The sequence below is a fragment of the Bacteroides faecium genome (genome assembly GCF_012113595.1).
GTDB classification, from domain to species: Bacteria; Bacteroidota; Bacteroidia; order Bacteroidales; family Bacteroidaceae; genus Bacteroides; species Bacteroides faecium.
In genome coordinates this window covers 2825896-2941238 of the sequence record NZ_CP050831.1, presented here as the reverse complement: position 1 = coordinate 2941238, position 115343 = coordinate 2825896, and the positions used below count along the sequence as shown (strand labels likewise).

68 protein-coding genes and 3 pseudogenes (2 of these 71 only partly in view) are annotated in these 115343 nt (G+C 44.4%); 29 read left to right on the top strand and 42 right to left on the bottom strand.

Annotated features, from left to right (window positions below; genetic code table 11):
• From BacF7301_RS10445 to BacF7301_RS10430, 4 genes are all read right to left on the bottom strand, one after another.
• Window positions 1-1061: the 5' portion of an FAD-dependent oxidoreductase gene (locus BacF7301_RS10445; RefSeq protein ID WP_044653449.1), read on the bottom strand. It extends 397 nt beyond the left edge of the window; the window shows 1061 of its 1458 coding nt (coding positions 1-1061); the start codon lies at window positions 1059-1061; its stop codon lies off the left edge, out of view.
• A gap of 10 nt (window positions 1062-1071) precedes the next feature.
• Window positions 1072-2490: an FAD-dependent oxidoreductase gene (locus tag BacF7301_RS10440; protein ID WP_022139118.1), complete on the bottom strand. Its 1419-nt coding sequence runs from the start codon at window positions 2488-2490 to the stop codon at window positions 1072-1074.
• A gap of 23 nt (window positions 2491-2513) precedes the next feature.
• Window positions 2514-4235 (bottom strand): GxGYxYP domain-containing protein, encoded by a 1722-nt coding sequence (locus BacF7301_RS10435; RefSeq protein WP_167962549.1) that lies wholly within the window; start codon window positions 4233-4235, stop codon window positions 2514-2516.
• Window positions 4236-4392: 157 nt separating this feature from the next.
• Window positions 4393-5415, bottom strand: a complete 1023-nt coding sequence (locus tag BacF7301_RS10430; protein WP_167962547.1) for an alpha/beta hydrolase — start codon at window positions 5413-5415, stop codon at window positions 4393-4395.
• A gap of 227 nt (window positions 5416-5642) precedes the next feature.
• On the opposite strand from BacF7301_RS10430, the gene BacF7301_RS10425 reads away from it, so the two are divergent.
• The 5 genes from BacF7301_RS10425 to BacF7301_RS10405 all read left to right on the top strand — a co-directional run bounded on the left by BacF7301_RS10425 (window position 5643) and on the right by BacF7301_RS10405 (window position 14704).
• Entirely contained in the window at window positions 5643-8213 is a 2571-nt protein-coding gene (locus tag BacF7301_RS10425) for a Kelch repeat-containing protein (protein WP_167962545.1), read from the top strand.
• Window positions 8214-8359: 146 nt separating this feature from the next.
• Complete coding sequence (locus BacF7301_RS10420; protein WP_167962543.1) at window positions 8360-9148, top strand: Cof-type HAD-IIB family hydrolase; 789 nt, start codon at window positions 8360-8362, stop codon at window positions 9146-9148.
• Window positions 9149-9172: 24 nt separating this feature from the next.
• On the top strand, window positions 9173-11170 hold the full coding sequence (locus tag BacF7301_RS10415; RefSeq protein ID WP_167962541.1) for a tetratricopeptide repeat protein: 1998 nt from the start codon (window positions 9173-9175) through the stop codon (window positions 11168-11170).
• Between the two features lie 369 nt (window positions 11171-11539).
• Entirely contained in the window at window positions 11540-14065 is a 2526-nt protein-coding gene (locus BacF7301_RS10410) for an AsmA family protein (RefSeq protein WP_167962539.1), read from the top strand.
• Between the two features lie 24 nt (window positions 14066-14089).
• Entirely contained in the window at window positions 14090-14704 is a 615-nt protein-coding gene (locus BacF7301_RS10405) for an L-threonylcarbamoyladenylate synthase (RefSeq protein ID WP_167962537.1), read from the top strand.
• A 93-nt stretch (window positions 14705-14797) separates the two neighbouring features.
• Here the strand turns inward: BacF7301_RS10405 and nagB are convergent, their stop codons facing one another.
• From nagB to mnmL, 3 genes are read right to left on the bottom strand one after another with little or no spacing between them, the layout of a single operon-like run.
• A complete protein-coding gene (gene nagB / locus BacF7301_RS10400) occupies window positions 14798-15610 on the bottom strand; it encodes a glucosamine-6-phosphate deaminase (RefSeq protein ID WP_167962535.1) in 813 nt (270 codons plus the stop codon).
• A gap of 51 nt (window positions 15611-15661) precedes the next feature.
• The gene (locus BacF7301_RS10395; protein WP_167962533.1) at window positions 15662-16858 is read right to left on the bottom strand and encodes an FprA family A-type flavoprotein; all 1197 of its coding nucleotides are present in this window, start codon (window positions 16856-16858) and stop codon (window positions 15662-15664) included.
• Between the two features lie 59 nt (window positions 16859-16917).
• The gene (gene mnmL / locus BacF7301_RS10390; protein WP_209319531.1) at window positions 16918-17895 is read right to left on the bottom strand and encodes a tRNA modification radical SAM protein MnmL/YtqA; all 978 of its coding nucleotides are present in this window, start codon (window positions 17893-17895) and stop codon (window positions 16918-16920) included.
• Window positions 17896-18376: 481 nt separating this feature from the next.
• Between mnmL and BacF7301_RS10385 the strand changes: the two genes are divergently transcribed.
• Together BacF7301_RS10385 and xyl3A are read left to right on the top strand one after the other, a co-directional pair.
• Window positions 18377-22744 (top strand): hybrid sensor histidine kinase/response regulator transcription factor, encoded by a 4368-nt coding sequence (locus BacF7301_RS10385; protein ID WP_167962531.1) that lies wholly within the window; start codon window positions 18377-18379, stop codon window positions 22742-22744.
• A gap of 94 nt (window positions 22745-22838) precedes the next feature.
• On the top strand, window positions 22839-25427 hold the full coding sequence (gene xyl3A, locus BacF7301_RS10380) for a xylan 1,4-beta-xylosidase (protein WP_167962529.1): 2589 nt from the start codon (window positions 22839-22841) through the stop codon (window positions 25425-25427).
• Window positions 25428-26009: 582 nt separating this feature from the next.
• On the opposite strand, the gene BacF7301_RS10375 is transcribed toward xyl3A, so the two are convergent.
• The 22 genes from BacF7301_RS10375 to BacF7301_RS10270 form a co-directional block, all read right to left on the bottom strand.
• Entirely contained in the window at window positions 26010-26564 is a 555-nt protein-coding gene (locus BacF7301_RS10375; RefSeq protein WP_167962527.1) for an Imm42 family immunity protein, read from the bottom strand.
• 85 nt (window positions 26565-26649) lie between these two features.
• Window positions 26650-27375 carry a DUF4262 domain-containing protein gene (locus BacF7301_RS10370; protein WP_167962525.1) on the bottom strand — a complete coding sequence of 242 codons (726 nt, stop codon included), beginning with the start codon at window positions 27373-27375 and terminating at the stop codon, window positions 26650-26652.
• Window positions 27376-27487: 112 nt separating this feature from the next.
• A complete protein-coding gene (locus BacF7301_RS10365; RefSeq protein WP_167962523.1) occupies window positions 27488-27799 on the bottom strand; it encodes an SMI1/KNR4 family protein in 312 nt (103 codons plus the stop codon).
• Between the two features lie 67 nt (window positions 27800-27866).
• Window positions 27867-28181 (bottom strand): hypothetical protein, encoded by a 315-nt coding sequence (locus BacF7301_RS10360; protein ID WP_022137784.1) that lies wholly within the window; start codon window positions 28179-28181, stop codon window positions 27867-27869.
• Window positions 28182-28349: 168 nt separating this feature from the next.
• On the bottom strand, window positions 28350-28862 hold the full coding sequence (locus BacF7301_RS10355) for a DUF2262 domain-containing protein (RefSeq protein WP_167962521.1): 513 nt from the start codon (window positions 28860-28862) through the stop codon (window positions 28350-28352).
• Window positions 28863-28961: 99 nt separating this feature from the next.
• The gene (locus tag BacF7301_RS10350) at window positions 28962-29240 is read right to left on the bottom strand and encodes a DUF6966 domain-containing protein (protein WP_167962519.1); all 279 of its coding nucleotides are present in this window, start codon (window positions 29238-29240) and stop codon (window positions 28962-28964) included.
• 261 nt (window positions 29241-29501) lie between these two features.
• Window positions 29502-31079 (bottom strand): glycoside hydrolase family 28 protein, encoded by a 1578-nt coding sequence (locus tag BacF7301_RS10345; protein ID WP_167962517.1) that lies wholly within the window; start codon window positions 31077-31079, stop codon window positions 29502-29504.
• Between the two features lie 25 nt (window positions 31080-31104).
• Complete coding sequence (locus BacF7301_RS10340) at window positions 31105-33519, bottom strand: pectinesterase family protein (RefSeq protein ID WP_167962515.1); 2415 nt, start codon at window positions 33517-33519, stop codon at window positions 31105-31107.
• 42 nt (window positions 33520-33561) lie between these two features.
• On the bottom strand, window positions 33562-35415 hold the full coding sequence (locus BacF7301_RS10335; RefSeq protein WP_167962513.1) for a fimbrillin family protein: 1854 nt from the start codon (window positions 35413-35415) through the stop codon (window positions 33562-33564).
• 57 nt (window positions 35416-35472) lie between these two features.
• Window positions 35473-37125 (bottom strand): DUF5123 domain-containing protein, encoded by a 1653-nt coding sequence (locus tag BacF7301_RS10330; protein ID WP_167962511.1) that lies wholly within the window; start codon window positions 37123-37125, stop codon window positions 35473-35475.
• Window positions 37126-37147: 22 nt separating this feature from the next.
• Window positions 37148-39052: a RagB/SusD family nutrient uptake outer membrane protein gene (locus BacF7301_RS10325; protein WP_167962509.1), complete on the bottom strand. Its 1905-nt coding sequence runs from the start codon at window positions 39050-39052 to the stop codon at window positions 37148-37150.
• 24 nt (window positions 39053-39076) lie between these two features.
• Entirely contained in the window at window positions 39077-42289 is a 3213-nt protein-coding gene (locus tag BacF7301_RS10320; RefSeq protein ID WP_167967168.1) for a SusC/RagA family TonB-linked outer membrane protein, read from the bottom strand.
• A gap of 44 nt (window positions 42290-42333) precedes the next feature.
• Entirely contained in the window at window positions 42334-44727 is a 2394-nt protein-coding gene (locus BacF7301_RS10315; protein ID WP_167962507.1) for a BACON domain-containing protein, read from the bottom strand.
• A gap of 35 nt (window positions 44728-44762) precedes the next feature.
• Entirely contained in the window at window positions 44763-46568 is a 1806-nt protein-coding gene (locus tag BacF7301_RS10310) for a DUF5123 domain-containing protein (protein ID WP_167962505.1), read from the bottom strand.
• A 15-nt stretch (window positions 46569-46583) separates the two neighbouring features.
• A complete protein-coding gene (locus BacF7301_RS10305; protein WP_167962503.1) occupies window positions 46584-47474 on the bottom strand; it encodes a hypothetical protein in 891 nt (296 codons plus the stop codon).
• Between the two features lie 276 nt (window positions 47475-47750).
• Window positions 47751-48563, bottom strand: a complete 813-nt coding sequence (locus tag BacF7301_RS10300; RefSeq protein ID WP_167962501.1) for a LytTR family DNA-binding domain-containing protein — start codon at window positions 48561-48563, stop codon at window positions 47751-47753.
• A 3-nt stretch (window positions 48564-48566) separates the two neighbouring features.
• Window positions 48567-49349, bottom strand: a complete 783-nt coding sequence (locus BacF7301_RS10295) for a LiaF transmembrane domain-containing protein (protein ID WP_167967167.1) — start codon at window positions 49347-49349, stop codon at window positions 48567-48569.
• A 155-nt stretch (window positions 49350-49504) separates the two neighbouring features.
• Entirely contained in the window at window positions 49505-51133 is a 1629-nt protein-coding gene (locus tag BacF7301_RS10290; protein WP_369805647.1) for a pectate lyase, read from the bottom strand.
• A gap of 35 nt (window positions 51134-51168) precedes the next feature.
• Entirely contained in the window at window positions 51169-52749 is a 1581-nt protein-coding gene (locus tag BacF7301_RS10285; RefSeq protein ID WP_167962497.1) for a pectate lyase family protein, read from the bottom strand.
• Window positions 52750-52844: 95 nt separating this feature from the next.
• The gene (locus BacF7301_RS10280; RefSeq protein WP_167962495.1) at window positions 52845-54491 is read right to left on the bottom strand and encodes a DUF5123 domain-containing protein; all 1647 of its coding nucleotides are present in this window, start codon (window positions 54489-54491) and stop codon (window positions 52845-52847) included.
• A gap of 18 nt (window positions 54492-54509) precedes the next feature.
• A complete protein-coding gene (locus tag BacF7301_RS10275; protein WP_167962493.1) occupies window positions 54510-56486 on the bottom strand; it encodes a RagB/SusD family nutrient uptake outer membrane protein in 1977 nt (658 codons plus the stop codon).
• Between the two features lie 15 nt (window positions 56487-56501).
• Window positions 56502-59759, bottom strand: coding sequence for a SusC/RagA family TonB-linked outer membrane protein (locus BacF7301_RS10270; RefSeq protein WP_167962491.1), 3258 nt, complete (start codon window positions 59757-59759; stop codon window positions 56502-56504).
• A 326-nt stretch (window positions 59760-60085) separates the two neighbouring features.
• Here BacF7301_RS10270 and BacF7301_RS10265 point away from each other — a divergent pair, with 326 nt between their 5' ends.
• From BacF7301_RS10265 to BacF7301_RS10215, 11 genes are all read left to right on the top strand, one after another.
• On the top strand, window positions 60086-63352 hold the full coding sequence (locus BacF7301_RS10265; protein WP_167962489.1) for a SusC/RagA family TonB-linked outer membrane protein: 3267 nt from the start codon (window positions 60086-60088) through the stop codon (window positions 63350-63352).
• Window positions 63353-63377: 25 nt separating this feature from the next.
• Window positions 63378-65339, top strand: a complete 1962-nt coding sequence (locus tag BacF7301_RS10260; protein WP_167962487.1) for a RagB/SusD family nutrient uptake outer membrane protein — start codon at window positions 63378-63380, stop codon at window positions 65337-65339.
• Window positions 65340-65359: 20 nt separating this feature from the next.
• Window positions 65360-67237: a DUF5123 domain-containing protein gene (locus BacF7301_RS10255; protein ID WP_167962485.1), complete on the top strand. Its 1878-nt coding sequence runs from the start codon at window positions 65360-65362 to the stop codon at window positions 67235-67237.
• A gap of 18 nt (window positions 67238-67255) precedes the next feature.
• Window positions 67256-68941, top strand: a complete 1686-nt coding sequence (locus tag BacF7301_RS10250) for a pectinesterase family protein (RefSeq protein ID WP_245208431.1) — start codon at window positions 67256-67258, stop codon at window positions 68939-68941.
• Between the two features lie 19 nt (window positions 68942-68960).
• The gene (locus tag BacF7301_RS10245; RefSeq protein WP_369805646.1) at window positions 68961-70595 is read left to right on the top strand and encodes a pectate lyase; all 1635 of its coding nucleotides are present in this window, start codon (window positions 68961-68963) and stop codon (window positions 70593-70595) included.
• 12 nt (window positions 70596-70607) lie between these two features.
• Window positions 70608-72083, top strand: a complete 1476-nt coding sequence (locus BacF7301_RS10240; RefSeq protein WP_167962483.1) for a pectate lyase — start codon at window positions 70608-70610, stop codon at window positions 72081-72083.
• A gap of 416 nt (window positions 72084-72499) precedes the next feature.
• Window positions 72500-73051 (top strand): RNA polymerase sigma factor, encoded by a 552-nt coding sequence (locus BacF7301_RS10235; RefSeq protein WP_167962481.1) that lies wholly within the window; start codon window positions 72500-72502, stop codon window positions 73049-73051.
• 70 nt (window positions 73052-73121) lie between these two features.
• Complete coding sequence (locus BacF7301_RS10230; RefSeq protein ID WP_167962479.1) at window positions 73122-74279, top strand: FecR family protein; 1158 nt, start codon at window positions 73122-73124, stop codon at window positions 74277-74279.
• A gap of 93 nt (window positions 74280-74372) precedes the next feature.
• Window positions 74373-77939 (top strand): SusC/RagA family TonB-linked outer membrane protein, encoded by a 3567-nt coding sequence (locus tag BacF7301_RS10225; protein WP_167962477.1) that lies wholly within the window; start codon window positions 74373-74375, stop codon window positions 77937-77939.
• Window positions 77940-77969: 30 nt separating this feature from the next.
• The gene (locus tag BacF7301_RS10220; protein ID WP_167962475.1) at window positions 77970-79550 is read left to right on the top strand and encodes a RagB/SusD family nutrient uptake outer membrane protein; all 1581 of its coding nucleotides are present in this window, start codon (window positions 77970-77972) and stop codon (window positions 79548-79550) included.
• Window positions 79551-79580: 30 nt separating this feature from the next.
• The gene (locus BacF7301_RS10215) at window positions 79581-80966 is read left to right on the top strand and encodes a TlpA family protein disulfide reductase (protein ID WP_167962473.1); all 1386 of its coding nucleotides are present in this window, start codon (window positions 79581-79583) and stop codon (window positions 80964-80966) included.
• Window positions 80967-81089: 123 nt separating this feature from the next.
• Here the strand turns inward: BacF7301_RS10215 and BacF7301_RS10210 are convergent, their stop codons facing one another.
• The gene (locus tag BacF7301_RS10210) at window positions 81090-85658 is read right to left on the bottom strand and encodes a hybrid sensor histidine kinase/response regulator transcription factor (RefSeq protein ID WP_167962471.1); all 4569 of its coding nucleotides are present in this window, start codon (window positions 85656-85658) and stop codon (window positions 81090-81092) included.
• A gap of 290 nt (window positions 85659-85948) precedes the next feature.
• On the bottom strand, window positions 85949-86407 hold the full coding sequence (locus BacF7301_RS10205; protein ID WP_167962469.1) for a hypothetical protein: 459 nt from the start codon (window positions 86405-86407) through the stop codon (window positions 85949-85951).
• 672 nt (window positions 86408-87079) lie between these two features.
• On the opposite strand from BacF7301_RS10205, the gene BacF7301_RS10200 reads away from it, so the two are divergent.
• Together BacF7301_RS10200 and BacF7301_RS10195 are read left to right on the top strand one after the other, a co-directional pair.
• On the top strand, window positions 87080-87277 hold the full coding sequence (locus BacF7301_RS10200; protein WP_167962467.1) for a hypothetical protein: 198 nt from the start codon (window positions 87080-87082) through the stop codon (window positions 87275-87277).
• A complete protein-coding gene (locus BacF7301_RS10195) occupies window positions 87246-87833 on the top strand; it encodes an N-acetyltransferase (RefSeq protein WP_167962465.1) in 588 nt (195 codons plus the stop codon). Before BacF7301_RS10200 ends, BacF7301_RS10195 begins: the two co-directional genes overlap by 32 nt.
• Before the next feature lie 25 nt (window positions 87834-87858).
• Here BacF7301_RS10195 and BacF7301_RS10190 read toward each other — a convergent pair whose 3' ends face one another.
• The 3 genes from BacF7301_RS10190 to BacF7301_RS10180 form a co-directional block, all read right to left on the bottom strand.
• Window positions 87859-89598 carry a pectinesterase family protein gene (locus BacF7301_RS10190; RefSeq protein ID WP_167962463.1) on the bottom strand — a complete coding sequence of 580 codons (1740 nt, stop codon included), beginning with the start codon at window positions 89596-89598 and terminating at the stop codon, window positions 87859-87861.
• Window positions 89599-90112: 514 nt separating this feature from the next.
• The gene (locus BacF7301_RS10185; RefSeq protein ID WP_167962461.1) at window positions 90113-91084 is read right to left on the bottom strand and encodes a pectinesterase family protein; all 972 of its coding nucleotides are present in this window, start codon (window positions 91082-91084) and stop codon (window positions 90113-90115) included.
• 9 nt (window positions 91085-91093) lie between these two features.
• A complete protein-coding gene (locus BacF7301_RS10180) occupies window positions 91094-92293 on the bottom strand; it encodes a glycoside hydrolase family 88/105 protein (RefSeq protein WP_167962459.1) in 1200 nt (399 codons plus the stop codon).
• Between the two features lie 302 nt (window positions 92294-92595).
• Between BacF7301_RS10180 and BacF7301_RS10175 the strand changes: the two genes are divergently transcribed.
• The 3 genes from BacF7301_RS10175 (at window position 92596) to BacF7301_RS10165 (ending at window position 96711) form a co-directional block, all read left to right on the top strand.
• Window positions 92596-94002: a PTS galactitol transporter subunit IIC gene (locus BacF7301_RS10175; RefSeq protein ID WP_167962457.1), complete on the top strand. Its 1407-nt coding sequence runs from the start codon at window positions 92596-92598 to the stop codon at window positions 94000-94002.
• Between the two features lie 63 nt (window positions 94003-94065).
• Window positions 94066-94986, top strand: a complete 921-nt coding sequence (gene kduI, locus BacF7301_RS10170) for a 5-dehydro-4-deoxy-D-glucuronate isomerase (protein WP_167962455.1) — start codon at window positions 94066-94068, stop codon at window positions 94984-94986.
• A 276-nt stretch (window positions 94987-95262) separates the two neighbouring features.
• Window positions 95263-96711 (top strand): MFS transporter, encoded by a 1449-nt coding sequence (locus tag BacF7301_RS10165; RefSeq protein ID WP_167962453.1) that lies wholly within the window; start codon window positions 95263-95265, stop codon window positions 96709-96711.
• A 396-nt stretch (window positions 96712-97107) separates the two neighbouring features.
• Here BacF7301_RS10165 and BacF7301_RS26105 read toward each other — a convergent pair.
• The 7 genes and pseudogenes from BacF7301_RS26105 to BacF7301_RS10135 form a co-directional block, all read right to left on the bottom strand.
• Window positions 97108-97722: pseudogene (locus tag BacF7301_RS26105) on the bottom strand (DEAD/DEAH box helicase); the annotation flags it as partial.
• Between the two features lie 99 nt (window positions 97723-97821).
• Window positions 97822-100617: pseudogene (locus BacF7301_RS10160) on the bottom strand (AAA domain-containing protein); the annotation flags it as partial.
• A complete protein-coding gene (tatC, locus tag BacF7301_RS10155) occupies window positions 100592-101416 on the bottom strand; it encodes a twin-arginine translocase subunit TatC (RefSeq protein WP_167962449.1) in 825 nt (274 codons plus the stop codon). The gene tatC and the pseudogene BacF7301_RS10160, both read right to left, overlap by 26 nt.
• An 11-nt stretch (window positions 101417-101427) precedes the next feature.
• Entirely contained in the window at window positions 101428-101646 is a 219-nt protein-coding gene (locus tag BacF7301_RS10150; RefSeq protein WP_007751163.1) for a Sec-independent protein translocase subunit TatA/TatB, read from the bottom strand.
• A 191-nt stretch (window positions 101647-101837) separates the two neighbouring features.
• A complete protein-coding gene (locus BacF7301_RS10145; protein ID WP_167962447.1) occupies window positions 101838-104378 on the bottom strand; it encodes a bifunctional UDP-N-acetylmuramoyl-tripeptide:D-alanyl-D-alanine ligase/alanine racemase in 2541 nt (846 codons plus the stop codon).
• Window positions 104354-105343, bottom strand: a complete 990-nt coding sequence (locus BacF7301_RS10140) for a GSCFA domain-containing protein (protein WP_167967164.1) — start codon at window positions 105341-105343, stop codon at window positions 104354-104356. Before BacF7301_RS10140 ends, BacF7301_RS10145 begins: the two co-directional genes overlap by 25 nt.
• 41 nt (window positions 105344-105384) lie before the next feature.
• Window positions 105385-105531: pseudogene (locus tag BacF7301_RS10135) on the bottom strand (AAA family ATPase); the annotation flags it as partial.
• Window positions 105532-106300: 769 nt separating this feature from the next.
• On the opposite strand from BacF7301_RS10135, the gene BacF7301_RS10130 reads away from it, so the two are divergent.
• The 3 genes from BacF7301_RS10130 (at window position 106301) to BacF7301_RS10120 (ending at window position 109382) form a co-directional block, all read left to right on the top strand.
• Window positions 106301-106507, top strand: coding sequence for a hypothetical protein (locus tag BacF7301_RS10130; RefSeq protein ID WP_167962445.1), 207 nt, complete (start codon window positions 106301-106303; stop codon window positions 106505-106507).
• Between the two features lie 617 nt (window positions 106508-107124).
• Complete coding sequence (locus BacF7301_RS10125) at window positions 107125-108576, top strand: catalase (protein ID WP_167962443.1); 1452 nt, start codon at window positions 107125-107127, stop codon at window positions 108574-108576.
• Between the two features lie 2 nt (window positions 108577-108578).
• A complete protein-coding gene (locus BacF7301_RS10120) occupies window positions 108579-109382 on the top strand; it encodes a hypothetical protein (protein ID WP_167962441.1) in 804 nt (267 codons plus the stop codon).
• Window positions 109383-109423: 41 nt separating this feature from the next.
• Here BacF7301_RS10120 and BacF7301_RS10115 read toward each other — a convergent pair whose 3' ends face one another.
• Window positions 109424-111007 (bottom strand): BACON domain-containing protein, encoded by a 1584-nt coding sequence (locus BacF7301_RS10115; RefSeq protein ID WP_167962439.1) that lies wholly within the window; start codon window positions 111005-111007, stop codon window positions 109424-109426.
• A gap of 199 nt (window positions 111008-111206) precedes the next feature.
• Here BacF7301_RS10115 and dxs point away from each other — a divergent pair, with 199 nt between their 5' ends.
• The 3 genes in view from dxs to BacF7301_RS10100 are tightly spaced (at most 23 nt apart) and all read left to right on the top strand, a layout consistent with a single transcriptional unit that may run on beyond the window.
• Window positions 111207-113111, top strand: a complete 1905-nt coding sequence (dxs, locus tag BacF7301_RS10110) for a 1-deoxy-D-xylulose-5-phosphate synthase (protein ID WP_167962437.1) — start codon at window positions 111207-111209, stop codon at window positions 113109-113111.
• A 1-nt stretch (window position 113112) separates the two neighbouring features.
• On the top strand, window positions 113113-114453 hold the full coding sequence (gene trkA, locus BacF7301_RS10105) for a Trk system potassium transporter TrkA (protein WP_167962435.1): 1341 nt from the start codon (window positions 113113-113115) through the stop codon (window positions 114451-114453).
• A gap of 23 nt (window positions 114454-114476) precedes the next feature.
• Window positions 114477-115343: the 5' portion of a TrkH family potassium uptake protein gene (locus BacF7301_RS10100; RefSeq protein ID WP_209319520.1), read on the top strand. 585 nt of this gene lie beyond the right edge of the window; the window shows 867 of its 1452 coding nt (coding positions 1-867); it begins with the start codon at window positions 114477-114479; its stop codon lies off the right edge, out of view.

Sequence of the window (115343 nt, the reverse complement as noted above, 5' to 3'; positions counted from 1 at the left end):
TCCACCGTCAACACATATTCTCCTTTGATACGGCGGCACTCTCTGATTCCTATTTTGGGGGCTACATGGGTGACGTATCCAGCCCGGTTGAGGGCTTCGAATTGTGGTTCCAGCTTTTTCATGGCACGGCGATGCGCGTCGGCTACTAATACCGGGTCGGTAGTGTCAGTACACTCTACCGTTGCTCCCCAGTGGAGGTATATGCCGGAATCTATCTTCCGGAATTCCTCTTCCGTCTGCTGGGTTACCCACTTTTCCTGGTCGTGATCGAGTACACCGGTCTTGAATATGTGGCGGGGAAATTCCGCGTCGCTGCGGGTGCGTTGGCTGATGTACATCATGGTACATGGCTGCACTCTGCCGTCGCTCTTTTCAAGTCCGATACTTTCGTTGAAGTCCTTGCGGGCGTCACTGCCGTAGAAGTATTCACAACCGGCTTTGGCTGCCAGAAGTCCGGTACCGGTGGCGTCGATGGTAACCGGTGCGGAGACTTTCTGCAACATCCCTTGACGCATCACGCAGACGCCGGTCACTCTGTTTCTGTTGCCTTTTGTCTCGACCACTGCATCCACAACCGGCGAACCACACATCAACGTGATGTTCTTTTCCGCTTTCATAATGCCGTAAACGACTTGCGCGAATGACGACGGCAACCACCAATGCTGCTTATTATCCCATGCCCATTGTCCGAACGTGCTGCTAGGGGTAATGCTTAGTGAATGTTTCTGGTTCAGTTCGCGCACCATATCGATAAATACACCGACACGGGGTGCACCGCACATATATGTGACATACATATCCACCGGAGCTCCTCCGGGCATCATATCTTCTTCCAGTAAAATTACCTTGGCTCCCTCTCTGGCAGCGGCAACGGCTGCAGGTATACCTGCCGGTCCGGCACCCACTACGATTACATCGCAATGCAATTCGGGCAATTTAAACAGAGATTTATCTTGGGGATTCATCGCTTCATTCGCGGCAAACATGGAGACTCCGGGCAAAGCTGCACCAGCAGCGCCTATTCCCATGTTCTTCAAAAACTGTCTTCTATTCATTGTCATAGTCGTACGCTTATTTCTTTTTTAAACCATCGAAAAGCCCCATTGAGGCAAGTCGGTCTTGTAGTTGTTTGATATCTATGGAACGAAGTCCGGTTTGATTCAAGGCGGACATAGCTGCTGCCGTACCTGCTGCCATTCCGATGTTGGAACAGATAGGCTGCACTCTAAGAGAACTGTGCGCAATGCGTGTCGCACTGATGATACGTCCGGCAGTGAGCAAACCCTCGGTCTTGGTTGGCAGAATACTGCGATAGGGAATGCCATAAGGACCGATATGTTTCATCTCTTCGGGAATTTTCATTCCCCATACATCGAATGAATAGTGTGCGTGGGCTATCACGTCATCATGCATCGTTCCAGCAATGAGATCGTTGGCTGTAAGCACGTACTCGCCTTTGATACGACGCACTTCGCGCACGCCCAGCTTCGGAGCCAGATGCACTGCGTATCCGGCTTCGTGCCAGATTTCGAGGTTTTCCTGCAGACGTTCCAATGCTTCTTGCTGGGCTTGTGCCAGCAACAGAGGATCACGGGTATCCTTGCAATATACAGTCCGTCCCCAGTGCAGATAGATGCCGGCGTCTCTCCGGATCATATCCTCCTTATCGTCAGCTTTCACCCAACGATTCAGGTTATCTTCCACAGCACTGCTGCCTTTCAGTTTATCAATAGGTAGTATGGCATTGCGCTTGATTCTTTCACTAATCAGCATCCAGGTACAGGGCTGCACCTTACCATCGGCCACTTCGATGCCTACGGGCTCGTTGTAATCGCTCTTGGCTTCGCTGCCAAACATATATTCGCATCCTGCCATATCGGCAATCAGTCCGTTGCCGGTGGCATCTATGGTAACTGCCGCATCAATATCCTGATAATCGCCATTACGCATGATGCGCACTCCAGTCACCTGGTTTCTGTTGCCGGAGGTCTTGAGCTTTACTCCTACAACGGGTGCTGCGCACATCAGCGTGATGTTTTCTTCTTTTTCGAGAAGCTGATAAATCACTTCCGCATAAGAGCCGGGCATCCACCAGTGATTCTTTCCGTCACTACCTGTTTTTCCGAACGTCTCACAAGTACGCCCGCCAATAGTGTGTTTTGCATTCAATACCTGAATCATCTCCTGAAACACTCCCACCCTGGGACCACCGCATATAAAGGGAACATACATATCGACCGGGGCTCCACCAGGCATATTATCCTCTTCCAGCAATATTACTTTAGCTCCCTGACGGGCTGCCGCAATGGCAGCAGGTACTCCACCGGGACCGGCTCCGACTACCACCACATCACATTTCAATGTTGGATACTTGGGCTTGGCCTTCTCTACCTTCTCATTGCCCATAGCGGCTACAAATGACGAAGGCAGGACACTCAATGCTGCAATAGCAGACACTTTAGTAATGAAATCTCGTCTGTTAATTTCCATATATGTGTATACTTTAATGTTTTTCAATTAGAATTTATGGCAGAATCTCTATTGACGTGTTTGATTCTTAACCGCCAAAGCAACTCATCTACCGGCACTACCTGTACCTTTTTGTCCAGCAACTGCTTACACCAGTACACAGGAGTCACTCCTCTCGGCGAACGGCTGTTCTGCGGCGCACTGACAATACTGTCTTTCGACTCTTTCTCAAAGCGCGACCAGGCATGAACAATGGTCCACGCTATCTCGCCCTCAGGAATTTTACTCGTCGCATCTTCATTAATTACTGCTGCAATCTGGGAGGGAGTACCGGACTTTTCTTTTTCCTGGTTAGCCCATATCTGTCCGCGTGCGGAAATCACCGGAATATCGTTCCCTTTCCGGTCTTTCACCCAAAACACTTTACCGTATCCGCCATTATAGGGAGAATACTGCACGGCAAGCATTCCGGCTATTCCTTCCAATTCTTCGGCAAAGACACGATATGCATCCAGGGCTTCTTTCGAATCTATCTTATGACAAATGAAACCAAATGCTTTGATACCCATCTTTTGCATGTGCACATTCACGATACGGGCAAAACTCCGCAACAGTCCCTCTCTGTCGGCACGCTTTGAAGCAAAAAGGTCGGGGTAATAGTATCCACCACCATATTCGGCAAGCGATACGTTACGTGGCTGACTGTTCATCAGTACATTAAGCACATCGGGAGCAGCCATTGACAGGTTGACCATACACGTGGTGAATGACATGGGAATCTTGCCATTATGTTCGTTGCTCCAAAAGTCAGGATTATTGATAAAACTCCCCAATGTCCACTGCATATTATCTCCGTCGCTCATCACAAAGGAATGATAAATTGCATCAGATTCCCAATTTATCCGGGCCGGATTAACAGTTTTAATCTTTTTTATTTTTTCATTGCCGGTGATGGAGAGCATGGGCAGATTCATGCACCAGTCGGAAGCTGTATTAATTAATCCCCAGTAGGAACAGGGGGCGATATGCTGAAATTCCGGTCCGCTATTCCAGCCTATCACCGGTGACAAGGGGCGTACCCACTCCAGTATAGTATCCAGCAATTCGTCCACGCCGTAATAAACCATTCCCTTATGGGCAATGGCATAATCACGATTGTTGGCTATCGACGGATTAGTCAGGACGATGAAGTTATTATTCATTCGAGATTTGTGTTCGTCAAACCAAGACTGGGTCAGATTCTCCTTGCTAGCGTCATACAATTTCTTCAAACCGGATGCTTTAGCCTGTTCTTCCAACGTTATATCTACCAGAATTCCTTTCAGGATGCCAGCTTGTGCGGTTGCCAGATTGATGGAGTTGTCTTTCCGGTTATAATCATATAAGATGTAACCTTTTATATAGCCTTGCTTTTGAAAGCGTTTCACGACTTCCCAAGTATTCAGGGCGCCCTGTTCCTTTACTTTGAGGCGTTTCAACCAGGCTTTATAATACAGTTGATAATCCGGTGTACGATTCTCAACCCAAAGTCCCTCGTTGCCGATACCCTCGTTTACAGCTTGCGCAGCAAGTCCGCATAAGGATTGGGCAACATTCATCTCACGAATATCACCAGGCTGGGACAGTGTACATTTCAAGATGTAACCGGGCCTTTTCTGAACAGGCCACCAGTTATCCGGTGAAGAGGAAGCTACTACCGGTGAGATGGTTCCTCCCAGTAGCATTCCTATTAAGAAGAGTGTTTTAATTAGATTTTTCTTTTTCATCGTGGCATTAGTTTATATAGACAAAGATATCCAGGAGCCTATAATATATGGGTTAATTTATAGGTTACCTCCCACTTTTATTTTATTAATCCTACCCGAAAAGGGCTTTTTTTGTGCAAATGTGTTCATATACTAACGAACGGTATCGAAGTTCCGTTCATAGATGAATTTGCAGGAAATGTTCCACTTCATCCATCAGTTTAGGAAACATATCTGTAATTCCGGGATGATTGAATGCATGGGAATAATAGGGATAAAGGTGAAGTTCGACTTCAAGGCCCTGTTTAGCAAGCCAGGAAGCAAAATTAGTGCTTTGCACGTATCCCACAAGAAAATCGCCCAACCCATGTCCGAGAAAAACAGCCGGACTTGAAACCGGAATCATGGACGCGGGTGATATTTCACGTTTGAACTCGGTAGTGTTGGGTGCGAAATAGGGTTTATCGTCACCACCAAACATATTGTAATCGTATACACCGGCAAAACCGACCAACACTTTAGTCCCAGGATCGCGCAATGCGGATACGGCCGACAGATGTGCGCCCGAACTGCCTCCCGCATATCCGTAGCGGATAGTATCTATCCGGTATTCAGCGGCATGCTGAAAGACGTATTGCCGGGCGTAGTTGATATCATCAAAAGCGCGTGCGATGGTGGCACCCGGATGAGTGGACAACGAATGTCCCACCCGCACTCCTGCTATCCCGAGGGAAGCCAAATATTTAGAAATGACTTCCACCCGTTCAGGCGTGCCAGAAGTCCATCCGCCACCGAAGATATGAAAAAGGACCGGAAAGTCGGAACCTGAAGCAGGGAGATCAATATACATTTCCAGATCGTATCCCTCGTGTGAACGGTAGACGAGATGTTTCGTCCGTACCTTTTGCTCGGCAATCTCGAACTTATGGTCGTAAATTGTCTTGCTCCAAGGCACAAAGGCATCTGTGGGAAATTGACCGGCATACAGTTTGGCCAATTGTTTCCGGGGATAGAGATCTATCTGGTCTCCTACCTGATAGAGGCGATTGCCATAGCGGTTGTAGCCAATGTGTTTCCCTACCGGTTTTTCTTGTGCCCGGAGCGGAGGCCATACAGCCAACGACAGAACACACGCCAAAAGCAGCATGAACGGACGGCAAAGGGAACGGCGGAAAGCAATGTCAGAAGAAATATGCATCATGTTCTAATTAGTATTTTATAGATTCATCAATTCGATGACACAAAAATAGGTTCAAAGCAAAAAAAGGGGGTTAATTTTCGGATTAATGCGCTTTTTATTTCATTAATCACTCCATAAAAAGGTAGATGTCAGGCAATCACCCAAGAGAATTAAACTGAATTATTAGGAATACATGAGGGAAATTTCTAACTTTGCATTGAAACGCATTTCTAAAACGTCGTTTGATTATGCAGAGAACATACCAGTTTTTTATATTCATTGCCATATTTGCTCTTTCTTTTCAACCGCTAAAAGGGGCAGGACTGCTCTTTTCAAGAGAGACTCCCCAGACTTATTTAGACTTATTCAGTGGAAACGATATTTCATTCACCAATTCTGTAACGATCTCTTTCGATTTATCTATCCTTAGCCATGAGAGTTTCGGACAGATATGGGTGTATGAGGATAAGGCCGCACCATATAGTTTTGCTTATATCGGTCGCGATAAAAGCAGTTCATCATTCGTCATCAACAGCCTTTCGGATAAAAAGCAATTTCTCGAAATCCCCGTCTCGCCCCAAGCTATCGGTGCACGCAAATGGCTGCATGTAGAAACGCGGCTGGACTTTCAGCACCAGAAAGCGGAAGTGACTATCGACGGGCAGAAATATTCGCTCGATGGTATTACTATTCCGAATCCGTCTAAGGCGAATATTATCTTCGGTGCCAATATCAAGGCGATTCCAGAAGTGCCTGTCATGGTGATTAAAAATATCATGGTGCGGGATGAGGCTTCTCATTCTTTCCTGTTCCCACTCACGGAGTCGGATGGAAAGCTGGTGCATGAGGCAGGTAACAAGTTGCACGGAACAGTGGTCAATCCCACGTGGCAGATTAACAAACAGTTCTTCTGGCAGGAAATAGGTACGTTCACCAGTTCGGCGGCTGCCGGAATAGCGTTTGACGAACCGGACCGGCAGATATTAGTTATAGGTGATAATAATATAAGTAAGTTCGACATCAACACGCTGAAACTGACCGAATACCCCAAAGAAACGGTGGGCACGCAAACGGGATATTCGGGCGAGGCTATTTATAACCCGGATAAGCAGGAGACTTATTTCTATAACTTAGCGGATATTGGCGGACAAACCAGTCCTTTCTTCTCCACTATTTCGGATAAGGCTCTGCCCACCCGTATCGTTTCTCCTCAATTCTCCAATCCGTTGCACCATCATGCTTACTTTTTCGATCAGGCAAGCCAATCGCTCTATATTTTCGGTGGGTATGGCAACTATCAGTATTCAAACCTGACTTATCAGTATGACTTCGACCATGGAGCATGGAAAGAGATACAATTTACGGGCGATGTCATTTATCCTCGTATGCACACCGTAGCAGGTAAAGGTCCTGTGGAGGGAAGCTTTTTTGTATTCGGAGGAGTGGGCAACGAGACGGGCAAACAGGAGCTTGGCAAAGATTTCTTCTGTGACTTGTATCTGTTTGATACTTCCAAGCATATCGTCAAAAAGTTGTGGAGCAGAGCGTTTCCCGACAATTACTTTATTCCGACCCGCGGGCTTGTGTTCGACAGTAAAAAGGGGTGTATCTATCTTTTGTGTATAGACCGGAAAACAACGAATGCCTCTTTGCACCGATTTGACGTGAAGACAGGGGAACATGCCATTGTCTCCAACGAAATCGTTTTTCAAACGAACTGTATTCTGTCAACGGCATACCTGTTTAATAATCCGAAAGACAATGAATTATATGCCATCATCCGGTATAGCGAAGATAATAATCCAAAAGCGAAGATTAGTGTCTATAAGTTGAACGCTCCTCCTATTACTTATCAGGAGCTTAAAAAATGGAATGCAGACGATGATAATGATACCAGCCGGGCTTACCTTTATTGCATTATCGGAGGAATTGCCTTCTTTCTGATTCTTAGTGTGGGCTACTATTATATAAAAAGAGGAAATAAAAAAGAGGTAGTAGTACAGAGCATTCCTGAAGATGAGGCATCTGCCGATAAGGTAAATGCTAGCAGTGCTTCCCAATTACCAATAGATGCACCGGTCAGTACTCCAATAAAAATCAATGCCATCTATTTGTTTGGAGATTTCCAAGTGTTCGATGCCAAGGGTAATGAGATTGCTTACCGCTTTGGACCTAAAATTAAGCAAATGTTTGTTCTGGCACTGCTTCATTCGTACGACGGTCAGGAGGGTATTAGTACTAACAAGCTGTCCGCTCAACTCTGGCCGGAAAAAACGACAACCTCCGCCAAAAACATACGTAATGTCACAATTAATCATCTACGAAATATCCTAACTGACTTGGAAGGGGTGGAACTTGTTTTCTCAAACGACAAATGGAAGATAGTGTATGGAGATAATTTTTATTGTGATTATCTCAAAGCCTTGAGTATAGCAAAAACGCTGCAGCAGGTTGCTTCACCTCAAGAAAAAGAAGTGAAACAGCTTACCGGCTTGCTACAACGAGGTACTTTATTGCCAACTTTTGTACACTACGAGTGGTTTGGTTATATCAAGATAAATCATGATGAGCTTTTTATCCGTATCATAGAGAAGCTGCTTCCTATCGTAGAAACGAATAATGAACCCAGAAAGGTGATTGTACTGGCTGATATACTTTTCTCATTCGACGGAATGAGCGAAACCGCACTGGTGTTCAAAATTAAGGCACTTAAAAAACTTGGACAGAAAGTATATGCACAAAGCGTTTATGAGCGCTTCCAAAAAGAATATCAGCAACTTTATGGGGAGAAATACAAGGAAAATTCGTTTGAAGAATAATATTAGTTCTATCATTCAGGCGACCGTAGGAGAAAAGAAGAATTACCTCTTCTGTATGTGTAAGACTAAAAAAGTATAAGAGAAATCCCCTAATTGTGATTTACACAGAAAAGTAGTACTTTTGTATTCAATTCAAAAGGGAACCTATGACGAAAGCATTATTTTTTGATATAGACGGAACGCTGGTCAGTTTTGAGACTCACCGCATCCCGTCTTCTACCATTGAGGCATTGGAAGCCGCCCATGCAAAAGGGCACAAAATATTTATCGCTACCGGACGCCCGAAAGCTATTATCAACAACCTTTCCGAACTACAAGACCGGAATCTCATAGATGGATACATAACCATGAACGGAGCGTATTGTTTTGTCGGAGAGCAAGTTATTTATAAAAGTGCCATCCCCCAAGAAGAGGTGAAAGCAATGGCAGCTTTCTGCGAAAAGAAAGGAGTGCCTTGTATCTTTGTAGAGGAACATAACATATCCGTTTGCCAGCCTGACGAAATGGTGAAAAAGATATTCTATGATTTCCTGCATGTGAATGTTATCCCTACCGTTTCTTTTGAAGAAGCGACCAGCAAAGAGATTATACAAATGACACCTTTTATCACAGAGGAAGAAGAAAAGGAAATCCGCCCGTCTATCCCGACTTGTGAGATAGGTCGCTGGTATCCGTCTTTTGCCGACGTGACAGCCAAAGGAGATACAAAGCAAAAGGGGATTGATGAAATCATCCGTTACTTTGATATTAAGTTGGAAGATACGATGTCATTCGGAGATGGTGGAAACGACATCAGTATGCTTCGCCATGCCGCTATCGGAGTAGCTATGGGACAGGCAAAGGATGACGTAAAGGCCGCCGCCGATTACGTGACGGCTCCCATCGACGAGGATGGAATCAGCAAAGCGATGAAACATTTCGGAATCATTGAATAAAAAGGATTTACTATACTTACAAGAATGAGCGTAGACACTAACAACGCTGAGTTTCAGGATGCCCTGAACTTGATTCAATATACACGCCAGTCGGTCTTTCTAACCGGAAAGGCAGGGACAGGGAAATCTACATTCCTGCGTTACGTCTGCGAGAATACGAAAAAGAAACATGTCGTACTTGCTCCGACGGGTATTGCCGCAATCAATGCCGGGGGAAGCACGATGCATAGTTTCTTCAAACTTCCTTTCTATCCGTTATTGCCGGACGACCCGAACCTCAGCCTGCAACGGGGACGCATCCATGAGTTTTTCAAATATACCAAACCGCACCGGAAGTTACTGGAACAGATAGAACTGGTGATTATTGACGAGATTTCAATGGTGCGGGCGGATATTATTGATGCCATCGACCGTATCCTGCGCGTATATTCCCATAACTTACGTGAGCCTTTCGGTGGAAAACAGTTGTTATTGGTAGGCGATGTCTTCCAGTTGGAACCTGTCGTGAAGAACGATGAGCGGGAAATATTGAATCGATTCTACCCTACTCCCTACTTTTTCTCTGCACGGGTATTCGGTCAGATAGATTTGGTGTCTATCGAACTACAAAAGGTTTATCGGCAGACTGACCCTGTTTTTGTCGGTGTCCTTGACCACATTCGTACTAATACTGCCGGAGCTGCGGATTTGCAACTGTTGAATACCCGATATGGAAGTCAGATTGAAGAATCGGAAGCGGATATGTATATCACGCTTGCTACCCGAAGGGATACGGTAGATTCAATCAATGAGAAGAAACTGGCCGAACTTCCGGGAGAACCGATTACTTTTGAAGGAGTAATCGAAGGAGACTTTCCCGAAAGTAGTTTGCCTACCTCACAAGAGCTTGTACTAAAGCCCGGCGCACAGATTATCTTTATCAAGAATGACTTTGACCGTCGTTGGGTGAATGGTACGATTGGTGTCATTGCCGGCATTGATGAGGAAGAAGAAACGATATACGTTATCACTGACGACGGAAAAGAATGTGACGTGAAACGGGATTCATGGCGCAATATCCGCTATCGCTACAACGAAAAGACGAAAGAGATAGAAGAAGAAGTATTAGGCAGCTTCACCCAATATCCCATTCGTCTGGCATGGGCGATTACCGTTCATAAAAGCCAGGGATTGACTTTCAGCCGGGTAGTCATCGACTTCACAGGCGGAGTATTCGCCGGTGGACAAGCGTATGTCGCACTTAGCCGCTGCACCTCACTGGATGGTATCCAGCTCAAAAAGCCGATTAACAGGGCAGATGTTTTCGTCCGTCCCGAGATTGTAAACTTTGCGGGGCGTTTCAATAACCGGCAAGCCATTGACAAGGCATTGAAACAGGCACAGGCAGATGTACAATATGCCACAGCCGCACGTGCTTTCGACAAAGGAGACATGGAAGAGTGTCTGGAACAATTTTTCCGTGCCATTCATTCCCGCTATGATATAGAAAAACCTGTCCCCCGCCGCTTCATCCGCCGGAAACTCGGTGTCATCAACACCTTGAAAGAACAGAATAAAAAGCTCAAGGAACAGATGAAGGAACAGCAGGAACGTCTGCGCCAATACGCACATGAGTATCTGTTAATGGGAAATGAGTGTATCACTCAGGCACACGACGCACGTGCCGCCCTTGCCAACTATGACAAGGCGCTCAGTCTCGACCCGAACTACGTGGATGCCTGGATACGAAAAGGAATCACGCTCTTTAACAACAAAGAATATTTTGATGCGGAGAACTGTTTCAATACGGCTGTAAATCTTCATCCAGCAAACTTCAAAGCTATTTATAACCGAGGAAAACTTCGACTAAAAACGGAAGATACGGAAGGGGCCATTGCCGACCTGGATAAAGCGACAAGCCTGAAGCCGGAGCATGCCGGTGCACATGAACTATTCGGTGATGCTTTGCTGAAAGCAGGAAAGGAAGTGGAAGCTGCGTTACAATGGAGAATCGCAGAGGAACTGAAGAAAAAGAGAAAGTAATAAATCTATATAAATGAAAAAGACGGAAACCGACCGTTTTCTTCCTCACCGACCAACACATCGTTCCTCACCGAGGAAAGCCCCGTTCCCCACCGAGGAAAAGGTCGTTGCTCACCGAGGAACGAATCCCCCACTTACAACGCCTTGGAAAGCCATTGTCTACTTTGGAGAGCTACACGCAAATATATTTACAGATTAAGTTATCATCCCCTACTCTCTATCCTCAACCGTCCCAAATACAATCCCGTACTTTTGATTCTGCTAATTTAAAAATAAGAAACCCTAAAAAAAACTCTTTTATCCCTTATTATCAAAAAGTTTTATTAGTTTTGTTCCTTGCATATAATCAGACTCTTAAAATAGAAGCAAATGAAAAAAGGTTTGAAAATCGCAGCTATCACCGTAGGAGTAATTATCATTCTGATGCTCCTTCTTCCTTTCGCCTTCCAGGGTAAGATAGCCGATATCGTAAAGACAGAAGGCAACAAGATGCTCAACGCTCAATTTGACTTTAAGAAACTCAACATTAGCCTGTTCCGTAACTTCCCGCAGGCTTCTGTCACTCTCGAAGATTTCTGGCTGAAAGGTACAGGAGAATTCGCAAACGATACCCTTGTACAAGCCGGAGAAGTTACTGCCGCCATTAATCTATTCTCACTTTTCGGAGATAGCGGCTATGATATTTCTAAAATCTTCATTGAAGACACCAAGCTGCACGCCATTGTATTGCCAGACGGTCAGGTCAACTGGGACATCATGAAACCGGACACGACCGCAACCGACGAAACACCAGCCGTTGAGGAAGAAGAATCTTCTCCTTTCAAAGTGAAGCTACAACGTTTCGTCATCAAAAACATGAATCTGGTCTATGATGACCAACAAGGGAAAATGTATGCTGATATCCGCGACTTCAACGCTATCTGCGCAGGAGACTTAGGAAGTGAACGTACTACCCTGAAACTGGAAGCGGAAACTAAATCCCTGACTTACAAGATGAACGGGATTCCTTTCCTGGCAAATGCCAATATCTCCGCAAAGATGGATGTAGATGCCGACCTCGCCAACAACAAATACACATTAAAGGATAATACGATTCGTCTTAACGCCATCCAAGCCGGCATCGACGGCTGGGTAGCCTTGAAAGACCCGGCTATCGACATGGATTTGAAACTCAATACGAATGATATCGGTTTCAAGGAAATTCTTTCGTTGATTCCTGCTATCTATGCGACTGAGTTCTCCAGCCTGAAAACAGACGGAACCGCCACCCTTACCGCAACAGCCAAAGGTATCCTGCAAGGAGACACCGTTCCTTCATTCAATATTGATATGCAAGTCAAAAATGCCATGTTCCGCTATCCGGCTTTACCGGCAGGCGTGGACCAAATCAATATTAGCGCTAACGTTCAGAATCCGGGTGGAAATATTGACCTGACTACCATTGACATTAATCCGTTCAGCTTCCGTCTGGCTAACAATCCGTTCAGTCTGACTGCCAACGTGAAAACTCCAATCAGCGACCCGGACTTTAAAGCTGAAGCGAAAGGTATTCTCAACTTGGGCATGATTAAGCAGGTATATCCGCTTGGAGACATGGAATTGAACGGAACAATCGACGCCGATATGCAAATGTCGGGACGTCTCTCCTACATCGAACAGGAACAGTATGAACGTATGCAGGCTTCCGGCACCATCGGACTGACAGGCATGAAACTGAAAATGAAAGATATACCGGATGTAGAGATTAAAAAGTCACTTTTCACTTTCACTCCGAAATATCTCCAGTTGAGCGAAACGACTGTTAATATAGGCAAGAACGACATCACTGCCGACAGCCGGTTTGAAAACTATATCGGTTACATACTGAAAGGAACTACCTTAAAAGGTACGCTGAATATCCGTTCCAACTATTTCAACCTGAATGATTTCATGACTGCTTCCGCAGATGAAACCGCCACACCGGATGCAGCGGCTACTGATTCAGTAGCTACTTCCACCGGAATTGTTGAAGTGCCGCGTAACATTGACTTCCAAATGGATGCCAACCTGAAACAGGTATTATTCGACAAGATGTCCTTCAACAATATGAATGGCAAACTTATTGTGAAAGACGGTAAGGTAGACATGAAGAATTTATCCATGAGTACCATGGGCGGAAACGTGGTTATGAACGGATATTACTCTACCGCGAACGTGAAGAAACCGGAACTGAAAGCCGGATTCAAACTGTCGAATATCGTCTTCGCTCAGGCTTATAAAGAACTGGATATGGTACAGAAGATGGCTCCAATCTTCGAAAACCTGAAAGGTAACTTCTCTGGAAGCATCAATGTATTGACAGATTTGGATGCAGCCATGAGCCCTGTATTGGATACGATGCAAGGCGATGGCAGCCTTTCTACCCGCGACCTCAGTTTAAGCGGAGTAAAAGCAATCGACCAGATTGCCGATGCTGTGAAGCAACCAAGCCTGAAAGATATGAAGGTGAAAGATATGACACTTGATTTCATCATCAAAGACGGACGTGTAGAAACGAAACCGTTCGATATTAAGATGGGAGATTACAATCTGAATCTTTCCGGCAGCACGGGACTTGACCAAACCATTGATTATACAGGAAAAATCAAGTTGCCTGCATCCGCGGGAAATATCTCCAAACTAATGACTCTCGACTTGAAAATCGGCGGTTCGTTTACTTCTCCCAAAGTCAGTGTCGATACCAAGAGTATGGCAAGCCAGGCTGTTGAAGCTGTAGCCGATGAGGCTATCAGCAAACTCGGTCAGAAACTGGGTCTGGATTCTGCCGCTACTGCCAACAAAGACTCAATCAAGCAGAAAGTAACGGAAAAAGCTGCTGAAAAGGCGCTGGATTTCCTAAAGAAGAAACTTAAATAAAGAAGATGGGAAGGAGAAGAAGTTATGCTTCTGAAGCTATATGATAAAAATAACAACCCGCAGGATTTACAACGAGTAATTGATATCCTGAATGACGGCGGACTTATCATCTATCCTACCGATACGATGTACGCCATCGGCTGCCACGGTCTGAAAGAGCGTGCAATAGAGCGGATATGCCGAATTAAAGAAATAGATCCGCGAAAAAACAACCTGTCCATCATCTGTTATGATTTGAGCAGTATCAGTGAATATGCCAAAGTAGACAATAGTGTATTCAAGCTTATGAAGCATAACCTTCCGGGGCCATTCACCTTTATCCTGAACGGTACGAACCGGTTACCTAAGATTTTCCGCAATCGGAAAGAAGTCGGTATCCGTATGCCAGACAATAACATTATCCGTGAGATTGCTCGGTTGCTCGACGCTCCCATTATGACTACCACCCTACCATATGAAGAACATGAGGATCTGGAATACATGACTGATCCCGAACTTATAGACGAAAAGTTCGGTGATATAGTAGACTTGGTCATTGACGGGGGAATCGGGGGAATAGAACCCTCGACCGTAGTAAAATGCACAGAGGACGAACCCGAAATCATACGTCAAGGGAAAGGCTGGCTGGAAGAGAACTAATCTCTTCTCCTGCCGGAAATTCTATTATACTAAAATGGGCTGCAATCAATTAAACACTGATGCAGCCCATTTTTTATAGAGTTTATCCTCTTCTTACTTAATCAAAGATTCCGGGTCCAAGTGAGTAGACTCGATATCCTTAAAGTAGCGGTAAGTACCCACTTTCAATTCAACAGTAGCAGCATCGTCACAAACGATAATACCCTTTTCATGCATCTGCAAAGCACTGATAGTCCACATCTGAGTGATGGCACCTTCTACAGCATGATACAAAGCACGTGCCTTGTTATGACCGTTCACGATAATCATCACTTCTTTTGCAGAAAGTACAGTACCCACACCCACTGTCAATGAAGTCTTGGGAACTTTGTTGATGTCATTATCAAAGAAACGTGAGTTGGCAATGATAGTATCCATTGTCAATGTCTTCTGACGAGTGCGTGAAGTCAGGGAAGAACCCGGTTCGTTGAATGCGATATGTCCGTCGGGGCCGATACCACCCATAAACAAGTCGATACCACCGTAAGACTTAATCTTTTCTTCGTAACGTGCACATTCTGCATCCAGGTCAGGAGCATTGCCATTCAGGATATTTGTATTCTCCGGTTTGATGTCGATATGGCCGAAGAAGTTATTCCACATAAAAGAATAGTAGCTTTCCGGATGTTCTTTCGGCAATCCTACATATTCGTCCATGTTGAATGTCACTACATTTTGGAAGGAAACGATACCTTTCTTATTCAAGTCAATCAACGCTTTGTACATACCCAGAGGAGAAGAACCTGTAGGGCAACCCAATACAAATGGTTTTTCAGGAGTCGGATTAGCAGCCTTTATTTTTGCAGCAACATAATGTGCAGCCCACTGAGATACGGACTGGTAGTCCGGTTGAATAATTAATCTCATAAGTCGATTGTTTTATAGGTTAGTAATAAATATATTATCTCATTCACTGTTTTAACGGTCTTTCTTCAAGCGCTCCGCCATTGCACGCGCCAGGTTTTCGCATTGGGTATAGGTAATGTCTTTCATCGCCTGCTTCATCTCTACCGGATCGCCTATCAACTCAAATTTGCTCTTTTCTGCAAATTCAGCCAAACGCTTCACAGCAGCACCTGCCCATGTGAAAGAACCGAAATAGCCTAAATAGCGACCTTTCACTTCGCGTACCAGAATCTTGGAAAGCAGCGATTCCACTTCCGGGAATATCTGATTGCTATACGTAGGAGAACCGATTATCAATCCTTTATAACGGAAAATATCCGCTATAATATAAGAAGGATGACTCTTAGCCACATTGTGCATAACGATGTTCTTGACTCCTTGAGCCGAAAGTTCCGCTGCAATAGCCTCAGCCATTTGTTCCGTATTTCCATACATGCTTCCGTATGCGATAACTACGCCTTCATCCGCATCATAACGGCTCAAACGGTCATAGATACCCACCACTTTGGCAATATTCTCAGTCCATACCGGCCCGTGGGTAGAGCAAATAGCAGAAATAGGAAGACCGCCGAGTTTCTGCAACGCTTTTTGCACAGGGCTTCCATATTTACCAACAATGTTCGAATAGTAGCGAACCATTTCTCCCCAATACTTATCCACATTCATACGGGTATCCAGGAAACCGCCGTCCAGCGTACCGAAACATCCGAATCCGTCACCGGAGAAAAGAATTCCATCCGTTTCGTCAAATGTCATCATCGTTTCCGGCCAGTGTACCATCGGAGTCATATAAAAACGCAGTTTATGACGTCCCAAAGCCAGGAAGTCTCCGTCTTTCACCAGATATTGTTCTCCGGTCACGCCATAAAAGCCTTCAATCATGCCGAATGTCTGCTTGTTGCCTACGATGATAATTTCCGGATAATGCTGTTTAATCAATCGGATGGAACCGGAGTGGTCAGGTTCCATATGATTTATAATCAAATAATTAATGGGACGTTCTCCAATCACTTGCTTAATCTTACGCAAGTAGACTTCAAAATAACAGATATCCACCGTATCCACCAATGCCACCATTTCATCATCAATCAGATAAGAGTTATATGAAACTCCATAGGGTAATGGCCACATCGCCTCAAATCTATGCTTGTTACGGTCATTTACTCCCACATAGTGGACATTTCCTTTAATTCTTGTTTTATGTTCCATTCTTTAAGTTACATTAAAAAGTCTCTCTCACCACCCGATATTCCCCAAATAGATATTTATCAGGTAGTAAATTTATCGTCTGCAAAATTAATCCTTTTTTCCGAATCCTTGTACTTCTTGCCTTGATAAGCACCTCTTTCTTTCATTCTTTTTTGTAAACGCGCTACAAATTCATAATTTTTCAGTCCCCAGTCAGGAGCTATTAATAAATCTTTAGGAGATTGGGAGACAAAGCGTTCCACTACTATATGGGGACGAAGATGTTCTACATAGTCAATCACTAAATCAATATATTCGTCCACTTCCGCAAACAAATGAAAATCAACGGGATTCTCAGCATATTCATGAGCCATGCGCGTGCCGCGAATCAGTTGCAACTGATGAATTTTCAGAGTGCTCAACGGCAGTTCCGACAGGATTTCCGCCTGTTCCACCATCGTGTCATGTGTCTCTCCCGGAAGTCCGAGGATGACATGTCCGCCCGTCAAGATACCACAAGCAGCAGTCCGCCCGACCGCTTCTGCTGTATCCGCATAAGTATGCCCCCTATTTATACGTTGCAGAGTTTTGTCGCAAGTACTTTCTATTCCATATTCCACCATTAGAAAAGTATGTCTGTTCAACTCTTCCAAATAGTGCAATAAGCCTTCCGGCATACAATCCGGACGCGTTCCTATCACCAAACCCACGACATCTTTCACCTCTAGCGCCTCTTCATACTTACGTTTCAGTCCTTCCAATTCCGCATAAGTATTGGTATAAGCCTGAAAATAAGCCAGATATTTCATATCCGGATATTTATGGGCAAAAAAGCATTTGCCTTCTTCCAGTTGGGTAGCGATAGATTTCTCTGTCCGGCAATAATCCGGGTTGAAAGTCTGGTTGTTGCAATAGGTACAACCACCCCACCCTTTCGTTCCGTCCCGGTTGGGACAGGTAAAACCAGCATTCAATGAAATCTTTTGTACTTTGTAAGGAAAATACTTACGTAAGAAAGTAGGGAAATCATTATATAAAAAAGGAGTTGGCATATTCATTCTGTTCATTCATTATTTAATCTACAAACATAAGAAAAATCAACGAGGTAAAAAAAGATGCCCCAAAATATCTTCAATATATTAAAATAATCATAAAGAGCATAAGATAATTTAATAAATATTGCATTTCAAAAAACTATTTAGTTAGCTTTGCCTTGATTTTAGGCATTGACGTGAGGATACTTGTGAAAGTCTTGTGCAATTTATTCCCCAATTATGATTTCATCTCACCATACCCCATGCAACTCGCGTCAATAAAATTATCCTCTTTATATTCCTAATAAGAATATAAAGGGGATTTTGGTTTAAATAACTATCGTTTATTTAAGTTTCAATAAAGTCTAGTGAGAGATAATCCCCATATAAGTAGTATAAGAGGAAAAAATAGGCAAAAAAGAGTATAATTCGTTCAAACCACTATTCGCACTTTCTATTCCGGTTTGTTTTGTTTATTTTTGCTTTGAACATTTTAGAAATTACTATGAAACGGCTCAGTACTCTATTTCTTCTTTTATTGACTGCAATTATAATGATTGCCCAACCCATCTGCCAGGTCAAACATTTCTCTGTCAGTGACGGTCTTGCCCAAGGAATAGTAATGAGTATTTTACAAGACCGGAAAGGGCTTATCTGGTTCAGTACATGGAACGGGCTCAATAAATTTGACGGTTATACATTCAAGACTTATAAGACTTCACAAGAAAGCGCCTATGCATTCGGTAGCAATCGCATGGGGACTATATCAGAAAGCAAGTACGGAGACATATGGTGTCCCACTTACGACGGGCAGGCTTGCCTGTTTGATGTAGAAACCGAGAAGTTCATTGATGTTCTTCAGCCGATAGAACATTCTACCCAACAAACGAATTATGTCACGCGAATTCACTCACTGAAAAAAGGAATCGCCTGGATTCTCTGTGAAAACGGATACGCGTTCAGGGTAGACGAACAGTTGTGTAAAAAAGGAGAAGGTATCACGCTCTACTCAACTTCCAGCCACAACCTGAAAGGCGACCATATATATACCGTTTATCAGGATTCCGAAGAAGATGAATGGATACTGACCGACAAGGGCGTCTCAATCATAGGAAAAAAGACATTAGATACCGACTTTCCTTTTCAATTTATCACGCAGATAAAAGGAACGGTCTATCTGATTGCGGAAAATGACAAGTTAGCGGGATATGATTTCCGCACTAAAAAGCTAAAGTTTGTAGATATTCCCTATCCGCATGGCAAAATAAACAATGTGACCGTCCTAAGAGAAGACATACTGGCATTGGGGACGGATAACGGGTTGATACTGTATTCCACCCAGAAGAAGAGTTTCCGGCAGATAGATATCCGGACGGCTAGCCAATTCTCCAATTATGTGGAAACGGTCTATCAAGACCACATGGGAGAACTCTGGATATTCTCCAAGAATCCGGGAATTATTCATTTCAACCTCACAACCAATGAAAAAGAACATCTGTTCACTCCCAAAGAAGAGCTTATCAAACACGGACGCAAGAGCCGTAAACTCATTTTCGAGGATAAGGCAGAGAATTTATGGTTACTTCCCACCGAGGGAAACTTTTGCTATTACGACAGGAAGGAGAAAACCCTCAAACCGCTGCTTACGGACATCAACAATCCTAAATCTATTTTCAGCCCGTTAGTCAGGTCTTATACGTTAGACAGTCAGGGTGATTGCTGGTTTGCCACAGCACGCGGTGTGGAGAAGTTATGTTTTTTCCCGCAAAGCTATCAATTCAACCAGACGGACTATGAAGCCGAAACACGTGCTTTCCTACGGGACAGCAACCAACGTCTCTGGACTGCATCCAAGTCAAACTATATTCAGATATATGCACCGGACGGAACTTTGGAAGGCTATCTGTCCGCACAAGGGAATATCGTCAAAGAAAAGCAGCCATTCTTCAACGGAGTATATTCCATTCTGGAAGATAAGGACAATAACATTTGGCTGGGTACTAAGGACATCGGTCTTTTCCAATTAAAGAAAACAGGGGCGAACCATTACTCCATCCATCATTTCAAACACCAGTCCAATGACCCTTACAGCCTTAGCAGCAACAGCATCTATGCTATCTATCAGGACAGTCGCAATAATATCTGGGTAGGGTGTTATGGCGGCGGATTAAACCTGTTGACACAAACCAAGGATGGAAAAACATCATTTATCCACAGTAATAATGAATTGAGAAATTATCCCATAGCCTACGGCATGAAAGTGCGGAATATCGCTGAAGCTCCGGGCGGGGTTATCCTTGTGGGAACGACTAACGGACTGCTCACATTCTCTAACAGCTTCGAGCGTTTGGAAGAAATCAAGTTCTACCGGAATATCCGCCGACCGGGAGACAAAAACAGTTTGAGTGCCAATGACATCATGCACATATATACCGATAAGAATAAGACCACCTATATCATCAGCTTTACCGGGGGAGTAAATAAAGTCATATCCGACCAACTGCTCAGCGAGAATATCCAGTTCAAGAACTATGATAAAAACAACGGGCTGGCTTCCGATTTGGCACTCTCGATGATTGAAGATACCCAGAACCAACTATGGGTGGTTTCGGAGATAGCTTTGTCCAAGTTCAATCCTGCCAAAGAGACATTCGAAAACTTTGAGTTGAGTTCAATCTACCAGGAGTTTAATTTCTCGGAAGCGATTCCCGTTATCAATGCCCGCAACCAAATAGTACTAGGAACGGATAAAGGATTCCTCGAAGTCTCCCCGGACAAGATGCACAAGAGCGAATATGTTCCGCCTATTGTATTCACGGGACTAAAAATCCAGGGACATTCTACGGATTATTCTATCGACAACTTAAAAGAGCTGGAACTGAAATCATCGCAACGGAATGTCACTTTCCAGTTTGCCGCGCTCGATTATGTGAATCCCAAAGGAATCTTATATGCCTACCGCCTGCAAGGATTAGAGGACGAGTGGAATGAAGCCGACAATAACCGGTCTGCAAGCTATATCAATTTACCAGCCGGCAAGTACAAACTGCAAATAAAGTCAACGAACAGCGACGGAGTATGGAAAGACAACGTACGTACCCTTCCCATACACGTGCTTCCTACCTTTTGGGAAACCTATTGGGCATGGCTGCTCTATTTCGTCCTGTTCATACTCTTCACAGCCACAATCGTATATGTACTGTTCTACATCTACCGGCTGCGCCACAGAGTCGATATGGAGCAACAATTAGCCAACATCAAATTGCGTTTCTTTACCGACATTTCCCATGAGCTACGTACTCCGCTGACTCTAATCAGCAGTCCTGTAACGGAAGTTCTGGAGAATGAGCCCCTTTCACCTTCCGCACGCGAACATCTTACCTTGGTACATCAGAATACAGAGCGTATGCTCCGGTTGATGAACCAGATACTGGATTTCCGCAAGATTCAGAACCAGAAGATGAAACTACTGATAGAAGAAACGGATTTGATTCCGCTCTTGCAAAAAGTAATGAATAACTTCAAACTGATAGCCGAGGAGAAAAACATAAACTATCAGTTACATTCTTCCATCCCGTCAGCATATAGCTGGGTGGACAGGGACAAATTTGAAAAAATATTCTTCAATCTACTTTCCAATGCATTCAAATATACACCTGCCGACAAATCAATAACAGTCAGCATTGCGGCAAAGGAAAGAACAATAGAGATAGCAGTAGCAGACGAAGGCATCGGCATTGCAGCAGAAAAGCAACATTCACTGTTCCAGCGTTTTGAATCATTAGTAAAACAGAACATCCTGCAACCGTCTTCCGGCATCGGCTTATCCTTAGTAAAAGAAATGGTGGAAATGCATCACGGCACCATCGAAGTAGACAGCCAGCCCGGAATAGGCAGCCGTTTTACTGTCACTTTACCCTTGCAGAAGGAAGTGTTCGAAGAAGACGTACAAGTAGAATTTATCCTGAACGACAGCCAAAGTTCAACGCCTCATCCTGCCGACAGCATGAAAGCACCGGAAGAGACAGAAGAAGAAAATGAAAAAGAGGAACAGGAGCGCAACTCAGAAAACTTCTCCATACTGGTCGTAGAAGACAATGAAGAACTGAAAGCATTTCTGAGGAACATCCTGTCGGAGAACTATACGGTGATAACAGCTTCCAACGGTGAAGAAGGATTGCAACGCGCCGCCGACAACCTGCCCGACCTTATAATCAGCGACGTCATGATGCCCGTCATGGACGGACTTGAGATGATTAGGCAAATCAAAGAGAACAACAACATTTGCCACATTCCCATTATCGTACTTTCCGCCAAGGCATCCCTGGACGACCGCATCGCCGGACTGGAGCAAGGCATAGACGACTATATCACCAAGCCGTTCAGCGCCACCTACTTAAAGACACGCATAGCATCCCTGCTACGCCAACGCAAAGCGTTACAGGAAATCTACATGAACAAGCTGATGGAAGGAAAGAACAATTCTTCCATTGCCGCCGCTCCTGCTACCGGTTCGCTTACCCCTTCTCAGCCGCAAATAACCCCGTACGACGAGCAATTCATGGAGAAAGTGATGGAATTTATGGAAGAACAGATGGATAATGCCGAACTCACCATTGACGAGTTCGCAGAAAAGTTAATGCTCAGCCGTACTATCTTCTACCGGAAACTGAAATCAATCATCGGTCTGACTCCCGTAGACTTTATACGTGAAATACGTATCAAACGTGCCGTCCAGTTAATTGACAGCGGTGAATACAACTTCTCACAAGTAGCCTACATGACAGGTTTCAACGACCCGAAGTATTTCAGCAAATGCTTCAAGAAAGTGATAGGAATCACCCCCTCGGAATATAAGGAAAAGAAAAAGTAAATAAATACTCCTTTTCTACCGGATATTCCCCGAAGAAATAACGAAAAGCCCGTACTATTGCAGTCTCAAATCTAAAAACCAAAAGAAACAGAAAATGAAAAAGCAATGGATTATCGCCTGTCTTACCGGAATATTCATGATGAACGTGCAGGCGCAACAACCAAGCAAGTATCCCTACCAGGACACAAAGCTGACTGCAGAACAACGGGCAGACGACTTACTCCAACGTCTTACACTGGAAGAGAAAGTCGCATTGATGCAGAACAACTCTCCGGCTATCCCCCGCCTCGGCATCAAGCCATACGAATGGTGGAACGAAGCTCTTCACGGAGTAGCCCGTGCCGGACTGGCTACCGTCTTTCCGCAAGCAATAGGTATGGCAGCATCCTTCAATGACGGATTACTATACGAAGTGTTCGACGCCGTATCCGATGAAGCGCGTGCCAAAAACCGCCAATTCAACGAGCGGGGACAGTACAAGCGTTACCAAGGACTGACCATGTGGACTCCCAACGTCAACATCTTCCGCGACCCGCGCTGGGGACGGGGGCAAGAAACATATGGCGAAGACCCTTATCTGAGCGGACGTATGGGAATGGCAGCAGTCAGAGGTCTGCAAGGCCCGGAAAATGCCGAATATGACAAACTCCACGCCTGTGCCAAGCATTTTGCCGTGCATTCCGGCCCCGAATGGAACCGCCACAGCTTCAACGCCGAAAACATCGCTCCGAGAGACTTATGGGAAACCTATCTTCCCGCTTTCAAGGAACTGGTGCAGAAAGCAGGAGTAAAAGAAGTGATGTGTGCCTACAACCGTTTTGAAGGTGAGCCTTGCTGCGGCAGCAATCGCCTGCTCACCCAGATTCTCCGCGACGACTGGGGTTTCGAAGGCATCGTCGTCACCGACTGCGGAGCTATCGGCGACTTTTTCCAGCGCAAAAAACATGAGACGCACCCTAACGCAACACATGCTTCCGCCGATGCCGTACTGAGCGGAACCGACCTCGAATGCGGCGGTCATTTCAAAAGCATAACGGAAGCCGTAGAGAAAGGGCTTATCTCAGAAGAAAAAATCAACGCTTCAGTAAAAAGACTACTGAAAGCCCGTTTCGAACTGGGAGAAATGAACGATACTCATCCCTGGAGTGAAATCCCCTATTCGGTAGTAGACAGTCCCAAGCATAAGGAACTGGCACTGAAGATGGCACACGAAAGTCTGGTACTGCTTCAAAATAAAGGGAACCTGCTCCCTCTGAACCGCGGGATGAAAGTCGCCGTCATCGGCCCGAACGCCAATGATTCAGTGATGCAATGGGGAAACTATAACGGATTTCCATCACATACCGTCACCCTGCTGGAAGGCATACGCGCCAAACTTCCCGAAGCACAAATAGTCTACGAGCCTGTCTGCGGATATACAAACGATACCACCCTGCACAGCCTGTTCAACCAATGCAGCATAAACGGCAAAGCAGGGTTCGACGCCACTTACTGGAACAACCGCGAATATAAAGGCGAAATAGCCGCCACCGACCAACTGTCCACTCCTTTCCATTTCAGCGCAGAGGGTTCCACCGTGTTCGCTCCGGGCGTGAGACTGAAGAATTTCACCGCTATCTACCGCACTACTTTCCGTCCTACAGACTCCGGTGCGGCAACTTTCCGAATCATGAGCAATGGCGGACTCACCATATTCATCAACGGAAAACAAGTAGCCGAAGGAACGAACATCAAAAATCCCGCCAACCTGTATTCGTTCAATTACGAAGCCGGCAAGAGCTACGACATCGAGCTGCATTTCATTCAGGTGAAAGATAACCCTTCGCTCAACTTCGACCTTGCCCGTCTGACTCCTATGGATACACAGGACATCATCAACAAATTGAAAGATACGGATGTCGTTATCTTCGCCGGTGGCATCTCTCCCCTGCTGGAAGGCGAATCCATGAGAGTGTCCGACCCCGGATTCAAAGGTGGCGACCGCACGGAAATCGAACTGCCCGCTATCCAGCGCGAAGTTCTGGCTCTTTTGAAGAAGAACGGTAAAAAGACAGTATTCGTCAACTTTTCCGGCTCGGCAATGGCAATCGTACCCGAGACACAGAATTGCGACGCTATCCTGCAAGCATGGTATCCCGGACAGGCAGGCGGAACAGCCGTTGCTGACGTACTCTTCGGAGACTATAATCCTGCCGGACGTTTGCCCGTCACCTTCTACAAGAATATGCAGCAACTACCGGATTATGAGGACTATTCGATGAAAGGGCGCACCTACCGTTTTATGCGTGAAACTCCCCTGTATCCTTTCGGCTACGGATTAAGTTACACCCGCTTCTCTTATGGAAAAGGTAAACTGAACCAGTCGAAGCTACGCAAAGGTGAAAAAGTTATCCTCACCATTCCGGTTAGTAACATCGGGCAGAGAGACGGTGAAGAAGTTGTGCAAGTATATATTTCGCGTCCCGATGATAAGGGGGGCCCGCAAAAGACACTTCGCGGCTTTAAACGGGTCAACATAGCCAAAGGCAAGACCGAAAATATAACAATCGAGCTTCCCTACGAATCATTCGAATGGTTTGATACCGTCACCAATACGATGCATCCTTTGACCGGAACATACAAGGTGCTTTATGGAAGCAGTTCAGCCGACGATTTGCAATCACTCCCTATAAAGATTTTATAATTTTACCCTCATGCCCTCATAAGCTACTTCAATCCCTTTATTCATCGGGGTTGTAGCTATGAGGGTAAACTATTATAGCACCCTGATAGTAAAAGTTACCCTCATACACAAAAATTACCATACCCAGAACTCTATCATCTGATTTACAGGGTATTAATAGTTATCATGCCAAGTATTAACACTCTACATCCCAACTATTAATAGTTGAGAAATCAGGTATTAATAGCTGATAAATGATGCAATACTACCCAATAAATGATTCAGCATTACTTGAAATAATAGATAAAATAGCCTGCAACTCTAAAGCAAAAAGTACATCTTATAGGATGACGACTTGTTTGCTATAGGGCGACAATCTGTTTCATGCTTTGAAACAATGTGTTCAGAGCCTTGAAACAAAGTGTTTCACCCTATTAAACAGTTTGTTTCAAGTGCTTGAAACAAATTTAATCTACCGCCAATTTAATTGTTTGTACTCCAAAAATATCTATATTTACAATTATGGCGAAAATTAACCGCCGTGAAATTAACCGCCGTTATTTTTAGGAGACACCATTGCAAATAGCTGACTATTAAAGTAGTTCACAGGCTTGTTGTTGATACTTCGTCTCTTCGCAAAACTAAGATTGTCGAATCTTTAATCCATTTGAGAAATTCATCAAAGCAAGAGTATATAAAACCATACGGTAACTTAATGTCGAGATACTTATCATTCCCATCTTCTTTAGATAATAACCATTCATATCCATCTCCTTCTAACAGAAACACAAAAAAACCTTGAAAACATTCTCCATATTGTGATAATATATCAAGATTTTTAAGTGCTACATTCTCTGCCGGACTTATGTCGTGGTCATTGTGATTATCAAACCATATGCTATTTATTAGATTATCTGTTATTTGTTTAGCTGATAGTCTATTCGGAGTAATATAGCGTTGTCCTTTTAACTCTGCAATTTTGGTTATACGGTCTAATTCTGCTGATAAAACCGCAGTTTGTTCTTTATCTCCAACCATATTATTCTCTATCCATAAACAGTAGTTTATGAATATGTACCCTTCATCGCGCTGCCATAGTTCAGCTTCTATCGCAAACTTATCTTTATCTCCAAAAAGATTCATATGTTTTTTATTCATACATATATTTTTATTCCACTGACTGATAACGTTCAACAATGTTCCACTTTGTAATACAGTTTATTCGCTTATTATCGGTATCTTTTTATTCGTTATCAGATTCAATATAATTTCGTTCCCATTCATCTTCAATAGATTTTCGATGAGCTTCTTCTCCGTAGTCCAAATCAAAAACTTCATTCAAAGTTGCATCTTTTAGAATTAATTCTTTCAGAGCTACTAATTTAATATCTTTCCCGGTCTGCTCTCCAGTTAAAAACTGCCAGTCCCCGTCAGAATCATGAACCACATTTAATATCGGCTTACTTTCTTCCAACCATTGTTTGGTTGTAAAGACACCTAAATTTTCACTCTCAAAAAACTTAAAATCATAGTTCCTGTCCAATAGCGGTTGTTTAAATTTGAGATTACTATCGAAATTTTCATCCCACGGAAAACAACCGTTCTTATCAGTCCAGATAAATTCTAAAACAGGAAATACGAAGTTATAATAATCAAGAGCGAATCCAACATAATCATTCAAACTCCGTTTATCTACTTGCAGAAAATAATTACTTCCATTCTCCAGAAAATCGCAATACAATTCGTTTGGCTGTACGATATTTCCATTTAGTACAAATTTACCAACTTCATTTACAATTGAATGAAGTATATCTATCGAGAGTCCGAAAACAATTATTTCCGGGTGTTTACACGTTTTCCATAATCCAATACTATACGCAAATGAAGGAAGATAATCCGTTGCTTCAATCAGAATGACCGAAAAACCATATTTATCAATATCCGAATTTATTTTTTCAAACTCTTTCATATCATTATTATTTTACGTTATACTACATTTTGCAATTTATCGAAATTAAGATAAATAGCCTTGCCTAGAAAATCGTCAAAAGAAGGTGCTATGTACTTGATAGAAGCCATATCTAAATCTCCCAAATCCACCCTATATATACTATTGTCAGGCAGATAAAAAATATATCCAATATCACCATCCATGCCAAATACTCTTTTTGAAGATATTTTTGTATTCCATAGTCATGATTGTAAGCAATAATATCTTCAATAGCCCATATATAAATGTAGTTATCTCCTAACTTACCCTCACCACCATTGCTCCATAACAAAAAACTTTTGTACTGTTTTGGCAAGGTTGTATTTAGCTGCTTTTCTACATCTTCAATAAACGCAGTATTTGCACCATCCTTTTTATACCATTTACTTTCTATTACTTCCATATTGTTTTTATTTCCAGTTCTAATGTTTAGTGACTAATCGACCTTTCAGGGCAGTTTATACCTATTGTTAGTAATCTATTTCACTTCCACTTAATAATGTAATATTTCCCAGTCTTTTATATTCTCTTTCTAAATCTTCTTTTGTGAATAGATAATAGTTATCCTCAAATCTTGGCAAATCATATCCCTTTACAAAAGACAAGAAAGAAAATATCTTTTCATCGACTTCTATACCATGTTTATCATTATCATCCAAAATTTGTAATAGACCATCAGCTTTCACAGAAATTGCATTTCTGACACCTTCTGAGTTATATTCTTCGTTATCAGGTAACGCTTTTAGAACTTGATAAAAATTTGTTATTTGCTGTTTGAGTTTCATTCTTAATGGTTTAAATGATTGGTAATGGGTTGGTGAGAAACTGCATTTAGCTGTTAAGATGATTGTTACCAATGTTTTGTTTGGGGAAATAATATAGGCTATCAACTTTGTTTTCAAAGAAATACAACTCTATATTGCCAATTCTTACAGTTTGTTAGCAACCTATATTTATCCCTCTAATCCATTACATTCACATTCAATTTTATCGTTTTTCATTATTAAGTTATACCATATGACATGACCTGCATAGTAATCAGGAACACAGTTTATATACATATCTATATCTGTTATTCCTTCTTCAATAGAAAAAACGATAGATTGTACTCTTAAACTATTACAAAAATCGGTTTGGGTTATAGGTAAAAATACTTTCTCTTTATCTATTGTCAAATAACAATCTTTTTCATCTATTACTTTAGAGTCTTCGTCTTTCATCCATTCTTCTGCAAGTAATATCATTCCTTCCTCTATTGCTGCTTCAGAACAGGATTCCCTGTTATTATTTACCCATAATAAAACAGCTTTAATGATAGGCAAGATAGATACATTGTCTATTTCTTGTTTACTCAATATTTTAATACGGGTTTGACTATTCCATATTGAAACATGGAATAAAGAACTGAACGGTTTATTACCTTGCAAAAAATCTTTTTCGGTTAGTTTTTCTATTTCTATTACCATTTTATTTTCATTTTATGGATTGATAATTGTTTGCAGCTAATCTCCTATTTAAGACGATTGAAGTATGTGTGTACACCGATATTTTCCTTCTGAATTATCCTATTCCACAAAAGATTGTACCATGCTTTCGTAGAGTTGTTCACGCAACTGACTCAGTTTATTATTTTCATCTATGCAAATGACCCCATTTCTCACTAAAACCAAATCATTAAATGACCCCATTCCGCCAAATAGACTTTTAATTTTTCTTAGCCAATCCCATCGGGAAGAATAATTGTCTGCATACAACCTTTTGAGATTAGAAGCCCAGCCATGTTCACCTGCAATTTCTAATAATTCTATTATTTCTAAAAGAATTTCTCTTATTTCTTTTTCCATCTTTCCTTATTTAATTTGATAGTGTTATGCCAACAGCAGTCATTTACACTGTTATATTTCTAAGTATTTGTATTGTTATGTGCTTGTTACAACTACCTATATTTGCAAATATAGGGATTGTTTTTATACTATTACATGACAACCTAAATAGTTTTGGTGATTTTGCTTTTTCATATCTTGCATATCCTGCCATAAAAAGATAAAAGGGAGATATCAGGTCATCACACCCAAATCCCCCTTTACTAACTATCCGACTGGCTATTAGTTCTTTGTAAGCAGCCGTTTTTCTGAAATTGTTCCGTATTCTTCGCCGTTGATAGTAATGCCTGTTGCATTCTCTATCTGTATCATCGAATCGTCGGGAGTTTCTATATCCACATTCTCTATATTAATCTTTGCGACTTTGTTAATCACAATGCCTTGCTTCGCACCCGTCACCACCATGTTCTTTATGGATATGTTCTCAATCGGCATTTCGGGAAGTCCGTTCAGATACACTGCCCGTCCGGCTCCCTTGCAGAACACGTCCGAGATATGTATGTTTCTGAATGCCGGAGTTTCTTCGGTAACATCCGGCACAGGCTCACCCGGAGCACCTTTGACAGCATAATACAAGTCGGCAATCAAGGCATCATTCGGGATGTCTATCATATTAATATTGTTGATATAGATATTCTCCACAACACCGCCACGCCCGCGCGCACTCTTGAACCGCAACCCGACATCCGTGCCGATAAAAGAACATTCGGATACATATACGTTCTTCACGCCGCCGGACATTTCGCTGCCAATAACGAATCCGCCATGACCGTGCAGCACCGTATTGTTTCTCACAATCACATTTTCGCAAGGCTCCCCACGTCTGCGCCCGTCTTTATCCTTTCCCGATTTCAGACAGATTGCATCATCGCCCGCGTCGAAGAAACAGTTCGTTATCAGCACGTTCTTACAGGATTCCACATCCAGCGCATCCCCATTCTGCGAATACCAGGGATTGAATACCTTTACATCATTCAACGTCAGGGATTCGCATGACAAAGGATGGAGACACCAACTCGGAGAATTCTTGAACGTCACACCTTCCAAAAGTATTTTCTTACTCTTCACGACACTCAGCAGAACCGGGCGCAACCAGCTTTTCATTTCTTCCCACTCTTCAATACCGATGTCCGGACGCTTGTTTCCCCAGTCCGCCATAAGCACAGATGCTTTCAAAGCTCCTTCGTTGGGATACCACACCTTGCCGCTTTCGTCCACCTTCCCACCGGATTTCAACAGCTTGTTCCACTGCCCTTCCGTCATTTTGCTTTTCTTTACGGGACGCCACTTGTCACCCGCACCGTCGAAAACGCCATGACCGGTAATGGCTATGTTCTCTGCGTTCACTGCCGAGATAGGCGATTGGCAACGTTTGGTATCCAGCCCTTCAAACGAGGTGGTGATTATCGGATATAAGGAAGTATCTCCGCTAAATACTACAAGGGCATTATTTTCCGCATGCAGGTTGACATTGCTGAGAAGTACGACAGGCCCCGTCAGCCACAGCCCTTCCGGGATAACCACCCGACCGCCGCCTTTGTCGTGCACGGCTTTGATAGCATTATTTATCGCTTCCGTATTCAGCGTCACGCCATCGCTCTTCGCACCGAAATCACATATATTCACTTGATAATCAGGAAAAGCAGGACGTTCCACGACAGGCATGGAGAAAGGCAGGTCGGCATATATAGCTTTCAAGTCCTGCCCTGTCCCTGCCGCCTGCGGGGCGGGATGCTGGCAAGCGCAAAGGACGCTTAGGATGGCTGGTACAAGACCAGCCATTTGAATCAATCTATTCATATCTTTTTTACCTTAATATATTGAACTATTTGAACCAGTCGGCATCGGTATATCCGTCCCAACTCATAATGGTTTTGCGTGTACCAAAGTATTGATTGTACTGTTCGCCACTGAGTTGCAGCACTGTGTTGCGTACCGCTGCCGGAATAGATTCGTAGAGGTTGGCTCCCGATTCCGTCTTGCAGTTGTAAAGTTTGCAACCGGTGGCGACAGTAGGCACTGCCGGAGTAAGCGGCTTGTTTTCACCCACAAAGTTGGCACCATATATATCGGCAAACGTACAATTCAAGAAAGTGAGGTTATCCGGTTCGTACTGATAAATCAGGGTAGAACTGGTGACACCTGCGCCCACCGTGAAGCGGCTGTTCAGGAATACATAGCCCAAGTAGCCCTCTCTGACGCGTGCCTGCATTACGGCACGTGTGCCGGTAGGCGCATGGAGCTGGCAGTCTTCAAACAATACTACCTTGCCCGAACCCCAGATAAAGTCGGTAGCTCCGGCTATGAAACAATCTTTGAACCAGTTGTAGCCACCACCCGGAAGCAGGGTATCCTGAAAACTCAACACACGGCAATTAATGAAAGCAGCCGACTTGTTGTTGATATAAAGCGCTTCCGCCTGACCATTCTTGCCCAATGTCCATCCATAAGCATTCTCTATCGTCACATTCTCGAAGCGAATCTTGTCGGAATTTCCATCGAGCATCATCATCGAACGGCCGCCGGACTTGGAAATTACAGTACCGACCGGGGCAAACTGGTCGATGTTGATTCCCGCACCTATGCCGCCGTTGATGTCATTGCTGTTATCGTATTGGATATTGACAGCCGTATTGTCGCTCACATTCCCTTTCACAGTGATATTGGTCTGGTCGCGCAAGTAGATGATTTCCTGATAGATGCCATTATCCATTTGGAAAGTTTTGGAAGCATTCAGGTCGATGTGCGTCGCACAGAAATCAATAGCACCTTGCAAGGTATAGAAGTCAGCGTTGGGGTCGGTATGGCTAATCTTCAGTTCATAATTAGGTCCTGCCGGCATCGGTGCGGGCTTGGTCTTGAAAGTCCATGCACGACCGTATATTCCACGGAAGTCCGTCTGCTTCACGGCAGCCTGGTCTATCGTCACATAATATTCGGTATCATATTGCAGACGTTGTTGGTGAGGCTTGATAATGAAATCGTTGCCTTCCACCCTCACAGGATAATAGTTGACGACACGGCGACTGACGGAAGAACCCGTGGGCGTAATGCCAATAATATCCATCCATGTATTCAACTGAGTTACACCATCAACAATGGATACCCTGCGGTCGGACAGACTGATTTCGTCTACCTGTTTATGGTCGCTCATGCGATAGATACGGATACAACCGCTCGTGCCGAGTTCGGGTGCTGTCCCTTCAAACGAGATTTTCAGTTCGGTATCCGCAAATGCTTGCTGTGTGCCGTCGGCAGGGGTCAGGTTATATCCGGCGACAGGGGTCTTATCACCGTCGGCCGTGCCGTCTTCGTTGCTTCCGTCTTCCCAGGGAGCTGAGGAGTTTCCGGCATCCACACTTTCGAGACGCCCCATTTCTACAAAGCCGCTATCGTCAATGTAGAGCGCAAAGGTATAGCTGTAACCTTTGTGAAATTGCGGAAGGGAGATGTCCAGATTAGTAAATATCCACTCCTTTTCTCTGTCATCCAACACAAAAGAAACTTTGTAGCTATCCTTCAGTGATGAAGGAAGAACGATGGCTTCGTAGAAGCCGGTTGTGCCATTGTGATAAGGGGTGATGGTGGCAACAGAGCTTTCGTCAACCGTCAGTACGTCGGTCTGTACATTGAACGAAGCTGCGGTTTGCATCCCTTCAATCCTCACATCACTTACTTCCAACGGTTCTTTCTCCATATTCACGAATTTCAGAATCACTTTAGACAGGCGATGCGTAAAGTTCAGCGAGATATGGGGAGCAGTCTCTTCGGAGTAAGTATAGTCCTCGTTCGTGGCAGCATATAGCAGGTCGCAGGCTGTACTGCCCTCTCCTTGTGCCGCCAATTGCACGGGATAGTCAAAATTACGCATATCGGCAGTGTACGGATAATATGCCACGAACTTCACCGGCACTCCGTCGTTTTGTACCTTGAGCGGTGCGGAAGAAGTAAAAGAAACCGATGCTCCCTCTTCCGAGCAGACATAGGGTACGTTCACTGTTTCTATGGCAGGTTCAAGCGTTTTCGCATCCAACACGTATGTCCCAATCTTATCACCCTCGTTCCACGATGAACCGTCTTGGGTGACACGGGTTGAGAAAGCTGTGAGGTCTACACCGAATGTAACCTCGCCCGTAGCAGAGGGTTGTTTGGTGCCCGTTTCCTGCTCGTCGTCCGAGCAAGAAAGGCAAAACAAACTACCTGCCAACAAAGGGTATATTAATGAATGAAATAATTTCATAACCGGATTGTTTAATCAGTATTACAATAATGTCTCAAAAGGTTACCGGGCATTCTTGTACCAACGCGGGTCGCCTGCCTGTGCGTCAATCTTAAGTTTGAAGTTACCGCTTGCAGCGTCTTCAAAGAGTTCGGAGACGGTCATCGAGGTACTTACCCAAGCATTAGGGAAGGCATTCGTATCTATCGGGTTCCCGTGTACATTCACTACTGCATATTTTCCATCTTCGGAAGCTGCCGCATAGTTGCCGGAAAACTCTTGCACATTCATCTTATACCCGATATTAGGATTCCTATCTACGAAACAAGCCGAAACATTATTCTTGTAGTATAAATTACCATTGTTATATCTGCTTTCAAAAGGAGTTGCAGTCAAACCGACCAAGGTACAGTTCTCCACAGTTACGGCTACATTATTCGCATCTTTTACGTAAACAGCACGCTCTGTCATATTGTAAAGTGTAGAATTGGTGATAGTGATTGCTTTAGAACCATAATAGTTGAATACGCTTTTCATATTTACAAACTGGCAGTCGTCGATGAGTACAGCGGAAAGCAGGTTTTGTGCTCCATTATCTCCATCCGGCCAGTCGCAAACAGTCTTCATCGTAGAGAAGTTGCACTTCTTCAACTCTATGACAGCATCAGCCGAGAGTTGAGCCGTTTCATTGTTTGTCAATAAGGCGGTTGAGTTATCACCTGTAATATCCAGATTATTCAATGCAATCTTTTGAAGTTTATTATATTGGATTTGTTTCAGATTCACTTTCACCTGTTCTTCGGTATCACCAATCAGCAACAACTCTGTCACAGCTTCGGGCACTACGATTGCATCGCTAAAGGTATAACCTTCCGCATTGGCAGCAAACACTAACGCAGCCTTGCCGGAAGCACCGGACAATACTGTCGACAAGTCTGTTTCCGCAGTAACCGCTTTCTGAGCATAGTCGGCAGGGATAGCTTCATTCTCGGATACTTTGTCACCGTCGCCGTCTTCGCTTCCACCATCACCCCAAGGAGTGTTGCCACCATTACCGCCACCGATTTCTCCGCTAGTTTCCTTACCCACATTGATATTGAAAGTGTATTCATTGCCAGCTATAAACTTATCTATCCGGCTGCCTTCGGGCACGGTGTACTGATACTTGCCGCCGTCTGCCATAATGGTAAGAGACAGTTTGTTTACCAGTTCTTCGGCAGGCAGCATGATACCGATAAATGACTTATCGCCTGTTTTCTGCAAATCAATAGACTTCTGTGTATCCATATTGCCCAACGTACCGTCTATCAGGTTGAAAGTGGCAGTCGTATTCATACCGCCTACTGTTACGCTTGTCACACTCGATACATTCTCATTCGTTATATTTACACGCAAAAGCACCAACTGATGATGGAAAGTAAACGCCAGTCCACCCGCCAACAGGGATTCCGTAGATTGGTTGGCAGCCTTTGCCCACATTAAATCGTGGGCAGAGACACCGTCGGACTGGTCGCTCAGGTCTACTTTATAAAGCGCTGCCGTGACATCAATCACATTCGCAGCCGTATTATAGGGATAATAAGCTACGAAGTTGGTAGGCATATCATAGATAGCTATTCCCGGATTGGACGAGAAATTCACGGTACGTCCTTCGCCCACTGTGGCATATTTTACATTAAGGGCATCGTTCAATACATTCTTGTCTTCCGTGTCGAACATATATATACCTATGGCATCACCACTCTCCCACTCACTGGTTTCGCTATTCAACCGTGTAGAGAAACGGTCGTTGCCCGAACTGATAGAACTAAGTCTTTTCTGACCGTCGCCATCCGTAAAAGAACTCTCATTAACTTCGCTACATGCTACCGCCATAGTGCCGGCAACGGCTAAAAGAACAAATGTTTTCAGATTCATACTATTATATTTTAGTGTATTCCTAATCATGTTATTTCATTATATCTATTTATTTTTTTAAGGTAACCAACGCGTATCTCCTGCACGGCTGCTTACTATCGGAGAAGAACTGTCCTTAATCGTCAAGTCTCCATTAGCAGGGTCGGCAAAGAGTTCGTCTGCCGTAACTTCAAGGTCGGTTGCACTCATCTTACTGCCACCCAACGCATAATCTGCTGTGGTATAGTTGTCAGAGAACGTGGTAGTGGTATTCGCACCGATAGCATACAGGTCGCCACAAGGAGACGCCAGCAAAATACCCTGCAATACCAATTCGGAGCCTACGGCGGATTCGATGTTAATCAGACGTTGGTTGCGGCTGTAATTGTAGATAGTCACATTCTTATACTCCAAGTGGATAGGCTTATCCATATAAGGTGCATAGAAGAGATTACCCCAACCATACCCGCTGGTTCCGTCATTATCATTGCTGAACGTACAGTTGCGGAAGATAGCACGGTCAAACTGGTCATGAGATACTCCATTGGTTTTGTCAAAGGACTGAAGATTAATCATACCAAATGCACTGGTTTGCCATCCGCAACCTTCAAAACGGCATCCTTCCATCTCAAAGTTCATAACGTACTTGGCATTAGCTTCTTTATGACGCCAAAAACCACGACGCAGACTTATGAAGTCACAATTTACAAAGCTGACATTCTCTATTGTATATGTACTACCAGCATTCATAAAGTAATTATTGTTTGCTTCATGCCGGAACTCGATATTATCAAATTCGAGACTAGCGATATAAGAACCGGCTGCAACGTCCCAACTGCCTTCTAAAATAACCACAGGCTTAACCCCATCGCGACTACCCGCCAAGCGGAAGCCTTTCATCAGGGCAAACGGAGTGACACGGTAGGAAGAACCTGCCGGCAGGTAATATTCCGTACCTTCGGGCACTTCAGGGTCAATGTCGTTATTCAGCAACATGGCGGACAAGTCATCATCCAAACCTACCTGTATAGACATGGCCGACGGCCCGGCTGTGCGGAACGTCACCTGATTGTAGGGCTTGTCATACTTACGCGGTTTGCCGGTGTCATACAGATTGACGGCATACAGCGTGTTTTTGGTCAAGCCGTCCACTTCGGCATATCCCTGCATCATCTCTTCAATAGTGAGGTAGCGGCTGACGCCGGGCAGTGTGGTATCCATCATAGGCATGATACTGATACTATCCACCGGATTCTGTTTATTGTCTTTCTTCCAGCGAATCACAGCCGATGATTCCGTAATCTCAGTTTTGGAAACATCTTCCACCAACTTGGCATACTCTGGACGCGCTTCGGTAGAGGCGCTGACGTAGCTCCACTGCGAGTTGTTGGTAGCTTTGGGAGCATTGCTGCGCACACGGATATAGAAAGTCGTCCCGTAAGGAATATCATCGACGAACACGTAAGGTTCGGTCGTCTCTATCTCCATAAACAGACTATTGTAATATTGGTCTTGATGAAGCTCCACCGTATAAGAGGTGGCTTCGTTCACTTTATACCATACCATTGTCACCGAGTTTCCTTTCACTTCCGGTTTCTCCAATACAAACCGGGGTTGGAAGAGGTCGTCCACTTTAGTATATTTATCATCTTCCTCGCAGCCCACAAGCAGAGTACCGCACAATAGGGCGGGCAGCATAGCCGTTGCAAGTCTTTGTAATAACTTTATCATAACGTTTTGTCTTTTTACTGATTTAGTATCCATAATAGTTCCGAATCAATCCGCGGTGGTCCGTTATGACCTTTGAAGGATAAGGACACAGGTATCTCACAGGGTCGGTAGGTTTCACCGATTTATCATTGTTCTTGTTGATAAATCCACGGAAGCTCCAGGAAATGGCGTCCAGCGTTTCGTAAACCTGTGTTTCCTTATTCAATACCAACCATCCCAACGCATATTCCAATACCGTATATCCGGCAGGACGCCCCACACCGGGCCCGTATTCATCAATACCTACAATATCCAATATCTTTCTATCGGGATGTTCGGGGTCTGCCACCTGCTTGTAGTAGATATTGGCTGGCACTTTCTCTATACCCGGCACATAAGTCCCGTTTGCCACCAGTCCCCAATTACTCATCTCGTTATAAAGGTTATAAATCACTTCACCGTACTTGTTCCAACGTGCGAGGTCGTACTTGCGGATACCTTCTCCGCCAAACTCCCACTTGCGCTCGTCCATGATAGCCTGGAAGAAATCCGCTTCATTGGTCAGCCTTTCCACATAACTCTCTACCTTATCCGTCCATTGAGCCGCATCGAAAGCACGGCGGCGGACACGCTTCAACGCTTCTTTGGCATCATCGCGCGGTCCGTAGAGTTCGTTTACAGCCTCAGCGTACATCAGCAGTACATCGGCAAAGCGCATACGCACGCTATTGATTCCCGTATTGGAACCACTGGAAGCACCCAGCGGGGATTGCATATAGAGCTTTGACCATTTCCCGGCTCCCATGCCGGCTACGCCCATATCAATCTCCTGATTCAAGTCTTTATCATATTTATAAGGCACGCAAGTCATGTCGCGGCGCAGGTCGTCCTTATCAAATGAATAGATGTAAGTTCCGCAGAAAGTCACATAGTTGCGGGCACTGCCATAGGCATGCTTGCCTTCCGCAATAGTGACACCGATATTATAGCCGTAACGGCTGGTGACGCTCTTCAACATCGGAACGGCGAACAGTACATCATCATTGTTGGCTGTTTTCCAGTTACACTCGTTCACCCATAAATTTTCAAAACTTTGGGTAAAGTCATGCTTGCCCTCTTTAATCACTTTGCCCAGATAGGTGACGGCAATCCCGTAGTAGTGTTCAAAGTTATCGCCACGTTCCATGTAGCCCACATGAGTCACATCATCCTTGTCGGCACGAAGCGTCCAACCGCCACGATAAAGAGCGAGTTGCCCGATAAGCGCCTGACAATATTCACGGGAAGCACGTTCCACGCCATAATCCAAATCAGCGGCATATTTCATCATCGGCTCTACGGCTATCAAGTCGTTTATCAGATATTCTAAAATAACATTGCGGTCGGTAGTGCCCAGACTGAAAAAGTCGTCGGTAGATTCTGTAGGCTCCGTGACAAACACCACGTCGCCCCATGTGCGAATCAAGTCCAGATAGAGCATGGCACGAAGTGTCTTCACTTCCCCGTACATCTGCTGTGTCTCCGTAGGAGCTACACCACTGGTTATTTGGGTATCAAACAACGGTGACTCCTGCACAGCCTGCAAAAAGTCGTTGGCATAGTTGATGGCGTAATATAAATTGTTCCAGGTATTGTTCAACACCGCCCATGTGGGACGGGAGTCAAAGCAGCCGATATCAGAACCGTTGGTATTGACCGTGTTGTTCTTGAAAGAGCTCATCTCCACATCGGTATTCGTATTCAAGCCACTGGCAAGATTGCTTCCGTACAATCCGTCTTCCGTCATGGAAGAGTAGATGCGCGTCATCAACGCTTTCATCTCCGATTCGCTGGAGAATACGTACTCGGGAGTAAAGCCGGAAGCCGGCTGCACGTCCAGGAAATCATCGCAAGATGCCAGGGAAAACAGGGTTCCGGCAATGAGTGAGTATATCAGTTTCTTATTCATAGTTCTTCTTTTTATAGATTTCAATTAAAAAGTCAACTGTGCGCCGAAGGTATAAGTGCGGCTGCGCGGATAACGGTTGTAGTCAATATTCGGTGTCAGACCGGTGGCGATGTTCACTTCGGGGTCATAGCCGCTATATCCGGTAAGGACAAACAGGTTGTTGCCCGATACGTAGAAACGCACTTTGTTCAGACCTACTTTCCTCGTCAATGCAACAGGCAAAGTATAGCCGAAGGTAGCCGAATTAAGGCGCAGGAACGAACCGTCTTCCACGGCATACGACATACTGATAGGTCGTCCGATAGAAGTAGGATTCCACATCGTAGCATCCTTATTGAACTCTGCCAGCACTTCCGGCTGGTAACGAATTTCGTTCCCCATATCGTCGAAGTTGCGCCAGCGTTTGTTAGAAGCTATATCCATCAGGAAGTTGTTTTCCTTATTGTCCGCCCAGGTAGTCAGCATGATTTTGTTGGCATTCAATACGTCGAAATCATACATGAAGCTGAAGAACACATTCATATCAAATCCTTTGTAAGTAGCGTTCAGACCAAAACCGCCCGAGAACTTCGGAGTAGTGTTACCAATAACGGTACGGTCGGCTTCCGTCAACTGATAAGGATTGGTGCTGTTGGGGTCTACCGGAGTCAGTTTCTTGAACTTGGCATTACCGGGACGCGGAGTGTCGGACAACGGACTTGAATCGACCACACCCTCTTTCAGTTTCCATGTACGGGCTTGCGCATCGAAAGATACAAAGTCGTCTACGGTATAAAAGCCGTCGTTCACGTATCCGTAAATCAGACCACTTGTACCGCCTACATAGGCACGGTAGTCGTCGGAATTCACAACGTCGTTTCTCCAGCCCGAAGTAAGTATCCATTCCTTTTCGCCGCTTGCCAGCTTATCAATCTTGTTTTTGTTGTGACCGATATTGAAGGTAGCGTTCAGCGAGAAGTCTTTCGTCTCTACCAGCCAGGCATTCAACTGGAGTTCGATACCGCGGTTCGATGTCTGTCCGACGTTGGTCATCAGTTTGGTATAGCCTGTGTAACCGGGAATGTCCGAAGGCACTAACAGGTCTTTTACCGTATTCCAGTAGTATTCGATAGTACCGCTGAGACGTTCTTTGAAGAAGCCGAAGTCAAGACCGATATTGCGTGTAATGGTCTTTTCCCACTTCACATCGGGATTGTACACATATTTGGTGTTATAGAATGTGTAGTAGTAATGGCTTGTTTCACCCCACCCTGCCGGACGGTTATTGTTGGCACGATACAATTTCTGATAAAGGTCGGTATCAATACGGTCGTTACCGGAAATACCGTAACTGAATCTCAGTTTCAAGTTGGACACTACACGACTATCTTTCAGGAAATCTTCGTTGGACATACGCCATGCCAATGCCCCTGCCGGGAAGAATCCCCAACGGTTGCCGGACGCGAACTTGGAAGAACCGTCGGCACGCAACGTCACCGTAGCCAAGTATTTATCATTATAACCATAGTTGATACGACCGAAGAAAGAGGATATGCGTGAAGGAGAATCGGATGACGAGGTATTCTGATAAGCAGTACCCAGTGACAGATTATCAAATGCTTTTTCCGCCGTGATAGTTTCAGGAAGATAACGGGTAGAGAAAGTCTTGGTGGTCGTTTGGTTATGCTTGATTTCCTGCCCCATCATCAGGTCAATGTTATGTACATCTTTCAACATGAAGTTGTAACTCCACACATTGGTAAGCTGCCACTTGGTGCCTTGCTTCATACTCCATTCAGCCATAGGCTGGTTGTTGTTATTGCGGGCATTACTAGTACCCATGCCCCAGAAGCGGCGTTGCTCTTCCGAATTGTTCTCAAAACCGAACTCGGTGCGAAAAGTCATACCTTTTATAATGTCCCATTTAACGGCACCCATCGTATTGAGAGACTTGTTGATTCTCTTTTTATAGTTTTTTTCCGATTCTTCTATCGGATTGAAACGGGTTACTTCGTCCAGTTGGTCGGGGTCAAAATAGGTATCGTCTTCAGGAAGCGTCATATATTCGTCCAGCCCGGTGGTAGGTCTTTCGCGCAAGGCTGTCAGCAAGCTGACGCCTTCCGTTCCCGAACCGTCCACTTCCTTGTGCAACAAACGTGTGCGATATTCCAGGGTCAAGAATTTGAAAGGTTTGAAGTTGAAAGAAGCATTCATATTATTTTGCTTCAAGCCATTGCCTACCATCACGCTCGGCTGGTCTTGATGGATAAAGGAAAGTTTGTATTTGGCTTTCTCCGTACCGCCGTTCACGCTAAGGTCTACATACTTCGCCACCGGATTGGAGCCGAACACTTCGTCCTGCCAATCGGTTCCGGGGTTGCCCTGATAGATGTAGTGCTCGTAAGCACGTCCGTATTTATTATTAAAATCCGTAGGGTTAGAACTTTTCTGGCGGGCGTTTTCATATTGCATCAGCACAAATTCGTAAGGATCCATCACGTCGAGCTTTTTAGACAACTCTTTGGTCTGTACGTAAGTGTTCAGATTGATAACGACCCGCCCTTCGGTGGGACGCTTGGTCGTTACCAGGATTACACCGTTAGCGCCACGCGCACCATAGATAGCGGTAGAAGCCGCGTCTTTCAATACCTCGATAGACTCGATATCGGTAGGGGGAACATCATTCAAACTGCTTACTTCGAATCCGTCCAGTATGATAAGCGGGCTGTTATCTTGTGTGATAGAACCGCCGCCACGTACCAGAATCTTGATTTCAGCATCGGGAGAACCGTCTACAGTGGTCACCTGCACGCCCGGCAACTTACCGACGATAGCTTCGCCGACAGAAGTGGTCTGTACTTTCTCCAGTATCTTGCCGGATACGCTGGCAATAGAACCGGTCAGGTTACCTCTTTTCTGTGTACCGTAACCGATAACCACCACATCGTCCAACATGCCGACTGCTTCTTTCATATGAATATTAATGTTCGAGGTACGTCCCTTCAACGGTTCCTTTGCCTCTTCCATACCTACATAGCGAACTATCAACACGGCTTTGGCTACATTGGGCACACTAACCAATGTAAATTTACCATCCAAATCGGTTGTGGCACCTATCGAAGTGCCTTGCACCGTCACTGTGGCACCAATCACCGGCCCCATGTCATCGGTCACCGTACCGGTCACGGTAACATTCTGTGCCATAGCACCCACCGCTACCCACAGCAGGATAAATATGTTTATGATTATTTTATTCATCATTCTATGCTTTTATTATAAATAGATTTATTTGCTCCACAGCTTTATTTCTTTTCCATTACTACCCCGCCTTGGTTCTGATAGTAGACAATGTGCTGCACCAGATTGTGAAAATAAACTTCGATATTCGGATAGCGTCCGTTAGGGTCGACCGATGAATTGATTTGCCATGCGTCACCCGGGTCGTTGGGGTTCAGCCCATAAGCCTCTTCCCATATATCGGGGATACCGTCACCGTCCGTATCAGCCCAGGGCTTTAATGACTTCACGGCGATATAACCTTCGGTATCCGATACGGTGTCGATTATTCCGGGTTGTTTGTCCTTGCCATCTTCTTCGGGTTTGGAACCGATATGGGTATAAGTACCATCCCTTACTTCGCGGACTACACGCTGGTCTATCAAGTCTCTGCGCAGAGAGGCTCCGGCATATTCGAGCACTTTGTCGTAAGCTTGTGCGGCTGTATGATTGGTCACTTTGCTGTAAGGCTGATAGTCCGCCATCTTCATAGCTTGCTTGTCGGCATCGGAAACATTACCCAGTGAAGAGTCGAATTGTTCCCAGACTCCTTTTGTCCAATTGTCGGCAGTTGTGATGGAGTTGCCTGCTACATAGTTGCCGTTGATATAAGCTCTGGCAGTAGGGTCGCTCGACAGGATACGGTAAGAGCGGTTGTTGGTTCCGGTGGCAGGCCCCGGTTTGTAGTAGCAGTTGGTAAGATTGAAAGACGCGTATTTTCCGCCGTAACTGCCTTGTCCTCTTCCACTCCAATTGTAATAGACATTGTTCCGCACGTCAAAATATCCGGTAAAGTCGTAGGACTCTTGTGTGCCGGGAGCGGACAAATCGGAGATACGCGGGCAACGGCTACCGTGGTGTGCCAGTAAGATATGGTGGAACGATGCGTTGTCACCACTGAACATAGCTCCGTAACCGTGAGCGCCCTTGGCGTGATTAGACAGGTTCATGCTTTCGGAAGCAATACACCATTGTGCCGTAAAGTTCCGCACCCCATAGAAAGTCAATGTCTCGTCTACGCTCCAGCCTGCCGTAACGTGGTCGATAATGGCATCTTTAAAATAACGGCCGCCGATAGCGTCTTCACCATAATCGGCAAACTGGTCGCCGGGACGGCAACGTAAGAAGCGGACAACGGCATTCAGGCTGGATCCTGCTCCCAGAGCCGGGTCTTTAGCGAGGTTGAAGGTGAAGTTGTAATTCTTCAAGGTGATACCGTCACCCGGTGCTGTCTGTCCGATGATACTCAGATTCGGAAATTCGTTCAGATACAGGCCTCTTTTCAGCTCGATGATACCGGACACGTCGAAGATAATAGTACGCGGCTGGTTGGATTTCTCAATTCCGTAACGCAAACTTCCCTCGATAGGAGTTTCGTTTTTATTATAGTCTGCCAGCGTTGTCACACGATAGATTTCTCCACCACGACCACCGGTAGTAAAACGTCCACCACCTTCAGCACCCGGGAAAGCCAAGATAGAAGCAGAAGTGTCGTCACCGATGCTTGTATCGGGTTTTCCGTATTGGAAAACGGTAAGTGTCTTATCCAATATCTTGACTGTTGCCACACGTGGCAATGGGCTGTTACTGTTATCTTCTATATTCAGTACGATTTCGTCGGTTGTAGAATTCCTCTTGTCCTGCGTAATCCAAGTTTCGGATATGGAAGCGTCGTAATCCACCGGATTTTCTCCTTGTGGAGCGGAGACAACCAATGTACGGCATTTATAAGGAATGATGTATTCGTCCTGTTCTATGGTTACCTTACCACTTACTCCGTCCTGCGTCACTTTCAAAATGCGTTGCAATGTGTAGTCGCCTACGGAATTGAATGCTAGAACTGCTGTCCTGTCTTTCTGGTTCGTATTGGCATCCACAGCGAACGTTACTTCATCAGTAGCGAAACTACGGGTTTTCGGTGTTGTCTCCTTCAACTTAATCCAGTTGTATTCTTCGGCTATATCCAAATCCCATTCCACGTTTGCCACTACTTTGCAGACAAACGTGCCTTCCCTGAACGGCAAGGGGTCTGACGAATAATCGAACAAAATATCCGGGTCGGCTCCGAGTTGCTCAACGCTAATCTCCTGTTCCAATGTAGAGCCTGCGCCCGACATTGAAACTTTTACCGTACCTGTACGTTTGGGACCGTCCGTATTCTCGGTGAAGAACAGGCGAAGGTCGTCGTTGCCCTCTCCCGAGTTTTTGGATACACTCAACCAGCCACCTGTCGAGGTCACCTCGGCAGTCCATTCAGAGGTAGCCGTCACGTTGATTGTGAACGAGCCGTTCACATTTGTCAGCTTTACCTCGTTTTTCGACACTTCCAGTTTGGCGGCAGTTACAGCAGCATTAGATTCGTCATCCGAACTACATGCGCTTAACAGTCCTGCCAACAATATGAATAGAAAATATCTCATGTCATTTATCTGTTATATTGTTAATACTCTATTGATTACTTTATCCAATATGAATCACCGATTCTGTTGATATACACCTCGGAACTGGTATCAGTGATAGTGAAATCCCTGCCTGCCACGTCCTTGAAGAGTGTTTCCATTGGGAGAGCGGTTTCTACCGGTATTTCTGCGGTATCCACTCCCCAGTTAGCTACCACAAATCCATTGGTGCGATAGTTATTCTCGACGGTCTTGGTTGTAATATTTCTTGTTGTGAACAGGGTTCCCTTATCGGCTTCACAGACACCGCTGAAGAGGTTATTACGGACAACCAAGTTGAATGAGGACGTATTCTTCGGATTCAAGTCAAAGAAGGTCATTGCAGCAGGAGCCATACTTACGAATGTGCAGTTTTCTACTGTCACGCTCAATTCTCCCGTCATGCTGCCCAAACCGGTTATCAAGGCCCTCGTCAAGTTGTTGGCATGGAAGGTGGAGTTCTTGAATACGAAGTTATGTACCGGTGCGTCTTGCTTGGTAGAAAGTCCGAACAGACCGCTTCCACCGGAATTCAAGCCTAAGAAACGGCAGTTTTCTATTATTATATTATCGGCAATCTGCTTTTGGGCGGCATCTACTTCCTGATACCACATCGTACGTATCAAGTCGCTTATCTCGCAGTTCTTCCAAGAGAAAGTAGTAACATGGAAAGCTTGGTTCTTAAACTTAAAGAAGTCGGAAGTCGTCACTTTTATCTTCAGATTCTCAAAGTGGAAGGCTTCAATGATGGCATCGGGACAATTGATGCTCATGTTCCCCATTTCCATATATGCCGGTTTCTCACCTTCACCCGGTGTCTGTCCCATAATATAAAGGGCTTTCGGAATCTCGGTCTGCGTACCTAACTTATAGGTGGCTCCGGCTTTCAGGAAGAGTTTCACCTCGTTCACTGAAGCATCTGCCAACATCGACTTACAGATAGATTCCAGATTTTCTTCCGGACTTACATATCTGTATCCATCGGGGATTCTCATCGGAGCTTCGGGATTGATGTCTTCTTCTGTCCATCCTTCCGAAGCAATCGTTACAGTGTAATCCTGTATAATCGGCTCGTCCACATTGTTAAGTGCAAATGCAACCTGCACAGTATCATCAGGCAGAATCGCGAATGCTCCGTCAATGGCCTTAGCTTGAATCACAGTATTATTCTTGTCCAAATATTCAATACGCACAGATACCTGTTCGTTTTCACTCTGTGTTTCAAAAAGTACAAGGTCATCCGTATAATTTACGCCACCGGTAGTTGTCTCTTTCTCGCGTTGCACCTCTGTCGGAGCCTTTACAAAAGTGGCATCTGAAAGTTTGTAGCCGGAGATAGGGGAAGAGACTACCGCACGTAATTTCGAGTAGCTCTTATCTGATTTACGGTCGGTAGACTTTAAGCGAAGCACGCCTGTACGACTATACATACGCACACTAAGCGGTTCATTGAACGGAGATTTGTATGTCACCGGCGACGAAATAGCATACTTAGTTTTAGCTGTCGGGTCTTGACTTATCACCACATCATTCAGATTCTTCGGAGCAGGAATAGAATCGGATTGTGTAGTGGAAATAATGTTATAGCTCCCATCAGCCAACTGAAAGCGGTAAAGCGATGAATAATTAGCTACATACTCACCGTCGGATGCATAGATAAACAGAGGTTTGTTGGACGCACCCGCATTCACAGCCCACGGCTCATCGTCCAAAAACAACTCTATTTCCTTTACTACCGAAGTAGCGTATCGTTCTTCTTCAGAACAAGCAATTGTCCCCAACAGGAGCGTCAGCCCTGCCAGCGAATAGAATATACTTCTCATATAGACTCCTGTTTTTTAAAATTCTGAAACTTCTATTGTAAACGGTCGAGTGGGTGCAGCTTTCTCCTTATACGCAGCCGTGCGCACAACAGCCCAAGGCTCGTCCAGATAATTCTCATCCGTAATCTTCATGTGTACGGTAGAACGCTTGGACGGCTCAAAGCCTATACCTGTATCCAGGGGACTGATGATGCGGTTCACCTCTTCGCCCCCTTTCAGATAGACTACATCTATTGATGTTCGGGAACCGCCATTTACGGTAGGGAACGAATAGACCGAAGCGCCAAAACCGGTAGAAAGATTGGTGGAAAAGGTCACATCTTCCAATATACATTCTTTGCTTTTTACTTTATAGCCCACCGCCACATTGGTAAAGGTGACATTCAACTGGTCAAAACGAGTGATTGCATTCAACTCGCTTTCCGTCTCTTTGGGTTGGAACACAGCTTCTCCCACCAGACGTTTCAGTTCCACACTGAGCGAACTGACCGACTTATCCGAGGTAAAACCCACAACATCCGAAATATATACCGGTTTGCGGGCATACACATCTTGATAAACCACCACTTTGGAAAGGCTGTCCGCATCTACCAGGTGTCCGGCATTCGCCACTACAAAAGTTTGCAGGTTCTCCCCTAAAGGAAGGTCTACTTTCAAATTCCCGTTGCTCAAAGGAAGATTCTTTCCATATACCATAGAATCTGTCAGATACACATAGATGCCGATTTCGGTAATTCCCTGTTCGGCAAAAGTTTCAAGACTTGCCCGGCTGAAAGCAACACTGACAGGATGCGTTTCGGGCACATTAGGAAGTTGTTCATTCGGTTTCCATTCATCATCCATCTGCTGTGTACAAGAACAGCAAAGCAGAAACGACAGAAGAAATAAACTTGCTAGATGTTTCATAAATATTAGTTTATATAGTTTAATGATACTCAAGAGTTAACACACTGGTCTTCCGACAGTGCAAAATTGAGAAAACATCAGGAAAAGAAAGAGTAAGATTTAGTAGAAAAGGAGTAAAAAACGGACTTGATTCAAATAATACTCCTTGATTGCAGTCCTATATAAAAAGGATATGCCCTTCATGTGTTATCATTAAACACATGAAGGGTATATCACCAAAAACAGCCGTTTTGAACGGAGAATTATCGGTTACTTTTCTTAATTCATCCGCACTCTTTATAATCCCAGCCTCTCCTTCAGCAGCCTGTAACCGGAAAGGCTTACCCGGAGCTTGACCCCATTTTTCAGCAATAACTGATAGGTTTCTTTTCCAAACAACTCGACACGGGAAATCTGTGTTACGTTGACAATAGTCGAGCGATGGACACGGACAAATGTTTCAGGCGGCAAATGGGTTTCAAAATACTTCATCGTCTGCTCTTTCAGGTATTCCCCCGAAGAAGTGATTAACATCACATAATCGCCACAAGCCTGTATGTAGATTAATTCATCCGCTTTAATCAAATGAATCCGTGAACCGTCTTTCACTGTAATGCGGTCAATCCGTTCTGTCGGCGGCTCTATCGGTGTTTCGGTTATCTGATGTGCAACCAGTTCTTTTTCGAGTTCCTGATTCAATGCTTCTTCTTTTGCGGTAATCAAACGATACCAAAGGATTACCGCAATCAAAACGGGCAATCCGAACAATAGCCGGAAAGGCACTGTCTGTGCAAAAGGGATATAGGATGCACCCGCTATCCGCACCATGATGTCACAAACCATGAAACTACCTGCCAGCCAAAGCAAGCTCCCTACCGCTATCATGATAACATCTGTCTGAAACAATGAAACAAGCCCGACAACATACCACGCCAGATAGGCCAAAGCAGCCAACCAACCAATCGTTGCTATCCCGTCTACCAATGCAGGAAGGTAGTCAGCTCCGGTGTACAGGCAGACCAATGCTACCTGTGCCGCAACCAAAACCAGCAAAAGCACCAGCATCGGAATCCAGCGATAAGGGTAATCTATAATCGGATGTGCTTTCATACGCTAGTCTTTTATCTCCAAGCCTCCGAAAGAAAGCGTGCCCCGAATTACTAATACGCTCTCATGGTTAATATTCCCGTTTTGCCAACGCTTATCATCACAGCCGCCGAAGAATGCATTGCATTTGAATACTACTTTCCAATCGGACGGGACATAGATTTCAACTCCTCCCCAACTGCAATCCAGGTCGATATAGGTTTCGCCCGGCGCGATGTGAGTATGGCGCAAGTCAATGACCGTACCTCCGAACGAGGTGCGAACGGTAGCTCCCTTGAACAGTTCATCGAGTACGACGTGGCGCGCCGCTCCCCAGACATTCTCCGAACGCAAAAAGCCGTCGACAGATTCGAACTGTTGTTGCTCTTCTTTAAAGTTCATGCCCGGCCCTCTACGCTTCATCCACTCCTTACGGTGACGTGCCATATGGTTATGCGACCAGGGTCCTCTCCTGCGGGACTTGAAAAACAGCAAGATACCCGCTATTATCAAAGCAAGAGGCCAGACCATTGCCTGAGAGTTCTCAGGCAACCATGATAGTCCTCCCAACAGAAAATAAACACCAATCAGCAGAAGAATGATTCCTCCTACAAAATGGCGGCGTATCATCGAATATACACCTAATATAATAAAGAGGGAATACCAGGACACTATCGTACTAAACAACTCAGCAGTAATCCATCCCATATTGCGGGCAAACAGCAGTATCCCCGAAAGGATAAAAAGCGAAGCTACCAGATATTTACCGGAAAAGCCTGTAGCAGACAAAGTTTTTTGTTTCTCTTCCATCATTTCTATTATTAATTGATTGATGGTTCAAAGATACGCCATTTCTTTGTGCTTCTACAGGCTTTTCTGTTGATTTACGGTCGATAATCCGATGAATGCCGGATAAAAATCGATGAATTATTTGTCGTCGTTCGTCTTTTGATGAAAAGAAAGACCTATTCTACTACGGTTCCTCCCGCATTTCCAGCTATCATTATCTCATGCACCAAACTGTTCAGATACATTTCAAGATTGGTATATTGACCGTTCTTGTCCACTGTTTTTTCATTACCGTCAGCTTTCCGGGGATTCAAGCCATATTCTTCTTCCCAATAATCAGGAATACCGTCACCGTCCGTATCTGTCATATTTACCCCACTGACTTCTTTCAAAACATCATACGGGTCACTGACTCCCAATACCGCACAAACATCATCCGGTTTGTTGATATATCCTTCCTTATTCTGTGAATATCCGCTTAGTGCAGCCCATTGGCTGGCATCACCGGTGCTGGATGCTTTCTTGTTTCTGACATCACCGACTATCAGTTCGTCTATCTTATCACGAAAATTGCATGCTCCCACGTAAGCCAGCACACGTTCATAAGCAACCGTTGCAGAATGAGTAGTCACCTTGCCCGCCCCTACGACGAGGGCGTCCAATTTTATCTGTTCATGTTGGTTCCACAAAGCGTCAGTAGCACAGTTTTTACTACTCATCTGAGCAAACACACCAGTCTCCCAGTTATTTGCGCTCACAGCAGGATACCCCACCACCTGATTACCGTCAATAAAGAACTTCCCCCACGTCTGAAGCCAGGGACCATAACTGCCGGCTCCCGAATAATTGATAGGATATACATCCGGTTTGGCTATACGATATTGCCTGCCTGTGCTCGCCTTTTCTGTCGCAGGTCCCGGTTTATAATAATTGTTCACGATATTGGTATGCTGGGCTTCGCCTCCATAACAACCTTCGCCTGCCCAGTTGTAGAAAACATTATTACGAATATCCACACGCTCACCGTCATTATTGTTAAGTGCCAATGTAGTATAACGCGGACCAAGGCGAGGAACACGGCTTTCACAATGGGCTATCATATTATGATGATAGGAAGCGTAATGCCCGCCCCAGTTTCCACCGTAACCATGTGCGCTGAAACTATCGCCTGTAATCTTTGCCGGGGTTGCACGCAAGGCTTGGGCGGCAAGACACCACTGTACCGTAGAATTTTGCATACCATAAACAGAAAGACATTCGTCCGTACCCCAACTTATCGAACAATGGTCGACAATCACATTTTTCCTGTCCGAACCTCCCAGTCCGTCGCTGTCCGAATTGATATTGCCCGGACGGAAACGGATAAAGCGGATGATAACATTATCCGAGTTTATAATAAAAGGATAATCCGCTATGCAGATGCCGCCGGGAGAAGTCTGTCCGGCTATGGTCACATCGTCTTTGCCTGTCCTCAAGGCTGATGTCAGGTGAATGGTTCCGGAAACATCAAATACAATTGTCCGCGCCCCACTCCTGCCCAAAGCATAGCGCAAGGAGCCGCTTTGATTATGGTCCTCCAAAGTAGTGACGTGATAAACCGCTCCTCCACGACCACCCGTTGTGTTTCTTCCGTGCCCCTCGGCATAAGGAAAAGCCAGCAATTCCCCGTAATCCAATGTCCGAATCTCAGTTGTTTCGTTCCCATTGCCCTCTCCCATTCCCGGTTCGGTATCTTCTTCATTACTACCGGAGCATGACAGGCAGCCCACTCCTAACAGAAAAGGGAAAAGTATTAAAGATTTCATATCCATATCGTTTCGCTCTTAAAGAAGGCTTTCTGTCATTTTGCCGATGGAAACAGATGTTCCACCAAACTATTCAGATAAACCTCCAGATTGGTATATTCACTGCTCAAATTATACTTGGTTCCATCGGCTGCGCTTTCAGGATTCAACTCATGCTCCGTCTCCCAGTCGTCAGGAATCCCGTCGCCATCCGTATCCTTTACAGCAGTGCCTTGAGCATAGACAGGCCAGCCGCCGGTATCTTCCTGGGAATCTATAATTCCTAAATTACCCTCCACAGAACCTCTATATGTATAAGTACCTGCCCTAGTCTCCGATATGATACGAGTATCAACCGCGTCACGGACAAGAGAAGCGCCGGCATAGTTCAACACGGAGTTATACGCATCCGATGCCGCTTGTGTAAATTCGCTCACATCAGACGTTATTGCGAATTCCGTGGCTGATTTCAAAGAAGCCTCACCTGCCGCCGGAGTTGCCGAAGGCTGCAAGCCTACCCAGTTGTCATTATTTACACTCGTTATCAAACTCTGGAATGTACTGCTGATATTGGGCGAAGTACCGTCGAACACATTACCGGACAAATGGAATACGCCCCAGTTCTCCCCGTTCGCCGGATTTGCATCCGCGTCATTCTTATCGGGCGCAAAAATACGGTAAAGGACTTTCCGACCGCTACTGCCGCCTTCCGCCCGCGCATTGGTTGCCGCTCCCGGCTTATAGTAGTTGTTCACGAAGTTATAAGAACCGCCTTCACCGGCATATCCACCGTTTCCCGACCAATTATAGAATACGTTATTACGCAAATCCACTTTCTCTGCCTCCGGCTGCCCCGTGTAACGGCTGCCGCAAAGACGCGGAGTACGACTATACGCATGCGCTATCAGGTTATGATGGAAAGTGGCGGGCGAACCACCCCAGATACCGCCATAGCCATGATTGCCTTTCGGGTGAATGGAATGATACAGGCTTTCGGACAACAGGCACCACTGCATCGTAAAGTTCGTATTCCCATAAAACGAAGCAATCTCATCGGTACTCCAGCTCATCGAACAATGGTCGATAATAATATCCTTGTTCTCCCTTCCCCAAATGGCATCCGCATCCTTTTCGGTAGCTCCGTTAAAAGTCTCGTCGCCCAAACGGAAACGAAGAAAGCGGATGATTACATTGTCCGCGCTTATCTGGACTGTCCCTCTCTTGATGCAGATTCCCCCACCGGGAGCTGTCTGTCCGGCTATGGTCAAATCTCCGTTCCGGATGGTCAAGTTGCTGGTCAAATCAATGACACCGCCCACCGCAAACACAATCGTACGTGCACCGCTCTGGTTAATGGCATAGCGCAAGGTACCTCTTGTGTTGGTATCTTCCAGTGAGGTAACGGTATATACAGTTCCGCCCGCTCCGCCCAGCGTGTATTTTCCTGCGCCATAGGCACCGGGAAAAGCCGCTATCGCTGTACGATTCGGGGTAGGATAATCCACCAGTCCGGAAGGTTCTTCCGACGGTTCACCGGACTGTCCGGGTAATTCGTCCTGTTCAGGACTACTTGTGGAGCAAGAAGCGGCAGCATACAGCAAAAGTCCGCAAAATCCCCCTATCCATATTTTAGACATAATCGTTCTATTCTTAATTAAAAAAATAGGCAAGCAGCCAGGGCTAAGAGAATTCTTCCCAACTACTTGCCTGTTAAATATAGATTCAACAAATGTTATTCGTTATTCCAACGCTGGTCACCCAGACTTTTGAGTCTGTTCTCAAGAACGGTGAAGTCGCCCTCATCAGGATTTGCGAACAATTCGGATGATAACACAGGCGTCTCGCTCCGGTCTGCGGTAAAGCCATAGCTGCTGAAGTTACAATCAGAGGTTTTATATACATCAATGATGGTCGCAGTGCTGCCGGTAATTCTTATACCATTTACACCATCACCGTTTGTCTTACCGAAGATTGTGTTTTCCACAGTCACACTTACTGCACTTCTTGCATCCAGGAAATAACGTGATGCAGCTACTACGTTATAGAATGTACAGTTTGAAATATTAAATGTTCCGGTAACAGAATTTCTAACATCAGCAAAGCTATGTAACATTGTATTGAAAGTAGAGTTCGTAATATTCACAGTGGAAACTGTATATGTGGCAGCGTTCCAATACAAGAAAGCATAAGCTCCCGCGCCTTGATTGGTAACTACGCAATTGTCAATGTTAAGAGTTCCAATCGTCTTTATGCTAGAACCTTGCAAACGAACCAAACTCCGGGACAAAGAGGGGATTTCACAATCTTTGAAAGAAATCTCTTCCACCTGCATCGCATCCGACTGGTTTATCAGATAAGAAGCTCCATCATCCTTTATTACCACATTTTCAAAGCGAATATATCCATGAGCACCACCTATTTCCAATGTTTTAGGGAAGTTCAATACAGGTTTCTCCGCACCCGCCAATCCGAAGAAGGTGACAGATGCCCCATCCGGAATTGCCAAAGTAGTCGTTTCTCCTGTTTCAGAAACACCATGCATATCAATAGTCAAGCCTGACGGAATACCGATAGTGACACCAACGGACGTATTCCCGGAAGCAGCTTGTGCCTGCTCTACCAACTCTTTAATCAACGCAGTCGTAATTACCGTTACCCCGTCTTCCAGTGTATATTTCAAGTCACCATCAGGCATAGCTGCTGCTGTGGTGGCAGTACGCTCGCCACGTTTGGACGTACCGTTATAAATAACGAACAAGTAAGTAGTCGTAGGCTCCAGACCATCTACAACACAGGCACCTTCCTGAACATGGGTATCTGTCAAAGGCACTGTTTTCAACGGAGTATTACCACCCTCACTGTTCACTATGGACACTTCAATACGGGTAGCAGCCTCCCCTGCCGTCCAAGACAGGCGGATAGAACTTTCCGTACGGTCGGCCGGAGTAACCGATTCAAATATCTGTTCACCTTTCGTCTTAAAAGAACGTTTTGTACCACTTTCATAGTACGACCATTTTGAGTCCGTCGCAACCGTAGAAGAAGCGACAGCTTTCAGGCGGATGAAATAAACCGTTTCCCCTACCAATTCGTCAAGTATATAAGGAGAGATACGGACAGTATCTATACGAGAACCGCTATGATAGTCATCCATATAAAGAGTATCCCGGTTCAACTCCAACAGATAGTAGTCAACACTGGATAAACGGTCAAATTCAATGGTTGCGCTAGTAGCCTCGGCTGATACCGCAATGTCATGAGGGCTGAACGGACGGCTGTAACTGCTGTCTGTTCCCCAATCATTATCATCGACACATGACGCCAGTGCCAGAGCGAGAGCTCCGGTTACCAGCATGTTAGTATATATATTCGTTTTCATATTATTCATAAGTTTTTATCAGAATGAGAATCCATAAGAATTTTGCAGATGACCATTGGAGTCACTGATAGTAGTCGCTCCCAAAGGAAGAAGATGGCGGTTCACTACGTTGGCAGGACCTTGGAATCCTTGATATTTATCATATCTAATCAGACCATTGCTGATATAGTTGATTGCGTCATAGGTTGAGTTCGTATCATCAATAGCTCCATCTTTCTTCACATTACCCCAGAAGTTGACATTTTTCCATCCGGCAGACGTATCATCTTTCGATTCCGGCTCTGCATACCAGCAGATAGAAGAATAGTCTATCTTATACCAGTTCTCCGCAGCCGCATTTTCCTTGTAATAGAGTTTCGATACATATTCATCGTTCACCACCGCGTTGCGGTAAGTATCAAGCATCTCAACCGTCTTATCTATTAATAATCCCCAACGGATCAGGTCATATTTACGCACTGCCTCTCCTGCAAGTTCCCATGCCCGTTCATCTACAATAGCTTCAAAGAATGCATCTTTACTAGTGAGTGCCGCTACATATGCAGTAGCCTTATCGGCACGTACTGCGGCCGGGAAAGCACGTTCGCGAACCTCTTCCAAAGCCTGCAGTGCAGTTTTTCCACAAGTTCCGGCTCCCTGAGGGCCATACAGTTCATTAACCACTTCGGCATACATCAATAAAACATCCGAATATCTCATCGCTACCCAGTTGATGCCATAACCGGTTTTAGTGCTGACTCCCTGGTTCATGCTACGCCATGCATCCGTCATTTTACGAACATCCCACTTGCCTACGTAGATGCCAAAAGGCGCATTACTTTGCATCGTTTGTGTAGAAGTAGCGTCTCTCAACTCATAAGGAGCACAAGTCACGTCACGACGCGTATCTTGCGGGTCAAACGACATGAAAAACGGGGCAGTCAGTTTCACCTTACCCGAAGAGTTGCTGAAACCAAAACGGGTGCTTACCGCATTCATACGTACACCGGCCGTATATCCCATTTCACCGGAATAGTTCATGCCATGTGCCACTTCAAACAGGTTTTCCTGATAAGTCTGATCCAAAGTCAACTGATTGATGCGCTCCCATTCGTTCTCGAAACTAGGGTTAAGCTGATGTTTTCCGTTCAAAATTACAGCATCCAGACAAGCCAACGCATGACGGTAAAGTTCCGCCCGTTTCTCATCTCCCGGACGCATGGTAGGATAAGTGGCGTCACTATATCCCAACTGACCTTCACGGCGTTCACTCAGATTCACATACCCTGTCTTGTTTTCTTCACGAATAGAATAACCAGCCTCTGCCAATGCAATACGTGCAGCCAATCCATAAGCATATCCTTTTGTACAGCGTTCGGTGGAATACCCGCTCTCTCCAGCCCAAGGCAAGAGTCCGGCCGCTTCTTCCAAATCCACCAGCAACTGGTCCATGATTACATCCCTGTCTGTCTTTCCTAAATAGAGATTGGAACCGTCTGTCTGTGTAGACTCCATCTTCATCGGTACATCACCGTAGTTACGGATAAGGTCGAAGAAAACCATTGCACGCAAGGTAAGCGCCTCACCCAAATAGTAACGCATATTCTGATTATCCTTAATTTCAGAAGCGCGGATTCCTTCAATCACCAAATTGGCATTTTCTATAATCTCGTACATTTCATTCCAGTTAGTAGGCAGACGATTCCAGTTTGTAGGATTATAGTTGCAAAGTCCACGTTCGGAGTCCGCCGTTACGGTCGTTTCCGTCAGCGCATCCACAAGTTCCACGTCCGTATTCATGGCAAGATTCAACGGAATACGGCAGCCATACGTGTGATCCAGGACTAAACCTGCATAAACTCTGTTCAGAACTTGCTTAGTATAGCTTTCCGAGTTATAAACATTTTCCGGAAACATCTCCGAAGGAGATGACTGATCCAGGAAATCGGAGCATGAAGTTAGCATCACCATTCCGGTTGCTCCAGCTAAGAATATTAACTTAAATATATTTTTCATAATGAAATCCTTTCTTTAGAATGTAACATTGATACCACCTACAATAGAGAAACTCTTCGGATAAGCAGCATAATCAACTCCCGGAGTCATCGGTGTGCTGGTACAACTGTCAACTTCAGGATCTACCCCGGAATATTTGGTCAGGCACAACAGGTTATAACCGGTCGCGTAAATGCGCACATTGTTCATATGCAGTTTGTGAGTCCATGATTTCGGGAGTGTATATCCGATAGATACTGTTTGCAGGCGCAAGAACGAAGCATCTTCCACATCCCAGCTAGTCAGAGGACGTCCGGTTATTGTTGCCGGATTGAAAATGCTCTTCGAACCATTCACTTGACTGATATGAGCATAATAAGCATCTTCGCCGTTCGCTGTGATATAGTTATTGGCATAAGTCCTGCCCAGCATGTTCTCACCCGTTGCTGGGTCTATGCGGGAAAAACGGTTAGCCAGAGTGAAATTATTGTTCAGGTTATAATGCTGTCTGGAACCGTCATAAGAACTTGACGCAGCCTTACTTGCATTAATCATTTTGCCGCCTATCTGATAGTTAAAAGATAGCGTGAAGTCGAAGTTCTTCAAAAAACGTCCGTTCAATCCGAATCCGCCGGTTACCGGATGAATCGTATTGCCTAAACGCACTTTATCTTTCGAGTCGATGGTACCATTGCCATCCTCGTCTTTCAACTTCATGGCACCGGGCTCAAGAGTACCGGTAATTGTAGTATATGAGTTTGCCACTACGGGATTGCCGTCCGCATCCTTCCGGATTTCCCAGGACGTTCCGTTCCACTTCAATTCATCTGTCGTATAGAAACCATCGTACTTGTATCCATACACTTCACCTAAACGTCCGCCTTCTTCCAGATAGAAATCCTCATTGCTGACAACGCCCGAACCCGACCATTTACTGCTTTCCCAAGTAGAACCGCCGGGATATTTGTCAATCTTGCCACGGTTGTACGCAATGTTGAACGAGAAGTTCAATCCCCAGTTTTTCTTGTCGGCGATAACGACATCTGTCAGGAACTCGATACCTTTATTAGAGGTCTGCCCGATATTCTGATACTGGTAAGCATAACCGGAAGCTCCCGGAAGCGTCGAACGCATCAGCAAGTCCTGAGTGGTATTCCAATAGACATCCACGCTACCGGTAACGCGATTGTTGAACAATCCGAAGTCAAGCCCCAAGTTACGGGTAATCGTTGTTTCCCATTTCAATCCGGGATTGGCAAGCATATCTCCATGCTGTAACATGGGAGAAGCCGTTTCATCAAAATAAATAGTACGGTCACTCGTTCCTGCCAAAGCGTAAGTGGTGTACATATAAGAAGCGTTAATACGGTTATTTCCGGCAGTACCATAAGAGAGACGAAGTTTCAGGTTGGAGAGCCAGTCCTTCGTATTGCCCATGAAGGCCTCTTCATTGATACGCCATGCCACGGCAACTGACGGGAAAACACCCCAACGATTACCGCTTGAGAATCTACTTGAACCGTCGGCACGCAACGTAGCAGTCAATAAATAACGGTCTTTCAACGTATAATTCAAACGGCCGAAGAAAGAAGACATATTATCTTCCATTCCGATATAGGTCTGTGTAGGCAACGCTACGCCATTTCCCATCTGTGCCAAGACTTGATCTATCGTAGTACTCTTGTCGAAGCCTACCGAGGTCATATTCGTATCGGTATATCTTGAGCTGGTCAATTCCTGTCCCAACATCACATTCAGCCTGTCGTCTTTCGTGAGCAGTTTGCTCTTGTCGTACGTTACCGTATTCGCCAGACGCCATTCCTTCTGAACACGTTTCGTCAGATAAGCCTGGGGTTGTCCGGAATATCCAAACTTAGAATTGCTGGTAGCTTTAGCTTCCCAAACCTGGTCTACATTATTATATCTCCAGCCATAGCCAAACTCCGAACGGAATTTCAAGCCTTTTAGCGGTTCCCAAGTCAAACTGGCATTCGCATTATTTTGCAGACGGGTCTGTTTCTTATAAGTGCTTTCAATTCGTTCGGTAGGAGAATAATCCGTATTACCCGTGTCTTCATCCACAAAATCATCAGACAAGCGGGTGATCGGACGATAGATAGTACTTCTCGCCACAATAGAGTAGGCTTTGCTAGACTCCTGTGTGTCGGCACCACCACTCAAACCATCAATCTTGGTATAGGAAAAACGATTGTTAAAATCAAGAGTCAGCCATTTGTTCAGTTTGCTTTGCAATTTGGCTGTGATATTGTCTCTGGCATAGCCGGAGCCTATCATAATACTCTTCTCGTCGCTACGGGAGTAACTTACAGCATACTTGGTGTCTTTAGTACCGCCGCTGACATTCAAATTATATTGTTGCTGGTTGCCAGTGCCGCCAAACAGTTGATCCTGATAATTGTTTCCTTTCACCGAACGGTAAATATCAACGTCCTGCCAGTTACCATAATTGTTTCCGTCCTGGTTCAATTCCTGCTGCCACAATACATATTCATAAGGGCTTAATACACCAACCTCGCCAACACGTTTCCGAATACCGAAAGAAGCGCCGAATGTTACTTCCGTCTTTCCTTCATGTCCCGATTTCGTAGTAATGATGATAACGCCGTTAGCACCTTTCGCACCATAAATGGCGGTGGATGAAGCATCTTTCAATACATCAATAGACTGGATATCGGAAGAAGCGATATCACTGATACTGGTTGCGGGAAAACCATCGACAATATATAAAGGCGAGTTATCCTGGGACAATGAACCGCCGCCACGCACACGGATTTTCACGTCCGCATCGGGTGAACCTTCGGTAGTAGTGATGGATACACCCGGCATTTTACCGGTCAACGCCTCTGAAACATTGGAAACAGGGACAACCGATAATTCTTTCGCACTGACGGAAGCAACGGAACCGGTCAAGTCTTTCTTAGCCACCGTACCATAACCGATTACCACGACTTCATCCAGTGCCTGTGAATCATCCGCCATTGTCACATTGATTGATTTTCTACCCTGAACGGCAATTTCCTGTGTCTTCATACCTATATATGAAATGACCAATGTCTTTTTACCGTCTACTTTAATAGAGAAGTTACCATCCAAATCGGTAATCGTACCGTTAGTGGTATTACCTTTTTCTACAATGGAAGCACCGATAATCGGCTCCCCACTTGTGTCTTTCACGTTACCTGTAACAGTAACAGTCTGCGCTGATACGCTAAGCGATATTGCCGCTAATAAAATCAGCAGCCAACCACGCATGTTTTTCACTTTGTTAGACATTCTTTGCATATTGTTTATTAATAGATTGTTTATGCTATCCCGCTTTGCGAGTTAATTCATGCAACGAAAATACGAATGTACACAGAACGCCTTGTGCAAAATTTGTTCTGCACATGGTATTTTTTGTTCATCAGACGCATTACAGGAAGTATGGTATTACGAAAAAGAAGAAGAGTATGATACATTTAGGTAGTAATATACCGTCAAATAACAAAATGTACACCGTGAAAAACAAAAATTACACAACCAAACTTCTTATTTTTCATACTTTTACGGCATCAAAACAAAGCTTTTTCCCAGAAAACAACAACCATTAATTAAAAAACATGCAAAGAAAATCTAACGAAGCGAAACACATGCGCACCTTGCTGTTAATGCTATTTGCTGCAATATCGCTTGGCGTATCTGCGCAAACAATTACCATAAAGGGTAATGTGAAAGACACTAGCGGAGAACCAGTCATCGGAGCTTCCATTGTAGAGAAAGGTAACACTGCCAACGGCACGATTACGGATTTAGACGGAAACTTTTCGATTAAAGTCGACGGCAAAAAAACACTGGTCATTTCATACATTGGTATGAAGACCCAGGAAATTGCCGTTCAAGGTAGAAAATCAATCAATGTAACGATGACCGACGATTCCAAGGCATTGGATGAAGTCGTGGTAATCGGTTATGGTACGGTGAGCAAACGGGATTTGACAGGTTCCGTAGCCTCTGTAAGTTCTAAAGACCTGGCAACCATTCCGGTAGCCAGTGCAACCGAAGCATTAACAGGAAAACTCGCCGGTGTAAGTATCACTACTACTGAAGGCGCCCCCGACGCAGATGTGAAAATCCGTGTCCGTGGCGGTGGTTCCCTGTCGCAAGACAACTCACCTTTATATATTGTAGATGGGTTTCCAGTTTCCAGTATCAGTGACATAGCGCCTTCCGAAATACAAAATATCGACGTATTGAAAGATGCTTCTTCCACCGCCATTTATGGTGCACGCGGTGCTAACGGCGTTATCATTATTACCACTAAAAGCGGTAAAGAAGGCAAGGTCCAGGTAGACTTCGGAGCATCATACGGTTTCAAGAAAGTAACCAAGCTCAATAAGGTACTTAGTCCGTATGATTATGTAGCCTATCAATATGAAGCAGGAAGAACAGAGGAATATGGTCTTTTTGAGGATATGGATATATGGAAAACGATGAGCGGTACCGATTATCAAGATGAGATATTCGGGCGTACCGGTAATCAGGCGCAATATAATGTAAACGTAAGTGGCGGCAGCAAGCAGTTGAAATATAACATCAGCTATGCGCATAATGACGAAAAGAGTATCATGCTCGGTTCCGGCTTTAATAAAGATAATGTCAATGCCAAGATTAATTCCGAATTAAACAAGTGGATTTCTTTAGACTTCAATGCCCGCATGAGTTACAGCACATTGGACGGCTTGAGCGGCGGTGCCGATACAAACGAATCGAACGCTGCCAACTCTATCGTAGCTAATGCGACCCGCTTCCGTCCGGTCAACCCGCTGTCCTATGACACCACCGATGATGACGCAAACAGCCTGTATTCAACAAAAAATCCATTGGAGCGTTTATTAGGAGTATATAAGAAGAAAACGACATTCAATCAGAATTATAATGTAGGAGTCAACTGGAAACCATTTAAAGACTTTACTTTCCGTTCTGAGTTCGGATATGGCTGGAAGTATGAGGATACCGATCAAGTATGGAATGCAGACGGCGCCCAAAACTCAAAGCTAGGTTATAATGGTCAGCCACAAGCTGTATTTACCCGGATTACCACCCAAAACTGGCGTAATGCAAATACATTGACTTACGACAATAAAAAGTTATTCGGTGGACGCGATAAAATCAATGTGTTATTGGGACATGAGGTAAGCAGCAGCCAGAAAAAAGCATTGGAAAACACTTCCGTAGCCTTTCCTACCAGTATGAGTATCGACGAAGTGCTGTCTACCGCAGGTGCGGGTACAGCCCTCCCAAATCAGACAACGCTTTCTGCCAAAGAGAACCTGCTCTCATTCTTCGGACGCGCCAATTATACATTAATGGATAAATACCTTCTCACGGTAACAGTACGTGCCGATGGCTCAAGCAAATTTGCCAAAGGTAACCAATGGGGAGTATTTCCGTCAGTAGCATTGGCATGGCGTATGTCCGACGAGAAATTCATGCAGGATACCCAAGATTGGCTTTCCAGCCTGAAACTACGTTTAAGTTATGGTACAGCAGGTAACAACCGTATCAATTCCGGTCTGACATATACCGCCTACTCTCTCTCCAGCAACACCGCCCGTGCTCCTTTCTTTAATGGCGACCGCACCAGCATGCTGGAATTAGGAAGCTATTTATATAACTCAAAACTGAAATGGGAAACAACCGTTACCCGGAATTTCGGTATTGATTACGGCTTCTGGAACAATCGCCTGTCCGGTTCTATCGACCTTTACTGGAACACGACCAATGACTTGCTAATGAGAACAGAGATTCCGTCAAACTCCGGTTACAACTACCAATATCAGAACTTCGGAAGCACATCCAACAAAGGTGTGGAACTATCCGTAAACGCAGTTATTGCCGATAAGAAGAAATTCGGACTGAATTTCAATTTCAATATCTCCTACAACCGCAACCGGATTGAGAAATTGAATACGGAGAATCCGTGGCAAAGCAGCAGTTGGGGCGGAAGCACCATTGCCAAATACGAAGATTTCCGTGTAGAAGAAGGCGGTCGTTTAGGCGAAATCTGGGGCTATAAGACCAATGGTTTCTACACTGCTTACGATCCCGTTACCAATCCCGAAGGCGAATTGATTATGAACGTAACAAACTGGGTATTGAAAGACGGTTTGAAAGACAATAGCGTGAGCCTTACCGGTGGCAGCTACTATCCGGGCGGACTTAAAGTACAATGCGATGAGAACGGAGAACCTGTCAAACAAAAGTTAGGCAATACGGTAGCACCGGTCAATGGTGGATTCGGATTCAACGGTCGTGCCGGCAACTTCGACTTCACCCTCTTCTTTAACTTCTCTATTGGAAATAAGATTGTCAATGCTACGAAACTGGCGACTTCTTTCTTTGTTGGTTCCGGACATGGTTACAACCTAAACAGTGACTTTGCATCCGGCAAACGCTATACATGGATTGACCCTGAAACGGGATATAACCTGGGCAGAACTATCAACAGCGAAGCACTTGCCTACTATGGGGGCGAAGCCGGAATCATTTCCCGCCTGAACCAGATCAATGCCAATGCCAGTATCTACAATCCGGTGGCAGTCACTCAAATGCAACTGACTGATTATGCAGTTGAAAACGCATCTTTCTTGCGTGTCAACAACATTACTATCGGTTATTCCCTTCCTAAAGCATGGGTACGTAAATGTTATATGCAGAACGTCCGCATTTATGCAACCGGTTATAACCTCTTTTGCATAACCAACTACTCCGGCACCGACCCGGAAGTGGACACCAGCAGCAAGCGGAACGCAATGACTCCCGGCATCGATTATGCAGCTTATCCCAAAAGCCGCTCGTTCGTAGGGGGAATAAACGTAACATTCTAATTTTAACGCAAAAGACAACAGTTTTATGAAAAATATAGTAAAGATAGTATTCCTCGCCACCAGTCTTCTGACGACCACGGCATGTTCGGATTTCCTTGATCAGACAGCTCCTTCCGAACAATCGGGAGAAAATGTATTTGAGTCGACTTTCTTCACAGAGTTGGCTGTCAACAAGCTCTATGGACAAATGACACAAGACGCAACTTACTCCCGGGATATTCCTATTATTCTGGGTACTAACTCCGACTGCGAACTGGTAGACGGTCTGGGTACGGATACAGGCAATACGACCCACGAACGTGGTGCCATGAATTATAATGTCAGTCCCGGATGGTCGAAACTGGCCAACGTATGGGATGCGATGTACACGATTATCGAGAATGCAAACCTGATTGTGGAAGGACTGGATAACAGTTCGTTACTAACAGCAGGGGGTAATGACCAACGGGCCATGGAGCGTTTCAAGGGTGAAGCCTTGACCATCCGGGCCATGGCATATTTTGATCTGATTCGTCTTTTTGGAGACATTCCCTATAAGAGTGAATCTTCCAATCCTGATTTAAGCAATGTTTATATAGGGAAAAGCGACCGTGACATTATCATGGAAGAACTTATCAAGGATTTGGAAACGGCGACTACCTTGTTACCTTGGGCAGGAGAAGTTTCTTCATACACTACCGAACGTGTCACCAAAGGATATGCGCACTCATTATTAGCCAATATAGCACTGACCCGTGCAGGTTGGGGAATTCGTGAAAAATCGAAAGCAGGATATGTCACTGCAAACCTTTACTCCGACCCGGCTTATCCGACACAACGCTGTGACGACGCTACCCGCACGAAAATGTATGAACTGGCACTGAAACATTTGGCGGCTGTTATTGATAACGGTACCCATCAACTGAATCCGTCATTTGCCAACGAATGGTATCTGATAAACCAACGCCAGTTGGATGAAACATATCGTGAGAATATCTTCGAAATCCCTATGGGACTTGGAGTCAGCGGAGAACTGGGCTACACTGTCGGTGTACGTATAAACGGTTCAAGTACCCTGTACGGTGAACAAGGAAACTCTTCCGGCAAATTGAAAGTCACCGCTCCCTACTTCTGGTCATTCCGGGAAGGCGACCAACGTCGTGACATCACTTGTTGCAATCTCCAATTAAAAACAGAAAGCAATGTCTTAAAAGAGAAAATGCTAGGGAACACTCCTTTCGCCATTTATTGCGGCAAATGGGATATCCGGCAAATGAATGAAGAATGGCGCCAGGTAGCCATCGCCACCGGAAAAGCCAAATGGATGTCGGGAATCAATTGCGTCCGTATGCGTTATCCGCAGGTATTACTGATGTACGCCGAGGTGCTGAATGAGTTAGCCAACGGACCGGACGGAAGCTACACAGGAGCTTCCACAAGCATCCCTACTGCAAGAAAAGCACTCGAAGAGGTACACTTGCGCGCTTATGCCGATGCTGATAAGGCTGCTGCAAAAAGCTACATCGACGCCATCACTGAAAAAGATGCTTTCTTCAATGCAGTTGTAGACGAAAATGCCTGGGAACTGGCAGGAGAAGGTTTCCGTAAATTCGATCTAATCCGTTGGAATTTGCTGTCCGGTAAAATCAAACAATTCAAGTCAGACTACGAAACCCAATTATATAGTAGTACAGATTCATACCCGGAAAAAGTCTATTTCAACTATACGGATGATACCCGGACTTCTATCGACATCAATAGCGTTACCTGGCATGGCATCCCTAGCGGAAAAACTACGGGTGACTATCAGGACAGCAACAATTTCTGGGGTAAAGAAAGAACGGACAACAAAGGACAAACGCAGTATACAATCAACCTACTTTCTATTTCCAGTGGATTGGTGGGAAATGATGTACCAGTAATCAACCGCTATTTGTTACCAATCGCCTCTACTACCATTTCAGCATCCAACGGAATGTTGCATAACTCATACGGATTTTCAGACTAATACCCAATTATCAAACAATTATGAAGAAGTTAACACACATTATAAAAACAGGAGTCTTCGTACTCCTGGCTTCCCTGAACATTACGTCGTGCGTAGACGGCAATGATTGGGAAACAGTAGACGGTAATCGTCTGTTCGGCACTACGAGTTTTTCCGTAAGTCCGGCAGCCATCACAGCAGAAGTCAACTGGGACGCCACTCCTAAAACTGATTATTACATCATCGAAGCAAGTCTGGAACAAATGGATAATGATACACCAATGGGCAGTGCTTCGGGAAGTATTGTATATGGCGAAGACAAATCCATAAACAAATCACCTTACACCCTGACAGGCTTGCAAGGTGAAACAACCTATTACTTGAGAATCAAGTCTGTAGCCACAGGCAAAGAATCCCGTTGGATTTATTTGGAAGATGCCACTTTCAAGACGGATAAAGAGGAGATTCTTGGCACTGTACCTTCCGAGAATATCACGGAAGAATCTGTACTGCTTACTTGGCAAGCCGGTCTGGAAGTAACTCATGTTATTATCACAGCCGGAGTAGAGAATCCGGAACAAAAGAACATTACAGCAGAAGAAGCCGCCGCCGGACAGAAATTGATTGACGGGCTATTACCCGGAACTGAATATACCATTTCCATCTATAATGGAGAAGTAAAACGCGGTGAAACTACCGTTATGACTGTAATGCCCGTGATGGTAGAATTCAGTAGTGTGCAAGCTACTAAAACATCCGTTACGCTTGCTTGGGATCCCGAAGCTATACAAACAGGAACTACTACTGTATCCCACTATGCATGGTGCGAAGGTAACAGGACTCCAAGCTCCAGTGATAATTATACAGCATTGACAGCCGAACAAATCAGCCAGGGACAATTGGAAATTACCGGATTCGAGCCTAGTACGACTTATACAGTCGCTTTGATGAGAGGTACTTATGTTCGTGCAATGACAAGCTTTACTACCTCAAAAGGTATTCCAAGCAACTATACAAAAATAGCTGTTTCGAATGTAGCAGAATGGAATGATGCATTAACCAATGAAGCAGGCGTCGAAAATTTGGCACTTCTATTAACAGGTGATATCGACTTATCCAATGGAACAAAAGAAATACCAAGTTCGATTCACTCTCTTCTAATTTGGGGAGCCGATGCAAATGGAGAAAAAAGCGGAAACATGCCCAATATCAAAGTTCAAGGACTCAAATTCAATGGTACATTCAGCCAAATAGAGCTATATAATTTACATTTGTATAACACTGGCACAGCAACTAATAACGGGAATTATATAATTGACCAAGCCACCGGCACAACAGGTAACATCACTAATTTACTCATGGAATCATGTAAATTCAGTGCTACTCGAGGAATTATCCGTATTAGAAAAGAGGGAGCTGGCAGATGGGATAATTGCACATTCAAAAACTGTATATTTGCAAAGGTCGGTGACTACGGCATCTTCACTTTCGATAGTGGAGCATTAACTACTTTCGGAGCAATATCCTTAGTACAATCAACGCTGGATAATACTTATAAAATAATGAAGTCTGCAATATCCGACTATACTATCAATATTGACCAATGTACTATTTTCGGTGCCGGCACTACATTAATAGAAGGTCCCTCAAGTGGAACTATTCTAATCAATATTTCCAAATCATTATTTGGGGGTATCACATCGCAAGCATACAATAGCGCTAATTCAATTTCAGCAGCAGGAATTGCTCAAACAGAGGCTTTCAGAACGTCTAATTGTCCGTTTGCGCAAAACCGAATCTTTGGAGAGATGATAGAAGGTGTAACAGATGCCCAACTCTTTACGAATCCAACAGATGGTGATTTCACCGTTTTAGTTGACGAGTACAAAGCCTACGGTGACCAACGTTGGAATAAATAACGATAAAAAGAAAAACTTATGAATACAAAGTATATTTATAAAATAAGCAGTTACCTATTCCTTTGTATGCTGGTATTAGTAGCATTTGCATGCAAAGATGACGATAATTCAGAAGACACGGGCGCATTAGCGCTCGTATCTTCCAACATTGCCGAAGGTGCCACATTGGAAGACAATAGCGGTTATATAGAACTTACTTTCAACAAGAAAGTGCGCCAGGCTCCCAATACTTCCATCACATTTAACGGTAACGGTATTCGCATTATTATTCTGAATAATGTAGTTCGCCATAAATACAGCACTTCAGACAATACGGATTGTACATTCAAGATTCCTGCCGGTGCATTACTCGATTACAGCGGTAATCCTTACGAAGGACTAACCCTGAATTTCAAAGTCATGGAAGAAGAAGTTACGCCAAAGTTATTCGATGCCATTGTAGAACCAAATGGAAATGGAGATTACACGAGTATCCAAGCCGCTATCGACGCAGCCCCAAGTAACCGCACGGAACCTTATCTGATTTTTGTAGCCAAAGGAACTTATGAAGAATTTGTCAACGTTCCTAAGATTAAGCCATTCATACATCTGATCGGACAAGATAAAGAGAATACAATTATAACCCGTATGCTGACCAGCGCCAGCAACGCCACTGGCGACGGCGGCGAAGAAGCATGGCAATACTCATGGAGAAACGAAGCCAACCAAAGCGAAAGATTCCAGGAAGCCGTAACCATGATTTACGCGACAGACTTTTACGCTGAAAATATCTCCTTTGAAAACAAATGGGGAATAGAAAAACTTATCGGGCCAATGGCGGAAGCCATGTACACAGCCAATGACCGTATCGCCTTCAATAATTGTAAATTCAGGTCTTTCCAGGATACATGGCAGACAAAAGTCCAGTCATCCGCAGACAATGGTGTCAATGCCCGCCACTATGCTACTGATTGTTGGATAGAAGGCGCCGTCGACTATTTCTATGGAAATGGTAATGTATTGATAGAAAACACTACATTATATAATGTACGCTATGGAAGTGTCATTACCGCCGCCAACCATACGGAAGAAACCAAATGGGGATATGTATTCAATAATTGCACGGTCGACGGAATCAATAAAGTAGACCCGGAGAAATACGGAACAGAAAGCCTTGACTACATAATAGGAAAAGGAACTGCACAAACGCTCGGAAGACCTTGGCAGAACTCTCCTATCACCGTATTCCTGAACACCAAACTGAAGTTTGACATTGATCCGGCAGGCTGGAGAGATATGGGTGCTGTGCCTGCTCTGTACGCTGAATACAATACAACGGATAAAAAAGGAAAAGCGGTAGACATGAGTAATCGTAAAACGCAATATACAGTCAAAGAAGGAACAAATGAAGTAACATACGATTACACAGGCAAGACAGAATTGAGCTACTCTGAATATATCAGATATACTTACGAAAATATCATTAACGGTGCCGACGGATGGAATCCCAAGAAATTCATGGAGAAACTGCAAGCTCCTGAAAACGTCATCTTGAGCAACACGACGTTAAGTTGGGATGCCCGCTACAAGGCAATCTGTTACTTAATCTTCAAAGAAGACGGGACTTTCGTCGGACAGACAACTGGAACGTCTTTTGAAATAAGTGACACTAACACCGGATACGTTGTAAAAGCAGCTAATAAATATGGTACTTTAAGCGAATAAGAATCAATAAGTTAATAAGATGATACACAAAATATTAGTAGGAACATTCCTTTCATGCTTGGTTGCCTCGTTCTCTGCTTGTTCCGACAACGAAGCCCAACTGACCAATAGTTATCCCTATTTTCCGGGCAACTCAGAAGATTCCGGTAATTCGGATAAGGATGATGAAGAATTGGTAGACCATCCCGTTCCCGACCGTACCAAAATAGCCGCTTTCCCCGGAGCTTTCGGGGCAGGGCGCTATACGACCGGCGGAGCAGGCGGAAAGGTCTACACAGTGACGTCACTTGAAGACAATGGCGCGGCAGGCACACTACGCTGGGCTCTGAACCAATCCGGCACCCGTACTATTATATTTGCCGTAAGCGGAATCATTGAGCTGCAACAGAACCTGACAATCAAAGAAGGAAATGTCACCATTGCCGGACAAACAGCACCCGGCGACGGTATTTGTCTAAAAAAATATCCCGTCATCGTCGAAGCAGACAATGTCATTATGCGCTTCATGCGTTTTCGTTTGGGGGACGAGGAGATTGGCGTTACAGACGAAACCGGAAAGCAAGTTAAAGACGCTGATGCACTCTACGGTAGAAATCGGCAAAATATCATTATCGACCATTGCTCAATGAGTTGGTGTACAGATGAATGTGCTTCTTTCTACGGCAATACGAACTTCACTATGCAATGGTGCATCATTTCCGAAAGTTTAGCCAATTCCATTCATCCGAAAGGCTCTCATGGCTATGGTGGCATTTGGGGCGGTTCTCCCGCTACCTTCCACCACAATTTGCTGGCACACCACGTAAGCCGTACTCCCCGCCTGTGCGGCAGCCGCTATACCGGGCTACCTGATACGGAAAGAGTAGACCTTCGCAATAATGTATTCTACAACTGGGGAGATGGAAACGGCGGATATGCCGGTGAAGGTGGTTCCTACAACTTCGTGAACAACTATTATAAACCCGGAGCAGCCACCAATACAAAAAAATCAGTTATCAACCGTATTTTTGCTCCAAGCCCCTGCATTGGTCCGGCTGAAGGTGGCGGCGTAATACAGGAACAAGGTGTATGGGGAGTCTTCCATCTGAAAGGGAATTACTTTGACGGCACATCAGCGTATATTAACTCAAAGTATCAAGAACTCATCACTGCGGTCAATAATGACAACTGGGTCGGGTTACAACCCAATCCGGATATAAGTATTAATGATACCAAAACGACTCTTCCCTATCCCAATAATGACGAAAACGCCTTAAAGTCTCAAATAGAATTTGTTATTTCAAATGATGTTGCTACCTTTACGCAGTCAGCAAAAGACGCTTACGAAGCAGTTTTGGAATATGCAGGCGCATCTCATAAACGGGATGCCGTAGATGAGCGTATTGTGACCGAAACCCGTGAAGGTAAATTCAGTTCTACCAGCCGGAATGGCATTATTGACTCGCAACAGGATGTAGGCGGATGGCCGGTTTACCAATCCGAAAACACTCCGTTGGATACGGATGGTGATGGTATTCCCGACAGTTGGGAAACAGCCAACAAACTGAATCCGAATGATCCAGGCGATGGTGTCAAGTATCAGTTGAGCACAGAATATACTAATTTGGAAGTCTATTTAAATGATATAGTCAAGAATTTATATCCCATCAAATAAGATCATAGCCTTATGAGTAAAACATTATTAGTAACACTCTGTATTTTAACCACTTGCCTTTCAACAACCAATGCCGTAACAAAGGGAAAGGACTATCCTGCTCCCGACCGCAGCAAAATTATCGCTTTCCCCGGTGCCGACGGTGCCGGAAAGTACACAACCGGCGGTGCCGGCGGCGCAGTCTACACAGTAACGTCATTGGCCGACGACGGCTCAGAAGGAACTTTCCGCTGGGCTGTCGGCAAGAAAGGTCCCCGCACCATCGTTTTTGCCGTAAGCGGAATCATTGAACTTCAAAAACCGCTAAGAGTAAATAACGGAGATGTCACCATTGCCGGACAAACAGCTCCGGGTGACGGTATCTGCCTAAAGAACTATACTTTCTCCATCCAGGCGGACAACGTGATCGTCCGCTTCATCCGCTCGCGTATGGGAGTCGACATCAAACAAAAAGGTGATGATGCCATGAACGGCACGAAAGCTCACCAAAACATTATCATCGACCATTGCTCCATGAGCTGGTGTACGGATGAATGTGCCACCTTCTACGACAACCGCAACTTCACTCTCCAATGGTGTCTTATCAGCGAAAGCCTTGCCAACTCTATCCATGAGAAAGGGGCACACGGCTACGGCGGCATCTGGGGCGGACAGCCTGCCACTTTCCATCATAATCTGCTCGCTCATCACACCAACCGTACTCCCCGCCTTTGCGGAAGCCGCTATACAGGCAGACCGGAAGATGAAAAGGTAGAGCTATTCAATAACGTGATTTACAATTACGGCAGCGATGGCGCTTATGCCGGCGAAGGCGGTTCTTACAATTTCATCAACAACTACTACAAGCCCGGTCCTTTCAGCGCAACGAAAGGCTCGTTCAAACGCTTATTCACAGCTTATGCCGATGACGGCAAAAACAAGAATGCCGCAGGTGTTCACGGAGTATTCCACTTCAAAGGAAACTATATGGACCCTACTTGTTCTAAGTTGACAGACAAACAGAAAGAAGCTCTTTATAAAGTGAATATGGACAATACCTACGGCTTAGTTATCAAAAAAGACTTCGCAACCGAGAAAGAAATGTTGTCTAAGAAAGCATTTGACATAGCGGAACATACTTCACTGCAACCGGCAAAGAAAGCCTATAAAGACGTTCTCCAATTTGCAGGCGCTTCCTATCGCCGTGATGCCGTAGACCAACGTATCGTAGAAGAAACTGAAAAAGGAACTTATACTTATGAAGGCTCTCACGGAAGTACGAACGGAATGGTTGACCAACCGTCCGATGTAGGCGGATGGCCCGAGTACAAATCAGAACCGGCTTTGGCAGACACAGACGGCGACGGTATCCCCGACGAATGGGAAAAGAAACATAACCTGAACCCTAATGATTCGTCCGACGGAGCCAAATATACTTTAAGTCCGGAATATACGAATCTTGAAGTATATATGAACAGCCTGGTCAACCACCTGTTCCCTAAAAAATAGAATGATAGACAATAACAATCATCTATTTTTGCCACATCGGTTATTTGTAAACTATAATAACCATTTAGGATAGTCATTGCACCTTTGGGTTAAACCATAGATTATCAAAGCTTTATAGTTTCAGTTTTTTCCTCACCGAGAAACGAACCGTTCCACACCGAGAAACACTTTGTTTCTCACCGAGGAACAGGTCGTTTCTCGGTGAGGAACCATTATATGCGTATCCGGGTGACTCGCCCCATCTTCCGTTTGTATAACTATTTCCCAAACAGGCCCTCTAATCCCCGAATCTTACACTTTTAATAAATATCAGCACAATAAGTTACATAATCCCATAATTATCGACTAATAATAGGAAAAAGAGTAGGTAGAAAACATATTTTTTCATACTTTTGGACGCAAACAATCAGATATACATGTTTTCTACGGACGATCATATATTAAGTAAACTGAAGCAGGGCGACGAAAAAGCATTGAAGGAAGTAGTAGACCAATACTATAACCAACTATGCGTCTATTCCGTTCAATATACTGATTCACTGGAAGTTTCGGAAGACATTGTCCAGGATTTCATCATCCGCCTTTGGGAAAAGAAACTATATCTGACTATCAACAACAATCTGAAAAGGTTTCTCTTTAATTCTGTCCGCAATGCTTCCGTTGACTATCTGCGCAAGCATCAGCCATACCGTTTCGTAGAGATTGAAGAAGACGCATACATCACCGACTTTGAACTCAATGAAACAGAAATTGAAGAACAGGTACGCCATCTGAAACATTATTTGAAACAACTGACTCCACAAGAATACAAAGTGTTAATGGAGATAGTAGTGCACAATAAAAAATACAAAGAGGTAGCCGATGAACTAGGCCTGTCCGTAAATACCATTAAAACCCATTTATCAAGGGCTTTGAAGTTCCTGAGAAGCCGACCTTTCATTTCACTCTATTCACTTTTTTACCTGTAAACTGCATTTTTTTATATTTTCGTTCACCCATTTTATATTCTTTTTACGTCATAGGGACAAAAGAGCCAAAATGTTATCAGAAAACGAACTAGTGGACTTATGCCACAAATATCAAACCCACAAACTGACTGAATCCGAATTTCAGTTATTACAAAGCTGGGTGAACGAGTCGGAAGAGAATCTCCGGTTCTTTTCCAACTACGTGAAATTATATAAATCCGAAAAGCGCATAGAAGCAAACCAGCATGCTGACGCAGCTAAAGGCTGGACAATCATCGAACGTAAACTGAAACAGCATCGTTTACGCCGGAAACTCTATTATACGGCAATAGCCGCCTGTTTCCTCTCCTTTCTGCTGGGGACAGCCGTATATCTTTATACCTATCAGGACTCATCGCTTCCGGCGGAAGAGCCTTCGTTGGCGGAATTATTCCCTAACCTTCCACAGAATAAGGTGACATTGACATTAAGTTCCGGCCAGCAAATTGTACTTGATGAGGAACAGGCTAAAGAAATTGCCGATAATGGAAAAGTGGTAGCTCAAGGAAGCAATAACTCGTTAAGTTATCAACCGGACAACACTCCGGCGAGCGGTATCCAATATAATACAATTACAGTGCCCGAAGGAAGCACTTTCTCCCTGACCTTATCTGATGGCACGCAAGTAACCTTAAACTCCACCACTACTTTCCGCTATCCGGTATCCATGCAAGACAAGCGTATTGTAGAACTGAACGGAGAGGCTTATTTCGATGTGACACATACAGGGAAGCCTTTCACCGTAAAAGCAGACGGAAAAGAAATCAAAGTACTGGGAACCCAGTTTAATGTATCCGCCTACCACTCCCGAAACATGATAACTACCCTTGTAAAAGGAAAAGTAGAAGTCAAGAATGGCATTGCACGCAAATTATTAGCGCCGGGACAACAAGCGACTATTTCCCCGGAAGACAACGCTATCACTGTAGAAGAAGTAAATACAGCTATCTATACCTCATGGGTGACAGGCATTTATGAATTCAGCAGGACTCCGCTCCACAACATTCTGTCACAGTTTGAATTATGGTACGGAGTGAAAGTGGTCTATAAAGACGAGGATGCACGCAACATCTGCTTCGACGGAGCCGTATTCCGCAACAAGCCGTTAGGTTTCTCATTAGAGATTATCCAGCAAGTATCCAATGTCCGCTTCAGCAAAGAAAACGGGACAATCATTGTCAGCAAATAATTAGAATAATAACAGAGAGTTCATAAAAGGGTTAAAAGATACCACATATGTGTCTTGACTCCTATGTTTCATTTTAATCTTAATAATACTAGAATGAGAAAAAACGACTGTAAAGCTTCCCGGATGCAAAGCCGTATCCGGTTGCTAACCTTCCTTTTCACATTACTTTTTGTCTTTGCATTGCCGATCGCAGCCAACGTGCTGGACGATGTAAAACGTGTGACCATTGTAAACTCCGACATATCCGTCAGAGAAGCACTGGATGAAGTTAAAAAACAGATTGGCGGTGCACTTATGTACCAATCGGACATCATTAATGACAAAATCCGACTGAATCTGAACCTGAAGAATGCTCCATTGAACAAGGTGTTAAACGAAATCTGTACTCCTGCCGGACTACAATTTGAATTGGAAAACGGTTACATATTGATAGTTAAGGCAAAGGAGCGTTCCCAAAGTAATCCCAGGAAAAAGATCAAAGGAATAGTCATTGACGAAAAGGGAGAACCTCTCATGGGTGTTACTATAACCATAGAAGGCGATCATAGCAGAGGAACTATAACTGACGAAAACGGCCGTTATGAACTGGAAGCTTCTCCCTATGACCTGATGGTGTTTTCCTACATTGGCATGAAAAAAGAATATGTCACACCGAGAAGTGACACAGAAATCAACATGGCCATGCAAGAAAACGCAAAGATGCTGGGAGATGTAGTAGTGACGGGGTTCCAGACTATTTCGAAGGAACGCGCCACCGGAGCTTTCGACATTATCAAACAAGCGACACTGGACAAACCTTCCACAACAATTGCCGACCGCCTGGTAGGCAGAATTGCCGGAGTACAAGCATCAACGACTGCCGACGGGGATATTTCCTTTACTATCCGCGGACAAGGAACGTTGCAATCTGACAAAGAACCATTAATTGTAGTGGACGGTTTTCCTATCTCTACCGGATTTTCCTCTATTAACCCAAATGATGTAGAAAGTATTTCAATTCTGAAGGATGCTGCTGCAGCTTCTATCTGGGGCGCACGAGCTTCCAATGGAGTAATCGTGATTACGACGAAAAAAGGGAAAAAAGGAAAAGGGCTGACAGTAGCAGTAGATGCGCAAGTACGTATCGGTAGTAAAACCGATATTGACTATTTACGTAATATGTTGTCCAGCGAAGAAGTGGTAGAATACCAAAGAAATACATTTGGAACTTATCAGGGACTAGCTAAATACCCCCCTTCAAATCCGAACAGTGCTACATTGGGAGATGCTTTCCAATATAGGTATACACAAGCAGGGGTACTCTATAATAAATACAAGAATCTGAATGAAATATCAGAAAGTGAATACAATGCCGGCCTAGCCGCACTGGCACAACTGAATAACAAAAAGCAAATTGAAGACGAACTTTTAAGGCGTCCTGTCTATCAGCAATATAATATCACGTTATCCGGTGGTAGCGAACGTATGGATAATTATGTATCTTTACTGTATGGTTACGATATAACCCGTTATCAAAAAAATAATTCGCAAAACTTTCAATTCGATTACCGGGGTAACACAAAACTGCTAAAATGGTTGGATATGAGCATTTCAGCCACTGCACGTTACAAAAAAAGCAATCAGTCGGGAGCATCCTCCGGAGAAATTACAGACCTGGCTCCTTATGACATGATTCGGAATACGGACGGCTCGTATGCCGATATGAGTTACCTCAAACAATATGCTGACGGTGTAAATAGCGTACTCAACCAATTTACCAACTTTCCCTATTCAGACTGGAGCTACAACATTGCACGTGAAGTAAACGGGCGTGACATCACTAACAAAACATTGAACGGACGTTTTCAAGTGGGATTCAAAGCTACGATTCTGGAAGGACTGACATTCGATACTAAATTCCAATATGAATATGTGCAACAAGATACGCGCAATCTGTCTTCCGACGATACATACGATGTACGAAATACAATTAACATGTACTCTACTCTTGATTGGGATACACACAAAGCTACGCCTAATATTGAGAAAGGAGCCATCCTACGCGAAAACAAATATACTACGGATGCCTATAACTGGCGTAACCAGATAAACTTTAACCGTACGTTCGCCGAACGCCATGCCATCAATTTTGTCGGCGGCATCGAAGTCAGCCAAAACAAAGCGAAAAGCAGGACATTTGCTCCCATATATGCTTATGATGATGAATATCTGACTTCGTATCCTATTCAAAATATCAAGGTAGAAGACATTTATGGAAATAAGGATTCTTATATCAATACCCGTTCTTCATTTTCCTATGCTTTACAACGTTACTTCTCCGCATTTGCGAACTTGGCCTATACATTCGATGATAAATATTCCATATCCGGTTCCTATCGTACCGATGCTTCTAATTTCATATCCGATGACCCGAAATATCGTTATTCACCGTTTTGGTCGGTTGGCTTTAGTTGGAACATGACTAACGAAAACTTTATGGAATCTATTCATTGGCTGGATTACCTTCGCCCTCGTATTACTTACGGACGAAACGGAAATGCCAATACAACAACTTCCATGTATCCGCTAATTGAGATGATGGGCATAGGCAGAATATCCGAAGTGCCTTACGCACGCTTTACCGCTTATGGTAACCCGGCTATGAGTTGGGAACATACCAATACCGTCAATATTGGATTTGACTGGTCCATGTTTCATGGAAAATTCTATGGAAAATTCGATTTCTATAATAAAAAAGGAACAGACATCATGGCAGATGTTTCTGTCCCTATCGCCTCCGGACAATTTATTGCTACTGATCAGATAGCTATCACAGGAGCCAGAATTACTGCCAATGCTGCAGAAATAACCAATCGCGGAATAGAATTGGAGTTGGGAAGCAGTCTGCCTATCGGAAAAGGGGTTCATTGGAATGGTAATGTTACCCTTGCCTATAACAAAAACAAAGTAGACAAATTTTACGTCAACTACATTGACAAGTCTGACATGCTTAGCCCGACTGCTGTTGCAGGATACAATATCTACGGATTATGGGCTTACAGATACGCAGGACTTACTGAAGTAAATTCTTCTACAAGCGGTTCCGGCAAAAGTAAAGTACCCGCAGTTTATATAGACAAGGAAGGTAATACCAGCCCAATTAACAGTATTCCGGCCGAAGTGGACGGACGTGATGCACTGGAATATATGGGTACTACTGTTGCACCGTGGACTATCGGCATGAGCCATTCTTTCAGTTACAATGAGTGGGAATTATCATTTACAATGACAGGAAAGTTCGGACATAAGTTCCGCCAAACCACATTCAATTATGCGGATCCGCTCACCTCAATTCCCAACCGCCAATACAGCCAACTAAGTGATGAAGGAGTCATGCCCATGCCAACAGATAAGGCCATAGCGCTAGGAACCTATGCTTCATTTGCCCCTTACATGGATTATAATGTGAAAAGTGCAAACAATGTGCGTATGCAGGAGTTATCCTTATCTTATTCTGTTCCCAAACGTATCCTGAACCGATGGGGAATCAGTCGCCTGACTTGCTATCTACAAGGTAATAACCTGTTCACTATCAAGGCTACAGACGAAGATCCCGAATACTCTTACGGTTCTTTCCGTTTGCAGCCAACCTATACTATCGGAGTCAAATTCGCTTATTAAAATTGAAATACATAAATAACTTGATAGATTATGAAAAAGATATATACGATAAGTTCTATTTTTCTTCTGGCGATGGCACTATTCAGTTGCAATGATTATCTTGACGAGCAGCCCAGAAAAGGAAACGGCATAGAACTAAAAACCTTTGAGCAACTGGAAGCTATCATCAATGCACGCACCGAAAATAATGATCGGCAACTCAATGTTGACTTAAACATGGCACAACTCTATATGAGCGATTGTTTCTCTCTGCCGGCAGAGTGGGCTCCGGACGTTGATTGGGAAAGTATATTAATGGGAGACTACACCCTTTTCCATTTGAATTGTCTTCAACCCCAATATACAGATGTATTGGATGGCAACAGTACCGTCTGGCTTCTGAGTTTCAGAAATATATTTATAGCCAACACAGTGCTTGTTTATTTGGATAAAGTAACAGGCGGAACCGCGGAGCAGCGTGACATATTAACTCAAAGAGCTCATTTCCTGAGAGCCTTTCATTATTATGAATTAGCCAATTGTTATTGCGTACCTTATTGTGAGGCTAATTTTCAGGAACCGGGGGTGCCGATCAACACAGATCTTACATATAAAAGTTCATACTCCCGAGCTTCTTTAAAAGAAGTCTATGAATTTATAGAATCAGAATTGACACAGGCACTGGATTTATCTATCCCGCTAAAAGAAAACGGTAACCGTAAAGCATGGCGTGAAAACAGTTCTGCTGTCAACAGCTTTGCCGCAAGATTTTATTTAACCAAAGGCGACTATGCCAAAGCTCAAGAATACGCAGAGAAAGCATTAGCCTTAAATGCTGAGCTTGGAAATTTTAATGATGAAACATTTCTATATAAAGCAACATCGGAAGTGGATGGAATGACAGAAGCAACAAACTGGTATAATGAGACTTACAACAATACTACGGGTTTGTTAACTCCTGAGTTACAAAAATCGTATTATAAACGTGAATTCTCGCACGGTACCACATGGCCTTCACCAAGCGACAGTTTTTTAAACAGTTTCGACCAGACATACGACCTACGCTATAAATATTTCTACTATCCGGATTATAGTACTATGGCGGTATTTGGTGTTGCATATGCTTTTGGTGTTCCCAGTACAGCATCCGGATACTCATACTATTCTGATGACATTTTCGAGTCCGGCCCCTGTACTGCAGAAGTGATGCTGATCAAAGCAGAAGCAATGGCACGACAAGGTAAGTGGAATGAAGCACTCAACTACCTGAATACCCAATTTCGTCCTTACCGCATCAGCAATGATGCTCCGGCAGAGAAGAAAAACTTAACAGCCGGCAATCAACAGGAAGCAATTGCCCTTATTTTAAAAGAACGCATGCTGGAGTTTCCTTACACTTTGCGTTGGCATGATATTCGCCGTTGCAACTTCAATGACGATCCGAATGATGACATCACTATCAAACGTAAATTTTACGAACTAGATCCCACCAACACACATGCTCCTTTATATGAAGGAAACATAATAGAATACACATTAGGACCTAATAGCAACAAATACCTTTATACGATGGCTATTCCTGCATCGGAAGTTGTAATCAGCGAAGGCTCTATCGAACAAAATAGATATTAACAAGAAACAATTATAAAACAGTAATTCAATATGAAGAGAATAAATCACATTTTATTGATGACAGTTCTGGCTTCAGTAACATTCATCTCCTGCAAACCCGGTCCGGCAACATTGACCGGAGAGATTAAAGATTATAAAGCAGCAGGTGTGGAGTGTATGCTGATAACCGATTCCGCTTTCGTCCAGGATAGCGTAGATATCTCGGAAGATGGTAGTTTCGTATACAGCAGAGATTTCCCCGAAGGTGCCGAAATATGGTTTGTATCCGAAGATGCGCAAGGATTCCTACGCTTGTATTTGAAGAACGGTGACAAGCAACACATTGTATTAGCCGCCAATGCAGATTCTGTGATCGGCCGTTGTGAAGTTGTTTTCAGTGGAGACACTAAAGCTACGGAATACTTCCGGGCTTTTGATAATGATTTTGCCAATCCTAACAAATGGACACCGAAAGAAGCTGCAGGATATCAGTCATTCAAGCTCTTTAAAGCTGCCCTTGATTCTGTTGCAGAACAATTGTCCGAACAATTGAAAGCAACCGGTGACAAACGGTTCATTTCAAAAGAAGAAAAGAAACTGAAGGATAAAATACTCCAGACTTCTTTCAATTATATGCGAGGCAGACATCAGGCAGGGCAACCGACAGATGGGGACAAAGATTTCCTTGCCTTGTTGGAAAGTATCGACTACAATGATATGGGAAATGCCAAAAACAGATTGACGGATATGTATATTGACTGGTACCAGACAAGCCATCCCGACTCAACATCAGGACCTGGCGTACAATATTTCAATATTCTGAAACAACGCGTATCCAATCAGGAAGTAGTAGATTATCTAGCGGACATATATATGGCGAACTATATGGAAAATGGAGCAGACGCGTATTTGACTGCTACATTCGAAGCATATCAACAAACTACTTCCAACCAAGAGAAAATAAAGGAATTCAAAACAAAGTGTGACGATATAGGTAAACTCCTGCCGGGCAATACCGCTCCGGATTTTGCCGTCAACGACGTAAAAGGAAATTCTTTAAAATTCTCGGATATAATAGGAAAAGGAAAAGTGGTTTATATGGACGTATGGGCTACCTGGTGTGGTCCTTGTTGTGCCGAGATTCCTTATATGGAGAAACTGACAGAACACTACGCCGGCAATTCGAAAATAGAAATTATCAGTATCTCCATAGATGAAAAACAAGACAAGTGGAAGAAGAAACTGGAAGCGGACAAACCGGAATGGAAACAGTTCATTGTACCGGACGGTTTTAAATCAGACTTATGTAAAGAGTACAAAATCAGCGGTATTCCCCGTTTCATGCTTTTCGACAAAGATGGAAAGATACTTAATATCAACGCTCCCCGTCCTTCGGATGCCAATATTATCAATTATCTGGACAGCCAGTTGAAATAAAAACACCTTTTATATAAATCTCTCTCTCTAACAGACGAAAAGACCGGACTTCTACCTATTGGAAGCCGGTCTTTTCTATTTTATCTATTATCTCCTCTTTGATTCGTGTTTCATCAACTGCAACTACCTGCCTACCTTCTCCTTATACTCCGTCGGCGTCATCCCCACCTGCGCCTTGAAGCATTTGCTGAAATAACGCGGGTCATTAATACCGACCATATACGAAATCTGTGTCATATTAAATTCTCCGGTTTCAATCAGTTGGGTGGCACGCTTGATACGGATTTCCTTGATAAACTCGATAGGCGCCAGTCCGGTAAGCGTTTTCAGTTTCTTGAAGAATACCGAACGGCTGACGGCCAGTTCGCGTACCAAATCATCTACCACCAGTTCGCCATTATCCATGTTCTGTTCCATCAGTTCCACCAGTTTATCCATAAACTTACGGTCGTTGGGAGACAGTTCGGGAACAGTAGGTTGAGGTTGCGCTTCCTGCTCCGGTTCAACTTTGTTTTCTTCCCTTGATACAGTCTCTGCCAATGCCGGCAAATCTTCGGAGACAGCAGACATATTGATATGCATCAGGCTATCGCGGTAGAAACTCTGCAGTTTCTTGCGCTGCATCAGCAAGTTTTCCACACGGGCTTGCAGATACGTAGCACTGAAAGGTTTCGTGATATAATCATCCGCGCCATACTCCAGTCCTTCCAATTTACTTTCGATAGTAGTCTTGGCAGTAAGCAGAATAATAGGTATATGGCTGGTCGTCATATCCGCACGCAGTTCCCGGGTCATCTCGATACCGTCTTTTTCGGGCATCATCACGTCACTGATAATAATATCCGGCAAATACTTCAATGCCTTGCTCCAGCCTTCCATACCATCAGCAGCTTCCACCACCCTGTACATCGGAGTAAATATACTACGCAGAAATTCACGCAATTCCTGATTATCTTCGACTAATAACATCAACTCTTTGGAGTTATCTTCCGCTGCCGGTTCTTCCACCAAAGGCAATTCTTCAGAAGGCGATTCCTCAAATACCGTACCGTCCACTGCCACCAAAGTCTCAGACTGAAGCGATGCATTAGCAATATCCACCACCTGCCCCATCCTTACCGGAGCTTCCGCATCCTCAAGAATAAATTCGACTTCTTCATCGTAATGCTCTTTTCCCTTCTGGAAATCGACCTTGAAGCAACTTCCTTCTCCCAAATGGCTATCGACAGTAATAGTCGCCTTGTGCATTTCCACAAGCTCCTTCACCAACGAAAGCCCGATACCCGTACTCGCCTGGTTGAAAAGATTCTTGTCCACCAGATTCTCAAAACGGACAAACAGCGATTTCTTCTTATTTTCCGCAATGCCGATACCCTGGTCCTGCACACCGATAGAAACGGTATTCTCATCTTCGCGGATAAAAATCGTAATCATCTTCCCGTTCGGCGTGTACTTGAAAGCATTGGAAAGCAGGTTAAACACAATCTTTTCGAGTTTATCCACATCTATCCAAAGATATAAATGCTGCTTCTCCGTCTCGAACAGGAAATCAATCCGGTGTTCGTCGGCAACGGCTTCAAAGTTATCCATCACCTTGCGGACAAACGGCACGACATCCACACGCTGCACCTGCATTTTCATCTTCTTATTCTGAATCTTGCGGAAGTCCAGAATCTGATTGACAAGACGAAGCATACGATTTGTATTCCGTTCCACCACCACCAACTGCTCACGGGCATCTTCCGGCAACTTATCATTCTTCAGCACCTGTTCAACAGGGCCTGCTATCAGCGTAAGCGGCGTACGGAGTTCATGGGAAATATTAGTAAAGAAACGCAGCTTTATATCCGAAATCTGCTGTTCGATGGATACTTCATGCTTCAACCGGTAAATAGTGAACAGGATATAAACAGCCACAAGAATGATAATCAAGATAAACAATACATAGAGCACATATGCCACCGGAGTCTCCCAGAAAGAGGGAAGAATAACAATATCCAGCGTTCGTTCATTCTCCACCCACGCCCCGTCGCTATTGGTAGACCGGACACGGAATACATAATTCCCCTTCGGGAGATTGGTATAAGTCACACTCCGCTGTTTATCCGCAAACGTCCACTGCTTCTCAAATCCATCGAGAATATAGGCATATTGTATATTCTGCGGATTCGTGTAATCGAGTGCCGCATACTGGACGGAGAAAATATTCTCGTCATGCGAAAGCACCAGTTTCTCCGTATCATCCAAATCTACTTTCAGGACAGATGCCTTTCCCGGAATGACGTCCTCATTATTCACCATCAGCTTGCCGAAAACAATCGGCGGCACATAACTGCTTTTCCGTATCGAGTCCGGATTGAACATAAATACTCCGTTACTGGTGCCGAACATCACATTTCCTTTGGAAGTCAATACAGAAGCCGCTTCACTGAAACGAACCCGGAAGCTGATACTCCGCTCATCATAATTTTCAAAACGCTCTTCGGAAGGGATGAATTTACAAATGCCGTTCTCCGTGCTAATCCAAAGATTCTGCTTATGGTCTTCGCGAATGGAAAGTAACACGTCCGAAGAAAGCCCGTCGAGCACCGAGTAAGACTTAAACTTCCCGTGACCGTCTTTGTCGATAGACAACAGTTTATTCAGTCCGCCGCCGAAAGTAGCGAGGTAAAGTTCTTTCTTTTTAGTCGGGATAATCCAGTGCACGTCGTTATTACTCAGACTATTCGTATCATTAGGTACACGCGAGAAATGATGAAACTGTATATCTTCCGGCTTCTTGAAATTCTCGTCGAACGCAATAGCGCCCGTTGTCGTGCCCACCCACATGCGACCGTTGTTATCAGAAGTGATAAAGCGGGTTCGGTAGCACAAGTCGATAGGATACCCTTTCAGATTATTGCGGTGATTGATGAAGAGAGTCTCCCCTTCCTGATTTTGAGTAATGTAATTGATACCGCCGCCAAAGGTAGCCGCCCAAATACGTCCGTGATGGTCTTCGTACACACAATATACATTGTTGTCGCTCAGGCTATACATATCATCCTTATTGTGCTGGTAGCGTGTCAGCCGATACGACATTCCGGTCGGTGAAGTCTGACGGGCGGAAACCAGTCCGTTGCCTTTCGTAGCAATCCACATTACGCCGTTCGAATCCTGCATAATAAAATAAGCAGTCCCCTGCATCGGAGCACCGGAAAGAGCAATCGTTCCGCTCTCCGTCAGATAACCTTTATACTGACGGTTGGAATCATAGATACGCACGATTCCATCTTTCAGCCCTACCCATAGATTGCCCAGCTTATCTTCACAGATAGCCCGCGTCTCATTGCTTAGCGACTCGTAATCGTGAGGAACCGGAGTCAGCATGGAGAAAGGGACATTGCGGAAAGTGACTTTTTCCAATCCCTTCGAATGGGTGCAAAGCCACAGATTACCCTGTTTATCGGAGAAAGCGATATGAATCTTGTTAGAGAAACGCCAGTTATGGCTGTCCAAATCATCATAGAAAGGAACAAGACAATTCCGTTCGCGGTCGAAATAAGAGAAACCGCCACCATACGGATGTACCCACAAATATCCGTTCACGTCTTCGTGGATATGAAAAGCAGGACGAGAGCGGTCGGCATTGCTATATTCCACTTTCATCTGTTCCCGTTTTACCACTCCGGTGGCAAGGTTGAAATGAACCACCACACCGAGTTCTTCCTGTTCAAACCAAATTTCCGAAGAACGGTCCACATAAATGGAAAGAATCGGCTTATCGGGCAAGTCTTTACAAGTCACATGAGAGTAGTGCACACTCTCTCCGGTTTTCATGTTATAGGTGAAGAAGCCGTCCGTATCTGTCGCCATGACTGCCTTTTCCTGTTCAGCATAGATAGCGGTAATATTGGCTTTGGTAGGAATCTCGAGCAAATGAAACTCACCGTTACTTTTCTGATAACGCCAGACTCTTCCTTTGTCCGAAGCAAAACAAATATCCTCGTCACGCTCCTGAACCGCATAAAAAGCCTGGTTCATCCCGCCGGACTTTCCTTTGGTATCGACAAAATAAGAAACCGGTGTTTTCTCACCGGGCGGTATCATGCCCAGTCCGTTATCGGTCAGCAGCCAGTCATTGCCGGCTTTATCCTCATAGACCTGATATACGTGAGTGGCGGGAAACAAGCCCGACTTCCGGGAGTATATATCAATATCCAGTTGATGTCCTTTTTCGGGATTCGTGCTGACACGGATAGCACCGTCACTCTCGGTCAATAACCATACGGTACCATTCGACAATACTTTGATAGCTCCCACATAATAGCTACTCCCCTCTTCGCCGGCAGCCGGAACCTGTTCGAAAGTCTCGGTCTTCGGGTCAAAACGATGGACACGGTTATCATAAGTAAGCAGCCAGATAAAGCCGTAACGGTCTTCATACAGGCGGTCTACCCGATTGTTTGTCAGGCTGATATAATTTCCCTGACGTGCCTTGTATGTCTTAAATGTGTATCCGTTGAAACGGTTGATTCCGTCCCAGGTAGCAAACCAAAGATTATCTTTATGGTCCTGCAAGATGTTCATCACTGTATTTTGTGATAATCCGTCTTCAGTAGAATAATGGGTGAAAAAGCTGTTTGTCTGCGCATGTGTCGTGAACACAATGCCCAACAATAGAATCACTGAAATTAAGGTTTTCTTCATCATATTTACGCGGTTCTGTGGCGTAAAGATAGAAAAATACTTGTAGTTTAATACTATCTTTTATCTGCTATTTAACAGAATCAGGTCATTCCGTTATTTAACCACCCTGTTTGAGAGTGCATATAATGGTACGACTTTAATTTTCTCATAAGTAGAAAACCAAAATTGAATTTTCGCTTAAACTTCAGAAAATCCAGACCGAAATCACTATATAAGTCCCGGAAATCCAAACCAAACATCTATTTGGCAGATAGTATCCCCCGAATTAATTATAAACTCCTTTCCTATTTCCACTAGTCTCGTCTGGATGGAAAGCATCTTTTCCATAACTGCACTATCCAGTCAGTCGTTCGGGAAGCCAGCGACTCGTCCAAGTTTGAAATGATTACCCTTTCGATTTCATGAACTCGTTCCAGTTCCGCATCAATCACTTCCGACATCTTTTCTAATTCGCTAATTCTTTCTTGTTGTTGATTGATTTGTGTTTCCTGCAATTTGATGATTTCACGATACACTCCATTCATTAAGGTCTGATTATAACTAAACATTTCCAAATCTTCAAGATAATCTATCGAAACCCGACATGTCTTTCGCCAAATCAAGTATTCTTCAAGTATCTTACCGTCTACCCAAACTTTGCCCCCTCTTTTACGAGTTCCTTCAAATTTCTCCAATTCTACCCAAAGACGAATGGTTTCTTCCTTTATTCCATACTTTTGGGCGGCTGCTTCCAAACTTATCAATTCTGACATAGTGTTTGTTTTTAAGTGTTTAACAATAAAGAGTAAATAACAGTATATCGAATGATAGAAGGAGCATTCATGCTTTCAGATTCCCAATCGGCGGGCGAATTGGTAGGGTCATTCCATGGGTATTGAAAGACCGACCGGATATAAGAAAGGCATGAATGCTGTTGTATCATATATCCACTTCCTAAGGCTAGCTACACCCTTCGCAAGATAATGATAACAACAGACACCCACGCCAATCGTTTATATATAACACGTCCTTTACGAATATGTTGAATACATCCGTCCACGTGGAGTATCTGTCGTATCATCTCTCTGCTATAAAAGTGGCTATTTTTAAGAAGTGAGAGATAATACGTTTTTACTCCATAAAGAAATAAAAAACCGCTTTCCGCCTGTTTCATCTCGCTGATGGGCAGAAAGCGTGCGACAAAGATATATATATTTTTTTAATACAAGAATAATACAGAGTAGAAATATGGGAATAGAAATAAAAACAAGAAGCTTTGTATTAACCCAATTAAGCATTCATTCAAAATTAGTCCAACAGCCATTTACTATAGCAATACACTTAATAAAGTCTAAAAACAAGTTGTTTGATATTATATTTAACAGTCTGTTGATTGATTGAATGTGCAAATGTCTGTACCTTTGTAGTACTAAATCAATATAGTCATGATACATACTGTACCTAATCCTAAAATGACCGTTCACGAAGTTGAAAAGTTTCGTGACAATCTTCGCAAGTGTGTATCCGGTAAACTCACACTTAAAGAAAAAAAGGCAATAGAAGCCAGAACACAGCGAATCAACCGTGTTGCAAAAAGAATAATTGCTAATAATGGCGGTAAAAACCCAATCCTTGGATATTGATATTTCCATAAATAAACTAACCGGAGAGGACATGAATAATGTTCTCTCTTTTTCATGTGGCTGTGAAGAACTAGACCATTTCTTTCATGAGGAGATGTATCTATGCACTAAACATCACTATATTTCTGCATATTGCGCTAAAGATATTCGAACGAATGAAATTGTGGCAATATTCACTTTATCCAATGACTCGGTTGTTATCGACAATGTTGAAGATAGAGATGATTTTGTAGAAATGTCTAAAAGTAGAATTGATAACGAGTACATTCCTACATTTGAAAAACAAACCTCATTTCCAGCTATCAATATTGGACATCTAGGAGTACGTACAAATATACAAAGCAAAGGTGTAGGAGAACAAATATTAGATTTCGTCTTATACACCTTTGCTGATTATGATGTATCAGGCTGCCAGTTTATAACAGTTGATTCTTTGAATAATAAACGAACGAATAAATTTTATGTTAGGAATGGATTTGTAAATCAAACGAACAGTGACAGTTACAATTCAACAAGACGTATGTACCTGCCCATACAATTATTCCAACCGGAATAAACGTACTGCCAAACTCATAGCACAGTCAACGTTTTACATCCAACAACTTATTTCCATCTTCTACCGGATTCCAACCATCATCTCCTGCCAGAACTGTTTTTATCCCATATCCTTTCAGATTCTTCAACTGACGGGAGAAGGCAGCACGCGCTTTAGGATTGGCTCCCTCGCCACGGCTCTCATATTCGGCGTAAAAGGCAGTTTTCTCGTTTTCCTTTTTGCCCCAGTTGTTCCAACCTTCGGGAAGAATGTGTTTTCCCAGTTCACAACGGATAAATACGGCTTGGGCATACGGACGCCAGGGACGGGAAAGATATACTTTTGTGGCTTCCGGTTCTGCGGTGAGCTTGCAGTCGTAAAAGACATAGCCGTACTTTTTCCCTTTGTCGGTAGAGGGAGCAGTCACATAGCCGTCACGCTTGCTGTGAATATGGCAGCGGTTGAAAACAGCGGTAGACCAGCCGAAGATAAAATCGACGGTTCCTTCGATGTAGCAGTCCTCGTAATATTGACGGCTTTGTTTGCTGTAAGTGTAAAGAGTATCCTGGAAGCCTAAGAAACGGCAATTCTTGAAAAATGCACGGTCGGCAGAAACAAAGCATGCGACGGCTTGTCCTACAGGACCGGATGAGTTTTCGAATGTGATATTTTCCGCATAAAAGTCCGGGGCATAGATATAGCAACTGGACGAACCGGAAGTTCCCATGTTTTCACCGAATACGTTTTTCTTATTGGCGAAATCGTCATTAGTCAGTACTGCGCCGTCTTCTCCTATCAAGGAGATGTTAATCTTACTTTCAGGGATGATAATCTTTTCTTTATAAGTGCCTTTGCGAACGAGAATCGTGCTACGGATATTTTTACGGAAGTCGGGGACGGCATTGATTGCTTCCTGCACGGTAAAGAAATCACCGCTACCGTCTTGGGCTACCACATAATCGTAATGACGGATATATTTTGCCAGTTCGGGAATTTCCTTGCCGATGGCATCAACAGCCAGGCCTGCGATGGTTCGCGCTCCGTAGGTATTCAAGTGGGTATTGTCTTCACGACCTTTCGGGAAAGCGGGAATCTGATTAGGGGCGACAAACATAAAAAGCTTTTTCGATTCTACCGGTCCAAGCTCTTGCACCAAGTCGTGAGTGATTTTGTTCATATCAATAAATACGACTCCGAGTTCTTTCGCTACATTGCGGGGGGAATCCAAATAAGTTCCATGCGTATCGAACAAGACCGTCCCTTCTTTGGGTTGCTCTTTTTCCCCCGGTGTCCGGCGGATATCCTTAGTGATGGAAGCATCTTGCGGTTGGACAAAGTTACGGCGGACGATAGAATTGAACAATACGGGGATGCCGCCTTTCGCACGGGTTTCGTTTACATAACGGCGGAGATTGTCATCGAAAGTAGTTCCCGGCTCGGTGTGGCGGGTAGAATCCGCTTTTTCATCATTATGCCCGAACTGGATAAAGACATAATCGCCTTTCTTCACTTTGGAGATGACTTTTGCCCAACGTCCTTCGGTAATAAAACTCTTGGAACTGCGTCCGTTGGCAGCATGATTGTCTATCTTTATGTCTTCAGAGAAAAATCCGGGAAGTACCATTCCCCAGCCACGTTCAGGATTTCCACCGTCCAACTTCTTGTTAGCCATAGTCGAATCCCCTATCATAAAGATAGTTACGACAGGTTTGTCCGCGCGAAATGCAGAGCAGAGAACAAAGGCGACTGCCAACAACAGTACTAATTTACTTCTATTTTCTTTCATTTTCTTTATACTACACTCTATAACAAAAAATCATTTTTCTCTTTCACCTATCACCGGCATCCATCAAACGCCCTATTCATCGGCTTTTCAAGCGGTGATAGGTTGTTTTTCAACCTATCACCCAACCTATCACCTATCACCGCTTCCCAACCTTCTTTATTTCTTTATTTCCAAAAGCTACCGGAAGCAACATTTCTCTCGTATCCAAGTTTGCTTATCCTTATCGGAACAAAGTGTTCAATGCCTTGAAACAAAGTATTTCAAGGCTCGAAACACTTCGTTTCCTGCTTTGAAACTATTAGTTTCAAGCGTCAGAAACTTTAGTTTCCTACTGATGAAACTTTAGTTTCAAGCAACAGAAACTTTGGTTTCAAGCAATAGAAACTAAAGTTTCACGCTGAAGAAACTCTAGTTTCAAGTAATGGAAACAACAGTTCCAAGTAATGAAACCAATGGATTCTTGTCCGTAAACAAATATTTCGTAGCGTAGAACCTATCAGAAGCGCTAATGTTTCTACTTATAAGGATACCAGTTACTGCTTTCTTTAAAGATATTCTCCGGTGTGCACCTCAATACTTCCTTTTTTGTGAGCTGTTTCCCCCATGCTACACGTCCCGATGTACCTGCACCTTCGCCTGTATTTCCAAATTCCGCATAACGAGCTGTCTTTTCATTCTCCGGATTCTTCCAGTTATGCCATCCTTCGGGACGGATATGACCGCCAAACTCACAATTAATGAACACCGTGGCGGCGTAAGGACGCCAAGGGCGACCTAAATATACCTTTTTCACTCCCGGAGCAGCGGTCAGTTTACAGTTTTTGAAGACATAGCCGAACTCTTCATTTTGAGGAGTCGAAGCGGCGGTGATATACGAATCACGTTTGCTATGCAGTTCGCAATACTCAAAAAGTGCCGTGGAAGGACCGAAAATAAAGTCGGTAGTACCTTCTATATAGCAGTTGGTGAATAAAAGACGGGCTCCTTCCGAACCTGTATAGATAGTATCCTGATTGCCGAGGAAGCGGCAATTGACGAACATCAGCCGGTCGCCTTCGGTGTGAAGGGCCACTGCCTGCCCCAAAGGAGCCGCATTATTCTCAATCGTCAGGTCTTTGAAAGTGATGTCATTGCCTTCCACCTTGACGGTATAGGTGCGGAATGTTCCCATTTTGTTGATATTGGCATGGTCATCATACGTGATAATCGTCTTTTCAGCACTCTCACCCACCAACTGCACGTTCTTCACCCAAGAGGGAATCACCAGTTTTTCTTTGTACGTGCCATTCTTTATATAAATAGTCACCGTGTAGTCCATAAAAGCGCGGACGGCTTCCACTGCTTCCTGAATATTCCGGTAATCTCCTGTCCCGTCGCGTGTCACTACTAACGTATCTTTGCGTTGCTGTTGTTGCGAATAGACCGATGCCCCCCCCGCAGCAAGCAGGAGAAACAACATCATTCCTTTAAAAAATGCCCTTTTCATCGATAGAAATTATTTTTGTAAGCGTTCGTATTCCAAGCTAGCCATGATAAAAGGCCCTACTGCTTTGGGGTCGTTATTGCGGATAGTTTCGTTGATATAATACTCATAATCACCGGAACGGTACACCTTTCCGCCCAGTCCGGCTACGGCACAGGCTTTGGTGATGGTCACCAATCCGTTTTTATCCACTTCGATAAAGTTTTCCAGAAAACCGTTGTATCCTTTCAACGCCACATCGAGGTAAGACTTATCAATATATCCCAAACGGACTGCCTTGAATAAGGAATAAACAAACATGGCGGAACAGGATGATTCGAGATAATTCCCTTTCTCACCGCTCTTGTCGAGCACTTGATACCATCCGCCGGTCTTCGGGTCTTGCAGTTTCTTCACTTGAACGGCAATGTTATCCAGAATAGCGAGCAGGGAATCTCTTCCGGCTTCATGCTTCGGGATAAATTCCAAGACATCCACCAAAGCCATGGCATACCATCCCATAGCACGTCCCCAACTGTGTTTGGACTGTCCGGTCACCGGGTCTGCCCAGCGTTCGGTGCGGCTTACATCGGCAGCGTGACGGTACAGACCGTTTTTGGGGTCGTATGTATGACGGGCAGAAGTGATAAATTGATTGATTACATCTGCATAGTCCTGCGGAAGATTGTTGCGGAACGCATATTCCGCATAAAAAGGAGCACCCATGTAAAGTCCGTCCAGCCACATCTGATGCGGGTAAATCTTCTTGTGCCAGAAACCGCCGTCCGCATTACGGGGCTGTCCCGCGAACTGGCTGTAAAGCAAATCGAGCGCTTTCTTATATTTAGGATTCTTCGTCTGCTCATAGATACGGAAAAGAATCTTTCCGGAGTTGATGCGGTCGAGACTGTAATCGGTTAATTTATAAGCGGTAATCGTTCCGTCATCGTGCACCATCGTATCTGCGTACGCGATGGCATAATCGCGAATTTTCTTGTCGCCATACGTATCGTAAACGTCGAGCATGGCTCCCAATTCCAGTCCGTGGCAATAATCCCACTTCAACTTCGGCTGGAAGTCGAGTTGCCAGGATTCGGGATAGCGAATCATCTCCGATTCAGTCAGCCGCACAGACCAGGGCAGCTTGCTGTCCACCCGTTGAGAGGATGCCGGAAGGGCAATTATGACCAACAGAGTCAATATAAAAAATTTAGAAAAAAGAGTTCGTCTCATGGTTTGTTATTTTAAGGATTAAACATACGAGTCTTTCACGGTACGAAAGTAGTGTTTTTCCGCTAAAGCCAGTTGGATTTTTTAATCAAGTAGGTGCATTTTTTGTTTTTCGTGCACGGAAACGACTAATTTTGTGCACGTAAACGTCAAAAATGTCCATTTTTGATGCAATATCTAATAAATTAATAGTTTCGTTTTGGAAGAAAGCGGAAAAGGTCGTACTTTTGGCACGGTTTACAACTAATACCCTCTGGGGGAAACACAGTTATTTATCATTTAAAACAGAGAAAAAATAGAACAGAATGGAAGAAGTTTTTAAGTACATTATCGGTCTTGGGGCGGCAGTAATGATGCCAATCATTTTCACGATTTTAGGAGTATGTATCGGTATTAAACTTCCCAAAGCGCTCAAAAGCGGTTTGTTGGTTGGTGTCGGTTTCGTTGGTTTATCAGTAGTGACGGCATTGCTTACCAGCAGTCTGGGTCCGGCGCTGAGTAAAATGGTAGAAATCTACGGATTGGAATTGGGTATTTTCGACATGGGGTGGCCTTCTGCTGCGGCGGTAGCCTACAATACTTCGGTCGGTGCTTTCATTATCCCTGTTTGTCTGGGAGTTAACTTATTAATGTTGCTTACCAAAACAACCCGTACCGTCAATATCGACCTTTGGAACTACTGGCACTTCGCATTTATCGGTGCTATCGTGTACTTTGCTTCCGACAATATCTACTGGGGATTCTTCGCTGCTATCATCTGCTACATCATCACGCTGGTAATGGCTGATATGACTGCTCCCGCTTTTCAGAAGTTCTATGATAAAATGGACGGTATCTCTATTCCTCAACCGTTCTGCCAAAGTTTCGTTCCTTTCGCTATCGTTATCAATAAACTGCTCGACATGATTCCAGGATTCGATAAACTGAACATCGACTCTGAAGGATTAAAAAAGAAATTCGGGCTGATGGGTGAACCACTGTTTTTGGGTATCGTAATCGGTTGCGGTATCGGAGCATTGGGCTGCGGTAGCTGGAAAGAAGTGGTAGACAGTATTCCGAGTATCCTCGGACTGGGTATCAAGATGGGTGCGGTAATGGAATTGATTCCCCGTATCACGAGTCTTTTCATCGAAGGCTTGAAACCTATCTCTGACGCTACCCGCGAGCTTATCGCTAAAAAATATAAGAGCAACACCGGTCTGAGCATCGGTATGAGTCCCGCATTGGTAATCGGTCATCCGACTACGCTGGTGGTTTCACTGCTTCTGATTCCTGTCACTATTTTCCTTGCAGTTATCCTTCCGGGCAACCGTTTCTTACCGCTGGCTTCTCTGGCAGGTATGTTCTACTTGTTCCCGATGATTCTGCCTATTACGAAAGGTAATGTAGTGAAGTCATTCATTATCGGTCTGGTAGCATTAATCGTAGGTCTGTATTTCGTAACAGAACTGGCGGGATTCTTCACGCTGGCTGCCAAAGACGTATATGCCGCTACGGGCGACCCGACAGTGAATATTCCTGCTGGCTTTGAAGGCGGCGCGCTCGACTTTGCTTCCAGTCTTTTCTGCTGGGGTATCTTCCACCTGACTTACAGTCTGAAGATTATCGGCCCTGCCATCCTCGTGGTACTCGCACTCGGAATGGCAATCTACAACCGCATCCGCATGACTAGAAACGATGCTAAGAATGCATTGAACAGTAATAAGGAATAAGTAGAAAACCCGTGAATGAGAATAAATAGTATATAATATATAATCCAAATAAAAATTCGAAAGATGAAAAAATTAGCAATTGCAATGATGTTGGGCATCGCAGCTATGTCTGCTTCTGCCCAGGTGAATTACAAGATGCAAGTGGCTTGCAGTCCGCAAGACGTGAAAACGTATGATACAAACCGCCTGCGTAGTAGCTTCCTGATGGAAAAAGTAATGGTTCCGAACGAAATCAACCTTACTTATTCTATGTACGACCGCCTTATCTTCGGTGGCGCTGTACCCGCAACGAAGGAACTGGTACTGGAAACTATCGACCCGCTGAAAGCTAAATTCTTCCTGGAACGTCGCGAACTGGGTGTTATCAACATTGGTGGCGAAGGTATCGTAACTGTTGACGGAAAGGAATATACACTGAAATTCAAAGATGCCCTGTACGTAGGTAGAGGCAAGCAGAAAGTGACTTTCAAAAGCAAAGATTCAAGCAATCCTGCCAAGTTCTATATCAATTCGGCTACTGCTCACAAGGAATACAAGACTCAGTTGATTACTATCGACGGACGCAAAGGTTCTCTGAAAGCTAACTCTTTCGCTGCAGGAAAGATGGAAGAAAGTAACGACCGCGTTATCAACCAGTTGATTGTGAACAATGTACTCGAAGAAGGTCCTTGCCAACTGCAAATGGGATTGACTGAACTGAAACCGGGTAGCGTATGGAACACAATGCCGGCTCATACTCACAGCCGTCGTGTGGAAGCCTACTTCTATTTCAACGTACCGGAAGGCAACGCTATCTGCCACTTCATGGGTGAACCTCAGGAAGAACGCATCGTATGGATGCAGAACGAACAGGCTATCATGTCACCGGAATGGTCTATCCACGCTGCTGCCGGAACAAGCAACTATATGTTCATCTGGGGTATGGCTGGTGAAAACCTCGACTACGGAGATATGGACAAGCTCAAATATACAGAAATGCGCTAATCGTTGCGCAGCTCTGCATCACATATATAAAATCCGAGAAACTTCATCCTTTCCCCCCAGCGGGAGAAGGGATGAAGTTTTCCGGGTTTTATGCATTTCAACACAACCCCCGACGTTACAGACTAGATGCGTTATGAGACGATAAATATATCCTTTGAAACAAATAGCATACATAATGTAACGAATAATACATGAATTCGACCAATTTTTACAAATAAAATCCAGTCGAAATCCCGACCTTTGTCAACGAATCAAAATCTATTTAAATCCATTATCATGAATGCATTTCAAAAAACAGGCGAGAAAATGACAAACTACAGATGGACCATCTGTGCTATGCTATTCTTTGCTACTACAGTTAACTATCTCGACCGCCAGGTACTTTCCCTTACCTGGGACGAGTTTATCAAACCGGAATTTCATTGGAACGAAGTTCACTACGGTACGATTACTTCCGTTTTTTCTATTGTATATGCAATATGTATGTTGTTCGCCGGCCGCTTTATCGACTGGATGGGCACGAAGAAAGGGTATCTCTGGGCAATCGGCGTATGGTCGGCAGGTGCTTGTATGCACGCCCTTTGCGGAATCGTAACCGAACAGTATGTAGGTCTGCACAGCGCAGCCGAACTAATGGCTGCTACAGGTGACGTAGTAGTGGTGCTGGCCACCGTAAGTATGTACTGTTTCCTTGCCGCACGCTGTATCCTGGCTCTCGGTGAAGCAGGTAACTTCCCGGCTGCCATCAAAGTAACGGCTGAATACTTCCCCAAGAAAGACCGCGCTTACGCTACTTCCATTTTCAACGCGGGTGCTTCTATCGGTGCCTTGATTGCTCCGGTTTCCATTCCGCTGATTGCGAAAGCATGGGGATGGGAAATGGCATTTATCGTTATCGGTGCGCTCGGTTTCATCTGGATGGGTATGTGGGTATTCATGTATGATGCCCCGTCGAAGAGCAAGCACGTCAACAAAGCCGAATTGGATTATATCGAACAGGATAAATACGAAGAAGGTGCTTCTCAGGTAGTTGTTGAAGAGAAAGATGAAAAGAAAATGTCTTTCCTTCAGTGCTTCACTTACAAGCAGACATGGGCTTTTGCCGCCGGTAAGTTTATGACGGACGGTGTATGGTGGTTCTTCCTGTTCTGGACCCCGTCTTACCTGAACACGCAATTTGACATCAAGACTTCCGACGGTCTGGGTATGGCATTGATTTTCACGCTTTATGCAGTGACTATGTTGTCTATCTACGGCGGTAAACTGCCGACTATCTTTATCAACAAGACGGGGATGAATCCGTATGCCGCACGTATGAAGGCGATGTTGATTTTCGCGTTCTTCCCGTTGGTGGTGCTTTTGGCACAACCGTTGGGTACGTTCTCTCCGTGGTTTCCTGTTATCCTGATCGGTATCGGTGGCGCTGCCCACCAGTCATGGTCGGCTAATATCTTCTCTACCGTAGGTGATATGTTCCCGAAATCGGCGATTGCAACCATTACAGGTATCGGTGGTATGGCTGGTGGCGTAGGTTCAATGTTGATGCAGTTTGGCGCAGGTCTTCTGTTTGTTCACGCTGACGAAACGCATATGACATTTATGGGATTTGAAGGCAAGCCTGCCGGATATTTCATCATGTTCTGTATCTGTGCCGTAGCTTACCTGGTTGGTTGGGTAATCATGAAGGCATTAGTACCGAAGTACAAACCTATCGTATTGGACTAAGCAATCCAATTTCAATATTATAATAATATAATGTAAGAGGGCGACTCATCACGAGCCGCCCTCTTTGAATCTTCATATAAATTATTCTTTCAATGAAAAGAAACAAAAAAGCCTCTTCTCACGAAGAAGGCTTTTTAGGTTTACTTACTCTGCATCATCATCCTGCAATATTTTAACCGAAACACTAAAAAACAGTGTTTTGCATTCCTATAATGAAGAATAGTAAACGTTAAGATGAAAAAAAGGGAAGTCTCACGACTTCCACAATTCTTCTAACCTTAAATCTAAATCTCTATGAAAAAAACGTGCTGCAAATATAGGCGTTTGTTCATTATTGAGGTGTTAATGAATTGCATAAAGAGAGAATAAAAACTAACATCTGCAAAAATTAGCAAATCACCCCTGATTCTCTATTAATTTTAATAAACTTTGGTAAAGCGGACTAGATTTCAAGAACTTTGGTACACCTGTCAGAAACATTTGTTTCCGCGCACGGGTAAGGGCTACGTTCAGTTTTCGGTCTATCAACACTCCATCTTCTTTTGTTAAATTAGAAACAAATTTTAACTGATAATAACTATTAATACAGCAAGAATAGATAATCACATCCCGTTCACTGCCTTGAAAACGTTCGACAGTATCTACCAGTATCCGGTTGAGGGCAGGAATACCCAATGTTTCTATTTCTTTTTTGATAAGGGCTATCTGGCTTCGGTATGGGGTTATGATTCCCAATGTGCGGGATTCATCAAAATTCGCCCGGTTACTTTCGTAAATCCGGGAAGCCAGTCCGGCAACAATCCGGGCTTCCGAAGAGTTTATCTTGACAGACGATCCGGCCTGCTCGGGTATGGAAGGATAAAAAGCGACACGGGAAATATGCTCGGAATCTTCTAATTGATGGGGCAGTCCGACGGGAATCAGACGCCCGCCATAGAAAGCACGGTTGGCAAACAAGGCAACTTCGGGATGCATGCGCCCTTGACGGCAGAGCATATCGTAAGAGCGATTAGCAGCGGACAATGTGCCATCATCAACAACAAACAATGTGCCATCGCCCATAACAGATGATGTATCATTATCAACAAGAAGCGATGAGTTGCCAGTGCCGGCAGAACAATTCCGGTAGAGACGTTCGAACAGTGAGTCTTTCAGATTCGTCAGCCCGACAGAGAGCAGTGCTTCGTCATAGATGGCCGACTGTTCCGTATTTTGCAATACAACGGCAGGAAGCTGTTTATGGTCGCCAATCAGGATAAACTTGTCAATGGCGTTCCGGTCATCTTCACCGCGGGCACAAAGAATTCCCAGTAATTGAGGTTCGAGTATCTGGGTAGCCTCATCTATAATGGATACATTGAAATGTTTCAGACGGAAAAGTTCCGGTTTGCCGGAAATAGCAGCGACTGTTCCCACAATGATACGGCAGTTTCGGATACGTTCGTAGACTTCCGAACGACGGTTGCAGGACGACAATTCGTTTTCTATCAGATGGGAACGGTAGTTCTCGTCACAGGACAATTCACTTCCGACACGGATAAAATCAACAGCGGGACGGATAGAAGCCAGCGACTTGCATATTTCATCAACTGCCCGATTGGTGTATGAAAGCAACAAAATCTGCGCTTCTTTATCAGCGTGAAAAGTCTCTACCATCTTCTTTAGCGCGCAGGAAGTCTTACCCGTTCCCGGCGGACCGACGAGAAGGAAATAGTCCTGTGCAGCTTTGGCTTTCAACGCAACACGGGCGAAATCGTCTTCTGCTTGGGAGATAAGGGTATCCAGCGATTCGTCAAACCCAGGCGGACGTTGCGAAAGCAATAAGTCACGGCGGTCCTGTGTAGCAGAGAGATAAGCATACAATCCCTGATACATGGAACGAAAGGTAGTGTCCATCGTATCGTGCTCTATGGCATAAAGGCTTTCGGCAGGAAGCACGGAAGGATTCTGCTGCGTAGAGCGCAGACGGATACAGATTTCATTATCTGCCAGTGACTCGATATTTCCCTTGAATACCATTTTATTGGTTACATTATCCGTCTCATGGTTGCGTTCATAGAAGATGATGGCATCACCCTGACGGAAGTTGGGAAGCATGTTTTGTATTCCGTCGCCTATACTTTCTTTTTGCTGAAGTTCTTGCGAAAATTCTTGTGAAGACCCATTACTTTGCGAACGTGTCAGCAGCAAATGAGCTTTATGCTCATCGGCCGCATGGTTTTCCTTGATTCGTAAATCGTAGATAATCTCTCCTGCTTCGCACTTTTCCGCCAGTGTGGAAAGCCATAAAGAAGCTGTTCCCGTGCGTCCTTCATAGTCGACATCACCGGATTTGGAAGTATAGAGTTCCTTAGTCAGGAAATTATATACGGCATAGAAATAATGCTTTTCCAGTGGCGAAAGAACTTTTAGTTTCTCCTGGAAGTTGTCGATAGACGGGCGCAGATAAGTTTCCCAGAAGCGTCCTTTCAGTCCGTGTTCATTCATGGTGGCAGCATTGATTTCTTCCAGTTTCTGTTCCGTATATTCCAGACTGTTCCGTAATTGGATGCTGTATTCATTGGCGACAATCCGGTTTCGCAAGTCAATTACCCGGCGCACCATTGCCCATGAAGGACGAGACGGGTACAGAAGCGGGTAACGGGTGTAGAGCAGATAGGCTTTCACTTTCCGGTGATCCATCCCCATTGAGTATTGGAGGACGGCCTGATAGAGAAGCATCTGCACTTTATTGTTTTCTTTAGGTTCTACTTTACCACGGATAGCGTATTCATCGGCTTTGCCGGATTTCATTTCTATAAAGGATGACATATCCCGCTGCATATAGTCGAGACGCCCTTGTAATCCAAGTGCTTCGCAGATATAAGAAGGTTCGAGCACTGCGTCTGTCTTGTCGAGTTCGTATCCGGCGGCATGAAAAGTATCATTCACCGTTTCGCGGATATGCTCAAAGTGCAGTTTGCAGTCGTCAAAGAACTGTCGTTCTTTCTCCCTGTCCCGCAAATCAGGGCAGGCTGCCAGTTCGATAGGATAACGCCGGAAGGCTTTTTGCATACAAGTCCGGTAGTCGATATCTTCTTCGTCCTGCGCGTGAATCCATTCGTCCAGGAAAAGATTGGCTATATTTCCCAGTAACAAAGGTCGGGCATTTTCAATCGGCTGGAGACGGGAAAGGTAATAATTTGCCGGATGATGCCCGTAGTCGCGGAAACATTCGGCAAGGGAACTGATGTCAATCAGATAGTCCGGTTCGAGAACAATAAACGAGGGGGTCAACACTCCTTCATTATCAATGGCTACATCCAGAAGATTCACTTGGGCGTGACGCCAAAGCAGCTTGCACGTTTCTACAAATTCTTCATTAATTTGAGGGATATTGTAGCGGACAAGCAGAGGTTTTTCTGTGACTTCATCCAACGGAGTGACATACAAATATTGTTCGTCGGCGTATTGAAAGCAAACGCGCATCCGTTGCACCCGTTCACGGGCAGGGGGAGCAACCAAGTAAGTGGCATCCGCTTTCGGAAGCAGCCTATATAGTTCGTCCGGTATATCTTCTTCCGAAAGTTTACGGACTAAGAAAGCCAGTGTTTTGGCATCCCGCAGCAAATTTTCCCTGGTCGGTTCGAGACGGCGGTTCAGTATTTGATTGGAAGTCAGGCGGAAAGTATGCAGCCGGTTCTGCTCGCCTGCCGAAAGGTCTATCTTTGCGGCGATAAAGCTGATACGGGCGGAAAGGTCGGTCATTTGCAGACTTTCGTTCTGCATTTGCGAACGGCAAATGCGTTCCAGCAAGTCACGCATTTGCTTGTACCCTACGGCAAGCCGGGCATCTTCCGCCCGACAAACGGCTAAAAGTAATTCATAAGATTCTATCGCTTCACTCTTCTGACAAGGCAATTTCATCTTCTATCTCTTCTTCTGTTTTCTTCTTGTCCTTTATCATCAGGATGCTCATTTCATAGAGCAGATAAAGCGGAATGGCTACGACGCTCAATGTGAACGGGTCGCCTGTCGGAGTGATAATGGCAGCAGCTATCACGATGATAACAACGGCATGCCGGCGGTATTTCCGCAAGAAGGACTTATTGACTACTCCCAACAATGAAAGCAACCACGTCACTAATGGTAATTCAAATGCCAGTCCCATGCAGAGAATCAGCATCATGAAATTGTCGATATAGGAATTGAGCGACAGGATGTTCTCCACTTCCGAACTTAACTGATAGGTGGAAAGGAAACGGAGCGTCAACGGATAAACCATGAAATAGCCCAGCAAGACACCGATAAAGAACATCACCGTCCCGATGGTTAATGCCTTGCGCACTCCTTTCCTTTCGTTGGGATAAAGAGCGGGACCGATAAAACGCCATACTTCAAAGAAAATATAGGGCATGGCGGTCACGACCGACATCCAGAAAGCTGTCGACATATGGATAAAGAAAGGAGCTGCCAAGTTTATATTGACCAGCTTCACCTGAAATTCTTGTGTGAAAAAGTCATCGGTCAGATCGAATGTCTGTCCGATATGCCGTAATAAATCGTAGAATATGAAATCATTGTGGCATGGCGCCAGAATCACATGATCGAAAAGGTAGGGCATAGCAATAAAATAACCTATTGCCAATACAAACCAGACTCCAATCACCCGAAAAAGTACCTTGCGCAGTTCATCCAAATGATCCCAAAAGGTCATTTCTGCCATCGGTACTTATTTTACTTACTTGAGTCCGCCGGTTTGTCCAGGTCTTCTTTTGCCTTATTTATTTCTTCTTTTGCATCGTTCACTCCATCCTTGAAGCTCTTCACGCCTTTGCCCAAGCCGCGCATCAGTTCAGGAATTTTCTTACCACCAAAAAGCAGGAGAATAACCAAAGCAATAATAATCCACTCGGAACCACTAGGCAAGAAACCTAATAATAATAAGTTTGTCATACGTTTATTTGATAAAGAGGTTTTTATTAGTTGGTGCAAATATAAAGAAAAACGGCAAACTGTAAACGGTAAACGATGAATTATTTATGTTAGTTCACTTTCATTCATCATTTACCGTTTACTGTCCACCGCTTTATTATTTACTGATTATCCGTTTATCGGTTCTCAGTTTCCGTTTATCTTCCTCGGTTTTATTCTTGATAATATACCCGTTTCACCCGTGTCGATATACTGGTAAGAACTTCGTAAGGAATCGTATCCAGCTTTTCGGAAAGAACCGTTATCGGTAGGTCGTCACCAAAGATGATGGCTTGGTCGCCTTCACGGCAGTCGATGTCGGTAACGTCTATCATGCAGACGTCCATACAGATATTGCCTACATAAGCCGCTTTTTTTCCATTCACCAGACAGTAGGCATTTCCACGTCCCAAATGGCGGTTCAGCCCGTCGGCATAACCGATAGGAATGGCGGCGATGCGTGAAGGACGCGTCAGATGTCCCATCCGGCTATACCCTACCGTATCTTCTTCGGGTACATCCCGAATCTGAAGTATCGTTGTCTTGAGGGTACTTACATTATGGATAATCGAGTTGTCTATCGGGCTGACTCCGTAAAGTCCGATTCCCAACCGTACCATATCAAACTGTGCACCGGGGAAACGTTCGATTCCCGCCGTATTGCAGATATGGCGCAAAATCTTATGCGGGAAAGCGGCTTGTAATTCCTGCGAACCCTTTTCAAACAATTCTATCTGCTGGCGCGTAAAGGCATCGAACTGGGGAGAATCACTTCCTACGAAATGAGAGAATACCGAACGGGGAATAACCGCGCTCTGGTTCTTCAGGCGACGGATAAGCAACGGAATGTCTTCAATGGCAAAGCCGAGACGGTGCATACCAGTATCCAGTTTGATGTGAATCGGAAAGTTAGTGATTCCTTCTTTCTTGGCGGCTTTGATAAGCGCGTCGAGCAGATGGAAATTATACACTTCCGGTTCCAGTTTATAGTCGAACATGGTTTTGAACGCTGTAAGTTCCGGGTCCATAATCATGATAGAGGAAGTAATGCCTGCTTTGCGGAGTTCGGAACCTTCGTCGGCAACGGCTACCGCCAGGTAATCGACATGATGTTCCTGTAAGGTCTTGGCTATCTCATAAGAACCGGCTCCGTAGGCAGAAGCTTTCACCATACAAATCATTTTCGTCTCGGGATGGCGGAGCATGGAACGGTAGTGGTTCAGGTTGTCTACCATAGCATGCAGGTTTACTTCCAGGATGGTTTCATGCACTTTCAATTCCAAGGCTTCGGACACCCTGTCGAAGTTGAACACACGCGAACCTTTTATCAGAATGACTTCCGAATGAAGGGATTTGAGTATGTTCGACGCGAGAAGAGCATCGGTATTGGGGAAGAAATAACGTTCGATGTCACCATCAAACCGGGCGGCACACGAAGAAATCTCCGGGCCTACACCAATCAGTTTATTGATGCCCCGGCTTTGCACCAGTTGGGCTACACGTCGGTAGAGCGTAGCTGTACTTTGTCCGGTTTCCAGTATATCGGACAGGATAAGCGTCCGGTTCAGTCCTTTCTTTTCAGAACGGCGGACAAGGAAGTCAAGGGCTATATCCAGGGATGCCAAGTCCGAATTATAACTGTCATTTATCAAGACACTGTTGTTCTTTCCTTCTTTTACTTCCAGACGCATGGCAATCGGCTCGAGACGTGCCATCCGCTCAGTGATTTGATCGGCGGGAGTCATCAGGTAGAGACAGGCTGCCAGGCAGTTCAGCGCATTTTCGATGGAAGCATCGTCTATAAAAGGGATGCAAAAGTTATTATCCATATCCAGATAACGGTAGGAAATAACGGTGTGGTCTTCTTTCTTCGTCACGCGGCTGATATGCAGCGGACGTTCGATATCGGTACGGCTCCAGGCAATCTCACGGGCTGTCAGCATTGATTTTGCCACGCAATTGCTGATTAGTTCGTTATCGCCGTTGTAAATCACAACATCGCAGTCCTTGAAAAGCGTCAGTTTTTCCATGCACTTCTCCTGCAATGAGAAGAAGTTCTCCTGATGAGCACCGCCGATATTGGTAAGAATACCGATGGTGGGCTTTATCATTCGTTTCAAAGCACCCATCTCTCCCATCTCGGAGATACCGGCTTCGAAAATTCCCAGTTCAGCTTCTTCGTTGAGTTGCCACACTGACAGCGGAACGCCGATTTGAGAATTATAACTGCGCGGAGAACGAACGATACGACGGTCCGGACTAAGCAACTGGTGTAACCATTCTTTCACAATGGTCTTTCCGTTACTACCGGTAATGCCGACAACAGGTATCTTAAATTTCTCACGGTGTACCTCAGCCAGCTTCTGCAAGGCTTTCAAGGGATTGGGGACGATGAGGAAATTGAGAGTTGAGAGTTGAGAGTTGAGAGTGGGCTGCGCACCATCATGCTGCATAGAACTCTCAACTCTCAACTCTCCACTCTCAATTTCTTTAAAGTCCTCTTCGGAGACTACAAAATTGCGCACTCCCCGGTCGTATAAATCAGGGATATAGCGTGCCCCACTATTTCGTTTGGTAGCTAAAGCGAAAAAAAGAGTTTCTTCGGGAAAACTCAGGGAACGGCTGTCTGTTAACAGCCAATCAATAGTCGTTTCATATTCGCCCACACGGCGGGCACCGATACTTTTGGCTATGGATTCAATCGCATATGACATAGTTCTGTTTCTTTTTGAAAATCTAAGTACGGGTATTTTCCGATAAGTCGTTCTATTTTTAACACTATTTGTCCTAAAAAGCGTTGATACGCCTCTGAAGCGGGGTGAAAGGGCTTGTGAGCCAAGTCACGCCGGATATCTTCGACATCTGCCATAATCTGCTTTGTGTCAGCGGAAAAGAAGGTTTCGGAGAAGCGTTCCCACAGGTAACGGATGGCCAATGGAGACGGATGCAACATATCGTCTGCATAAAAGCGGTAATCACGCAATTCGTCCAAGACTATTTCATAGGAAGGGAAATAGAAGACGTGTTGCGGGAAAAGTTGTTGCAAGCGGTCGACAGCAAGTAATAAAGTGGATTTGCTTAGTTGGTTGGCGTGCATCCCGTCGCGGATATGACGGATGGGACTTACTGTGAACAGTATCTTCAGATTCGGATTGCGGGCTGCCAGGCTGGTAATCAACGAAGTATATTCACTCACGATTTCCTCTACCGTCAAAAGTCGGCGAGTGAATCGGTTCTCCGGTAATTTATGACAGTTAGAAACCACATGTCCCGTATCTTTCTGTTCGTATACGTAGGCTGTGCCGAAAGTCAGCATTAACCAATCCAGTTCTGAAACAAACTGGTGGGCATGTTGCAGGCGGGTATTGATATTCAGCAGTGTCTCCTCCGGTGTGGATGCGGAAAATGAGCCGTGGTGCATCGGGCTGTGCCAAAGGTCTTTGTAAGAGAACAAGTCTTCTGCCAGATACACCTTCCCTTTCAATATTTCGACTAAAGCCGCGGAAATGGAAAAGGGATTGTAAAGTATACCAAAAGGATTCAAATCCAGCTGAAACTTAGCCTCTATCAGCAGCTTTCCCATATTCTCGGCAAAGCAGGAACCCATCATGAGGATTCGCCCGGCATGAGTGGCAGGGAGAAACCCGGAAGGCAATTCTACAAATGTACGGAAATCCATTTTATTCAGAACTAACGCGGGCATCTGTCTATATTTCTTATTTTCCGCGCACGACTTAGAAAATAAGGTTTACCTGTATTAGCTATTCTCCACACAAAAACTGTATTATCTACATAGAGATCATTTTCTTCGCGAATCTCTGCAAAAGTCTGTATTCCATTAAGAAGTTTACGTAATAACCCATCCATAATTATTCCTTGATTTTTAAAATTATTCAAAGATAACCATTATTTCTATTGTTCCACCACGATAACTTCCGTTTTTTAACAAGCTTCAATTGATAATTCTAAAAGCAATGCTTTCTACACATGCCATACACAGGACGCATCAATCTTATTACAATAAATGAGCAAGAAATCACACGCTAAGATATTAAGCTATTCTGCCAGAACTATTTTAACAGAATTAACGAATCATGACGATAAACGTTGGAGATGTTGAAAAAATATCTTCTCTGTTTGCACATGGAAAAAGACTCTTCCAACATCCCCCTGAATTTAGCAGTACTGAAGTAAACCGAGCCATGTACTTGACTTACTCAAGTCTCCTATATCATTTCATTGAGTGTAGTACTTGTTACAGTCAAGCCTCCTACTTGTTACAGCTAAATCTCCTACCAAATATAAAAAGTAAAAACCGCCTTCAGCTTTCAGTTCTTCAAAAAAGTCCCTTTTCATCGGTGTTTTTGACTGAAGTCACCCCTGAATGCAAAAGTGTATAACTTTACCTTCTTTTTGCTATAATTACTTTCAACAGAGGCTCTGTTGTAACAAAACGAAGCCTCTGTTTCACTAAAATAGAGGCTTTGTTTCATCAAGATAGAGGCTCTGTTTTGTCCAGCCCACGTGCCGATAATTTCCAGCCCGCAGGTAAGCAGTCCTCAGCCCACGTGCCACCCACTTTTACCCGGGTGATGAATCTATATACCCCGCGTGGTGGGCATATAGGTCCAGTACGGTGAGTATATATACCTACCACGGTGAATATATAGCTCTACTGTCAAGTCTGAAAAAGCTGAATGCGCTGAAAGCACTCCCCCCTGGCTACAACCTATTCTCGCAGGGGATGTTTTTCTTCGCTTTCAGCCGCTATCCCCTTCTGCCAAAGCGTTTGCGAATAAAACTGAAACGGCTGAAACCGGATTATAGCATAAAAATTCAGTAAGAGAGTTTTAGCTAGTTTAGATACAGATAATTGGAGATTTGATTCATTTCCATATCAAAATGAATAATAAATTGATGCTTCCTGCTTTCACAATTGAGCATAAGCAGTAAAGCTATTTCGTAATTAGTTTCAACCCCGTTTGAAACACTTTGTTTCTCGGTGTGAAACGAAGTGTTTCACTGCTTGAAACGAAGTGTTTCACACCGAGAAACGGATAGTTTCACTGGGAGAAACATTTTTTGAAACTAACCGCATACAGGTGAAGTTGTTGTTCTTTAGCCGAAAACCCTTTATTCATCGGATAAACAGAAAAAAGGTAGAGAGGAAGGCAGAAAGATTGAGAATAAATATCCAGTGGGAAGATGCATTCGGTGTGTGTAAAGATTTAGTATTATGCAAGAATGAGTCAAATTAAAATTATCACTTGGTTCATTTCTGCACCGTTACGAGTATATTACTGTTCAACCCTTCATTATGTGTATCAAGTTATTTTTTGAGCATTACTTAAAAAACAAGGCACAAACAAATGCATAAAAGAATCGGAAGCTTTATAAACGACATTCCGGGTACATATGCTTTACTTTGCAAAAAGTATTCATCTACACTTTAATAAATATATGGAAAAGAAAAAACTTACAGCAGCCAACGGTCGGCCGATAGCCGACAATCAGAATTCGCAAACAGCCGGACAAAGAGGTCCGATAATGCTACAAGACCCGTGGTTAATAGAGAAACTGGCGCACTTCGACCGGGAAGTGATACCGGAAAGACGTATGCACGCAAAAGGTTCGGGAGCATACGGAACGTTCACCGTCACTCATGACATTACGAAATATACCCGTGCGGATATCTTCAGCAAGATAGGAAAGAAAACGGCATGTTTTGTACGATTCTCCACCGTAGCCGGTGAGCGCGGAGCTGCCGACGCTGAACGCGATATCCGCGGTTTTGCCATGAAATTCTATACGGAAGCAGGAAATTGGGATCTGGTAGGCAATAATACTCCGGTCTTCTTTCTTCGCGATCCGTTAAAGTTCCCTGACTTGAACCATGCGGTGAAACGTGACCCGGAAACGAATATGCGCAGCGCCAACAACAACTGGGATTTCTGGACACTTCTACCGGAAGCCTTGCATCAGGTGACCATCACGATGAGTACCCGTGGAATCCCCTACTCTTACCGTCATATGCATGGCTACGGCAGCCATACATACAGCTTCATCAATGCCCGTAATGAACGCATCTGGGTAAAATTCCACCTGCATACCCTTCAGGGGATAAAGAATCTGACGGATCAGGAAGCGGAAGCGATAATCGCCAAAGACCGTGAATCGCACCAGCGCGACCTTTTCGAGAGTATCAAAAAGGGAGATTTCCCACAATGGAAACTCCAGATTCAATTAATGACGGAAGAAGAGGCTGACAACTACCGCATCAATCCGTTCGACCTCACCAAAGTCTGGTCGCAGAAAGAATTCCCGTTGCATGATGTAGGTATTCTGGAACTGAACCGCAATCCGGAAAACTATTTCGCGGAAGTGGAACAGTCGGCTTTCAATCCGATGAATATTGTCGACGGCATCGGTTTCTCTCCGGACAAGATGTTGCAGGGACGCCTTTTCTCTTATGGAGACGCACAGCGTTACCGTTTGGGAGTAAACGCCGAACAGATTCCGGTGAACAAGCCCCGCTGTCCTTTCCACGCGTTTCATCGTGACGGTAACATGCGTGTGGACGGCAATTACGGAAGCGCGAAAGGATATGAGCCCAACAGCTATGGCGAGTGGCAGGATTCTCCGGAAAAGAAAGAGCCGCCATTGAGAATACAAGGTGAGGTCTATAATTATAATGAACGGGAGTACGACGACGATTATTATAGCCAGCCCGGCGACTTGTTCCGCCTGATGTCTGCCGAAGAGCAGCAATTGCTTTTTGAGAATACCGCCCGCGCCATGGGTGATGCGGAACTGTTTATCAAACAGCGGCATGTGCGCAACTGCTTCAAAGCTGACCCCGCCTATGGGAAGGGAGTTGCTGAAGCATTGGGCATCAACCTTGAAGAAGCATAGATATGAAGGAAAACAACTTGTATTTTATAGTACTCATTCTATTTTCAATAGGTGCTTGTTCAAATACTTACAGAGCAAAACCATATGGCGGACTTAGAGGTAAAGTTTCGTCGATACGGGATACTGTATATCATTTAGAAGATGATAGTACATGCAAAATACATTCGGTTAGAGGAAATGATTTTGATAGTTGCGGAAACCTCATCAGAACTTATCTATATTCGGAAAAAGGAGAATGTAAATATGATAATAAATACACTTATACGAATGGAATACCAACTTATATAATACGTAAAACAGGGAAATCCGGACAGGATAGCATCGTAGAAAAAATGATTAAAAAGAGAGGTAATAAACTTACTTACAGGATAGGAACTGGTGAAAACACATATATCAAAAAAGTCAAAAGACAAGAAAAATATGAATCAAGGAAATGCTTGTATAAGAAAAGGTTTTTTGACCGGGAAGAGTATTGGTATGATGAAAACGACAATATTATTCAATATAAACATACGGATAATATTGATTGTACTTGCCGGGATAGTGCCGTTGCAGATAACATAGCTGTACGCTTCTGGTATAAATCCAGCTATGATGATAATAATGATTTGACAGAGGACTCTATCTATTCAGCGGATAGCGGAAGTTTCACCAAATCTATTTATGTATATCCAAAATATGACATGAGGGGCAATTGGATTGAACAGCAATCCGGTGAGTATGATACCCGGAATGAACAACCATATGACAGAAATACATTCCATTTTGATTTTATCATTAAACGAACCATTACGTATGCAGAATAACAGGAGTGGTTAGCACAACAAGAATTTTCAACATCTATTTTCTATTGACTGACTATCGGTGACAGGGTATATGTAATTATCGGAGTATCATGCTGCGCGTTCCCAGTCAAGTTGTTTATTTGTATTTTATAGACAACCTTCTGCGTTCGCTTCACGCCGCCAGGAATCGGCAGGTTATATCTTATCTGGCGGAAAAAACTTTGGGCATACTTCGTATTGGCCACAGTTATTCCACCACCATTATACTGGTTGGTCGCTACTCCTCTATAACCGGGGTATACCAATAGCCGGTCTCGGATATTACTTACCATGAGCTTATTGAAAGTTGCAGGAGCATCAGCGACAAAGCCATAAGTGCCATTTGCACGTATCTTGATCGTCTCGTCCCCATTAGACGAAGTACCCGGATTATATATTTGTACGTCATTTGCATAATATACGGCATGGGTAGTCGGAAGATAAGACATGAATCGATTCTCTATCGTGTTGAGCTCCAGATTGAGTTCATATTTCAAGGTGAACATAGCACTTTCATCGACAGATTGGGTGATTGGAAATGTTCGGACGACATTGCCATCCGCCACAAATTCCAGTTGGGCACTTCTTGGCTGCCCGGTTTGATTTTCGTCCACCACAATCTTCACAATCTGCGAACGAGTACCGACAATATAGTTGACAGTTATCCAGGAAGCTGCACATTTTAGCTCCCACACTGCGTTGGACTGTACTTGCAAAGCAAACGGCTCATCATATATGTTCCCGAAACGGTCTACATCAAGCGAAGTAGAACTTAAATTCAGATAATCAGATGAAGCCGCCTGAATAAAAGTCGTCCGATGATAAACCTTCCCCGACTTCCTTGAATAAAATTCAGCAATCATCTGCCTCTCCTCACCGATATTCTCTCCAAATTCCAATAAGCTCTGAGAACGACCATGATAAATGGCGTCAGGATCATAAAGACTCCACTCATGGTTTATCTTCGCCCATGCATCCCCATGAGCAGCACGCAAATATAACGTCCCGTCTTCTTCAACGCGGCCTGTGCTGTTTGTTACTTCCAACCTGCCACCGGATGCTTTTGCAGGAACACGCAACTCATCACCTAAAACAGCCCCATTATATTTTATTTCAACAGTAAAGGGCAATTCGTCCTTTGTGTCGGACTGATTGATGACATATTCATAGCTCATACCGGAACTTTTTATCATCACCTTGCCGGTACGAGGCAACCTATCTGTATTTTCAAACACCTGAATATCAAAGGATGCAACAAGCGGATTAGCGGCATCTTCCTCTATAGGGTTGATTCTAAGCCACGCATCCCCCATCCTTGTCACCGTCAACTGCACATCCTTGTCCCGACGTGTCACAATAATCTTACGAGTAGCAGCATTTGCGTCCAGTTCTATTACATTTTCCACAGGACTGACGGTAAATTCTAAATCTTCGGGGCTTTCAGGTTCTTCAGGATTTCCGGGTTTTTCAGGATTTCCGGTTTTTTCAGGCTTCTCTGTTTCTTCAGGAATTACAGCATCTGTCAATGTATTATTTTCTCTATTACATCCGGTCAATAACAAACATATAAAAAAGAAAACCATTACTTGCATATCAAGTTTATTCATGTCTACTAGTCGATTTAGTTATCTGATTATTAGTTAAATGCAAAGTAAGCCATTATTCTGATAAAATCAGATTCCAAAACTTCCAAAACTTTTATGAAACAGTATTTCCTCTCATCCGACTTACTGAAATAAGAAATTATAAAAAAAGGATGCCGGATACGCTTTCTTTTCGTACTTTTGCACTAAATTTCCTAGAATCATGAATAGTGAACCGATATATAACTTGCTAAACTCCATTAATTACCCCGAAGACCTACGAAAGTTAAGCGTAGAGCAACTGCCGGAAATATGTGATGAACTAAGGCAAGACATTATTAAAGAACTCTGCTGCAACCCGGGGCATTTTGCCGCCAGTCTAGGGACAGTGGAACTGACTGTAGCCCTGCACTACATCTACAATACGCCTTATGACCGTATTGTGTGGGATGTGGGACATCAAGCTTACGGCCATAAAATTCTGACAGGACGTCGTGAAGCTTTTTCCACCAACCGGAAGTTTGGTGGTATCCGCCCTTTCCCATCACCGGAAGAGAGCGAATATGATACTTTCACGTGCGGACACGCTTCGAACTCTATCTCCGCTGCTCTTGGCATGGCCGTTGCCGCCGCGCAAAAAGGAGATTCCAAACGCCATGTGGTAGCCATCATCGGTGATGGTTCTATGAGTGGCGGGCTGGCTTTCGAAGGACTGAACAATGCGTCTGCCACCCCGAACAACCTGCTTATCATCCTGAATGATAATGATATGGCCATCGACCGCAGTGTCGGCGGCATGAAGCAGTATCTTTTCAACTTGACGACTTCCAACCGTTACAACCAGTTACGTTTCAGAATGTCGCGTGTGTTGTTCAAGCTCGGTATCTTGAATGAGGAACGCCGCAAGGCACTGATACGTTTCGGCAACAGTCTGAAGTCGATGGCCGCACAGCAACAGAATATTTTCGAGGGAATGAATATCCGCTATTTCGGTCCGATAGACGGGCACGATATAAGGAATCTTGCCCGGGTATTGCATGATATTAAAGATTTGCAGGGACCCAAAATCCTGCATTTGCACACTATAAAAGGAAAAGGATTCGCTCCGGCGGAAGAACATGCCACCGAATGGCATGCTCCGGGGAAGTTCGACCCCGTCACCGGTGAGCGTTTTATTGCCAACACGGAAGGAATGCCACCTCTTTTTCAAGATGTATTCGGAAATACATTGGTAGAATTGGCTGAAGCTAATTCGAAGATTGTCGGTGTGACTCCTGCCATGCCCAGTGGCTGTTCGATGAATATACTGATGGAGAAAATGCCGAAACGTGCATTTGATGTCGGTATTGCCGAAGGGCATGCCGTTACTTTCTCCGGTGGTATGGCAAAGGACGGGTTGATACCGTTCTGCAATATTTATTCTTCTTTCTTACAGCGGGCGCATGATAATATTATTCATGACGTAGCGATACAGAATCTTCCTGTGGTATTGTGTCTCGACCGTGCCGGACTGGTTGGCGAGGATGGTCCTACACATCACGGAGCTTTCGATATGGCTTGCCTGCGTCCGATACCTAATCTGACTATTTCTTCTCCAATGAACGAACACGAGTTACGTCGATTGATGTACACGGCACAGTTGCCGGATAAGGGTCCGTTCGTAATCCGTTATCCGCGGGGACGTGGAGTGTTGGTGGACTGGGAATGTCCGCTGGAAGAAATTCCGGTAGGGAAAGGAAGGAAGTTGAAGGATGGAGAAGACCTTGCGGTGATTACAATCGGACCGATAGGAAATACGGCTATCCGTGCCATTGCCAAGGCGGAAGCCGAGTTTGGTAAATCCATCGCCCATTACGACTTGCGTTTCCTGAAACCGCTGGATGAAGAGTTGCTGCACGAAGTAGGCCGCAAATTCGAGCGTATCCTTACCATTGAGGATGGTATCGTCAAAGGCGGTATGGGGAGTGCTATCCTTGAATTTATGGCGGACAACGAATACAAGCCGACAGTGAAGCGTATCGGCATCCCCAATATATTTGTGGAACATGGTTCGGTGAATGAGCTTTATCATGTCTGCGGCATGGACGAGGAAGGTATTCTGACTAAAATAAAAGAATTTATCAATTGACATGAAGATTATTATCGCCGGTGCCGGCAACGTAGGCACCCATTTGGCCAAACTGTTATCGCGCGAAAAGCAAGATATTATCCTGATGGATGATGACGAAGATAAACTGAGTGCCCTTAGCGCTAACTTCGACTTGCTGACAGTGACCGCCTCTCCTTCTTCTATCTCCGGTTTAAAGGAGGTAGGTGTCAAAGAAGCCGACCTGTTTATCGCAGTCACCCCGGACGAAAGCCGTAACATGACCGCCTGTATGCTGGCTACCAACCTTGGAGCTAAAAAGACGGTGGCACGTATCGACAACTACGAATATCTTCTGCCCAAAAATAAAGAATTCTTCCAAAAGTTGGGAGTGGACTCCCTGATTTATCCGGAAATGCTGGCTGCCAAAGAAATCGTATCTTCCATGCGCATGAGTTGGGTACGGCAATGGTGGGAATTCTGCGGCGGTGCTCTCGTACTGATTGGTACGAAGATGCGCGAAAAGGCGGAGATTCTGAATATCCCTCTTTATGAACTGGGCGCACCGGATATTCCTTATCACGTAGTAGCCATCAAACGCGGTACGGAAACGATTATCCCGCGTGGAGACGATGTGATTAAACTGCATGACATTGTTTACTTTACTACCACTCGTAAATATATTCCTTATATACGCAAGATTGCCGGCAAGGAAGATTATGCCGACGTGCGCAACGTGATGATTATGGGCGGAAGCCGCATCGCCGTCCGTACCGCACAATACGTGCCTGACTATATGCAGGTGAAAATCGTAGATAACGATATTAACCGCTGTAACCGGTTGACGGAATTATTGGATGACAAAACAATGATTATCAATGGGGACGGCCGTGACATGGACCTTCTTATCGAAGAAGGATTGAAGAATACCGAAGCCTTCGTTGCCCTGACCGGAAATTCCGAAACGAATATCCTGGCTTGTCTTGCTGCCAAACGCATGGGCGTGGAAAAGACAGTAGCGGAAGTGGAGAATATCGACTATATCGGCATGGCGGAAAGCCTTGACATCGGTACGGTTATCAACAAGAAGATGATTGCCGCCAGCCATATTTATCAGATGATGCTGGATGCCGACGTTTCCAATGTGAAATGTCTGACGTTTGCCAATGCGGATGTCGCAGAGTTTACTGTGCCTGCCGGAGCAAAAATAACCAAACATCTAATCAAAGACCTGGGACTCCCGAAAGGAACCACCATCGGTGGTATGATTCGCAACGGAGAAGGAATACTGGTAACCGGTGATACGCTGATTCAGCCGGGCGACCATGTAGTAGTATTCTGTTTGAGTATGATGATTAAGAAAATCGAGAAATTCTTTAATTAGGTATTACGTATCAGGTTTTATTTATGATTAATTCAAAGATGATATTCCGGATTTTAGGCTTTCTGCTGCTTATAGAAACAGTAATGTTACTATGTTGCGGTGGTGTCTCTCTTTTCTACAAAGAGAATGATTTGCAAAGCTTCCTGATTTCATCGGCTATCGCAGCCAGCGTCGGTATTCTGTTGCTCGCCATCGGCAAAGGCGCAGAAAAATCACTCAACCGACGTGACGGATATGTCATTGTCAGCGTAGCATGGGTCACGTTCTCTCTTTTCGGAATGTTACCTTATTATATAGGGGGGTATATCCCAAGTGTCACCGACGCGTTCTTTGAAACCATGTCCGGTTTCAGTAGTACGGGTGCCACTATCCTGAATAATATCGAATCAATGCCGCACGGAATACTCTTTTGGCGTGCCATGACACAATGGATTGGCGGTTTGGGAATTGTATTCTTTACCATTGCCGTCCTGCCTATCTTCGGTGTAGGCGGTATCCAGGTATTTGCGGCAGAAGCCAGCGGCCCTACTCATGACAAAGTGCATCCCCGCATTGGCATTACCGCCAAATGGATTTGGGGAATTTATGCCGGAATGACGGGAACATTGATTGTATTGTTAGTATTTGGCGGCATGAGCGTATTCGACAGTATATGCCATGCTTTCACAACGACCAGTACCGGTGGATTCTCAACCAAACAGACTAGTATTGAGTATTATCACTCCCCTTATATAGATTACGTTATCTCTATCTTCATGTTTCTGTCAGGTATCAACTTCACACTGTTGCTGTTAATGTTTAACGGTAAGATAAAGAAGTTTATCCATGACGCGGAATTGAAATTTTATTTTATTTGTGTTTCCTTCTTCACGATATTTATTGCTGCCTGG

Bases quoted from the DNA above. Each gene is read 5' to 3' on its own strand.
- BacF7301_RS10440 (WP_022139118.1), bottom strand. From the start codon at position 2,490: ATGGAAATTAACAGACGAGATTTCATTACTAAAGTGTCTGCTATTGCA.
- BacF7301_RS10435 (WP_167962549.1), bottom strand. From the start codon at position 4,235: ATGAAAAAGAAAAATCTAATTAAAACACTCTTCTTAATAGGAATGCTA.
- BacF7301_RS10430 (WP_167962547.1), bottom strand. From the start codon at position 5,415: ATGATGCATATTTCTTCTGACATTGCTTTCCGCCGTTCCCTTTGCCGT.
- BacF7301_RS10425 (WP_167962545.1), top strand. From the start codon at position 5,643: ATGCAGAGAACATACCAGTTTTTTATATTCATTGCCATATTTGCTCTT.
- BacF7301_RS10420 (WP_167962543.1), top strand. From the start codon at position 8,360: ATGACGAAAGCATTATTTTTTGATATAGACGGAACGCTGGTCAGTTTT.
- BacF7301_RS10415 (WP_167962541.1), top strand. From the start codon at position 9,173: ATGAGCGTAGACACTAACAACGCTGAGTTTCAGGATGCCCTGAACTTG.
- BacF7301_RS10410 (WP_167962539.1), top strand. From the start codon at position 11,540: ATGAAAAAAGGTTTGAAAATCGCAGCTATCACCGTAGGAGTAATTATC.
- BacF7301_RS10405 (WP_167962537.1), top strand. From the start codon at position 14,090: ATGCTTCTGAAGCTATATGATAAAAATAACAACCCGCAGGATTTACAA.
- nagB (WP_167962535.1), bottom strand. From the start codon at position 15,610: ATGAGATTAATTATTCAACCGGACTACCAGTCCGTATCTCAGTGGGCT.
- BacF7301_RS10395 (WP_167962533.1), bottom strand. From the start codon at position 16,858: ATGGAACATAAAACAAGAATTAAAGGAAATGTCCACTATGTGGGAGTA.
- mnmL (WP_209319531.1), bottom strand. From the start codon at position 17,895: ATGAATATGCCAACTCCTTTTTTATATAATGATTTCCCTACTTTCTTA.
- BacF7301_RS10385 (WP_167962531.1), top strand. From the start codon at position 18,377: ATGAAACGGCTCAGTACTCTATTTCTTCTTTTATTGACTGCAATTATA.
- xyl3A (WP_167962529.1), top strand. From the start codon at position 22,839: ATGAAAAAGCAATGGATTATCGCCTGTCTTACCGGAATATTCATGATG.
- BacF7301_RS10375 (WP_167962527.1), bottom strand. From the start codon at position 26,564: ATGAATAAAAAACATATGAATCTTTTTGGAGATAAAGATAAGTTTGCG.
- BacF7301_RS10370 (WP_167962525.1), bottom strand. From the start codon at position 27,375: ATGAAAGAGTTTGAAAAAATAAATTCGGATATTGATAAATATGGTTTT.
- BacF7301_RS10365 (WP_167962523.1), bottom strand. From the start codon at position 27,799: ATGGAAGTAATAGAAAGTAAATGGTATAAAAAGGATGGTGCAAATACT.
- BacF7301_RS10360 (WP_022137784.1), bottom strand. From the start codon at position 28,181: ATGAAACTCAAACAGCAAATAACAAATTTTTATCAAGTTCTAAAAGCG.
- BacF7301_RS10355 (WP_167962521.1), bottom strand. From the start codon at position 28,862: ATGGTAATAGAAATAGAAAAACTAACCGAAAAAGATTTTTTGCAAGGT.
- BacF7301_RS10350 (WP_167962519.1), bottom strand. From the start codon at position 29,240: ATGGAAAAAGAAATAAGAGAAATTCTTTTAGAAATAATAGAATTATTA.
- BacF7301_RS10345 (WP_167962517.1), bottom strand. From the start codon at position 31,079: ATGAATAGATTGATTCAAATGGCTGGTCTTGTACCAGCCATCCTAAGC.
- BacF7301_RS10340 (WP_167962515.1), bottom strand. From the start codon at position 33,519: ATGAAATTATTTCATTCATTAATATACCCTTTGTTGGCAGGTAGTTTG.
- BacF7301_RS10335 (WP_167962513.1), bottom strand. From the start codon at position 35,415: ATGAATCTGAAAACATTTGTTCTTTTAGCCGTTGCCGGCACTATGGCG.
- BacF7301_RS10330 (WP_167962511.1), bottom strand. From the start codon at position 37,125: ATGATAAAGTTATTACAAAGACTTGCAACGGCTATGCTGCCCGCCCTA.
- BacF7301_RS10325 (WP_167962509.1), bottom strand. From the start codon at position 39,052: ATGAATAAGAAACTGATATACTCACTCATTGCCGGAACCCTGTTTTCC.
- BacF7301_RS10320 (WP_167967168.1), bottom strand. From the start codon at position 42,289: ATGAATAAAATAATCATAAACATATTTATCCTGCTGTGGGTAGCGGTG.
- BacF7301_RS10315 (WP_167962507.1), bottom strand. From the start codon at position 44,727: ATGAGATATTTTCTATTCATATTGTTGGCAGGACTGTTAAGCGCATGT.
- BacF7301_RS10310 (WP_167962505.1), bottom strand. From the start codon at position 46,568: ATGAGAAGTATATTCTATTCGCTGGCAGGGCTGACGCTCCTGTTGGGG.
- BacF7301_RS10305 (WP_167962503.1), bottom strand. From the start codon at position 47,474: ATGAAACATCTAGCAAGTTTATTTCTTCTGTCGTTTCTGCTTTGCTGT.
- BacF7301_RS10300 (WP_167962501.1), bottom strand. From the start codon at position 48,563: ATGAAAGCACATCCGATTATAGATTACCCTTATCGCTGGATTCCGATG.
- BacF7301_RS10295 (WP_167967167.1), bottom strand. From the start codon at position 49,349: ATGGAAGAGAAACAAAAAACTTTGTCTGCTACAGGCTTTTCCGGTAAA.
- BacF7301_RS10290 (WP_369805647.1), bottom strand. From the start codon at position 51,133: ATGAAATCTTTAATACTTTTCCCTTTTCTGTTAGGAGTGGGCTGCCTG.
- BacF7301_RS10285 (WP_167962497.1), bottom strand. From the start codon at position 52,749: ATGTCTAAAATATGGATAGGGGGATTTTGCGGACTTTTGCTGTATGCT.
- BacF7301_RS10280 (WP_167962495.1), bottom strand. From the start codon at position 54,491: ATGAAAACGAATATATATACTAACATGCTGGTAACCGGAGCTCTCGCT.
- BacF7301_RS10275 (WP_167962493.1), bottom strand. From the start codon at position 56,486: ATGAAAAATATATTTAAGTTAATATTCTTAGCTGGAGCAACCGGAATG.
- BacF7301_RS10270 (WP_167962491.1), bottom strand. From the start codon at position 59,759: ATGTCTAACAAAGTGAAAAACATGCGTGGTTGGCTGCTGATTTTATTA.
- BacF7301_RS10265 (WP_167962489.1), top strand. From the start codon at position 60,086: ATGCAAAGAAAATCTAACGAAGCGAAACACATGCGCACCTTGCTGTTA.
- BacF7301_RS10260 (WP_167962487.1), top strand. From the start codon at position 63,378: ATGAAAAATATAGTAAAGATAGTATTCCTCGCCACCAGTCTTCTGACG.
- BacF7301_RS10255 (WP_167962485.1), top strand. From the start codon at position 65,360: ATGAAGAAGTTAACACACATTATAAAAACAGGAGTCTTCGTACTCCTG.
- BacF7301_RS10250 (WP_245208431.1), top strand. From the start codon at position 67,256: ATGAATACAAAGTATATTTATAAAATAAGCAGTTACCTATTCCTTTGT.
- BacF7301_RS10245 (WP_369805646.1), top strand. From the start codon at position 68,961: ATGATACACAAAATATTAGTAGGAACATTCCTTTCATGCTTGGTTGCC.
- BacF7301_RS10240 (WP_167962483.1), top strand. From the start codon at position 70,608: ATGAGTAAAACATTATTAGTAACACTCTGTATTTTAACCACTTGCCTT.
- BacF7301_RS10235 (WP_167962481.1), top strand. From the start codon at position 72,500: ATGTTTTCTACGGACGATCATATATTAAGTAAACTGAAGCAGGGCGAC.
- BacF7301_RS10230 (WP_167962479.1), top strand. From the start codon at position 73,122: ATGTTATCAGAAAACGAACTAGTGGACTTATGCCACAAATATCAAACC.
- BacF7301_RS10225 (WP_167962477.1), top strand. From the start codon at position 74,373: ATGAGAAAAAACGACTGTAAAGCTTCCCGGATGCAAAGCCGTATCCGG.
- BacF7301_RS10220 (WP_167962475.1), top strand. From the start codon at position 77,970: ATGAAAAAGATATATACGATAAGTTCTATTTTTCTTCTGGCGATGGCA.
- BacF7301_RS10215 (WP_167962473.1), top strand. From the start codon at position 79,581: ATGAAGAGAATAAATCACATTTTATTGATGACAGTTCTGGCTTCAGTA.
- BacF7301_RS10210 (WP_167962471.1), bottom strand. From the start codon at position 85,658: ATGATGAAGAAAACCTTAATTTCAGTGATTCTATTGTTGGGCATTGTG.
- BacF7301_RS10205 (WP_167962469.1), bottom strand. From the start codon at position 86,407: ATGTCAGAATTGATAAGTTTGGAAGCAGCCGCCCAAAAGTATGGAATA.
- BacF7301_RS10200 (WP_167962467.1), top strand. From the start codon at position 87,080: ATGATACATACTGTACCTAATCCTAAAATGACCGTTCACGAAGTTGAA.
- BacF7301_RS10195 (WP_167962465.1), top strand. From the start codon at position 87,246: ATGGCGGTAAAAACCCAATCCTTGGATATTGATATTTCCATAAATAAA.
- BacF7301_RS10190 (WP_167962463.1), bottom strand. From the start codon at position 89,598: ATGAAAGAAAATAGAAGTAAATTAGTACTGTTGTTGGCAGTCGCCTTT.
- BacF7301_RS10185 (WP_167962461.1), bottom strand. From the start codon at position 91,084: ATGAAAAGGGCATTTTTTAAAGGAATGATGTTGTTTCTCCTGCTTGCT.
- BacF7301_RS10180 (WP_167962459.1), bottom strand. From the start codon at position 92,293: ATGAGACGAACTCTTTTTTCTAAATTTTTTATATTGACTCTGTTGGTC.
- BacF7301_RS10175 (WP_167962457.1), top strand. From the start codon at position 92,596: ATGGAAGAAGTTTTTAAGTACATTATCGGTCTTGGGGCGGCAGTAATG.
- kduI (WP_167962455.1), top strand. From the start codon at position 94,066: ATGAAAAAATTAGCAATTGCAATGATGTTGGGCATCGCAGCTATGTCT.
- BacF7301_RS10165 (WP_167962453.1), top strand. From the start codon at position 95,263: ATGAATGCATTTCAAAAAACAGGCGAGAAAATGACAAACTACAGATGG.
- tatC (WP_167962449.1), bottom strand. From the start codon at position 101,416: ATGGCAGAAATGACCTTTTGGGATCATTTGGATGAACTGCGCAAGGTA.
- BacF7301_RS10150 (WP_007751163.1), bottom strand. From the start codon at position 101,646: ATGACAAACTTATTATTATTAGGTTTCTTGCCTAGTGGTTCCGAGTGG.
- BacF7301_RS10145 (WP_167962447.1), bottom strand. From the start codon at position 104,378: ATGTCATATGCGATTGAATCCATAGCCAAAAGTATCGGTGCCCGCCGT.
- BacF7301_RS10140 (WP_167967164.1), bottom strand. From the start codon at position 105,343: ATGGATTTCCGTACATTTGTAGAATTGCCTTCCGGGTTTCTCCCTGCC.
- BacF7301_RS10125 (WP_167962443.1), top strand. From the start codon at position 107,125: ATGGAAAAGAAAAAACTTACAGCAGCCAACGGTCGGCCGATAGCCGAC.
- BacF7301_RS10120 (WP_167962441.1), top strand. From the start codon at position 108,579: ATGAAGGAAAACAACTTGTATTTTATAGTACTCATTCTATTTTCAATA.
- BacF7301_RS10115 (WP_167962439.1), bottom strand. From the start codon at position 111,007: ATGAATAAACTTGATATGCAAGTAATGGTTTTCTTTTTTATATGTTTG.
- dxs (WP_167962437.1), top strand. From the start codon at position 111,207: ATGAATAGTGAACCGATATATAACTTGCTAAACTCCATTAATTACCCC.
- trkA (WP_167962435.1), top strand. From the start codon at position 113,113: ATGAAGATTATTATCGCCGGTGCCGGCAACGTAGGCACCCATTTGGCC.